General features: G+C 63.8%; 99 protein-coding genes (1 of these 99 running past the window's edge). 60 read left to right on the forward strand and 39 right to left on the reverse strand.

The genetic code is table 11. The features are described from left to right. Positions 1–219 precede the first annotated feature (219 nt). Complete coding sequence (locus tag CS1BSM3_RS24245) at positions 220–1,314, forward strand: carbohydrate kinase family protein (RefSeq protein WP_072392061.1); 1,095 nt, start codon at positions 220–222, stop codon at positions 1,312–1,314. Between the two features lie 12 nt (positions 1,315–1,326). Here CS1BSM3_RS24245 and CS1BSM3_RS24250 read toward each other — a convergent pair whose 3' ends face one another. Next, on the reverse strand, positions 1,327–2,574 hold the full coding sequence (locus CS1BSM3_RS24250) for a pyridoxal phosphate-dependent decarboxylase family protein (RefSeq protein ID WP_072392064.1): 1,248 nt from the start codon (positions 2,572–2,574) through the stop codon (positions 1,327–1,329). A gap of 205 nt (positions 2,575–2,779) precedes the next feature. Between CS1BSM3_RS24250 and CS1BSM3_RS24255 the strand changes: the two genes are divergently transcribed. The 10 genes from CS1BSM3_RS24255 (at position 2,780) to cysG (ending at position 15,522) form a co-directional block, all read left to right on the forward strand. Continuing rightward, complete coding sequence (locus CS1BSM3_RS24255; RefSeq protein WP_072392067.1) at positions 2,780–3,382, forward strand: ANTAR domain-containing response regulator; 603 nt, start codon at positions 2,780–2,782, stop codon at positions 3,380–3,382. Next, a complete protein-coding gene (locus CS1BSM3_RS24260; protein WP_244540600.1) occupies positions 3,379–4,638 on the forward strand; it encodes a CmpA/NrtA family ABC transporter substrate-binding protein in 1,260 nt (419 codons plus the stop codon). Before CS1BSM3_RS24255 ends, CS1BSM3_RS24260 begins: the two co-directional genes overlap by 4 nt. 421 nt (positions 4,639–5,059) lie before the next feature. Continuing rightward, entirely contained in the window at positions 5,060–6,349 is a 1,290-nt protein-coding gene (locus tag CS1BSM3_RS24265; protein ID WP_244540651.1) for a CmpA/NrtA family ABC transporter substrate-binding protein, read from the forward strand. Positions 6,350–6,396: 47 nt separating this feature from the next. Then, positions 6,397–7,320 (forward strand): nitrate ABC transporter permease, encoded by a 924-nt coding sequence (ntrB, locus tag CS1BSM3_RS24270; protein WP_072394486.1) that lies wholly within the window; start codon positions 6,397–6,399, stop codon positions 7,318–7,320. A gap of 11 nt (positions 7,321–7,331) precedes the next feature. Then, positions 7,332–8,132 (forward strand): ABC transporter ATP-binding protein, encoded by an 801-nt coding sequence (locus tag CS1BSM3_RS24275; RefSeq protein WP_072392073.1) that lies wholly within the window; start codon positions 7,332–7,334, stop codon positions 8,130–8,132. A 29-nt stretch (positions 8,133–8,161) separates the two neighbouring features. Next, positions 8,162–8,578: a globin family protein gene (locus tag CS1BSM3_RS24280; RefSeq protein WP_072392076.1), complete on the forward strand. Its 417-nt coding sequence runs from the start codon at positions 8,162–8,164 to the stop codon at positions 8,576–8,578. A 20-nt stretch (positions 8,579–8,598) separates the two neighbouring features. Beyond that, positions 8,599–11,067 carry a nitrite reductase large subunit NirB gene (gene nirB / locus CS1BSM3_RS24285; protein ID WP_072392079.1) on the forward strand — a complete coding sequence of 823 codons (2,469 nt, stop codon included), beginning with the start codon at positions 8,599–8,601 and terminating at the stop codon, positions 11,065–11,067. A gap of 5 nt (positions 11,068–11,072) precedes the next feature. After that, a complete protein-coding gene (nirD, locus tag CS1BSM3_RS24290) occupies positions 11,073–11,408 on the forward strand; it encodes a nitrite reductase small subunit NirD (RefSeq protein ID WP_210188856.1) in 336 nt (111 codons plus the stop codon). Between the two features lie 9 nt (positions 11,409–11,417). Next, positions 11,418–14,084, forward strand: coding sequence for a nitrate reductase (locus CS1BSM3_RS24295; protein WP_072392085.1), 2,667 nt, complete (start codon positions 11,418–11,420; stop codon positions 14,082–14,084). Then, on the forward strand, positions 14,056–15,522 hold the full coding sequence (cysG, locus tag CS1BSM3_RS24300; protein WP_072392088.1) for a siroheme synthase CysG: 1,467 nt from the start codon (positions 14,056–14,058) through the stop codon (positions 15,520–15,522). Before CS1BSM3_RS24295 ends, cysG begins: the two co-directional genes overlap by 29 nt. A 176-nt stretch (positions 15,523–15,698) precedes the next feature. Here the strand turns inward: cysG and cydB are convergent, their stop codons facing one another. Further along, positions 15,699–16,703, reverse strand: a complete 1,005-nt coding sequence (gene cydB / locus CS1BSM3_RS24305) for a cytochrome d ubiquinol oxidase subunit II (RefSeq protein WP_072392091.1) — start codon at positions 16,701–16,703, stop codon at positions 15,699–15,701. 5 nt (positions 16,704–16,708) lie between these two features. After that, on the reverse strand, positions 16,709–18,145 hold the full coding sequence (locus CS1BSM3_RS24310; protein ID WP_072392094.1) for a cytochrome ubiquinol oxidase subunit I: 1,437 nt from the start codon (positions 18,143–18,145) through the stop codon (positions 16,709–16,711). 346 nt (positions 18,146–18,491) lie between these two features. Between CS1BSM3_RS24310 and CS1BSM3_RS24315 the strand changes: the two genes are divergently transcribed. The 3 genes from CS1BSM3_RS24315 to CS1BSM3_RS24325 all read left to right on the forward strand — a co-directional run bounded on the left by CS1BSM3_RS24315 (position 18,492) and on the right by CS1BSM3_RS24325 (position 22,868). After that, positions 18,492–19,466, forward strand: a complete 975-nt coding sequence (locus CS1BSM3_RS24315) for a TAXI family TRAP transporter solute-binding subunit (RefSeq protein ID WP_072392096.1) — start codon at positions 18,492–18,494, stop codon at positions 19,464–19,466. 87 nt (positions 19,467–19,553) lie between these two features. Next, complete coding sequence (locus CS1BSM3_RS24320; protein WP_083528860.1) at positions 19,554–22,127, forward strand: TRAP transporter permease; 2,574 nt, start codon at positions 19,554–19,556, stop codon at positions 22,125–22,127. Between the two features lie 96 nt (positions 22,128–22,223). Continuing rightward, entirely contained in the window at positions 22,224–22,868 is a 645-nt protein-coding gene (locus CS1BSM3_RS24325) for a glutathione S-transferase family protein (protein ID WP_072392099.1), read from the forward strand. An 8-nt stretch (positions 22,869–22,876) separates the two neighbouring features. On the opposite strand, the gene ureG is transcribed toward CS1BSM3_RS24325, so the two are convergent. The 17 genes from ureG to CS1BSM3_RS24410 form a co-directional block, all read right to left on the reverse strand. After that, the gene (gene ureG / locus CS1BSM3_RS24330) at positions 22,877–23,500 is read right to left on the reverse strand and encodes an urease accessory protein UreG (protein WP_072392102.1); all 624 of its coding nucleotides are present in this window, start codon (positions 23,498–23,500) and stop codon (positions 22,877–22,879) included. Beyond that, entirely contained in the window at positions 23,497–24,180 is a 684-nt protein-coding gene (locus CS1BSM3_RS24335) for an urease accessory protein UreF (RefSeq protein WP_244540601.1), read from the reverse strand. Before CS1BSM3_RS24335 ends, ureG begins: the two co-directional genes overlap by 4 nt. Positions 24,181–24,280: 100 nt before the next feature. Next, positions 24,281–24,892 carry an urease accessory protein UreE gene (locus tag CS1BSM3_RS24340; protein ID WP_072392105.1) on the reverse strand — a complete coding sequence of 204 codons (612 nt, stop codon included), beginning with the start codon at positions 24,890–24,892 and terminating at the stop codon, positions 24,281–24,283. A 12-nt stretch (positions 24,893–24,904) separates the two neighbouring features. Continuing rightward, entirely contained in the window at positions 24,905–26,620 is a 1,716-nt protein-coding gene (gene ureC, locus CS1BSM3_RS24345; RefSeq protein ID WP_072392108.1) for an urease subunit alpha, read from the reverse strand. A gap of 50 nt (positions 26,621–26,670) precedes the next feature. Then, complete coding sequence (locus tag CS1BSM3_RS24350; RefSeq protein ID WP_072392111.1) at positions 26,671–26,982, reverse strand: urease subunit beta; 312 nt, start codon at positions 26,980–26,982, stop codon at positions 26,671–26,673. Between the two features lie 10 nt (positions 26,983–26,992). Continuing rightward, positions 26,993–27,580, reverse strand: a complete 588-nt coding sequence (locus tag CS1BSM3_RS24355) for a HupE/UreJ family protein (protein WP_072392114.1) — start codon at positions 27,578–27,580, stop codon at positions 26,993–26,995. Between the two features lie 28 nt (positions 27,581–27,608). Further along, the gene (locus tag CS1BSM3_RS24360; protein WP_072392117.1) at positions 27,609–27,911 is read right to left on the reverse strand and encodes an urease subunit gamma; all 303 of its coding nucleotides are present in this window, start codon (positions 27,909–27,911) and stop codon (positions 27,609–27,611) included. Between the two features lie 31 nt (positions 27,912–27,942). Then, the gene (locus CS1BSM3_RS24365) at positions 27,943–28,791 is read right to left on the reverse strand and encodes an urease accessory protein UreD (RefSeq protein WP_072392120.1); all 849 of its coding nucleotides are present in this window, start codon (positions 28,789–28,791) and stop codon (positions 27,943–27,945) included. 134 nt (positions 28,792–28,925) lie between these two features. Beyond that, the gene (locus CS1BSM3_RS24370) at positions 28,926–29,549 is read right to left on the reverse strand and encodes a DsbA family protein (protein WP_072392123.1); all 624 of its coding nucleotides are present in this window, start codon (positions 29,547–29,549) and stop codon (positions 28,926–28,928) included. Further along, a complete protein-coding gene (locus tag CS1BSM3_RS24375; protein ID WP_072392126.1) occupies positions 29,546–31,138 on the reverse strand; it encodes an AMP-binding protein in 1,593 nt (530 codons plus the stop codon). Before CS1BSM3_RS24375 ends, CS1BSM3_RS24370 begins: the two co-directional genes overlap by 4 nt. A 30-nt stretch (positions 31,139–31,168) precedes the next feature. Then, on the reverse strand, positions 31,169–32,530 hold the full coding sequence (locus tag CS1BSM3_RS24380) for an MmgE/PrpD family protein (RefSeq protein WP_072392129.1): 1,362 nt from the start codon (positions 32,528–32,530) through the stop codon (positions 31,169–31,171). A 49-nt stretch (positions 32,531–32,579) separates the two neighbouring features. Beyond that, positions 32,580–33,296, reverse strand: a complete 717-nt coding sequence (locus tag CS1BSM3_RS24385) for an ABC transporter ATP-binding protein (protein ID WP_072392132.1) — start codon at positions 33,294–33,296, stop codon at positions 32,580–32,582. Beyond that, complete coding sequence (locus CS1BSM3_RS24390) at positions 33,293–34,048, reverse strand: ABC transporter ATP-binding protein (protein WP_072392135.1); 756 nt, start codon at positions 34,046–34,048, stop codon at positions 33,293–33,295. Before CS1BSM3_RS24390 ends, CS1BSM3_RS24385 begins: the two co-directional genes overlap by 4 nt. Positions 34,049–34,052: 4 nt before the next feature. Then, positions 34,053–35,033 carry a branched-chain amino acid ABC transporter permease gene (locus CS1BSM3_RS24395; RefSeq protein WP_210188827.1) on the reverse strand — a complete coding sequence of 327 codons (981 nt, stop codon included), beginning with the start codon at positions 35,031–35,033 and terminating at the stop codon, positions 34,053–34,055. Between the two features lie 4 nt (positions 35,034–35,037). Next, positions 35,038–35,937: a branched-chain amino acid ABC transporter permease gene (locus CS1BSM3_RS24400; RefSeq protein ID WP_072392138.1), complete on the reverse strand. Its 900-nt coding sequence runs from the start codon at positions 35,935–35,937 to the stop codon at positions 35,038–35,040. 91 nt (positions 35,938–36,028) lie between these two features. Next, positions 36,029–37,288 (reverse strand): ABC transporter substrate-binding protein, encoded by a 1,260-nt coding sequence (locus CS1BSM3_RS24405; protein WP_072392141.1) that lies wholly within the window; start codon positions 37,286–37,288, stop codon positions 36,029–36,031. 108 nt (positions 37,289–37,396) lie between these two features. Next, the gene (locus CS1BSM3_RS24410) at positions 37,397–38,485 is read right to left on the reverse strand and encodes a TetR/AcrR family transcriptional regulator (RefSeq protein WP_072392144.1); all 1,089 of its coding nucleotides are present in this window, start codon (positions 38,483–38,485) and stop codon (positions 37,397–37,399) included. A gap of 151 nt (positions 38,486–38,636) precedes the next feature. Here CS1BSM3_RS24410 and CS1BSM3_RS24415 point away from each other — a divergent pair, with 151 nt between their 5' ends. Genes CS1BSM3_RS24415 through CS1BSM3_RS24440 form a run of 6 tightly spaced genes read left to right on the forward strand, consistent with a single transcriptional unit; the run spans position 38,637 to position 45,138 of the window. Further along, the gene (locus CS1BSM3_RS24415) at positions 38,637–39,608 is read left to right on the forward strand and encodes a thiamine pyrophosphate-dependent dehydrogenase E1 component subunit alpha (RefSeq protein ID WP_210188828.1); all 972 of its coding nucleotides are present in this window, start codon (positions 38,637–38,639) and stop codon (positions 39,606–39,608) included. After that, complete coding sequence (locus CS1BSM3_RS24420; protein WP_072392147.1) at positions 39,605–40,579, forward strand: alpha-ketoacid dehydrogenase subunit beta; 975 nt, start codon at positions 39,605–39,607, stop codon at positions 40,577–40,579. Before CS1BSM3_RS24415 ends, CS1BSM3_RS24420 begins: the two co-directional genes overlap by 4 nt. A gap of 18 nt (positions 40,580–40,597) precedes the next feature. After that, entirely contained in the window at positions 40,598–41,383 is a 786-nt protein-coding gene (locus CS1BSM3_RS24425; protein WP_072392150.1) for an enoyl-CoA hydratase/isomerase family protein, read from the forward strand. 3 nt (positions 41,384–41,386) lie between these two features. Continuing rightward, positions 41,387–42,439, forward strand: a complete 1,053-nt coding sequence (locus CS1BSM3_RS24430) for a biotin/lipoyl-containing protein (RefSeq protein ID WP_072392153.1) — start codon at positions 41,387–41,389, stop codon at positions 42,437–42,439. A 17-nt stretch (positions 42,440–42,456) separates the two neighbouring features. After that, positions 42,457–43,629 (forward strand): acyl-CoA dehydrogenase family protein, encoded by a 1,173-nt coding sequence (locus tag CS1BSM3_RS24435; protein ID WP_072392156.1) that lies wholly within the window; start codon positions 42,457–42,459, stop codon positions 43,627–43,629. 18 nt (positions 43,630–43,647) lie between these two features. Beyond that, positions 43,648–45,138, forward strand: a complete 1,491-nt coding sequence (locus CS1BSM3_RS24440; RefSeq protein ID WP_072392159.1) for an AMP-binding protein — start codon at positions 43,648–43,650, stop codon at positions 45,136–45,138. 19 nt (positions 45,139–45,157) lie between these two features. Here the strand turns inward: CS1BSM3_RS24440 and CS1BSM3_RS24445 are convergent, their stop codons facing one another. After that, complete coding sequence (locus CS1BSM3_RS24445) at positions 45,158–45,532, reverse strand: hypothetical protein (protein WP_072392162.1); 375 nt, start codon at positions 45,530–45,532, stop codon at positions 45,158–45,160. A gap of 111 nt (positions 45,533–45,643) precedes the next feature. On the opposite strand from CS1BSM3_RS24445, the gene fdnG reads away from it, so the two are divergent. The 8 genes from fdnG to CS1BSM3_RS24490 all read left to right on the forward strand — a co-directional run bounded on the left by fdnG (position 45,644) and on the right by CS1BSM3_RS24490 (position 55,258). Next, on the forward strand, positions 45,644–48,724 hold the full coding sequence (fdnG, locus tag CS1BSM3_RS24455; protein WP_143149339.1) for a formate dehydrogenase-N subunit alpha: 3,081 nt from the start codon (positions 45,644–45,646) through the stop codon (positions 48,722–48,724). 13 nt (positions 48,725–48,737) lie between these two features. Then, entirely contained in the window at positions 48,738–49,679 is a 942-nt protein-coding gene (fdxH, locus tag CS1BSM3_RS24460; protein WP_072394501.1) for a formate dehydrogenase subunit beta, read from the forward strand. Beyond that, the gene (locus CS1BSM3_RS24465; RefSeq protein ID WP_072392170.1) at positions 49,676–50,392 is read left to right on the forward strand and encodes a formate dehydrogenase subunit gamma; all 717 of its coding nucleotides are present in this window, start codon (positions 49,676–49,678) and stop codon (positions 50,390–50,392) included. Before fdxH ends, CS1BSM3_RS24465 begins: the two co-directional genes overlap by 4 nt. Positions 50,393–50,604: 212 nt before the next feature. Next, on the forward strand, positions 50,605–51,426 hold the full coding sequence (locus CS1BSM3_RS24470; RefSeq protein ID WP_072392173.1) for a transporter substrate-binding domain-containing protein: 822 nt from the start codon (positions 50,605–50,607) through the stop codon (positions 51,424–51,426). Positions 51,427–51,509: 83 nt separating this feature from the next. Beyond that, entirely contained in the window at positions 51,510–52,256 is a 747-nt protein-coding gene (locus CS1BSM3_RS24475; RefSeq protein ID WP_072392176.1) for an amino acid ABC transporter permease, read from the forward strand. Next, the gene (locus CS1BSM3_RS24480) at positions 52,253–53,134 is read left to right on the forward strand and encodes an amino acid ABC transporter permease (RefSeq protein ID WP_072392179.1); all 882 of its coding nucleotides are present in this window, start codon (positions 52,253–52,255) and stop codon (positions 53,132–53,134) included. Before CS1BSM3_RS24475 ends, CS1BSM3_RS24480 begins: the two co-directional genes overlap by 4 nt. 10 nt (positions 53,135–53,144) lie before the next feature. Then, positions 53,145–53,897, forward strand: coding sequence for an amino acid ABC transporter ATP-binding protein (locus CS1BSM3_RS24485; protein WP_072392182.1), 753 nt, complete (start codon positions 53,145–53,147; stop codon positions 53,895–53,897). A gap of 56 nt (positions 53,898–53,953) precedes the next feature. Further along, positions 53,954–55,258: an aspartate aminotransferase family protein gene (locus CS1BSM3_RS24490; protein ID WP_072392185.1), complete on the forward strand. Its 1,305-nt coding sequence runs from the start codon at positions 53,954–53,956 to the stop codon at positions 55,256–55,258. 27 nt (positions 55,259–55,285) lie between these two features. Here the strand turns inward: CS1BSM3_RS24490 and CS1BSM3_RS24495 are convergent, their stop codons facing one another. The 4 genes from CS1BSM3_RS24495 to CS1BSM3_RS24510 form a co-directional block, all read right to left on the reverse strand. Beyond that, positions 55,286–57,022, reverse strand: a complete 1,737-nt coding sequence (locus tag CS1BSM3_RS24495) for an ABC transporter permease (protein WP_072392187.1) — start codon at positions 57,020–57,022, stop codon at positions 55,286–55,288. A gap of 85 nt (positions 57,023–57,107) precedes the next feature. After that, positions 57,108–58,187, reverse strand: coding sequence for an extracellular solute-binding protein (locus CS1BSM3_RS24500; RefSeq protein ID WP_072392189.1), 1,080 nt, complete (start codon positions 58,185–58,187; stop codon positions 57,108–57,110). 10 nt (positions 58,188–58,197) lie between these two features. After that, positions 58,198–59,259 carry an ABC transporter substrate-binding protein gene (locus CS1BSM3_RS24505; protein ID WP_072392192.1) on the reverse strand — a complete coding sequence of 354 codons (1,062 nt, stop codon included), beginning with the start codon at positions 59,257–59,259 and terminating at the stop codon, positions 58,198–58,200. An 87-nt stretch (positions 59,260–59,346) separates the two neighbouring features. Beyond that, positions 59,347–60,408 (reverse strand): ABC transporter ATP-binding protein, encoded by a 1,062-nt coding sequence (locus CS1BSM3_RS24510; RefSeq protein WP_072392194.1) that lies wholly within the window; start codon positions 60,406–60,408, stop codon positions 59,347–59,349. A gap of 1,339 nt (positions 60,409–61,747) precedes the next feature. On the opposite strand from CS1BSM3_RS24510, the gene CS1BSM3_RS24515 reads away from it, so the two are divergent. Then, positions 61,748–63,619, forward strand: a complete 1,872-nt coding sequence (locus CS1BSM3_RS24515; RefSeq protein WP_072392198.1) for an amidohydrolase — start codon at positions 61,748–61,750, stop codon at positions 63,617–63,619. A 48-nt stretch (positions 63,620–63,667) separates the two neighbouring features. On the opposite strand, the gene CS1BSM3_RS24520 is transcribed toward CS1BSM3_RS24515, so the two are convergent. Beyond that, a complete protein-coding gene (locus tag CS1BSM3_RS24520; protein WP_072394504.1) occupies positions 63,668–65,284 on the reverse strand; it encodes an MFS transporter in 1,617 nt (538 codons plus the stop codon). 60 nt (positions 65,285–65,344) lie between these two features. Beyond that, the gene (locus tag CS1BSM3_RS24525; protein WP_072392201.1) at positions 65,345–66,043 is read right to left on the reverse strand and encodes a hydrolase; all 699 of its coding nucleotides are present in this window, start codon (positions 66,041–66,043) and stop codon (positions 65,345–65,347) included. Positions 66,044–66,564: 521 nt separating this feature from the next. Between CS1BSM3_RS24525 and CS1BSM3_RS24530 the strand changes: the two genes are divergently transcribed. The 4 genes from CS1BSM3_RS24530 to CS1BSM3_RS24545 all read left to right on the forward strand — a co-directional run bounded on the left by CS1BSM3_RS24530 (position 66,565) and on the right by CS1BSM3_RS24545 (position 70,777). Beyond that, entirely contained in the window at positions 66,565–67,602 is a 1,038-nt protein-coding gene (locus CS1BSM3_RS24530) for an ABC transporter ATP-binding protein (protein ID WP_072392204.1), read from the forward strand. Between the two features lie 46 nt (positions 67,603–67,648). Continuing rightward, positions 67,649–68,950 (forward strand): ABC transporter substrate-binding protein, encoded by a 1,302-nt coding sequence (locus CS1BSM3_RS24535; RefSeq protein ID WP_072392207.1) that lies wholly within the window; start codon positions 67,649–67,651, stop codon positions 68,948–68,950. Positions 68,951–69,021: 71 nt separating this feature from the next. Next, complete coding sequence (locus CS1BSM3_RS24540; protein WP_072392210.1) at positions 69,022–69,903, forward strand: carbohydrate ABC transporter permease; 882 nt, start codon at positions 69,022–69,024, stop codon at positions 69,901–69,903. A gap of 82 nt (positions 69,904–69,985) precedes the next feature. Next, positions 69,986–70,777: a carbohydrate ABC transporter permease gene (locus CS1BSM3_RS24545; RefSeq protein ID WP_072394507.1), complete on the forward strand. Its 792-nt coding sequence runs from the start codon at positions 69,986–69,988 to the stop codon at positions 70,775–70,777. Positions 70,778–70,845: 68 nt separating this feature from the next. On the opposite strand, the gene ppk2 is transcribed toward CS1BSM3_RS24545, so the two are convergent. Next, positions 70,846–71,772 carry a polyphosphate kinase 2 gene (ppk2, locus tag CS1BSM3_RS24550; RefSeq protein WP_072392213.1) on the reverse strand — a complete coding sequence of 309 codons (927 nt, stop codon included), beginning with the start codon at positions 71,770–71,772 and terminating at the stop codon, positions 70,846–70,848. 271 nt (positions 71,773–72,043) lie between these two features. Here ppk2 and pstB point away from each other — a divergent pair, with 271 nt between their 5' ends. From pstB to CS1BSM3_RS24565, 3 genes are all read left to right on the forward strand, one after another. Next, the gene (pstB, locus tag CS1BSM3_RS24555) at positions 72,044–72,877 is read left to right on the forward strand and encodes a phosphate ABC transporter ATP-binding protein PstB (RefSeq protein ID WP_083528864.1); all 834 of its coding nucleotides are present in this window, start codon (positions 72,044–72,046) and stop codon (positions 72,875–72,877) included. A 100-nt stretch (positions 72,878–72,977) separates the two neighbouring features. Continuing rightward, positions 72,978–74,903: a DUF47 domain-containing protein gene (locus CS1BSM3_RS24560; RefSeq protein ID WP_072392216.1), complete on the forward strand. Its 1,926-nt coding sequence runs from the start codon at positions 72,978–72,980 to the stop codon at positions 74,901–74,903. Continuing rightward, on the forward strand, positions 74,903–76,597 hold the full coding sequence (locus tag CS1BSM3_RS24565; protein WP_072392219.1) for a PEP/pyruvate-binding domain-containing protein: 1,695 nt from the start codon (positions 74,903–74,905) through the stop codon (positions 76,595–76,597). Before CS1BSM3_RS24560 ends, CS1BSM3_RS24565 begins: the two co-directional genes overlap by 1 nt. 17 nt (positions 76,598–76,614) lie before the next feature. Here the strand turns inward: CS1BSM3_RS24565 and CS1BSM3_RS24570 are convergent, their stop codons facing one another. From CS1BSM3_RS24570 to speG, 7 genes are all read right to left on the reverse strand, one after another. Continuing rightward, positions 76,615–77,430, reverse strand: coding sequence for a phosphodiesterase (locus CS1BSM3_RS24570; protein ID WP_072392222.1), 816 nt, complete (start codon positions 77,428–77,430; stop codon positions 76,615–76,617). Beyond that, complete coding sequence (locus tag CS1BSM3_RS24575) at positions 77,430–78,482, reverse strand: ABC transporter ATP-binding protein (protein WP_072392225.1); 1,053 nt, start codon at positions 78,480–78,482, stop codon at positions 77,430–77,432. Before CS1BSM3_RS24575 ends, CS1BSM3_RS24570 begins: the two co-directional genes overlap by 1 nt. Next, the gene (locus tag CS1BSM3_RS24580; RefSeq protein ID WP_072392228.1) at positions 78,482–79,294 is read right to left on the reverse strand and encodes an ABC transporter permease; all 813 of its coding nucleotides are present in this window, start codon (positions 79,292–79,294) and stop codon (positions 78,482–78,484) included. The genes CS1BSM3_RS24575 and CS1BSM3_RS24580 overlap by 1 nt, the downstream gene beginning before the upstream one ends. A 13-nt stretch (positions 79,295–79,307) precedes the next feature. Next, positions 79,308–80,126: an ABC transporter permease gene (locus CS1BSM3_RS24585; protein ID WP_072392231.1), complete on the reverse strand. Its 819-nt coding sequence runs from the start codon at positions 80,124–80,126 to the stop codon at positions 79,308–79,310. Positions 80,127–80,337: 211 nt separating this feature from the next. Further along, positions 80,338–81,300 carry an extracellular solute-binding protein gene (locus tag CS1BSM3_RS24590; protein WP_244540653.1) on the reverse strand — a complete coding sequence of 321 codons (963 nt, stop codon included), beginning with the start codon at positions 81,298–81,300 and terminating at the stop codon, positions 80,338–80,340. A gap of 244 nt (positions 81,301–81,544) precedes the next feature. Next, positions 81,545–83,275: an FMN-binding glutamate synthase family protein gene (locus CS1BSM3_RS24595; RefSeq protein ID WP_083528867.1), complete on the reverse strand. Its 1,731-nt coding sequence runs from the start codon at positions 83,273–83,275 to the stop codon at positions 81,545–81,547. A 131-nt stretch (positions 83,276–83,406) separates the two neighbouring features. Next, positions 83,407–83,964: a spermidine N1-acetyltransferase gene (speG, locus tag CS1BSM3_RS24600; protein WP_072392234.1), complete on the reverse strand. Its 558-nt coding sequence runs from the start codon at positions 83,962–83,964 to the stop codon at positions 83,407–83,409. 450 nt (positions 83,965–84,414) lie between these two features. Between speG and CS1BSM3_RS24605 the strand changes: the two genes are divergently transcribed. From CS1BSM3_RS24605 to CS1BSM3_RS24615, 3 genes are all read left to right on the forward strand, one after another. After that, positions 84,415–85,845: an aldehyde dehydrogenase family protein gene (locus CS1BSM3_RS24605; RefSeq protein ID WP_072392237.1), complete on the forward strand. Its 1,431-nt coding sequence runs from the start codon at positions 84,415–84,417 to the stop codon at positions 85,843–85,845. 357 nt (positions 85,846–86,202) lie between these two features. Further along, positions 86,203–86,553, forward strand: coding sequence for an STAS domain-containing protein (locus CS1BSM3_RS24610; RefSeq protein WP_083528868.1), 351 nt, complete (start codon positions 86,203–86,205; stop codon positions 86,551–86,553). Continuing rightward, the gene (locus CS1BSM3_RS24615) at positions 86,550–86,960 is read left to right on the forward strand and encodes an ATP-binding protein (protein ID WP_072392240.1); all 411 of its coding nucleotides are present in this window, start codon (positions 86,550–86,552) and stop codon (positions 86,958–86,960) included. The genes CS1BSM3_RS24610 and CS1BSM3_RS24615 overlap by 4 nt, the downstream gene beginning before the upstream one ends. 43 nt (positions 86,961–87,003) lie before the next feature. Here CS1BSM3_RS24615 and CS1BSM3_RS24620 read toward each other — a convergent pair whose 3' ends face one another. Further along, a complete protein-coding gene (locus CS1BSM3_RS24620) occupies positions 87,004–89,061 on the reverse strand; it encodes a CHASE2 domain-containing protein (protein ID WP_174263774.1) in 2,058 nt (685 codons plus the stop codon). A gap of 124 nt (positions 89,062–89,185) precedes the next feature. On the opposite strand from CS1BSM3_RS24620, the gene CS1BSM3_RS24625 reads away from it, so the two are divergent. The 10 genes from CS1BSM3_RS24625 (at position 89,186) to mnhG (ending at position 99,921) form a co-directional block, all read left to right on the forward strand. Next, a complete protein-coding gene (locus CS1BSM3_RS24625) occupies positions 89,186–89,989 on the forward strand; it encodes a FecR family protein (protein WP_083528870.1) in 804 nt (267 codons plus the stop codon). A 138-nt stretch (positions 89,990–90,127) separates the two neighbouring features. After that, positions 90,128–91,933, forward strand: coding sequence for a uracil-xanthine permease family protein (locus tag CS1BSM3_RS24630; RefSeq protein WP_072392248.1), 1,806 nt, complete (start codon positions 90,128–90,130; stop codon positions 91,931–91,933). Positions 91,934–92,190: 257 nt separating this feature from the next. Further along, positions 92,191–93,081 (forward strand): universal stress protein, encoded by an 891-nt coding sequence (locus tag CS1BSM3_RS24635; RefSeq protein WP_072392251.1) that lies wholly within the window; start codon positions 92,191–92,193, stop codon positions 93,079–93,081. A 22-nt stretch (positions 93,082–93,103) separates the two neighbouring features. Next, a complete protein-coding gene (locus CS1BSM3_RS24640; protein WP_083528872.1) occupies positions 93,104–93,595 on the forward strand; it encodes a PTS sugar transporter subunit IIA in 492 nt (163 codons plus the stop codon). A 295-nt stretch (positions 93,596–93,890) separates the two neighbouring features. Further along, positions 93,891–96,809 (forward strand): monovalent cation/H+ antiporter subunit A, encoded by a 2,919-nt coding sequence (locus tag CS1BSM3_RS24645; RefSeq protein ID WP_072392254.1) that lies wholly within the window; start codon positions 93,891–93,893, stop codon positions 96,807–96,809. Next, positions 96,809–97,153: a Na+/H+ antiporter subunit C gene (locus CS1BSM3_RS24650; protein WP_072392257.1), complete on the forward strand. Its 345-nt coding sequence runs from the start codon at positions 96,809–96,811 to the stop codon at positions 97,151–97,153. Before CS1BSM3_RS24645 ends, CS1BSM3_RS24650 begins: the two co-directional genes overlap by 1 nt. Beyond that, the gene (locus CS1BSM3_RS24655) at positions 97,150–98,784 is read left to right on the forward strand and encodes a monovalent cation/H+ antiporter subunit D (RefSeq protein WP_072392259.1); all 1,635 of its coding nucleotides are present in this window, start codon (positions 97,150–97,152) and stop codon (positions 98,782–98,784) included. The genes CS1BSM3_RS24650 and CS1BSM3_RS24655 overlap by 4 nt, the downstream gene beginning before the upstream one ends. Next, positions 98,781–99,266 (forward strand): Na+/H+ antiporter subunit E, encoded by a 486-nt coding sequence (locus tag CS1BSM3_RS24660; RefSeq protein ID WP_072392262.1) that lies wholly within the window; start codon positions 98,781–98,783, stop codon positions 99,264–99,266. The genes CS1BSM3_RS24655 and CS1BSM3_RS24660 overlap by 4 nt, the downstream gene beginning before the upstream one ends. Further along, positions 99,263–99,544 carry a K+/H+ antiporter subunit F gene (locus tag CS1BSM3_RS24665; protein ID WP_072392265.1) on the forward strand — a complete coding sequence of 94 codons (282 nt, stop codon included), beginning with the start codon at positions 99,263–99,265 and terminating at the stop codon, positions 99,542–99,544. The genes CS1BSM3_RS24660 and CS1BSM3_RS24665 overlap by 4 nt, the downstream gene beginning before the upstream one ends. After that, entirely contained in the window at positions 99,541–99,921 is a 381-nt protein-coding gene (gene mnhG, locus CS1BSM3_RS24670; RefSeq protein WP_072392268.1) for a monovalent cation/H(+) antiporter subunit G, read from the forward strand. Before CS1BSM3_RS24665 ends, mnhG begins: the two co-directional genes overlap by 4 nt. A gap of 188 nt (positions 99,922–100,109) precedes the next feature. On the opposite strand, the gene dapA is transcribed toward mnhG, so the two are convergent. Continuing rightward, positions 100,110–101,009 carry a 4-hydroxy-tetrahydrodipicolinate synthase gene (gene dapA / locus CS1BSM3_RS24675; RefSeq protein ID WP_174263775.1) on the reverse strand — a complete coding sequence of 300 codons (900 nt, stop codon included), beginning with the start codon at positions 101,007–101,009 and terminating at the stop codon, positions 100,110–100,112. Positions 101,010–101,196: 187 nt separating this feature from the next. Here dapA and CS1BSM3_RS24680 point away from each other — a divergent pair, with 187 nt between their 5' ends. From CS1BSM3_RS24680 to CS1BSM3_RS24710, 7 genes are all read left to right on the forward strand, one after another. Then, complete coding sequence (locus CS1BSM3_RS24680) at positions 101,197–102,180, forward strand: TRAP transporter substrate-binding protein (RefSeq protein WP_072392274.1); 984 nt, start codon at positions 101,197–101,199, stop codon at positions 102,178–102,180. A gap of 32 nt (positions 102,181–102,212) precedes the next feature. Continuing rightward, complete coding sequence (locus tag CS1BSM3_RS24685; RefSeq protein ID WP_072392276.1) at positions 102,213–102,821, forward strand: TRAP transporter small permease subunit; 609 nt, start codon at positions 102,213–102,215, stop codon at positions 102,819–102,821. A gap of 30 nt (positions 102,822–102,851) precedes the next feature. Next, positions 102,852–104,150, forward strand: coding sequence for a TRAP transporter large permease (locus tag CS1BSM3_RS24690; RefSeq protein WP_072392279.1), 1,299 nt, complete (start codon positions 102,852–102,854; stop codon positions 104,148–104,150). A gap of 69 nt (positions 104,151–104,219) precedes the next feature. Beyond that, positions 104,220–104,882, forward strand: coding sequence for a GntR family transcriptional regulator (locus CS1BSM3_RS24695; protein ID WP_174263776.1), 663 nt, complete (start codon positions 104,220–104,222; stop codon positions 104,880–104,882). A 204-nt stretch (positions 104,883–105,086) separates the two neighbouring features. Further along, positions 105,087–106,097, forward strand: coding sequence for an Ldh family oxidoreductase (locus tag CS1BSM3_RS24700; protein ID WP_072392285.1), 1,011 nt, complete (start codon positions 105,087–105,089; stop codon positions 106,095–106,097). 1 nt (position 106,098) lies between these two features. Continuing rightward, entirely contained in the window at positions 106,099–108,219 is a 2,121-nt protein-coding gene (locus tag CS1BSM3_RS24705; RefSeq protein ID WP_072392288.1) for a hydantoinase/oxoprolinase family protein, read from the forward strand. An 11-nt stretch (positions 108,220–108,230) separates the two neighbouring features. Next, complete coding sequence (locus tag CS1BSM3_RS24710; protein ID WP_072392291.1) at positions 108,231–109,910, forward strand: hydantoinase B/oxoprolinase family protein; 1,680 nt, start codon at positions 108,231–108,233, stop codon at positions 109,908–109,910. A gap of 39 nt (positions 109,911–109,949) precedes the next feature. Here the strand turns inward: CS1BSM3_RS24710 and CS1BSM3_RS24715 are convergent, their stop codons facing one another. Beyond that, positions 109,950–110,345: a DoxX family protein gene (locus CS1BSM3_RS24715; protein ID WP_072392294.1), complete on the reverse strand. Its 396-nt coding sequence runs from the start codon at positions 110,343–110,345 to the stop codon at positions 109,950–109,952. Between the two features lie 329 nt (positions 110,346–110,674). On the opposite strand from CS1BSM3_RS24715, the gene CS1BSM3_RS24720 reads away from it, so the two are divergent. The 4 genes from CS1BSM3_RS24720 (at position 110,675) to CS1BSM3_RS24735 (ending at position 115,253) form a co-directional block, all read left to right on the forward strand. After that, on the forward strand, positions 110,675–111,169 hold the full coding sequence (locus CS1BSM3_RS24720; protein ID WP_072392296.1) for a Csu type fimbrial protein: 495 nt from the start codon (positions 110,675–110,677) through the stop codon (positions 111,167–111,169). A gap of 25 nt (positions 111,170–111,194) precedes the next feature. Continuing rightward, positions 111,195–111,911, forward strand: a complete 717-nt coding sequence (locus tag CS1BSM3_RS24725; protein WP_072392299.1) for a fimbrial biogenesis chaperone — start codon at positions 111,195–111,197, stop codon at positions 111,909–111,911. A 61-nt stretch (positions 111,912–111,972) separates the two neighbouring features. Continuing rightward, entirely contained in the window at positions 111,973–114,306 is a 2,334-nt protein-coding gene (locus tag CS1BSM3_RS24730) for a fimbria/pilus outer membrane usher protein (RefSeq protein WP_174263777.1), read from the forward strand. Beyond that, positions 114,303–115,253 (forward strand): Csu type fimbrial protein, encoded by a 951-nt coding sequence (locus CS1BSM3_RS24735; RefSeq protein WP_244540602.1) that lies wholly within the window; start codon positions 114,303–114,305, stop codon positions 115,251–115,253. The genes CS1BSM3_RS24730 and CS1BSM3_RS24735 overlap by 4 nt, the downstream gene beginning before the upstream one ends. A 55-nt stretch (positions 115,254–115,308) precedes the next feature. Here CS1BSM3_RS24735 and CS1BSM3_RS24740 read toward each other — a convergent pair whose 3' ends face one another. Next, a protein-coding gene (locus tag CS1BSM3_RS24740; RefSeq protein ID WP_072392305.1) for an alkaline phosphatase family protein crosses the window boundary here: on the reverse strand, positions 115,309–115,343 show its 3' portion. It continues 1,528 nt past the right edge of the window; only the last 35 of its 1,563 coding nucleotides appear in the window; the start codon falls outside the window, past its right edge; its stop codon occupies positions 115,309–115,311.

The raw sequence follows: 115,343 nt of genomic DNA on the forward strand, positions 1-115,343 counted from the left end.
CTGCCCACCGCTCAAGCCGAGCAACTCAAGATGTAGTTGCACGGCATCACGATCGTTCTATGCATGTTAGTTTGAACCTCATTGCCGGGGCACGCAAGTTTCCCCGTATGCTCGTGGGCGCGCGGTCGTGGCGAACAACCCCGCGCGCCGGGGTTGGAACGCCCGCGAGGGGGAATTGGTTCCCGGCAGCAAGAGTGGGAAGGCCAGCGGAAGGCATCTATGAAGGCGCTCACCATCGGAAGCGCGATGATCGATACCATCGCCATCATCGAATCGAGCCGCATCGAGCGCATGACAATGCTCAATGCGGAAACATCCTTTCTCCTGCTCGCGGAAGGCCACAAGACCGAGGCGCTCGAGATCTCGACGCACACAGGCGGCGGCGCCGTCAACGCAGCCGTCGCCATGGCGCGGCTCGGCATCGATGTTTCGACACTCGCCAAGCTCGGGCGCGATCAGCGCGCGGAGATCGTTCTCTCGCGCCTCATGCAGGAGGGCGTGTCCACGCGCTGGCTCAGCCGCGACGAGCGCGCAGCGACAGGCGCTGCCGTCATGATCTCCTCTCATGAACGGAATGCCGCGATCTTCACGTTCCGCGGCGCCAACACGCTGCTCGAGGACGGCGACTTGAAGCCCGATGCCTTCGAGGTCGATCTCGTACACGTCTCCTCTCTCTCCAACCGCTCTGCCGATCGTCTGCCGCGCATTCTTGCGGAGGCCAAGCGAACCGGCGCCTTCCTCGCGACCAATCCCGGCATCCGTCAGCTTTCGAGCCGCGGCGTCACGCTCCAGGACGCACTCGGCGACATCGATCTGCTCGTGGTGAACAAAATCGAGGCTTCGGCGCTCGTGCCAACGATCGCGGGGAAAGTCGGCGAGGGCGGACCACCACTCGGCCCGGACAGCGAGGAGCCGCCGAGCACGCTTGCACGTCAGGGCCTCGCCGGCGGCGGCTATCACCTGAGCCTGCGTTCGTTCTTCACAGCACTGCGCAATGCGGGAGCGCGCTACGTGCTCGTGACGGACGGATCGGCCGGCTCCTTCCTCGCCGATCGCGAGCGCATCCGCTTTTGCCCGGCGGCGCCGGCGACGGTGGCTGGCACGGCCGGTGCGGGCGACGCCTATGCCGCGACTCTTGCGACGTTCCTTGCCGAGGGTCGCGCGCCAGAGGATGCCATGCGTGCTGCCGCGCTCAACTCAGCGTCCGTCGTCGGCTACATCGACACGCAGGGCGGCCTTCTCGGCCGTGCCGCGCTCGATACCGCACTGACAAGCGCCGGTAGCAAACTCGCCATCAGCCAATGGCGCATCTGAGCGCCCGTGCGCTCAGTACGTCGCCTTGATCGCGCTGCGGCTCTCGCCTTCCTGGCGCACCACGCCCACAGCCGCGCGTACATCGGCGAGATAGGCGTCGAGCGCGGGCGCGTGCAGCATGGACATCATGCGGTGAATACCTTTCGGCTTCTGCACGAGGCCTGGCAGCCAGCCTTTGGCCTGCATGATCTCCGCGACGCGGAATATGTCGAACGCGCTCGAACCATAGGCGATGATCGACAGGTGCGGACTGCCGAGTATCTCGAGCCCGTCGACATCGCCGATGCCAGCCTTGTACGCATCGACGAATGTCATGAGATCGCGCGCGATCTTCTTGTAGCCTTCAACGCCGAGGAACTCGAATGTTGCCCAGGCCGCCGCGACGCCGCCCGCCGGTCGCGTGCCAACGATGGTCGAGGTCAGGAAGCGGCCATTGGGCCACTGATCGAAATCGAAGCCGTGATGCGCGGCTTTTTCAGGCGTGCGGTAGAAAACGGTCGAAGCGGGCTTCGGCGTGAAGCCGAACTTGTGCAGATCGGCAGAGAGCGAGCTGACACCGGGTACCGAGAAGTCGAAATCTGGAATATTGCGCCCGAGCATCTTCACGAATGGCGCGAGATAGCCACCAACACAAGCATCCACGTGCAGCCAGAGCCCGCGCCGCTCGGCGAGCGCACCGAGTTCGCGAATAGGATCGATCACGCCGTAGGGGAACGAGGGCGCAGAGCCGACAATCATCATCGTGTCGTCGTCGATCAACGCCTCGATGGCTGCGGGATCGGCAGCGAGATCCGCGCGGACGGGTGCGCGGCGCACCTCAAGATCCATAAGGCCGGCCCCCTTGTTGAAAGCCGGATGCACGGACTCCGCCGCGACGATGTTACCGCGGAAGGTCGGTATCTTGCGCTGCTTGCGCGTCCAGTCGCGGCACGTCTGCACGGCCTGAATGATGCTCTCCGTACCGCCCGTCGTCATGAAGCCCTGGGCATCGTCCGGCGCATTGAAGAGGCTCAGCGCCATGGCGATGACCTCGTCCTCCATGCGCTTGACGCTCGGGAAGGCGCGTCGCCCGCCGAGCGCGTTCTCCGTGAAGAACTCGAAGAAGGCTTCCTTGCCGACCTCGGAGACCTCGTCATTGGCCTTGAAGACGAAGAGCGGCACGCGCCCGCCTTGCCAGTCCGCGTCGCCGCCCTTCATGTCCCGCATCTCGGCGAGAATGGCGTCGCGTGACCGTCCCTTGGCCGGCAGGCTCTTGCGCATGGCAGCTACTTTCCTCGTCCATTTTTTGAGCAGTCGCGCACCCAAACATCGCGTTGCGCAGCCCGTCAATGAACAAGGGGCACCGGAAGGAACCGGACCATTGGCCATACGCGTGCGCTTCTGACGAGAATTCCGCCAGGAGCGCCTGAAAATCCGGCAATTCCCATATCTTGCGGTTATTGTGCAGCGCACACAAGATGGCGCCATGAGCGACCGTGCGCTGCACATCCTCGTCATCGACGCCAACCGCATCCGCGCCTCCATCATCGAGGAAGGCTTGAAGGAGGCCGGGCAGGCGCGCGTGACGGTCATCGACGAGGCCAAGGGGCTCATGCGCCGGATCGTCGAGCTCGACCCGGACGTGATCGTCATTGATCTCGAAAGCCCCAACCGCGACGCGCTCGAGCACATGTTCCAGGTCTCGCGGGCGGCCAAGCGGCCGGTCGCCATGTTCGTCGACCGCACGGACGATGCCTCTATCGAGGCCGCCATCGACGCCGGCGTCTCCGCGTACGTCGTGGACGGTCTCAAGAAGGAGCGGATCAAGCCGATCCTCGATACGGCGATCCGCCGTTTCCGCGCCTTCGAGCGTCTGCGCCAGGAGCTGGATCAGGCGCGTAGCGAGCTCAGCGAGCGCAAGCGGATCGAGCGCGCCAAGGGCATTCTCATGCGTACGCGCGGCCTCAGCGAGGAGAGCGCCTATGCACTCCTTCGTTCGACGGCCATGCAGCAGAACAAGCGTATCGCCGAAATAGCCGAGAGCCTGATCACGGCCGCCCGGCTGCTCGGCGAGGAGGAAGGCATATGATGCGCTCGGCGCGATCCAGTGATCCAAATCTCGTGCGCATGGGCTTCATGCCGCTGACGGACTGCGCTCCGGTTGTGGCCGCGAGCCTGCTCGGCTTTGCCGAGGCCGAAGGATTGCGCGTGAACCTCACCAAGGAAGCCTCGTGGGCGACGCTGCGCGACCGCATTGCCGTGCGCCATCTCGATGCGGCGCATATGCTGGCGCCGATGCCCATTGCCGCGTGCCTGGGCCTGACGCCGCTCCCCGATCGCCTCATCGTGCCGCTCATGCTCGGCTTTGGCGGCAATACGATCACCGTGTCGCGTGCCTTATGGGCGGATCTGAAGGCAGCCGGCGCACCGACCCGCCTCGAGGCTTCCGGCACGGCGCGTGCGCTCGCCGAGGTCGCCGCGCGCAGACGGCGCGAAGGGGCGCCGAAGCTCGTTTTCGCGGTCGTCCATCATCACTCTGCGCACACGTATCAGCTTTCGTACTGGCTCGCGGCGGCAAGTATCCTGCCGAACGTCGAGATCGACATTGTCGCTGTGCCGCCGCCGCTGATGCCCTCAGCGCTCGCGGCCGGCCAGATCGACGGCTTCTGCGCCGGCGAGCCCTGGGGGCGCGTGGCCTCCGTCACGGGATCAGGCCGCTGCGTGACGACGAACATCGCCATCTGGCGCGCCAGCCCCGAGAAGGTTCTCGGCGTCGCGCAGGACTGGGCGGATGCAGATCCCGAACGCCACTTCCGGCTGATCCGCGCGGTCTACAAAGCGGCCGTGTGGTGTGACGATCCCGCGAACCGCGGCGAGCTCGCGCGGCTACTGGCGCGGCCCGAGATCTTCGACTTGCCCGCCGAGATCCTGGAAGCGAACCTCGACGGCCGCATCGCGCTCGACAACGGCGAAGAGATGCAAGTCAGCGGCTTCCTGAATTTCTCGCGATCCGCCGCGACCTTCCCTTGGAAGAGCCATGCGGCGTGGTTCTATTCGCAGATGGTTCGCTGGGGTGAGACGAAGATGAGCGCCGATGGCTATGCCCGCGCGCAAGCGACCTACCGACCCGATGTTCACCGCGCAGCACTTGCCCCGCTCGACGTGCCGCTGCCGACGGCAAACGCGAAGATCGAAGGCGCAATCACCGCAGAGACTGCCGTGCCGTCGACAGTGGGCCGCCTCTTTCTCGCGTCCGATCGCTTCTTCGATGGCGGGATTTTCGATCCCGAGCGCATCGAGGACTATCTCGCATCGCAGCCCGTCAAAGCAGATGGCCCACGCTGACATGCAGCCCGGTTGCGCTGCACAATAAGCTCGCAAACGCCTGAAAACTCATCGGCATCTCCCGTCATTCGCGACGCCGCTCAACTCCGAGACCGTAGATCAAATCACTGACTTATAATCATTTTTAGAATTGCTCGCGAACTGGCACGCTTCCTGCTTTGTAGATTAACCAAAGCCAGTCCCAGTTTCCCAGCCCAACGACGGGCTACCGGCAGCGCCGCCGACAGAAAGGAAGGCCTTCGATTGAAGGTCGCTCCAATCATGTCGCGGCGCTTTTTTTATGCCCGGAGCAGAGCCGGACAACACGAAAGCGAGGAAGCGCGGGCGGGCACGACGTCAAAGGGAACAGCGAGGAGCACACGCAATGCGCAAAACGAGAGCTTCGAAGACCGTCGTCCGTCCGGCGGCCGCCGAAATCGCGATGGACCGTCGCACGTTCGTCCGGCAAGCGGCGGCGACGGCAGCCACGGCGGCACTGCTCTCGTCGATCAAGGCCGCGTTCCCCGGCGGCGTGTTTGCGCAAGGCAGCGGTCCCGAGGTCAAGGGCACGAAGCTCGGCTACATCGCGCTGACGGATGCCGCGCCGCTCATCATCGCCAAGGAGAAGGGCTTCTACGCCAAGCATGGCATGCCCGACATGGAGATCCTCAAGCAGGCCTCGTGGGGCTCGACGCGCGACAACATGGCGCTCGGCACCAAGGCCAATGGCATCGACGGCGGTCACATCCTGCGCCCGAAGGTGCACCTCTATTCGACCGGCAAGGTCATGCAGAACAATCAGCCCTTGCCCATGTACACGATGCTGAACCTCAATGAGGACGGCCAGGCGATTTCGATCTCCAACGAGTTCAAGGAACTCGCCATCAAAGCCGATTCCTCGCCGCTGAAAGCGGCTTTCGAGAAGAAGAAGGCCTCGGGCAAGGAAGTGAAGGTCGCCATGACCTTCCCCGGCGGCACGCACGATCTCTGGATCCGCTACTGGCTCGCAGCCGGCGGCATCGATCCGGACAAGGACGTCTCCACCATCGTCGTGCCGCCCCCGCAGATGGTTGCCAACATGAAAGTCGGCAACATGGATGCCTTCTGCGTCGGCGAGCCCTGGAACGAGCAGCTCGTCAACCAGGACATCGGCTACAGCGCCATCACGACAGGTGAGCTCTGGTTCAAGCACCCCGAGAAGATCCTCGGCATGCGCGCGGACTGGGTGGATGCCAATCCGAAAGCCACGCTCGCCATCCTCATGGCCGTGATGGAAGCGCAGCAGTGGTGCGAGAAGATGGAGAACAAGGACGAGATGGCCGCCATCATCGGCCGCCGTCAGTGGTTCAACGTGCCTGTTCCCGACATCATCGGCCGCATCAAGGGCGATATCAACTACGGTCTCGGCCGCAAGGTCCAGGGCTCGAACCTGCGCATGAAGTTCTGGGGTGAGAAGGGCGAGTCCTCCTATCCCTGGAAGAGCCTCGATATGTGGTTCGTCACCGAGAACATTCGCTGGGGCAAGTTCGAGCCCGACTTCGACATCAAGGGCCTCGTCAACAAGACGAACCGCTCGGATCTTTGGGTCGAGGCAGCGAAAGGCCTTGGCCTCAAGGACTATCCCGCAGGCGAGAGCCGCGGCGCCGAGAAATTCTTCGACGGCAAGGTGTTCGATCCTGCGGATCCGATGGCCTACCTCAAGACGCTCGCAATCAAGCGCGCGATGGTCTGAGACGCCGCGTGAAGTCCCCCGACATCCTGACCAAGGAGAGCGAGCCGATGACGGCGCAAAGCGCGCACAACATCATTTTGGACTCACCCGGAGCTTCTGCTTCGCTTGTGGCTGCAGCGAGAAGCAACGAGGCGCAGGTCATCGCATTTGCACCACCTCGCGCACCTTTCGCGGAGCGCATGTGGGCCGTGGCGCAATCATGGTTCGCCGTGATCGTGCCGCCGATCATCGTGCTTTGCGCGCTCCTGCTTGTTTGGGAGCTCGCGAGCGGCGGCCCGAAAGCGAGCCTCCCGCCACCGTCGAAGATCTGGGCGGACGCCAAGGATCTCATCGTCGATCCCTTCTTCGTCAACGGACCGCAGGACATTGGCCTCGGACTGCGCGTCATGACATCGCTGCAGCGCGTCGTCATGGGCTTCGGCCTCGCGGCGATCGCGGGCATCCTGCTCGGCGCGCTCGTCGGCCAGAGCGTGTGGGCCATGCGCGGCCTTGATCCGATTTTCCAGGTGCTGCGGACCGTGCCGCCACTGGCCTGGCTGCCGATCTCGCTCGCTGCCTTCCGCGATGCCAATCCATCCGCGATCTTCGTGATCTTCATCACGGCGATCTGGCCGATCATCATCAACACCGCTGTCGGCATCCGCAATATTCCGCAGGACTATCGCAACGTCGCTGCAGTGCTGCGCCTCAATCATCTGGAGTTCTTCTGGCGGATCATGATCCCGTCGGCCGCGCCGTACATCTTCACGGGCCTCAGGATCGGCATTGGCCTTTCGTGGCTCGCCATCGTCGCAGCCGAGATGCTCACCGGCGGCGTCGGCATCGGCTTCTTCATCTGGGATGCGTGGAACTCCTCGCGCCTCTCCGACATCGTGGTCGCGCTCGTCTACATCGGCATTGTCGGCTTCGTGCTGGACCGCATGGTTGCCGGCATCGGCCATCTCGCGACTCGCGGCACCCAGGCCACCTGAGGAGACAAGTCATGACGCCATTTCTGAAGGTCGACCACGTCTCCAAAAGCTTTGCCCGCGGCACCGCGACGACCGAGGTCCTGCGCGATATCGACCTGACGATCGCGCGCGGTTCCTATGTCTCGATCATCGGACACTCGGGTTGCGGGAAGTCGACGCTCCTCAATCTGGTCGCCGGCCTGACACCCATCACGACCGGCGCCATCCTGCTCGAGAACCAGGAAGTCCGCGAGCCGGGCCCGGATCGCGCTGTCGTCTTCCAGAACCATTCGCTGCTGCCGTGGCTCAGTGTCTACGCGAACGTCAAGCTCGCCGTGGACAAGGTGTTCGGGAATTCCAAATCGCGCGCCGAGCGCCACGACTGGACCATGCACAATCTCGATCTCGTGCAGATGACGCACGCCAAGGACAAGCTTCCGGCTGAGATCTCCGGCGGCATGAAGCAGCGCGTCGGCATTGCTCGTGCGCTCGCCATGGAGCCCAAGGTTCTCCTGCTCGACGAGCCATTCGGCGCGCTCGACGCTCTCACCCGCGCGCACCTGCAAGACTCGGTCATGCAGATCCACGCGCGGCTCGGCAATACCGTCATCATGATCACGCACGATGTGGACGAGGCCGTGCTGCCCTCCGACCGCATCGTCATGATGACCAACGGTCCTTCCGCGACGATCGGTGAGATCCTCGACGTCGCCCTGCCCCGTCCGCGCAAGCGCCTGGAGCTCAGCTCCGACCCGACCTATCTGCGCGCACGCGAGTCCGTCCTGAAGTTCCTCTACGAGCGCCACCGCGCGCCATCATTGCAAGCCGCATAGCATCGTCTCGCAAGAAAGGGAGCTGCAAAGTGACACCAAGCCAGATTGATCTCGTGCAGTCCTCATTCGCCAAAGTCGTGCCGATCGCAGAGACGGCGGCCAGCCTCTTCTATGGCCGTCTCTTCGAGGTCGCGCCCGAGGTGAAGCCGCTCTTCCGCGGCGACATGAAGGAGCAGGGGCGCAAGCTGATGACGACACTCGCCGTCGTCGTCAACGGCCTCAAGGCGCCGGATACCATACTGCCAGCCGCAAAGGCGCTCGCGGTGAAGCACGTCGGCTATGGCGTGACGGCCGAGCACTACGTGCCTGTCGGCGCGGCGCTCATCTGGACGCTCGAGCAGGGCCTCGGCGACGACTTCACGCCCGAGACGCGCGACGCTTGGCTCGCCGCCTACACGCTTCTATCCGGCGTGATGATCGAAGAAGCCTATCCCAAGGCCGCCTGAGCAGCAGAGACGGAAACGCCATGAAGCAGAAGCTCGTCGTCATCGGCAATGGCATGGCGCCGGGGCGCGCGCTCGAAAAGCTGTTCGAGATCGCGCCTGACGCCTACGACGTCACGATCTTCAATGCCGAGCCGCGGGTGAACTACGACCGCATCATGCTCTCGCCTGTCCTCTCCGGCGAGAAGACCTTCGAGGACATCGTCATCCACGGCGATGGCTGGTACGTCGAGCGCGGCATCACGCTCTACAAGGGACACAAGATCGTCGAGATCGACCGCGCGGCGAAAACCGTCCGCTCGGAACCCGGCGAAGTTGCCTCCTACGACAAGCTGATCATTGCGACGGGCTCGATGCCTTTCGTGTTGCCGGTGCCGGGGCACGATCTGGCCGGAGTCCTCACGTACCGCGATCTCGACGACGTGCACGCCATGCTGCTCGCCGCGCGTACGGGCGGCCGCGCCGTCGTGATCGGCGGCGGACTGCTTGGGCTCGAAGCTGCGGCCGGCCTCAAAGAGCAGGGCATGGACGTAACCGTGCTTCACCTCATGCCGACACTCATGGAGCGCCAGCTCGATGTGGCGGCCGGCCATCTCCTTCAGAAGGCCGTCGAGGCGCGCGGCATCAGGGTCATCACCAAGGCGAACACAAAGCAGCTCATCGGCAGCGATATCCGCCTAGGACCTTCGCGCGTGATATCCGTCGAACTCGAGGACGGTACGCAGATTCCGGCGGACTTGGTGGTGATGGCGATCGGCATCCGCCCAAGCGTCGCGCTCGCCAAGGAGGCCGGGATCGCGTGCAAGCGCGGCATTCTAGTCGATGCCGACATGCGCACGAGCGATCCTGATATCTTCGCGCTCGGCGAATGCGTGGAGGTCGACGGGCAGGTCTTCGGCCTTGTCGCGCCACTCTACGAAATGGCCGGCGTCGCAGCATCGCACCTCGCCGGCGACGCGGAGCCGCGCTTCGTCCCGAGCGCCACGGCGACCAAGCTCAAGGTCACTGGCATCAATCTCTTTTCTGCGGGCGACTTCGCCGATGCCAAGGATCGCCAGGAGATCGTGCTGCGTGACGCGGCGCGCGGCATCTACAAACGCCTGGTGCTCAAGGACGATCGGCTCATCGGCGTCGTCATGTACGGCGAGACCACAGACGGCGCGTGGTTCTTCGACCTCCTGCGCAAGAGCACGGACATTGCGCCCATGCGCGACACGCTCATTTTCGGGCCGAGCTTCGCCGCTGGTGGCCCCGCAGACCCTACGGCGGCCGTTGCAGCTTTGCCCGATGAGGCAGAGATCTGCGGCTGCAACGGCGTGTGCAAAGGCAAGATCACGGGCGCCATCGACGCGTTCTCACTGACTTCGCTCGACGACGTGCGCGCGCGCACGAAGGCCTCGGCCTCATGCGGCTCCTGCACCGGCCTCGTCGAGCAGATTCTGAAGCTCAAGCTCGGCGATCGCTACAATCCTACCGCCGTTCAGCCCATGTGCGGCTGCACGCACCTCGGCCATGACGACGTGCGCCGTCTCATTGTCGCGCAGGAGCTGAAGTCCATTCCTGCGCTCATGCAGGCGCTGGAATGGAAGACCTCGTGCGGCTGCGCACGCTGCCGCCCAGCGCTCAACTACTATCTCCTGTCCACGTGGCCCGGCGAATACCAGGACGACGGCCAGTCGCGCTTTATCAACGAGCGCGTGCACGCCAACATCCAGAAGGACGGCACGTACTCCGTCGTACCGCGCATGTGGGGCGGCATGACGAGCGCGAAGGAGCTGCGCGCGATCGCCGACATTGTCGATAAGTTCGCAATTCCGAGCGTGAAGGTCACGGGCGGTCAGCGCATCGACCTGCTCGGCGTGCGCAAGGAGGACCTGCCCGCCGTGTGGAGCGACCTGAATGATGCCGGAATGGTCTCTGGCGCTGCCTATGCCAAAGGGCTGCGCACAGTGAAGACGTGCGTCGGTACGGACTGGTGCCGCTTCGGTACGCAGGACTCGACCGGTCTCGGCATCCGCATCGAGCGTTTCATGTGGGGCTCGTGGACACCCGCCAAGGTCAAGATGGGGGTCTCGGGTTGCCCGCGCAATTGCGCCGAAGCGACTTGCAAGGACGTCGGGGTCATCTGTGTCGAGTCGGGCTACGACATTCACTTCGCTGGCGCCGCAGGCCTAGATGTGAAGCAGACGGAGCTGCTTGGCCATGTCGATACCGAGGACGAGGTCATCGAGGTGATCGCAGCGCTCGTGCAGCTCTATCGCGAGCAGGGCCGCTATCTGGAGCGCATTTACAAATGGGCGAAGCGCGTCGGGATCGACTCCATCCGCCAGCACGTCCTCGACGACTTGGAGCGTCGCCGCGCGCTCCATGATCGTTTCGTATTTTCGCAGAAGTTCGCGCAGATCGATCCCTGGGCCGAGCGCGCGCAGGGCAAGGACGCCCACGAGTTCCGCCCGCTCGCTGATCTCACGCGCGCGGAGGCAGCGGAATGACCCTCATGGAGAAAGCGTGGATCGACATCGGCGCGCTCGACGATATTCCGCGCCTCGGTGCGCGGGTCGTGAAGACTCCGCTCGGGTGCCTCGCCGTCTTTCGCGCCGAGAACGACGAGATTTTCGCGCTCGACGATCGCTGCCCGCACAAGAACGGGCCGCTGAGCCAAGGCATCGTGCATGGCCGTACGGTGACCTGCCCGTTGCACAACTGGGTCATCTCGCTCGAAAGCGGCAAAGCGCAGGGTTCCGACGAAGGGCAGGTGAGGACCTTCGGCATTCGCGTCGACAGCGGGCGGATTCTCATCGACGCCGATGCGCTTTTTGCACGGCCGGACTGAGGCAACGCCATGAGCGGGGGCGCGACGAGAACGACTTGCCCCTACTGCGGTGTCGGCTGCGGGATCGTGGCGCGCCCGCTCCCCGACGGCACGGCCGAGATCGCTGGCGATCCCGAGCATCCCGCCAACTTCGGCCGTCTGTGCTCGAAGGGGGCGGCACTCGGGGAGACGCTCTCGCTCGAAGGGCGCCTGCTGCATCCGCACATCCACAGCGCGCTCGCAAGCTGGGATAAGGCTCTCGATCTCGTCGCCCGGAAGTTCTCGGACACCATTGCCGAGCATGGACCTGACAGCGTCGCCTTCTATCTCTCCGGCCAGCTCCTGACCGAGGACTACTACGTCGCCAACAAGCTGATGAAAGGGTTCATCGGCTCGGCGAACATCGACACGAACTCGCGGCTGTGCATGGCGTCGTCTGTCGCCGGACACAAGCGCGCCTTCGGCACGGACACCGTGCCCGGCACATACGAGGATCTGGAGCTTGCGGAGCTGGTCGTGCTCGTCGGCTCCAATCTTGCCTGGTGTCATCCCGTTCTCTATCAGCGCCTCGCGACGGCGCGCGAAACGCGCGGCACGAAGGTCGTCGTCATCGACCCGCGCGAGACGGCAACATGCGAGATCGCTGACCTCCATCTCGCGATCGCACCGGGCGCCGATGTCGCGCTCTTCAATGGTCTGCTCGCCCATCTGGTCGCAAGCGGACGGCTCGATCAAACCTATGTCGCGCAGCACACGCGCGATCTGCCCGCTGCGCTTTCGGCGGCTTCAAGCATGGATCTTTCCGAGATCGCGGTAGCTACAGCGCTCTCGACGTCCGTGATTGCCGACTTCTACGAGCTGTTCGCCGGCACTGAGCGTGTTGTCACCGTCTACAGCCAGGGTGTGAACCAATCGTCCGCCGGCACGGACAAAGTCAATGCAATCCTCAACTGCCATCTCGCCACAGGCCGCATCGGCCGCTCCGGCATGGGGCCCTTCTCGGTCACTGGGCAGCCGAATGCCATGGGCGGGCGCGAGGTCGGCGGTCTCGCGAACATGCTCACGGCGCACATGGAGCTCGACAATGCCGAGCACCGCCGCATTGTTCGCGCGTTCTGGAATGCGCCGACGATTGCTGCGAAGCCCGGCCTCAAGGCGGTCGATCTCTTCCGGGCGGTCGAGGACGGGCGCATCAAGGCGCTTTGGATCATGGCCACCAATCCCGTCGTCAGCCTGCCCGAAGCCGATCGCGTGCGTGCAGCCATTGCGGCCTGCCCCTTCGTCATCGTCAGTGACGTCAACCACCATACGGACACGACCGCGCTCGCACACGTGCTGCTTCCTGCCGCCGCCTGGGGCGAGAAGGATGGCACGATCACGAACTCGGAGCGGCGCATCTCGCGCCAGCGCGCATTCCTGCCGTCTCCAGGCGAAGCGCGGCCGGACTGGTGGCAGATGGCGGAAGTGGCGAAGCGCATGGGCTTCGGTGCGGCATTCAGCTACACGCATCCTGCGGAAATTTTCGCCGAGTATGCGCGGCTCACAGGCATCGAGAACGACGGTACGCGCGATCTCGACATCAGCGGTGCCGCTGAGTTGTCACGCGGCGCGTACGATGCACTCGTCCCCTTCCAGTGGCCACGCCGCACAGGCAGTGAGCCGAAGGAGACGCGGTTCTTCGCGAACGGCGCGTTCTACACACCCGACCGCCGGGCGCGCTTTGTGCCAACGCCTTTCCGCGGGCTTGCGCAGAGGCGAACCGCGGAAATGCCGCTCACGCTGAACACCGGCCGCATTCGCGATCAGTGGCACACGATGACGCGTACAGCGAAATCGGTCCGCTTGATGGCACACGCGCCGGAGCCTTTCGTCGAGATTCACCCCGTGGATGCCGCGGCGTTCGGCATCGCGGATGGCGCGCTGGCCGAGATCGAGAATCTCTCGGGCGCGATCGTCTGTCGCGCTGTCGTGACGGATCGTCAAAGCGCCGGATCGCTCTTCGTGCCCATGCACTGGACGAGCGAGCTCGCCAATCGCGCGCGCGTGGACACGCTCGTCGCGGCTGTCACAGATCCAATCTCCGGACAGCCCGAGCTGAAGGGCACACCTGTCGCGATCAAACCGTTCGAGGCCGCATGGCAGGCGTACGCCGTCACGCGCCGCGTGCCGGATGCACGTGGCAGCGCATACTTTGCCACGGCCGCCGCGAGCCATGGGTTCCGCACGGAGATCGCGCTGCGCGATGAGCCCGAAAGCTGGGATGAGCTGGCGCGCCAATGGATCGCTGATGGCGAGGACAAGAGCATCGAGCTGCTCGCCTATCACGACGGAACCGCCGGCCAGTATCGCTTTGCGGCCTTCAGCGGCGATCGCCTCGTCGGCGCACTCTTCGTCGCGCGCGGCACACTCGCCTGTGCCCGCACGTGGATTGCCGCACAGTTGCTCCAGTCCGTGCCGCCATCCGCTCGCCTGCGGCTGCTTGCAGGCCGCCCCGGTGGCGAAGCGAAAGACCGCGGCCCGATCGTCTGCGCCTGTCTCGATGTCGGCCGCAACGAAATCATCGAGGCCATCACGGAGCATGGTGCCGCGACCGTCGCCGCCGTCGGCGCGTGCGTGAAGGCGGGAACGAACTGCGGCTCGTGCCGCGCTGAGATCAAGAGGATTCTCGATGCAGCTCGCATCCCGGAAGCCGTCTGAGCAGGCGCCGCCGCGCATGGCGGCGCTCGCCACGCTGCCCGTGTTTTTGAGCCTCGTGGGCAAGCGCGCAATCGTTGCCGGTGGCAGCGCCGCAGCCGCATGGAAAGCAGAGCTGCTCGCCGCTGCGGGTGCCGATGTCCACGTCTACGCCAAGGATGTCTCGCCTGAGATGGAAGCGCTGCTCACGCGCGGCGCGGCATCCGGAACGCTCACGCTTCATGCTGGGCTGTGGCCTGTAGAGAGCCTTGCTGGCGCCGCCGTCGCTATTGCCGATGCCGAGAGCGAGGATGAAGCTTCCGCGTTCTACAGTGCCGCTGTCCAAGCCGGTGTCCCCGTCAACGTCATCGACAAGCCGGCCTTCTGCCAGTTTCAGTTCGGCGCGATCGTCAACCGCTCCCCCGTCGTCGTCGGCATTTCGACAACGGGCGCCGCCCCCATTCTCGGCCAGGCCATCCGCCGCCGCATCGAAACCTTGCTGCCGCCGGCCCTCGCGCTCTGGGGCCAACTTGCCAGCGCGATCCGGGAACGCGTGGGCGAACGTCTTGCGGCAGGTGGCGCGCGGCGCGCCTTCTGGGAGAAGTTCGTCGACCACGCCTTCGGTCCTGCGCCGACGCGAAGCGAGTTCAGACGTCTCGATCACCTGATTGACTTGCTTTCAACGCGATCACAACCGCGTGCCGGCTGCGTCACGCTCGTGGGCGGTGGACCTGGCAATGCCGAGCTTCTGACGTTGAAGGCAGTCCGCGCGCTGCAGGCCGCGGATGTCATCCTCTACGACGATCTCGTATCCGACGAGGTGCTCGAGCTCGCGCGGCGCGAAGCAAAGCGTCTGCTGGTCGGCAAACGCGGCGGGCGGGAAAGCTGCCGTCAGGAAGACATCAACGCGCTCATGGTGAAACTCGCACGGCAAGGGCGCCGTGTCGTGCGCCTGAAGTCGGGTGATCCCATGATCTTCGGCCGAGCAGGTGAGGAAATGGCGCAGCTCGAACAGGCTGGCATTCCATTCGAGATCGTGCCCGGCATTACGGCAGCTTCGGCGATGGCTGCAGCCCTCGGCGTGTCACTCACGCACCGCGATCACGCGCACTCCGTGCGCTTCGTTACCGGCCACTCACGCGCTGGTGGGCTGCCGGAGACCCTCGACTGGCGCGGTCTCGCCGATCCCGATACGACGCTGGTTATCTATATGGGCGGCCGCACTGCGGGGGCTCTGGCCACCCGCCTCATGGCGGAAGGCGCGAATGCCCATACGCCGGCCGTTGCGGTTGCCCACCTCTCGCGTGCGGGTGAAACGCGCTGGCACGGCACGCTCGCGACACTCCGCGAAGCGGATATCTTGCTGAACACGACGGGGCCGGTGCTTATCGCCGTTGGCACGGCGTTCGCGCGCGCGGCTGTTGAAGTAAGGGCGCACCATTCAGCAACCTCGACCGCCTGAGATCAGGCGTCGCGACTAAAGCGTCGGACCTTAAATGCGACCCACGCCTGGGCTGATCTCAAAGTCGCATTTAAGGTCCAAAGACGCTTTAGAGTCATAGTGTTCTAAAGCAACTTTGGACTTGAAATTCACTCCCTGCCTAGCCCCGAACTGAGGTGAATTTCAAGTCCGTTGCTTTAGTGATAGCCTTCACCTGGCCCGATCTTGCCGCGGAACATCCAGTACACGAACGCCGTGTAGCCAAGGATCAGCGGCAGCAGGAACACAGTCCCGACGAGCAGGAAGAACTGCGAAGCCGGCGCCGCTGCCGTATCCCAAAAGGTCAGATGCGGCGGGACGAGATAGGGCACCGTCGAGATCACCAACCCCAGATACCCGAGCAGGAAGAGCACGACACTCCCGACGAACGGCTTCACCTCGTCGCCTCGGCGCAACCAGCGGAAGATCATGTAAGCGACGACCGCTGTAACGAGCGGCACTGGCCAGAGGTAGAGGATGTTTGGCGTGCTGAACCAGCGCGCGGCAATGCGATCGACAGCAAGCGGTGTCCACAAGCTCACCACGGCCATGGCGCCGATGACTGCCATCAGCAGGGGCACCGCCGTGCTGCGACCAAATTCCTGGACCGGCCCCGATGTGCGCATCACGAGCCATGTGGCGCCGAGCAGCGCATAGCCCGCCACCACCGCCAACCCAACGAAGATGGAGAAGGGCGTGAGCCAATCAAACGGCCCGCCGGCGTACTGCCGATTGACGACCTCGACACCCTGCAAAAGTCCGCCGAGGATCACGCCCTGGAGGAATGCCGCGACGATCGAGCCGCCGGCAAAGGCGACATCCCACATGCGATGCGAGGGCTTCGCGACCCAGCGGAACTCGAAGGAAACACCGCGCAGCACGAGCGCCAGCAGCATCCCGATCACCGGCAGATAGAATGCCGGCATGATGACGGCATAGGCGGTCGGGAAAGCGACCCACAGGCCGGCGCCGCCGAGCACCAGCCACGTCTCGTTGCCATCCCAGAAAGGCGCAACGGAGTTCATCATGACGTCGCGGTCCTCTTCCTTGCGAGCGAAGGGAAAGAGGATGGCAATGCCGAGATCGAAGCCGTCCAGGATGACGTACATGGCGACGGCGACGCCAATGAGCGTAGCCCAGATGAGCGGGAGATGTTCTTCCATCGCCGTCACTCCTTTGGTGTGCCGAGCGAAAAGCCGGGTCCGCTGCCGCGTGGGCGCCCAGTCGCCTCGCGGGCAGCCTCTTCGGCCGCGGAGAGTGGCCGGTTCGGCAGGCCTTCGGGGACCTCCGACACCTCGCCCTTCGGACCCGCGTTGATGAGACGATTGATGTAGTAGATGCCCATCGAGAAGACGATGCCATAGATGAAGACGAACAGCGCCAGCGTGCCGGCAACGCTGGCACCCGGCACTGGCGATGTGGCATCGGCCGTCCGCATGAGGCCCTGCACGACCCAGGGCTGACGGCCCTGCTCGGTCACGAACCATCCCGCCAGGATGGCGATGAAGCCGAGGGACCACATCTGCGATACCGACCGAAGGAACAAGCGGCTCTCGAACAGACGTCCGCGTAACCAAAGAAACGCGCCCCAGAGACCGACCGCGATGAGCAGCATGCCGATGCCGACCATGATGCGGAAGGCGAAGAAGACGTTGGCAACGGGCGGCCAGTCCTTCTCGGGGAAGCTCGTGAGACCGGGATATTTGCCCTCCCACGTATGCGTCAGGATCACCGACCCGGCATTCGGAATGGCAATCTCGTAGTGGTTCTTGCGCGCCTTCTCGTCGGGGACGCCAAAGAGCACGAGCGCGCCAGCCTTCGAGCCATCCCAGTGGCCCTCCATGGCCGCGACCTTCGCCGGCTGATGCTTCAGCGTATTGAGCCCGTGCATGTCTCCGATGACGAGTTGCAGCGGCGCCGTGACGAAGATCATCCCGACGGCCATGCGCAGCATGGTGCGGCTTTCCTCGGGATGGCGGCCCGCACGCAGATAGCGGGCACCGACCGCCAGCACCACGACCGCCGTCGTGAGGTACGCCGCATTGAGCATGTGGGCGAAGCGATACGGGAAGCTCGGATTGAAGATGATCTCCCACCAGCTCACGGGGAACGCGATCCCGTTGCGGATCTCGTGACCGGCCGGTGTCTGCATCCAGCTATTGGCGGCAAGGATCCAGAAGGCGCTGATCGCAGTCCCGATGGCGACGAGGACGGCCGAGAGCGTGATGAGCCAGGGCGGGAAGCGGTTCCAGCCGAACAGCAGAATGCCGAGGAAGGTGGCCTCCAAATAGAAGGCCGTCAGCACCTCGTAGCCGATGAGCGGCCCGATGACGTTGCCGGTGAACTCCGAGAAGCGGCTCCAGTTCGTACCGAACTGGTAGCTCAGCACGATGCCGGAGACGACACCCATGGCAAAGGACACGGCAAAGATCTTGGTCCAGAAGCGGGCGAGGCGATGGAACTTCTCCTCTCCCGACCGCATCCACAGCATCAGCAGAACGGCGATGAATGCCGACAGGCCGATCGTGAACGCGGGAAAAATGATGTGAAACGATATGGTGAACGCGAATTGTATGCGCGCCAGCAGTACGGGATCGAGTTCCATCGCGACCTCCGTCGAACTTAGATTTCTCAGACTATACCCTACACGATCCTTATTCTGAATAACTGCGGCTTATGAACGCCGGCCAGTGCCCGCGTAAAATCGCGCAAAAAGCCGCTAATGCCGCCACGGCGCGCCAAAAAAGAGGCAGCGGGAAGAACAGAATTGCGTCTACCCTGCTAACGATGGCATTGACGACACCCCGTGTGATCGCAGCATGATAGGGGCGCGAGCACCGCCGATGCGCGCTCGTTGAGGGAGGTCGTGGAGCGGCAGCAAGTGGCGCTCGATGCAGACTCGATCCGCACGAACCAAACAGCCAGCAGCCCACCAGCATGGAGAGCGTGAAATGAGAGGTTTTGAACGCGTGGCAATTGCTGCGAGCGTCGCCGCATTGCTGGGCACGGCGACCGCCGCCTCGGCGCAGCAGAAGTTCGTCACGATCGGTACGGGTGGCGTCACGGGCGTCTATTACGCCGCGGGCGGTGCCATCTGCCGCCTTCTGAACAAGGACCGTAAGCAGCACGGCATCCGCTGCTCGGTGGAGTCGACCGGCGGCTCGGCCTTCAACGTGAACACGATCAAGGCCGGCGAGCTCGACTTCGGCATGGCCCAGTCGGACGTGCATTTCAATTCGCTCAAGGGTGTCGGCAGCTTCAAGGACGCGGGCCCCTATGGCGACCTGCGCGCCGTCTTCTCGGTCCATCCTGAGCCTTTCACGGTACTGGCCCGCAAGGAAGCCAACGTGAAGTCGTTCGACGACTTCAAGGGCAAGCGCTTCAACGTCGGCAATCCCGGCTCGGGCACGCGTGCTTCGATGGAAGAGCTGCTGGTGGCCATGGGCTGGAAGCTCTCGGACTTCTCTCTCGCCTCGGAGCTCAAGGCCGACGAGCACGGGCCCGCGCTCTGCGACGCCAAGATCGACGGTTTCTACTATGCCGTCGGACATCCCTCAGCGAACATCCAGGATCCGACCACGACCTGCGGCGCCCAGCTCGTCTCGCTGAAGGGTGCTGCGATCGACAAACTGCTCGCCGAAAAGCCGTACTACGCCAAGGCCACGATTCCGGGCGGCATGTACGCGAGCAACCCCCAGCCGACGGAGACCTACGGCGTCATGGCGACGCTCGTGTCCTCGGCCAAGGTGCCTGACGAGACCGTCTACCAGCTCGTCAAAGCGACCTTCGACAACTTCGACGAGTTCAAGAAGCTGCATCCTGCCTTCGCCAACCTCGATCCGGCGAAGATGGTCAAGGACGGCCTCTCGGCACCGCTGCATCCGGGTGCTGCGAAGTACTACAAGGAAAAGGGCTGGCTGAAGTAATCACCGCCCGCGTGAAGATCCGGCAGGGCGCCGTCAGCAGCGCCCTGCCGATGCTTGTTTCAGGGCACGGAGCCCGTGGGGGGTGTCATGACGGACAAGACGGCTGCCACGGCCGAGCTTTCGCCTGAGCTCGAGCAACTCGTCGCCGAGGCCGATACCGGCGGACGCAAGCCGATCGGGCTCGCAGCCCAGATCCTCCTCTGGATTGCGGTCTCCTGGTCGCTGTTCCAGCTCTGGTACGCCTCGCCGCTGCCGTTCGTGTTCGGCATCGGCGTCCTCAACGACACCGAAGCGCGCGCCATCCACCTCGCCTTCGCGCTCTTCCTCGCCTACACGGCGTATCCGGCCTTCAAGTCTTCGTCGCGCGTACACATTCCACTCATCGACTGGGTGCTCGCGCTCGCAGGCGCCTTTGCCGGCGCCTATCTCTTCCTCTTCTACAATCAGCTCGCGCTCCGCCCCGGCCAGCCCACGCTCATGGACCTCGTGACGGCGGGGAGCGGCATTCTGCTGCTGCTCGAGGCGACGCGTCGCTCGCTCGGCCTGCCCATGGTGGGCGTCGCAGCGGTCTTCATGCTTTTCACGTTCGCGGGCCCGTACATGCCCGAGGCGTTGCAGCACAAGGGCGCGTCTCTGCAGCGCTTCCTCACGCATCAATGGCTGGTGACGGAGGGCGTGTTCGGCATCGCGCTCGGCGTCTCGACGAGCTTCGTGTTCCTTTTCGTTCTGTTCGGCACGCTGCTCGACAAGGCCGGCGCCGGCAACTGGCTGATGCAGCTCTCGATCGCGCTCCTTGGCCATCTGCGCGGCGGTCCGGCAAAAGTTGCCGTCGTCTCCTCGGCCCTCAACGGCGTGGTCTCAGGCTCGTCGGTATCGAACGTGGTCTCGGGCGGCATCTTCACCATCCCGCTCATGAAGCGCACCGGCCTATCGGGCGTGAAGGCCGGCGCGATCGAGGCCTCATCATCGATCAACGGTCAGATCATGCCGCCGGTCATGGGAGCGGCGGCCTTCCTGATGGTCGAGTACGTCGGCATCCCCTACTCGGAGATCATCAAGCACGCCGCGCTGCCCGCGATCGCCTCGTACATCTCGCTCTTCTACATCGTGCATCTTGAGGCAGTGAAGATCGGCACGGCGCCGATCCCGCGTGAGCGCATGGAAGCCAAGACCAGATTGCTCCGCACTGGTCTCGGCCTCTCCGGCACGATCGCCATCCTATGCCTGCTGTACTACGGCGTGCAGGGCATCCAGCTCGCCTTTGGGAGCGCCGCACCGACCATTCTCACTCTCGTGGCGGCAGCCGTTTATGTCGCCAGCGTCTGGTTCTCCTCGCGATACGAGGATCTCTCGCTCGACGATCCGAATGCGCCCATCATCTCGCTTCCGCGCGCCTGGGACGTGGTGCGCACGGGTCTGGACTTCATCATTCCCTTGGTGGTGCTGCTCTGGTGCCTGACCGTCGATCAGCTTTCGCCCGGCCTCTCCGCCTTCTGGGGAACGCTCACGGTCATCGGCATTGTCGCAACGAGAAAGCCGCTGCTGGCCCTCTTTCGGAACCAATCGATCCCAAATGCCATCGCTACGGGCTGGGACGACCTGGTAGATGGCCTCGCGCTCGGCGCGCGCAACATGATCGGCATCGCTGTCGCGACGGCTACGGCCGGCATTGTCGTCGGCACCGTGACGCTGACCGGCCTCGGGCTGATGATGACGGAGTTCGTCGAGTTCCTCTCGGGCGGCAATGTCATCATCATGCTGCTTCTCATCGCGATGATCTCCCTCGTGCTCGGCATGGGCATCCCGACGACGGCAAACTACATCCTCGTCGCGACGCTCATGGCACCGGTTGTCATCGAGCTCGGTGCACAAGCGGGCCTCGCCATCCCGCTCATCGCCGTGCACCTTTTCGTCTTCTACTTCGGCATCATGGCGGACATCACACCGCCGGTCGGCCTCGCGGCCTTTGCCGCAGCAGCCATCTCGCGCGAGGATCCGATCGCGACAGGCTTTCAGGGCGCGCTCTACTCGCTGCGTACGGCCATCCTGCCCTTCGTGTTCATCTTCAATCCCGCGCTGCTTCTGATCGGCATCGATTCAGTACCGCATCTCATCGGCGTGGTGGTGATCTCGCTGATCGCGATATTGCTGTTTGCCGCCGCGACCATGAACTGGTTCATCACGAAGAGCCGTCTCTGGGAGTCGGCGATCCTCCTGCTCGCCTGCTTTACGCTGTTCCGACCCGACTGGTGGCTCGACCAGTTCTATCCGAAGTATCGCGAGCTACCCGCGCGCGAGTTGCTCGCTCAGGTCGAGCGCGCGCCCTCGGACACGCGAATTACGCTGGTCGTCGAAGGCCTGAACATCGAGGGCGAGACGGTGCGAAAAACCGTCAGCGTGCCTCTCGGTGATCCGAAGGAACCGCGCTTGCGCCTGCGCGCCGCCGGTCTCGGAGTTGCGGGCGCAGGCAACAAGGTCACGATCACAAACGTCGCCTTCGGCTCCTATGCGAAGCGGCTCGGGCTCGAGGCCGGCTACGAGGTCGTCTCCGTGCTGGAGCCTGCGCAACGGCCTTCCCAGATCTGGCCCATCGGTGGTGGCCTGATTGCCGTAGGGCTGATCGCGCTGCTGCAATGGCGCCGGAGGCCCGCGCCCGCCTAGCAACATTTTCTTGTGTTGGATGTCGGATCGGAGCGATGTCAAACGTCCTTGAGGCAGGCCCATTAATCCTGGTTCTGCCGGCAGGAGCTCAAAGCCATGTCTCTGACACTCTACGCGCATCCGCTTTCGTCGTACTGCCAGAAGGTACTGATCGCGCTCTACGAGCACGACGTGCCATTCGAGCTCAAGCTGCTCTCGCCGGAAAAGCCGGAGAATGAAGCGGAGTTCGCGAAGCTCTGGCCGCTGAAGCTGATGCCGATCCTGGTCGATGGCGAGCGCGTGCTGCGCGAGTCGAGCATCATCATCGAGTACATCGACCTGCACTACGCCAAGGGACCTCGGCTCATTCCGCAGGACCCGAAGGCGGCGCTGGACGTGCGCTTCTTCGATCGCGTGTTCGACAACTTCGTGATGACGCCACAGCAGAAGGTCGTCTTCGACTACCTGCGTCCCGAAGGAACGAAAGACATCTACGGCGTCACTCAGGCCCGCGAGAAGCTCGATAACGCCTATGCCTGGCTCGAGAGCGTGCTCCCTGATAGCTGGGCCGTTGGAGGTCAGTTCTCGCTGGCCGATTGCGCGGCATCGCCCTCCGTCTTCTATGCGAGCAAGACGCAGGCATTCGGGGATCGCTTTCCGCGCCTGGAAGCTTATCTGGCCCGGCTCGAGGCCCGGCCTACGATTGCTCGCGTACGCGAGGAAGCGCGGCCCTACTGGAAATTCTTCCCGTTCGCCGACTAGGCGCCTGCTCATGCCGCCGCTGAGAGGCCACCCATCCGCTCGATGAAACGAGCGATGTCGTCCACGCCGGTGCCGGCGCGGATGTTCGTGAAGACGTAAGGCTTCTCGCCGCGCATCCGTTTGGTGTCGCTCTCCATGATGGAGAGATCGGCGCCGACGTGCGGGGCGAGGTCGGTCTTGTTGATCACCAAGAGATCGGAGCGCGTGATACCCGGGCCGCCCTTGCGCGGGATCTTCTCACCTTGCGCGACGTCGATGACGTAGATCGTCAAATCGGCAAGCTCCGGGGAGAAGGTCGCCGCCAGGTTGTCGCCGCCCGACTCGATCAGGATGACATCGAGGTTCGGGAACTTGCGCCGCATGGTGTCGATGGCGGAGAGGTTGATCGAGCAATCCTCGCGGATGGCCGTATGCGGGCAGCCACCGGTCTCCACACCCATGATGCGCTCGAGCGGCAAGGCCTGCATGCGCATGAGGATCTCGGCATCTTCCTTGGTGTAGATGTCGTTGGTGATGGCGCAGATGTCGTAGCGCTCGCGCAGTGCGCGGCAGAGCGCAGCCGTCAGTGTCGTCTTGCCGGAGCCCACGGGGCCTCCGATCCCGACGCGGAGCGGTCCATGTGATGAGCTCATGAGCGGAACAGCCTCGTGTATTGCGTTTCGTGCGCGAGCGACGCGATGTCCGAGCGGTACACCGCCCCCCCGAGATCGTCCAATGTGGACCGCTCGGCTGAGGTTGCACAAGCTGCGAGGTCGGGGAGCAGTGCGGCTATCGTGCGCTGCGCGTCCGTCTGGCCGACGGCAGAAAGGCGGATGGCGGCGGATGTGAGGTTCGAGACGGCCGCGAGCCCGAAGGCATTGAGCGTCTCGGCAAGCGGCAGGCCATGCGCGGCCGTGGTAGCGCCGACCGCGACGGGGTAAGCCACATCGGGCGAAAGCGCGTGCGCGACGTCCTTCAAGCTGCCGTCACTCCAGGCCGCGCGGACCGTCTCCAGGAAAGCATTGCCTTGCGTGACCGTCTCGAGGTGGCGCTCGGCTGAGGGTTGCAAGGCCAGCGCCAAGGCATTGATCTCGGCGACGCGCAGCCAATCACCGCGCGCGGTCGCGCGCCAGGTCTCGGCGAGCAAGATCATGTCATTGCGGATTGCGCCGTGCGCGACGAGATCGCGCAGCCATTCCGTCAGTGTCGCGAGATCGCGCACCCAGCCGCGCTCGACCGCCCACTCGAGGCCGTGGCTGTAGGCGAACGCACCGACGGGAAATGCCGGCGAGAGCCACGCCATGAGGCGCGGATCGAATCCTTTGGAAGTCACTGCGGCCAACTTTGCATCGGTGCAAGAGATCGTCTCGTCCGGCGAACTGCTGTCCGCCGTGGGCTGCGAAAGCGACGACTGCACGCGATCGGTCACGACGTCATGGCTCGCGCTTATCGGGACGGAAGGTGCCTTGCACGACAGTGAGCTTCACATCGCGCTTCTGCGGGCGCTCGCTATCGCTGGCGTGATCATGGCTGTGCCCGTGATCGTGCGTGTGATCGTGGTGCCCGCCGCCGTGATGGTGATGATGGCCTGAGTGGAGCGGCCCCTTGCCGCCATAAGCGCCACCTTCGGGCTCGAAGGGCCGGCGCACGCGATGCACGTGCGCGCCGAGCTGCTCGACGAGTTCGGCCAGTACGTGGTCCGGCTGGATGTAGATGGCGCCGCGCGTGATCTCGGCGGGCGTGTGGCGATTGCCGAGGTGCCAGGCGATCGTCGCGAGCGCCAGCGCGTCGTGCGCGTGGATCTCGAGCAGGTCCTCAGCCGCAGCTTTGACGAGCACGGCGCCACCTTCGACAGCGAGGCCATCGCCATCGGCGAGATAGGTCGCCTCGGGCAGATCGAGGAGCAGCTCGCGGCCACCGTCCGTCGTCAACAGCACGCGGCGCCGGTAGCGCGACTGGCGGTCGAGCGTGATGGTGTCGACGATGGGCCGGCCGGCCAGCTTGTCGGCCTTCAAAGCCGCAGACGCGCGGAGGCTGTCCGTCATCACTCCGATGCCTTAGAAGAGGAAATATCGCTGCGCCATTGGTAGCACTTTTGCCGGCTCGCAGACCAGCAGCTCGCCATCGGCGCGGACCTCGTAGGTCTCCGCATCGATGGTGATATCCGGCGTGGCGTCGTTGTGGATCATGCTCTTCTTGGAGATGCCACCGCGCACGTTCTTCACCGCAACCACGTCCTTGGCGAGCCCAAGCCGCTTGCCCACATCCTTCTGAACGGCGGCCGCTGAGGCGAAGATGAGCGACGAGCGCGTGCGCGCGCCGCCGAAAGCACCGAACATGGGGCGATAGTGCACGGGCTGCGGCGTCGGGATCGAGGCGTTGGGATCGCCCATGGGCGCCGCCGCGATGACACCGCCCTTGATGACGAAGTCGGGCTTCACGCCGAAGAAGGCCGGCGACCAGATCACAAGATCCGCAAGCTTGCCGGGCTCGACCGAGCCGATGTAGTCCGAGACGCCGTGCGCGATCGCGGGGTTGATCGTGTACTTGGCGACATAGCGCTTGGCGCGGAAATTGTCGTTGCCTTTGCCCTGGTCCTCGGGCAGCGCGCCGCGCTGCAGCTTCATTTTGTGCGCCGTCTGCCAGGTGCGGATGATGACCTCGCCGATGCGGCCCATGGCCTGACTGTCGGAGGACATCATGGAGAGCGCGCCGAGATCATGCAGGATGTCCTCGGCTGCGATCGTCTCCTTGCGAATGCGGCTCTCAGCGAATGCGAGATCCTCCGGGATGGACGGCGAGAGATGGTGGCACACCATGAGCATGTCGAGGTGCTCATCGAGCGTGTTCACGGTGAAGGGTCGCGTCGGATTGGTCGATGAGGGGAGCACGTTCTTGAGACCGGCGACCTTCATGATGTCGGGCGCATGGCCACCGCCGGCACCTTCCGTGTGGAAGGCATGGATCGTGCGGCCCTTGAAAGCCGCGATCGTGTCCTCGACGTAGCCGGATTCGTTCAGCGTGTCGGTGTGGATCATGACTTGTATGTCGTGATCGTCCGCGACGGAGAGCGCGCAATCGATGGCCGCAGGCGTCGTGCCCCAATCCTCGTGCAGCTTGAGCGCGCAGGCGCCGACCTTGATCATCTCCTCCAGCGCGCCGGGCAAGGAGGCATTGCCCTTGCCGGCAAAACCGAGGTTCATCGGGAAGGCATCGGACGCGCGCAGCATCATCTCGATGTGCCACGGCCCGGGCGTGCAGGTCGTCGCCAGCGTGCCGTGCGCGGGCCCTGTGCCGCCGCCGAGCATAGAGGTGAGGCCCGACATGAGCGCATCCTCGATCTGCTGCGGGCAGATGAAGTGAATGTGCGTGTCGAAACCGCCAGCCGTCAGGATCTTGCCCTCGCCCGCAATGATCTCGGTGCCCGGGCCGATGATGATGTCGACGCCCGGCTGGATGTCGGGATTGCCGGCCTTGCCGATCTTGAGGATGCGGCCGCCTTTGATCGCGACATCCGCTTTGACGATCCCCCAGTGGTCGAGGATCAACGCGTTCGTGATGACGGTGTCTGCGGCGCCGGCGGCGTTCGTCACCTGCGACTGGCCCATGCCGTCGCGGATGACCTTGCCGCCACCGAACTTCACCTCGTCGCCGTAGGTCGTGAAATCCTTCTCAACCTCGATGATCAGGTCCGTATCGGCGAGGCGCACCTTGTCGCCGGTCGTCGGGCCGAACATCTGCGCGTAGGCGGCACGGGACATCCTGGCGGGCATCGGCAGTACCTTTTGATTGAACGTGCGATCGGACTGGTCTCGCGCGGCCTTTATGGGTCGAGCTTGCCCATGACCTCCTGGCGAAAGCCATAGACGACGCGCGCCCCTGACAGGGGGATCAAGCGCACGTCGCGCGTCTGGCCGGGCTCGAAGCGAACGGCGGTCCCGGCCGGGATGTCGAGGCGTGTGCCGCGCGCAGCTTCGCGATCGAAGCTCAGCGCCGGATTGGCCTCGAAGAAGTGATAGTGGCTGCCAACCTGGATGGGCCGCGCACCGGTATTCGACACCGCAAGCGTCTTGACGGGCCGGCCGGCGTTCAGCTCGATCTCGCCATCGGGTGTGAAGATCTCACCTGGGATCATGTGGCACCTTTCAGCGAACCATCAGGACAACGCCGAGCACAGCCGTTGCGGCGCCGATCGCTTGTGCGGGCCGGCGGGTCGCGAGGCGCGCAATGGCAAGGCCGATCGCAATGCCCGCCACATGCAGGAGCGCCGTCGAGGTCGCAAATCCGGCGGCATAGCCGTACCAACCGGTCGCGGGCGCCTCGGCGCCATGCGCGTGGCCATGGAAGAGCGCGAACGCACCGACGAGGATGGCCCCCATCGCAACGGGCGCTTGCAGACCGAGGGCGACGGCAAGACCGAGCACGACAACCGAGAGCGCAATGGCCGGCTCGACGGCCGGGAGCGCGATGCCCGCATGGCCAATGAACCCGCCGACCAGCATCATGAGCACGAAGGCGACCGGCCAGACCCAGATGCGCTTGCCGCCCGCGAGCGCCGCCCAGATGCCGACCGCCACCATGGCAGCGAGATGATCGAGGCCACCGAGCGGATGAAGTGCGCCGTCAATGAGCGAGAAGCCTGTCTCGAGGCCGGTATGCGCTAAAGCAGGGCCGGCCACCGCGAACGGAGCGCAGGCAGCAAGAACAATCGGAACAAGGCGTGCGAATTTCATTGATCGGAGGTTCCCCTGGGCTGCCGGTCTATCGAATGGGATTGTGGACGGTGACGAGTTTGGTGCCGTCCGGGAAGGTGGCTTCGACCTGCACGTCGTGAATCATCTCCGCGATCCCTTCCATGACCTGATCGCGACGCAGCACCTTGGCGCCGGCTTCCATCAGCTCCGAGACGCTGCGGCCGTCGCGCGCGCCCTCGACGACGAAATCGGTGATGAGGGCGATCGCTTCCGGGTGGTTGAGCTTCACGCCCCGCTCGAGACGGCGGCGCGCGACATTGGCTGCCATGGCGATCAGCAGCTTGTCCTTCTCGCGCGGTGTCAGGTTCATGCGATCGGCGCCCCCTTCCTCGTGAGGTTGCTCACGTCATCCAGACACGCGGCATGGCGCGGCCCGAGAGCACCTCAGTTACACTGATGATGTCACGTCGCACGTCCTCAGGCGTGCCTAGAAATCGGGCAGTCAGCAAGCCGTTCCATGCGCTCGCGCCGCACTGGGAGCGCGCGGCCGCAAGCGCCGCGCGAACTGGCGCGAGCCGATCCTCTATTTCCGGCGCAAGGGCAACGACGAGTCCTGTGCTGCGCGCGCCCGCAGCGACCGCGGACCGGGCCAGCAGCTCAGCAATCGGCCCCTCGAGCCGGACGGATTCGGCGAAGACAAGGGCGCCGCCGCACCGTATTCGCCAGTCATCGCGCAACTCGCCGACCCCAGGCACCTCGCCATGCGCGACGCGACCAAAGACGACCATCTCGGCCATGAGCAGCCGCGCGTCCGCCGCCATATCGATCTCGAAGCGCCGGTGGAGGCGCGCGCTCGAATATAGGATCGTCTCCTGCGGCAACCAATCGAGGCGGGCGGCGGGCCCGAGGCTCAGGCTGACATCGATTTTGGCAGGTGGCCCCATGGATCTATAGATGCGCTCGGCTGTCGGCGATGACTGCACGGCATCCGCGCCCGCGCCCACGTCGAGCGCAATCTCCAGGCTATCGCCCCCTGCGACCCCTCCACCGGTATTGATCTGGCTCGCCTCGATGTGCGCCGCGTGCGTTGTCGGAAAGCGCAGGCGATAGCCGCCGTACTCCGTCAGCGTGTCGATACGCGTTGCGCCATCCGCAAAAACATAGCGCGCCTTGAGGCCACCGGTCGCACGGATGGGCTCGAGCGCGCGGGCGGTCGCGCGGCGGTCCGTTGCCGGCAGATCATGCGCCAAATTTGAACGCTCCGGTCCGACTTTCGAGATTCACTGTTCGAGGCACCCGATATGCGCTCATAGAGTTCACTGAACGCGAGGAAAAAGCAAATCGCCTGCGGCTTCGGCGAAGTCAGGTGCCAGAGGTGCGCTGCCTATCCGGCGCGCAGCTTCTCAATGATGTGGGGAATGTGCTCGCGACCCCAGTAGAGATCGCCGTCCTCGAGCAGGAAGCTCGTGACGCCGAAGACACCCGCAGCCTCGGCTTCGGTCTGAACCTGAGCAAGGAGCCTACGGCCTTCGCCCTCGGCATAAGCAGGAAAGTCCGAAGCATCGGCGCCGCATTCGGCGAGCAGTGCTGCCAGCACGGACACGTTTTCGATGTCGAGCTCGCGCTTCCAGAAGCGCTCGAACACGCGATCGTGGTAGCAGCGGAACAGGCCGCGCTCCTTGGCGTAGAGCATCCCGATATTGGCGAGCGAGGAGTCCCAGATCTTCTGCGTGCCGCGGATGGTCAATCCACGCCGGTTCGCCTCGCGGCGGCAGTCCATGTAGCTGTATTTCACGCGCCGCCACTGATGCGCATTGCGGCTTTCCTCGGCGACGCCTCCACCCGCATCGAGCTTGGCGCTGCCGAGATAAGCCGGGATGTCGAGCGTGTAAGGGAGCCAGTCAACGTGGACGCCAGTCTCGCGCTCGAGATCATAGACGAGATCCTTCGCGAGATAGGCATAAGGGCTCTTGTAGTCCGAGTAGACTTTGATGGTCTGTTGGCTCATGTCGTGCGCCTTCCACTCGCTGCACGCTCGAAGACCTCGCCCTGGCCCTCGCCGGCGCGCAGCAGGTACTTCTGGATTTTCTGGCTTGGCGTCTTGGGCATCTCGCGCCGAAACTCGATATAGCGCGGCACCCAGAAGCGCGGCATGTGCTCATCGCAGAAAGCCCAGAGCTCGTCCGCCGTCGCCTGCGCCCCCTCGCGGAGAACGACGACCGCCTGGACCTCGTCCTCGCCGAGTTCGGAGGGCGCCGCGATGACGGCGCATTCGAGGATAGCCGGGTGGCGATTGAGTGTCGCCTCGACCTCCGATGACGAGATGTTCTCGCCGCGGCGGCGGATTGAATCCTTCTTGCGATCGACGAAGTAGTAGTAGCCGTCGGCGTCCGCGCGCGCGTTGTCGCCCGTGTGGAACCAGAAGTTCCGGTAGGCTTCGAGGGTCGCCTCGGGACTGTTGTAGTAGGCCGAGAGCATGGCATAGGGCCGCCTGGGGCGAACCAGGATCTCGCCCACCTCGCCGACGGGCACTGGCTCATCGCGCGCGTTGGCGATCATGACGTCGAACGTCGCCGTGTTCGGCTTGCCGCAGGAGTCCTTGCGGCGCTCACCGCCCGGTGGCGTCACCGTGACGATGCCTGTTTCAGTGGCGCCGTACACCTCGACGATCTTGCAGTTGAAGCGGCGCTCGAACTCGTCATTGACCTTGGCGAAATAGAAGCGGCGCGCCGGCTGGTCGGCATCATCGGGACGCGGCGGCTGCTTCAGCAGGATCGGCACCATGGAGAAAATGCCGTGCGCGACGTCAGCCTTGTACTTGCGCACGTCGTCCCAGAAGCCCGAGGCCGAGAAGCGCGGCACGATGGCAATGCGTCCGCTGTTGATGATCGCGGGGACGACGCCGAGCCAGGAAGCCACGGCGTGGAACAGCGGCATGCAGGTGTAGATCGACTGGCCCGCAGCGTAGTCGGTCGACATGATCCAGTCGCGCGCGAAGGTAATGACATGCGCGTGGCTTGCGAGCACACCTTTCGACGGCCCGGTGGTGCCGGACGTAAAGCTGATCGCGAGCGGATCCGAAGGTGCGATCTCGATACCGGGATCGCGATCGGGTGCACTCATGACATCGGCGAGCGTCGAGATCGCCACGCCAGTTCCGAGCGAGCGCGGCGCGCCGGGTATCGGCGCCGTGAGAATGACGTGACGGAGCCGCGGCAGATCCGTAGCAACAGCCTCCAGCCGCTCGAGGAACGCCGGATCGATGACGATATGCGACACGTCCGCCTTGCCGAGCTGATAGCGGAGGATGTCGCCCTTGTAGTCGGTATTGATCGGGACATAGACCGCGCCCGTGCGCGCGGCCCCGAGCCAGGCATCGATGAAGCCTGGGCCATTCATGGCCATGATCGCGATCTTGCTGTCCTTGGCGGCGCCGAGCGACACAAGACCATTGGCGGTGCGGTTGGCGCGCGCATCGGCCTCGGTGTAGGTCTGCGTGCCGTCCGGGAACTCAAGGAACGTGCGCGCGCCGTGACGCTCTGCGGCGGCGCGCAACAGCCCTCCGAGGGTAAAGGCCTCGCACTTGACGTCGGACATTCCACGTAACTCCTGAGCGGCCGCTGCGCCTCAGGCGGCCTTGCGCCGCGGCTCGAGCAGACGGAAGGCGCCGAGCACATCCTCGATCGTGCCATCGGGCAGGCGATCGACGAACCGCTCCAGCATATCGAAAGCCTGCGATGGTACGCCCTGCTCGACACCGATCCGGCGCACGAGGCTCGAAACGCCGGCCCGATCGTAGTTGTAGTCTTCGGTCGTCATGCGCTGGTCGCGCACGAGGCGGCGGCCGTCCTCGGTCTCGACCTCGATGATGGCACTCAGGATCGGCACGCCCGCATCGGCAACGAGGGCGATACGCCCGACGAGGCCGTTCACGGCCGGATCGTCGTACGTCGTCATGCGCTTCATGTCCGGGATGCCGTGCAGCAGCGTCGAAGCAATGCAGAAGGGGATGCTCATCAGCGTGCCGGAGATGGTGCTGAAGGGGCCGGCAGCATCCATGCCCGCATAGCCGCACTCGTAGGGGTTCATGCGCACTTTGACGGACTCGATCTTGGCGGCGCCGAGCTCCTTGCGCAGCTCCAGCGCGCCCATCACGGGCGTCTGGTTGAAGGCGCAGACCGGGAAGGGCTTGAAGGTCACGCGATGGATGAACCACTCCTTGCCGAGCGATCCCGCGAGCGCAGCGACATCCGGCTCCGTGCGGCCGAACGCACGCACGAGACCGGCCTTGCCTTCGAGTGCGTGAGGCGCCGAGACCGAGCCGGCACGCGCCAGCTCCGCAGCGGCGAGACCGTTCCGCCCGATGAGGCCCGGCTGGTAGCGCCATTCGTCCGTGCCGTCGACGAAGGACTGCAACACGCCACCCGTGAAGGACACGGCATTGCCGAGGGCTGCCGCCGTGCGCTCGGCATCGAGGCGCAGGAGGCGGCTCGTGGCCGCCGCGGCCGCGACGACACCGTATGTGGCTGTCGAGCGGAAACCGCCGGGCGTCGTGTTGATGGCAAAGGCCTTCTCGAGGAGGCCACCGGCTTCGTAGCCGGCGACGAGCGCGGGGATCATCTCGGAGAGCGAGGCGCGGCGCGTCTCGATCATCGCAGTGAGCAGCGGCACGAGAATGGTGCCGAAATGCGCGGCGCCCGAAGAATCCTCCTGGGCACGGCCGTGGAACAGCGCAGCATTGGCGAGGCAGGCGCCGCCGACTGTCGTGCGACGTCCATCCGCGAGCATGGTCGCGCCGTTCGGCACCTCACCATCGAGGGCCAGAGCTGCCGTGCGCGCGACGGGTGCATAGGGCGTATCGTGGCAGTCGAGGCCCATGCCATAGGCATTGAGCAGACAGGCCCGCGCCTTTTCGACCACCTCGGGCGGCATGGTCTTGGCGTCGAGCGCAGACGTGAAGCGGGCAATATGCGTGGCCAGCGTCGTCATGGCATCCTCCTCGCTGGTGGGCTCTCTTTCGGGCCCTGGCGCCGCGCCGTCACATGGCGAGATAGCGCCGCCGGACCTCCTCGTTGGCCTTGAGGCCGGAAATGGTATCGCGATAGACGATCGCGCCTTTGTCGATCACCACCGCATCATCCGCGACGCCGAGGCAGAAGTGCATATTCTGCTCGGCAATCAGCGTCGTCGCGCCCGTCTTGCGCAGCGTCTTCAGCAGCTCGCCAATACGCGCGACGACGATGGGCGCAAGCCCCTCGCTCGGCTCGTCGAGCAGCAGCACGACCGGATTACCCATCAGCGTGCGCGCAATGGCAAGCATCTGCTGCTCGCCGCCAGAGAGCCGACCGCCCATACGATAACGCAGCGGCTCTAGTAGGGGGAAAACTTCGAATACGCGCTTCAATGACCACTCGTCCTGGCCATTGGGGCCCTTCTTGGCGCCGATCTCGAGGTTTTCCTCGACAGTATGCTCGGGGAAGATCTGGCGATCCTCGGGTACGAAGCCGATACCAGTGCGCGCGATGACATGGGGCGGGCGACCGGCCACATTCGTGCCGGCAACCTCGACCGTGCCGCGACGCGGTGGCGCGACGCCGGCAATGGCCTTCATAGTCGCGCTCTTGCCGGCGCCATTGCGGCCGAGGAGCGCGAGCGTCTGCCCTTGCTTCAGCTCCAGCCCGACATCGAAGAGGATCTGGCTCTTGCCGTAAAAGACATCGAGACCTGCGACGCGGACGATCGGCGACGTACTCATACTGCCGCCTCCTCGTGGCTCGTGCCGAGGTAAGCCTCGATCACCGCGGGATTGGTGCGGATCTGGTCGGGCGTGCCCTCGGCGAGCAGGCGTCCGTAGCAGAGGACGGAGATCTTCGGCGCAATCTTGAAGACGATGTCCATGTCGTGCTCGATGAAGATCAGCGTGAGCTTCTCGCACTCCCAGAGTTCATGCACGCGCTCGATCATGCGCCAGCGCTCGTCGGGCCCCATGCCGGCCGTCGGCTCGTCGAGCAGGAGGACTTTGGGGTCGAGCACGAGCGCGAGCGCGATGTCGAGGAGTTTCTGATCGCCGTGCGAGAGATTGGCCGAGGTCACACCGAGCTTCTCGGTGAGGCCCAGCATGTCGGCGACCTCAAGCATACGATCACGCATCTCGGGCAGCGGAAAGCGATGGGTGATATTCTGGGCGCGGCGGCGATGGGCAGTAACGGCGCCGAGCAGGCTCTCCTCCACCGTGAGCGTCGGGAAGATGCGCGCGACCTGGAAGGCGCGGCCGATACCGGCATCGATGATCTGCGCCCGCGAGCGGCCGACGAGGTTCGTGCCGTTGAAGGTCACTGATCCCGCATCCGGCGTGAGGCCGCCGCTGATGAGATTGAAGAACGTGCTCTTTCCGGCGCCGTTCGGACCGATGATCGCCGTGAGCGAGCCCGTCGGGAAGTCGATGTTGACGTCGGAGATGGCAGCAACGCCGCCGAAGGATTTGAACAGACCTTTGACTTCGAGCATGGCGTCAGCTCCCGCTCCTGCTGCTGGCCTCGCGGCGCAGGCGGAACCAATCCGCGACGAAGTCCGTCACGCCCTTGCGCAGCCCCAGCGCGAACAGAAGAATGACGGCGCCGAGGAACAGGCCGTGATGCTCGGTGCCGCGCGTGATCACGTCATTCAGCAGCGACAAGATCAGCGCGCCGGCCGCCGGACCGACGAACGTCGAAAGTCCGCCGAGCATGATCATGAAGATGCCCTCGCCCGACATCGTCCAGTTCACGAACTCCGGGTAGGCGCCCGAGACGAAGAGCGCCATGACCATGCCGCCGATCGCGCCGAACACGCCGGCAATCACGAAGGCCGTGAGCTTGGCACGGAAGACATTGATGCCGAGGAAGGTGGCGCGCTCGCTATTGTCGCGGATCATGCGGAGCGTGTAGCCGAATGGCGACTCGACGATCTGGCGCAGGATCAGAAGACCTATGACCATGATCGTGACGGCGAAGGCGTAGCGGTGCGCTTCAATGGATAGATCGATACCCAGGAACGGCGGACGCGGGATGCCGCCCATGAGACCTTGATCGCCACCCGTCAGCGGAACCCACGCGATCACGGTGCTGTAGAGCAGCATCTGGAAGGCGAGCGTGATAAAGGAGAAGTAGATGTCCTTCAGCCGGATGCTGATGGCGCCGACGACGAGGCCGAGCAGGGCACTCGAGACGACAGTGATGAGGAAGGCCATAGGGATCGAAACGCCGAGCCTCTGCATGGAAAGGCCGAAGGCGTAGGCGCCGAAGCCGAAGAACATGCCATGGCCGAACGAGACCATGCCCGTATAGCCGACGAGCAGATTGAGCGACGTCGCGAACAGCGCGAAGGCCGAGACGCGGATGATGAGATCGTTGACCATCTTGCTCGGCCACACGTAGGGCAGCAGAAGCAGGATGATCAGAGCGACGGCCGCGATCGCGACATCGCGGACGAGATTGGGACGCGTAGCCATCATGATCTCAACCCTCCTTGCCGAGCAGGCCGCTCGGCTTGAGGATGAGGATGATGGCCATCAGCAGGAACATCAGGCCCTCGACGAACAGGGGGAAGCCGATCGAGCCAAAGGAGCGCACGAGGCCGATCATGATGGAGCCGAGCAGCGCGCCGGCGATGGAGCCCATGCCGCCGATGACGGTGACGATGAAGGACTCAATGAGGATCGAGAAGCCCATGCCCGCCGTCAAGGATCGCACCGGTGCCGCAAGGCCGCCCGCAAGACCCGCGAGCATACCGCCGAGAACGAACACGCCGCTGTAGACGAGCCCAGTATTGATGCCCAGCGCCGACACCATGCTTGGATTGACTGCCGCGGCGCGCACAACCGTGCCGAACTTCGTGCGGGTGATGATCAGCCAGAGCACGAGCGAGAGGATGAGCGTGACGATGATGAGGAAGAGATAGAAGACAGGCACGATGCCGCCGGCAATGAAGAGCGGCGGCTTCTGAAAGACGGTGGCCATGCCCATGGACTTGAATTCGGGCCCCCAGATGATCTTCACGGCATCGTCGAGAATCAGGATGAAGGCGTAGCAGACGAGGAGCTGCATGAGCACGTTCGAGCCGTACACCTTGCTCATGAAGAAGCGCTCGAACACCAGCGCGAACAGCCCGACGCCAGCCGCTGCGGCCAGAACTGCCAGGAAGTAGCTGTCGGTCAGCCCGTTGACGGTGAGCGCGAGGTACGCGCCGAGCATGTAGAACGAGCCGTGCGTGAAGTTGACGACCTTGAGCACGCCGAAGATGAGGGTGAGCCCGGCTGCCACGAGAAACAGCAGCATCCCGATGATGAGGCCGCTCGTCGTCTGGGTGACAAGGCAGGAGGCGGACGTCAGGCAATCCGTGAGGGCGGCGAGATTCAAGCGTCACCTCGGATGGTGGACTGATCTAAATCGCTCGCAGGGCCAAGGTGATTGCCTCGGCCCTGCGAAGGTAACTCGGATCGAACGCAGCTCAGGTGTAGTTGTTGCGCTTCTTCCACTCGGCCTCGAGCTGGAGGATCGTATCCCAGGTCGCACCTTTGACCTCGGGAACATACGGCTCCTGCGGGATCGTCGTGCCCCAGCCGATGGCATAGCCGATCACGGTCTGATCGTCGGCACGCATGGTGACGGTGCCGTCGGTGCCGAACGGGCAATCGATCTTCAGACCGCGCATGGCCTCGGCGATCTTCTTGCCATCTGCGGAGTTCGCCTTCTTCGCGGCTTCGGCAATGAAGTTGATGCCGACCCAGTTCTCCCACGACCAGTTCGTCGGATACTCCTTGAAGCGCGCGCGATAGGCGTCACCCCACTCGGCATTCGCCTTCGTGGCCGGGTACGTCTTGATGTACCGCGTGGCGGAGTGGATGCCCTTGGGAAGGTTTTTGACGGCCGTCAGGGCCGTGTAGTCCGCCATGTTGATCGCGAACACTTCCATCTGCGAGAAGAGCGCATAGATGTTCGCCTGATCGACCCACGAGGTCAGGTCGCCGCCCCAGAGCGCCGAGTAGAGCGCCTGCGGCTTGCTCTGAAGCACGCGGGTGATGACCTCGGTATAGTCCGGCTGGAAGAGCTTGGGCCAGGCTTCGGTCGTCACCTCGGCCTGCGGATAGAAGTGCTTGAGGTACTCGACGAAGAGCTGCGTGTTGTCGCGACCGTAGGCATAGTCCGGCGAGCACGTGCCCCAGCGATTGAGCTTCTTGGCCTTGGCGATCTCGGCCGCATAAGCGCCGCTCGCGACGGCATCGTGGATGCCCTGACGGCACGAGCGGAACGCGAGCGGAATGCGGATCTTCGGATCGGCCGTGAGCGAGGACGTCTCCGAGTTGGTGTGCATCACGAGCACGCCGAGGTCCTTCGCCACTTCCTGCACGGCGAACGAGCCGGATGACGCCTCGGCATCGAGCAAGATCTCGCAGCCATCGCTGTTCACGAGCTCGCGGGATACGCGCGCGGCTTCCTGCGGCTGGCCCTTCGAGTCGCGAATGACCATCTCGATCTGACGACCGGCGAGACCTCCCGCCGCGTTGATCTTCTCGACTTCCATCTGCACGGCATTGCGCGACGACGTGCCGAGCTGCGCAACGCGGCCCGAGAGGATCGTCGGCATACCAATGCGGACGACCTTGCTCTGTGCCGCGACGATATTGGGCGCGAAAATTGTTGCTGCAGCTCCGGCTGCCGCGCCCTTCAGGACGGTGCGGCGGTCGAGATCGACACGCTTGCGGGCCATGGGTGTTCCTCCTGCATAATTTGTCAAACCGCTTGACCGGACGGGACGGTCTTGTTGTTGGCCTGAGTGTGCTTCAGGCGGCAGATAAACGTCAAGATGATTCCCGAGTCACGATTCATCTTCCATTGTCGCGCGACGCTCGGCCTCGTAGACGCACTGGGCCGTGGCAACCGGCCGCGCGCTCCCGTTCGCGGCACGGACTTCTACGCTCACATGGATGGCGCCTCCGCTCCCCTGCGCCCGCGCTATGGCCGTGAGATCCTCGTCACCGGCGGCATTCGGAAAGGCCGTCGACAGGCTCAGAAGACGCGGTGGGGTTGCGGAAATTTCGGAGGCCGCGGCCGTCGCGGCAGCCTCGATGAGCTTCAACAGAATGCCCCGGCGGATGGCACCGTCCGCACCAAGGCACGCGTCCGTCACCTCGAGATCGATGCGCGTCTCGCCCGGCTCTGCCGGCTCGAGCCGGAAATGGGCGGCGTCGCCGATGACGGCGCTCTCCGCAGATGGTGTGCTGCGGCGGGCGCGGCGCGGACGGTCCGTCGTCCCGCCGTACACCATGCCGCCGGTCATCAGCTTCATGTAGGCGCGGTCGACCCACGCGGGCAGGCGGCGCGAGCGGCCATCGCGGAACAGATAGCGGTAGCTGAGATAGTTGCGCGCCGCGAGCATGGTGTAGATGATCACTTCGAGCTCGCGCCGCTCGAAGCCGGGCAGCTCCCCCTTGGCGTGGCTGCGCGAGAGCGCGCGCATGTAGCCCTCGGCCATGTTCCGCATGTGATCGTGATAGGCCTTCGGCGCGAAAGTCTCGGCCTCATTCAAGATGCGGTAGAAGGCGGGCCGCTCCGCGAGAAAATCAAAGAAGGCGCGAAAACCGATCTCCTCCCGCGCGAAGCTCCCTTCCTCCTGCGCTGTACGCGCACGGATGAAGCCGAGGAGCTCGGTGCCGAGCTCGGGCAAGAGGTGGTCGAACAGGTCCTGCTGCGAGGCGAAATAGTTGTAGAACGTGCCTTGCGCGATCTTGGCGCGGGCCGTGATCTTGGCGACCGAGGCGTTGGCGTAACCCTCGGCCCCCACGACCTCCGCCGCGGCATCGATCAACTTGCGGCGCGTCTCTATTGCACGGTCGGCACGACGCCTGCGGCCGGGCGCTGCCTCGCCGTTCGCATCAGACCCCTCAGGCGTCTTCTTCTCGAGCATCGCCGACCTCGTTGCCTCGAAGACTAGCGCGCCAGCGCGTCGCCCGTCAACAAATACGAATCATGGCTCATCATTCATTCTTCTTGACACCACGAACCTTCCCTGCCGAGAATAGCCGAGCTTTCGTCCCAAACGGCTGGAGGATCTCTGCTTGACCGCGGCGGACAGCGTTGCACCCCTCGACCTGTTGCGGACGATGCGGCTGATCCGCGAGGCGGAGCTGCGCCTTGCCCAGCTCTTCGCGGATGGCGAGGTGCCGGGCTTCATTCATCTCTCCGTCGGCCAGGAAGGCGTGGCGGCCGGCGTCTGCGCGGCGCTCGGGCCCGCCGATACGCTTGCCTCCAACCATCGCGGCCACGGGCACGCGCTGGCCAAGGGCCTCGACCTCGAACGCTTCTTCCTCGAGATCATGGGCAAGGCCGAGGGCATGTGCAAAGGCCGCGGCGGCTCCATGCATGTTGCCGATGCGGCCGTCGGTATGCTGGGCGCGAATGGCATTGTCGGCGCCGGATTGCCGATCGCCGTCGGGAGTGCCCTTGCCCATCAGGTGAAAAAGAGCGGCGCCGTGGCGGCCGTCTTCTTCGGTGACGGTGCGCTTGCCGAGGGCGTTATGCACGAGAGCTTCAATCTCGCGTCCATCTGGCGCCTGCCGGTGCTGTTCGTGTGCGAGAACAATGGCTGGTCGGAGTTCTCTCCGACAGCGCGGCAACTTGCAGCAACACCGACTGCGCTGGCTGAAAGCCATAAGATCATCGCGCGCTCGATTGATGGGAACGACGTCATTGCGGTGCATGATGCTGCGCGCGCGCTCGTCTCTGAGATCCGCAGCGCTGGAGGCCCGCGTTTCCTCGAATGCCGTACGACGCGCGTACGCGGTCACTTCGAGGGCGATCCGCAGAAGTACCGCGATGCGGTCGATGCCGCGCGCAGCGAGGACGATCCGATCGGACGCCTCGAGCGGCGGCTTGCAGCAGATGGCGTGCCGGCAGCGGATATCAAGTCCGCGGAACGCGATGCTATTGCGCGCGTCGATGCTGCAGTGGCGCGCGCGCGAGCCGGCGCGGCCCCGACTTTCGACGCCGCACTCCGCGATGTGTATGCCAATACGGAAGCTCGGCCATGAGCGAAGTCCGCTTCGGCCAGGCCATCAACCGCGCGCTCGCCGATGCCATGGCGGCCGATGAGAGCGTCGTCCTCTTCGGCGAGGATGTCGCCGCGCCCGGCGGCCCCTTTGGCGTGACACGCGGCCTGCTCGATCGCTTCGGCGCCGAGCGCGTGCGCGATACGCCGATCTCGGAAGCGGCCATCGTCGGCGCGGCCGTCGGTGCAGCCATGAGCGGCCTGAAGCCCGTCGTCGAGATCATGTTCATGGATTTCGTGACGCTCTCCATGGACGCGCTCGTCAATCAGGCGGCGAAGGCACGCTTCATGTTCGGCGGGCAGTATGCACTGCCGATGGTCGTGCGCCTGCCGCACGGCGGCGGCATCAATGCCGGCCCGCAGCACTCGCAGTGCCTTGAAGCCTGGCTCGCGCACGTACCAGGCCTCAAGGTGGTCTGCCCGGCGACGGTCGCCGATGCCTACGCGCTGACGCGCGCTGCGATCGCTGACCCGGATCCCGTCATCGTCGTCGAGAACAAGAGCCTCTATGCCGTGAAGGGCGAGCTGCCCGAGTCAATGCCGAATGTAACGATTGGCAAGGCGGACATTGCGCGCCCTGGCCGCGATGCGACGATCGTGACCTACGGCGCCATGCGCGATGTTTCTCTTGCGGCCGCCAGCGCGCTGGCAAAGGACGGCATCGAGGCTGAAGTCGTCGACCTGCGCTCGCTCCAGCCTTGGGACGAGACCGCCGTGCTCGCCTCGCTCGCGCGCACGCACCGCCTCGTGATCGCCCACGAGGCCGTCGAAGCTTTCGGCATCGGCGCCGAGATCGCCGCGCGCATGGCCGACATCGGCTTCGACGAGTTAGACGGCCCGATCGTTCGCGTCGGCGCACCCTTCATGCCCGTCCCCTTCGCGAAAGAGCTCGAGGCGCGCTACCGCCCGGATGCCACGCGCATTGCCGATGCCGTGCGCCGGACGCTCGCATAACAGAACCGAGGAACGCCCATGACCACCGATGTGATCCTCACCGAGATTGCGGACGGCATTGCCGTCGTCACGATCAACCGACCGAAGACGCTCAACGCCCTCGACATCCCGACCCTGCTGGTGCTCGAAGCGGCATGGGCCAAAATCGAGGCCGATCCGGCGGTGCAGGTGATCATCATCACGGGTGCGGGCGATCGCGCTTTCGTCGCCGGCGGCGACATCGCCGATCTCAAGTCACGCGACGGCCTGCGCCACTATGAGGAATTCGGCGAGGTCGTGCATCGCGTCTTCCGCAAAATCGAGTTGTGCGACAAACCGACGATCGCGGCGGTCAACGGCTACGCACTCGGCGGCGGCACGGAGCTCATTCTCGCGACCGACATCCGCATTCTTGCGGATACGGCGCGGCTCGGCCTCCCCGAGATCACGCTCGGACTTTTTCCCGGTGCCGGCGGCACGCAGCGCATCATCCGGCAGGTCCCGCTCTGCCGCGCCAAGGAGATCATGTTCACGGGCGAGCAGATCTCGGCGCAGGAAGCCGTCGCGATCGGCCTTGCCAACAAGGTCGTGCCGAAGGCGGACGTGATGGCGGCCGCGCGCGAGATGGCGGCGAAGATGGCCTCGAAGTCACCGCTCGTGCTGAAGCTCTTGAAGCGGACGCTCAACAGCGGCGGGGAGATGCCGCTCTCGGCGGCACTCGCGCACGAGCAGGCCATGATCGGCCTCGTGCTCGACACTGCGGACTCCAAGGAAGGCTGTGGTGCATTCCTCGAGAAGCGCGCACCGAAATTCACCGGCCGTTGAACCATGGCTGAGGTCGTCGACCTGTTGATGCCGAAGCTCGGTCTCACCATGACCGAGGGCACCGTCGCGCACTGGCTCGTGGCGCCGGGTGCGCGCTTTGCAGCAGGCGACGCCGTCGTCGTGATCGAGACCGACAAGATCGCGAACGAGGTGGAGGCGCCATCGGCCGGCGAGCTGGTGACGCTGCTTTCGTCCGAAGGCGAAGTTGTTCCCGTCGGCACGCCGATTGCGCGCTGGCGGCTCGATGAAGCAACGGCACAAGCTGGAAGGCTTGAAGTCGAGGCCGTGGCGCCCGTCGCAGAGCCCGCTCCGGCGGCGCAATTTGTCGCCGCGCCGGCGAGAGATGACAGCCGCATCATTGCGACTCCGTACGCACGGCGTCTGGCGCGCGAGGGTTCGCTCGATCTCAGCAATCTTGCTGGCTCCGGTCCTCGCGGAAGGATCAAGGCGGCCGATGTGCTGCAGGCCTTGGAGGCCAAGGCCGCGGCGCAGAGCATTGCGCCTGCTCCGATAGCCATGCAACGCGCCGCACCGATGGCGGCCCCAGCCGCAGCCCTTTCGTTCGTGGTCGCGGATGTGGATGTCAGCGCTCTGCGCGCGCTCGATGCGCGTCTCGCGGGATCGCGGGATCGGCCCTTCGAGCGCCGCGTCTACCTCGCGCTCGCGTGCATCAAGGCCCTTCATGCCGACGGTGAGACCCCCGTCCGGTTGGGCTTCCCGGGGGCCGATGGCCTCGCAACGCTCGATGGGACGGCGCGCGATACTCTGTCTGCCATCGCCGCACGCATGTCGCATCTCCAGACGGACAGCACGCGCGGCGATGTCGCCATTTACATGATCGAAGGCAGGGTCCGTCAGCTCGTCCCTGCGCTCCCGCAGGGCTGGCGCATGGCGCTCGGCGTCGGCGGTGTCCGCACGGTCCGTGGCGGCGACACTACGCACGAGATGACCTTGGCGCTCGTCCACGACGCCACCACCGATCACGCATTCGCAGCCGAGCTGCTGGACCGCATTGCAGCGCTTCTGGAAGAGCCGCTGCATCTGCTTGCCGGCTGAGCCGAACGGAAAGTGCCATGGATTTCGATCTGACCGACGAACAGAAAATGATCGCGGAGAGTGCGCGCAAAGTGGGCGAGCACTTCGGCCTCGACTACTGGCGCGATCACGATGCACGGAAGGCCTTTCCGCAGGAGTTCTGGCGCGCGGTCTGCGACGCAGGTCTCTGCGGCGTGGCGCTGCCCGAAGAACATGGTGGCAGCGGCCTCGGCATGGTCGAGATGGCGCTGATCATCGAGCAACTGGCGGCTGCAGGTGGTGGCTGCACGGTCGGCCAGCTCTTCATGATCAATCCGATTTTCGGCGGCGTCTCGATTTCGCGCTTCGGCAGCGAGGCCATGCGCCGCGAGCTGCTGCCAAAGATCATCTCGGGTGAGATCAACTGCTGCATGGCACTCACTGAGCCCGATGCCGGCTCCAACAGTCTCGAGATCAAGACGTTCGCGACACGCGCTGGCAACGGTTGGCGACTCTCGGGCCGAAAGATCTGGATCACCGGCGTCGAGTCGGCGCAGAAGATGCTCGTCATTGCGCGCACGACGAAGGTCGAGGCTTCGCCGAAGCGCACGCACGGCCTGACTATGTTCATGATCGACGTCGCGCGCGAGGGCCTGACCTATGCGCCGATCGAAAAGGTCGGAACGAATACGCTTTCGGCCTGCAATGTGTTCTTCGATGATGTCGAGGTCGATGGGAGCGAGATCATCGGCACGCTCGATGGCGGCTGGTACGAGCTGCTCGACGTGCTGAACACCGAGCGCATCGTGACGACGGCCGGTCTCGTCGGCGCGGCCGATCTCGCGATCCGTCTCGCGGTCGACTATGCCAAGGATCGCCGCGTGTTCGGCGGAAAGCCCATTGCGAGCTACCAGGGCCTGCAGTTCCCGCTCGCGCAGCACTGGGCCGAAGTGCAGTGCGCACGACTCATGAATCTCAAAGCGGCGGCACAGTTCGATGCCGGCAAACCCTTTGGCACAGAGGCCAATGTCGGTAAGCTTATTGCCTCACAGGCGGCGTCTGCAGGCATCGAGCAGGCCATGCAGACGATGGGCGGCATGGGTTTTGCCAAGGACATGCACGTCGAGCGCCTGTGGCGGGATGCGCGTCTCTTCCGCTTTGCCCCGATCTCGGAGGAGATGATTTTGAACTTCATCGCCGGGCAGAACCTGGGGCTGCCGCGGTCGTACTGAGTGCACGGAGCCGGTGCGATGCTGAACCTGACGAGCTTCATCCGCTTCCACGCCCGGCGCACACCTGACGCGCTCGCGCTCATCTACGGCGAGACGCGGCTTGGTTATGCCAGCCTGCAGGCGCGGATCGAGAAGACGGCAGGTCTGCTGGCCGCTCGCGGCGTCGGCGCCGGCGACATCGTTGCCGTGGTCATGAAGAACAGCGCGGCCTTCATCGAGCTCGCCTTTGCGACGAGCCACCTCGGCGCGGTCTTCCTGCCAGTCAATTATCGGCTCGCTGCGGAGGAAGTCGCCTACATCACCGGCCATGCCGGCGCGAAGCTCATTTTCGCCGATGAAGAGCTGGCCGGGCTGGTCGCCGGTCTCGCGAACGTCGTGCTCGTCGATACGGCTGCGCAGTCTGACTCGACGCGCCTAGCCGGCGTCGCCGCCCCCGCGCCAATGCACGTCACCGGTCCGGATGACCTGTTCCGGCTGATGTACACGTCCGGCACGACGGACCGCCCCAAGGGCGTGATGCACACCTATGGCAATTTCTATTGGAAGAACGCCGACCACGTCGTGGCGCTCGGCTTGACAGCCGCGGATCGCCTGCTCGTGACCGGGCCGCTTTATCACGTCGGCGCCTTTGATCTGCCGGGCGTGGCCGTGCTGTGGGTCGGTGGCGCGCTCTGCATTCATCGCGACTTCGATCCCGTTGCTGCTATTCGCTCGATCGAGCAGGAACGACTGACGGGCGCCTGGTTCGCGCCGGTCATGCTGAGCTCGATCCTCGCGCATCCCGAACGCGAGAAGCACGACGTCTCGAGCATCAGGTGGGTCGTTGGCGGCGGCGAGCGTACGCCCGAGCCGCGCATCCGCGCCTTCAGCGGGTACTTCACGAACGCCCGTTACGTTGATGCGTACGGCCTAACGGAATCCTGCAGCGGCGACACGATGATGGAGGCGGGGTGCGAGATCGAGAAGATCGGCTCTGTCGGCCGCGCGCTCGCGCATGTCGAGGTCGAGATCCGCGATGAGATGGGCCGCGCACTCGCGGCGGGCGAGAGCGGCGAGATCTGCCTGCGCGGGCCTAAGATTACGCGTGGCTACTGGAAAGACCCGGAGAAGACGCGCGCCTCCTTCTTTGGCGACTGGTTCCGCAGCGGTGACATCGGCCATATCGATGCGGACGGCTTTCTCTATCTGACGGACCGCAAGAAGGACATGATCATCTCGGGCGGCGAGAACATCGCGTCATCCGAGGTCGAGCGCGTCATCTACCAGCTCCCCGGCGTGCGCGAAGCGGCGGTCATCGGCCTTCCGGATGAGCGGTGGGGCGAACGCCCGGTCGCCGTGGTCGTGCTCAACGAAGGTGCCGCACTGGATCTGCCGACGCTCACCGCCCATTGCCGCGCGAACCTCGCCGGCTTTAAGGTCCCGAAGGACCTGATCATCCGCGAGCAGCTCCCGCGCAATCCATCAGGTAAGATCCTGAAGCGCGTCCTGCGGGCCGAACTCGCGGACTGAACACCCGCCAATCGGGGGCTCACTTTTCCTCGCACCTGTCGGCGCGGTCGTTCCGATTTTGATCCGATTTGGTGGGGTCGAGACCGCTCGCCGTCTCGGGCTGCGCCGTGCGGGAATCCGGTGACGGCCCACTGTTCGACGTCTCATTATGCGAGCCCCCGAGCCCGCCGCCCGACCAGCCGGTAGCGCCCATATTCTTCACGCCGGAGGCTGCGCCGCTTTCCGTGGGCGTGGCCGGCCGGGCCGTCTTCGGGGCATCACAGTTTCCTGCTTCGGCCGCGGTCCGGGAAGGCGCCTGGGCGTCGGCCGAGAGCACCGCGAAAACAAGCGAAAGAGCTGCCAGGGCCACGCTTGGCGCCAGCCATTCGAGAAGATAGTTGGGCGGCATCACCATAACGTGAACCCCAATCATAAATTCCTTGATCCGCTTAGGCACCAATCGGGGAACTGAGTGCCTCCGCTTGCGGTTCCAAGTGTGGTGTCACATTTGTTTTGGAGGCCTGGGATGAACATCCAAGTCTCTCGCCGGCGCTTCTTGCAGTTGGCGGGTGCCGGTGCGGCCGCGACGTCGATCGCGGCGTTCGGATATGGCGAGGCGGAAGCCGAAGTTGCCGCCCACGTCAGAAACTTCAAGCTCGCGAAGTCGACGGAAACCCGGAACACTTGCACGTACTGCTCCGTGGCCTGCGGAATCATCATGTACTCGCGCGGTGACCTGACAAAGGGCGAGCAGGCGAACATCTTTCACATCGAGGGCGACGCCGAGCATCCGACCAACCGCGGAACGCTTTGCCCCAAGGGCGCTGCGCTTCTCGATATGGTCCACTCGAAGACGCGCACGCTCTACCCGCAGGTGCGCAAGCCCGGATCGGACAAGTTCGAGCGGATCTCGTGGGACGAGGCGCTGGATCGCATCACGCGCCTCATGAAGGACGATCGCGACAAGAACATCATCGAACGGAATGCCGCCGGCGTGACGGTCAACCGCTGGACGACGACCGGCTTCCTGGCGGCGTCGGCGACGACGAACGAAACAGCCTGGGAGACCTACAAGGTCGTACGCTCGACCGGGATTGTGGCGTTCGACAACCAGGCGCGCGTTTGACACGGACCTACGGTAGCCAGTCTGGCTCCGACGTTCGGTCGCGGCGCAATGACGAACTCCTGGACCGACATCAAGAATACCGATCTCGTCGTCATCATGGGCGGTAATGCCGCGGAAGCCCATCCATGCGGCTTCAAGTGGGTCACCGAGGCGAAGCACAACCGTGGCGCCAAGCTGATCGTGATCGACCCGCGCTTCACGCGCTCGGCGTCCGTCGCGGATTTCTACTGCCCCATCCGGCAAGGCACGGACATCGCCTACCTGCTCGGCGTGATCAACTACTGCATCCAGAACGACAAGGTGCAGTGGGACTATGTGAAGTCCTACACCAACGCCGGCCTGCTCGTTGACGAGCGCTTCGGCTACAGCGACGGCCTCTTCACGGGCTACGACGAGGAGAAGCGCGACTACGACCGCACGAGCTGGGACTACCAGATGGGCGCAGATGGCTTCGCGCTCATCGACGACACCCTGCAGAACCCGCGGTGTGTGTGGAACCTGCTGAAACAGCACGTGGCCGTCTATACGCCCGAGATGGTCGAGCGCATCTGCGGTACGCCGAAGGATAAGTTCCTCAAGGTCTGCGAAATGATCGGCGAGTGCTCGTCCAAGACCCGGACGATGACCTCGATGTACGCCCTCGGCTGGACGCAGCACTCCAAGGGCTCGCAGAACATCCGCGCGATGGCCATGTTGCAGCTCATCCTCGGCAACATCGGCGTGCGCGGCGGCGGCATGAATGCGCTGCGCGGCCACTCCAACATCCAGGGCCTGACCGACATCGGCCTCATGTCGAACCTCATTCCGGGCTATCTCAACATCCCGACCGAGCGCGAGACGTCGCTCGACGTGTACATGTCGACACGCGGCTTTAAGCCGCTGCGCCCGGGACAGACGAGCTACTGGCAGAACTACAAGAAGTTCTTCGTGAGCTTCCAGAAGGCCATGTGGGGCGAGGCGGCGACGGCAGAGAATAACTTCGCCTATGACTGGCTGCCGAAGCTCGATGTGCCGTCGTACGACATCCTGCGCGCCTTCGAGCTGATGCACGCTGGCCGGATGAACGGCTACTTCTGCCAGGGCTTCAATGCGCTGCTCTCGTTCCCCAATCGCAAGAAGATCACGGCGGCGCTCTCGAAGCTCAAGTTCCTCGTCGTCATGGATCCGCTGCAAACGGAGACGGCGCGCTTCTGGGAGAACCACGGCGACTTCAACGACGTCAACTCCGCCTCTATCCAGACCGAGGTCTTCGAGCTGCCGACGAGCTGCTTTGCGGAGGACGAAGGCTCGCTGACGAATTCCGGGCGCTGGCTGCAGTGGCATTGGCCGGGCGGCACGCCTCCAGGCGACGCCAAGTCCGACAACTGGATCATGGCGCAAATCTACCTGCGCCTGAAAGCGCTCTACGAGAAGGAGGGCGGCCCCGTTGCCGATCCCATTCTCAAGCTCGACTGGCGCTACAAAGATCCGGGAGACCCGACGGCCGAGGAGCTCGCGAAAGAGCTCAATGGCTATGCCGTATCGGATCTGGCCGATCCATCGGATCCGACGAAGATCGTCGTGGCGCGCGGCAAGCAGGTGCCGGGCTTCGCGGTGCTGCGTGACGATGGCTCAACAGCATGCGGCTGCTGGATCTACTCCGGCTGCTTCACCGAAGCCGGCAATCAGATGGCGCGGCGCAGTACGAACGATCCCGATGATACGGGGACGTTCCCGACCTGGGCGTGGTCGTGGCCGGTGAACCGGCGCATTCTCTACAATCGTGCGTCCGCCGATCTCGAGGGCAAGCCCTGGGACGAGAGCCGCAAGCTCATGTGGTGGGATGGGACAAAGTGGACGGGCTATGACGTGCCCGACATCGCGCCGAACGCCCAGCCGGGCGAGGTCATGCCCTTCATCATGAATGCCGAGGGAACCGCACGGCTGTTCTCGCTGCGCGGGCTCCGCGAGGGACCGTTCCCCGCGCACTACGAGCCCTTCGAGGCGCCGATCGCCAATGTTCTTGCGCCGCATATTCGCGGCAATCCGGCGGCGCGCGTCTTCAAGGACGATGCCGCGCAGTTCGGCGATGCCAAGGACTTCCCCTATGCCGCGACCTCGTACCGACTGACGGAGCACTTCCACTTCTGGACCAAGCACGCCCAGATCAATGCGTCCCTGCAGCCCGAGTTCTTCGTCGAGATCAGCGAGGAGCTGGCTAAGGAGAAGGGCATTGTTCGCGGCGGATGGGTGCGCGTCTCCTCGGTGCGCGGCTCGATCCGGGCCAAGGCCGTTGTGACGAAGCGCATTCGCCCGCTCGTCTGCGACGGCAAGACCGTCCACATCGTCGGCATTCCGCTTCATTGGGGCTTCACGGGAGAGACCAAGGAGGGCTTCGGCCCGAACTCGCTCACGCCTTTCGTCGGCGACGCCAACATCGAAACGCCCGAGTACAAGGCGTTTCTCGTCAATATCGAAGCCATCAGCGGGCCCGTAGCCTGACAGGGAGGCCATGATGTTTCCTCCGCTTCCCAATCCCGATGTCTCGGCGCAAAAGCCGCCGCTCTTCGGCGAGCAGGATCTCGTCCGCCGTTCGGCATCGAGGGTGCCCGCGCCGGCACGTCAGCTCACGCCGGTCGCCAAGCTGATCGATGTCTCCAAGTGCATTGGCTGCAAGGCCTGTCAGGCAGCATGCCTCGAATGGAACGATCTGCGCGAGAAAGTCGGCGTGAACCGCGGCGTCCTGGACAATCCCGATGATCTTACGCCCGACAGCCTGACGGTGATGCGCTTCACCGAATGGATAAACCCGTCGACCGATACCCTCGAATGGCTCATTCGCAAGGACGGCTGTATGCACTGTGCCGAACCGGGCTGTCTCGAAGCCTGTCCGGCACCCGGGGCGATCGTGCAGTACTCCAATGGCATCGTGGATTTCATCCACGAGAACTGCATTGGCTGCGGCTACTGCATCAAGGGCTGTCCATTCAACATCCCGCGCATCTCGCGCGTCGACAACACCGCCTACAAGTGTACGCTCTGTTCCGATCGCATTGCCGTAGGCCAGGGGCCTGCGTGCCAGAAAGCGTGTCCGACCCAGGCCATCGTGTTCGGCACCAAGGACGAGATGAAGGCCTGGGCCGATCTCCGCATCAAGGACCTGAAGTCGCGCGGCTTCGACAAAGCCGGCCTCTATGACCCGCCGGGCGTCAGCGGCACGCACGTCATGTATGTGCTGCATCACGCAGACCAGCCGCATATCTATGCCGGGCTGCCGGACAACCCGCGCATCAGCCCGCTCGTCAGGGCATGGAAAGGCGCCGGCAAGTATGCAGGCCTGGGGCTGATCGCACTTTCCGTCGTCGCCGGCGTGATCCATCACCTCGTGCAGGGCCCGAACCGGGTTACCAGGCATGATGAGGAGGAAGCCGAGCGTCTCGCTGGAGACAAGCCATGACGGACCGCACGCACGACGACATTCCCGAAGCCCACGTCCGCGTCCCCCGCTACTCGGGATCAGCGCGCGTCAACCACTGGATCGTGGCGATCAGCTTCATTCTGCTAGGCCTCAGTGGTCTCGCGCTGTTTCATCCGAGCCTGTTCGGTCTAACGGTGTTGTTCGGCGGCGGGCAGAACGCGCGCTGGCTGCATCCCTGGCTCGGCATCGTGCTCGTGGTCGCGTTCTTCGGCTTGTTCGTGCGCTTCGTGTCGCAGAACCTGCCGGAGCGGACGGACATCACATGGCTCGCGCGTCTACGCTATGCCCTCAGTGCAGGTGGCGAGGACTACCTCCCTGAGGTCGGCAAGTACAATGCCGGGCAGAAGTTCGTCTTCTGGTCACAGACATTGCTCATTCTCGTCCTGCTCGGCTCGGGCCTCTGCCTCTGGCAGCAGGGACAGGACTATCTCGAGCGCACTCTCGGTATTCACGTCTCGATCGAGACCATGCGGTGGGCCGCGGTCATTCATGCGACCGCCGCCGTGCTGACGATCATCGTCTTCGTCATTCACGTCTACTCGGCCATCTGGGTCCGCGGTACGATCGATGCCATGACGAGCGGCACCGTTACCGGAGGCTGGGGCTGGCGACACCATCGGCGCTGGCTCCGCAGGAAAGTGCGCGAGGGCGATGTCGACGTCGAGCATTCCAAGGGTGCTTCCGGGTCCTGACGGCTGGCGCCGCCCCCATCGGACGCACCCCACCGCGGCACCCTGAGCCACTCAGCCAACCCCCGAGCTGCCTGGAAAGCGAACATTATTGCCTGAATTGTACGGCTTTCGGACGTGAGGCTGCCTGTGCCATAATTTCAGGCAGCGGGCCGGGCAGCGACGTGCGCTGTGAGCGAACCGCGGGCACTGAGCAGCAGCACGGGAGACGTCCAATGAGACGACTGATGGGGGTTCTGGCAATCGGCGTTGTCGCCGCCTTGATGGGCAGCACGGCAGCCAAGGCCGACCAGCTCGCCGAGATCAAGAAGAAGGGGACTCTCATCGTCGGCGTGAAGACCGACTATCCGCCCTGGGGCATGCGTGACGCCAGCGGCAATATCGTCGGCATGGAGCCGGACATGGCCGCCGACGTGGCAAAACGGCTCGGCGTCAAGCTGGAGCTGGTCTCGGTCGTCTCCTCGAACCGGATGCAGTTCCTGCAGCAGGGCAAGATCGACCTCATGATCGCGACCATGAGCGACACCCCGGAGCGTCGTAAGGTCGTCGGCATCGTCGACCCGGTCTACTATGCCTCGGGCGTCGCGATCCTCGCCAACAAGAAGGCCAACATCAAGGGCGCGGGCGACCTCAAGGGCAAGCCGGTCTGCGCACTGCAGGGCGCATTCTACAACAACGAGCTGCAGTCGAAGTACACCGGCACCGACCTCGTGGCCTTCAAAGGCATTCCCGAAGCGGAGCAGGCGCTCCTCGACGGCCGCTGTGTCGGCTTCGTCTATGACGATGTCGTGCTGGTCTGGAAGAAGGCTCAGGACAAGAAGTGGGAAGCCTTCGACGTCGTCGCCCTCCCGGAGTGGAAGCCGGTGCCGTGGGGTCTCGCGGTCAAAACCGAGGAGCTGAGCGGCCCGTGGGGCAAGTTCATGGCTGAGACGACGAAGGATTGGCTGAAATCGGGCACGTTGCTCGCGCTCGAGAAAAAGTGGGTCGGCAGCAATACCCAATGGCTGATCGACGCAAGCGCGGCAGCCAAGAAGTAAGCGACGAGAACTGGGGCGGTGCAGGAAGGTGCGCCGCCCCAGCTTGCTTCGCCCCGACATACCCCTTCAGCCGCGAGCATTTAATGGAAGGTCTTTGGGACTTCCTGCGCAGCCTGCATGACGCGTACGGCATCAATCTCGTCCACTTCTACGACACGTTTGAGCGCGGCCGGATGCTTCGCGGCATGTGGACGTCGATCAAGCTTGCGGCTGTTTGCATTGTCCTGAGCGTGCTCATCGGCATCCTCGGCGCGTGGCTGCAGGGCAGCCGCTTCAAGGTCCTCAAGGCGGTTGTCCAGGGCTACATCCAGTTCTTCCGCAACACGCCGCCGCTCGTACAGATGTACTTCTTCTACTTCGCGCTCGGGCCGCAGATGCCGCGCGTCGTCAACGAGTACGGCATCTCCCAGCCCATGCTCGGCAGTTTCGAGTGGGCGGTCATCTCGCTCTCGTTCTTTGCCGGCGCCTTCAATATCGAGATCTTCCGATCCGGCGTCGAAGCCGTGCAGCGGTCCACCGTGGAGGCGGCAGAATCGCTCGGCTTCAACCGCTGGCAGATCTATCGCTATGTGGTGCTGCCGCTCGCCGTGCGCGTGTGCCTGCCAGCGCTTAACAACAATCTCGTCAACCTGATCAAGACGACGACGCAGGCCTATGCGATCGCCGTGCCTGAGACGCTCTTCGTCGCGAGCCAGATCTGGTCGGACCGCATCAACGTCTTCGAGATGATGGTGACGCTGCTCACGTTCTACCTCCTGCTGGTCGGCATCTTCGTGTGGCTCATGACGCGGCTCGAGCGATCGCTGCGCGTTCCCGGGTTCGGCCAATGACAGCAACCCGAAACCACGCATCCGTGACGAGCGAGGGCGTTGCGCCGGCTCGTGGTGAAAGCGGCTATATGGCGGCCGCGTTCACGCCCAGGGTGCTCGCGGGCGCCTTCGGCCTCGTGGCTGTCGTCGTGCTCGCAGGCGAGGCCTGGGCGCAGCTCAATTCCGGCGCCGGACAGGCCGGCATCATGACCACGCTCTGGAAATGGACGCCACTCATCCTCTTCGGACCCAAGGGCGAATTCGGCGGCTTCGTGCTCAACATCGTGGTGAGCTTTCTCGCCATGGCCATCGGCACGATCAGCGGCCTTGTTCTCGGCCTCGGCCTGATCTCGAAGTTCGGCCCCGTGCGCTCCGTGGCTTGGGCCATCACGCAGTTCTTCCGCAACTCGCCATGGCTCGTCCTCCTGTTCTTCGTGATGCTGCTGACGCCATTCCAGATCCGCATTCTCGGGCTTTCCATCCCGCTCCCTGCCTGGCTCAAGGCGACGGTCGGGCTCGCCCTGCCGATCATGGCGAACATCGCCGAGATCGTGCGCGGCGCCGTGAACTCGATCCCGACCGGCCAGTGGGAATCGGCCGAGAGCCTCGCCTTCTCGCGCCTGCAGACGCTCTGGCGCATCATCCTGCCGCAGTGCGTGAAGCGCATGATCCCGCCATGGATGAACTGGTACGCCATCCTCACCATGGCGACGCCGCTGATCTCCATTGTCGGGGTCAACGACGCCATGACGCTCACGCAGGACGCGCTCGCCTCCGAGCAGCGCACCGACCTGCTGATGCCGATGTACGCTTTGCTGCTGCTGTTCTTCTTCGTCTACTGCTATCCGATCGCGCGCTGGACCATACGGCTCGAGCGCAAGTACGCCGTCCGCATCTGAGGTGAGCGCGATGACAAATGCCTGGACGCCGGATCAGCCCATCGTCAGCATCAAGGACGTGCACAAGTCATTCGGCCCCGTTGAGGTGCTGAAGGGCGTGAGCTTCAACGTGCGCAAGGGCGAGGTCGTGTGCATCATCGGCCCGTCCGGCTCCGGGAAGTCGACGCTGCTCCGGTGCATCAATGCCCTCGTGCCGATCGAAAAGGGCTCGATCACGGTCGAGGGGCAGGAAGTCCACGACGCCGCGCTCGACAAGCTCGAGCTGCGCAAGAAGGTCGGGATGGTCTTCCAGTCCTACAACCTCTTCCCGCACAAGACGGCACTCGAGAACGTCATGATGGCGCCGATCCACGTGCTGAAGCGCCCGCGCGAGGAGGTCGAGGCGCAGGCGCGCCGGCTCATCAAGAAAGTGCGCCTCGAGGGCAAGGAGGATGCCTATCCCGGCGAGCTGTCGGGCGGACAGCAGCAGCGCGTCGCGATCGCGCGATCGCTCGCCATGAACCCGGATATCATGCTGTTCGATGAAGTGACCGCCGCGCTCGACCCGGAAACCGTCAAGGAAGTTCTCGTGACGATCCGCGAGCTCGCGGAAGAAGGCATGACGTGCATGCTGGTCACCCATGAAATGGGCTTCGCGCGCGAAGTTGGGGATCACATCTACTTCACGGATCGCGGTATCATCGTCGAGCACGGGCCGCCGGCGACGTTCTTCAGCAACGCCAGCGATCCGCGCACGCGCGCCTTCCTGAGCCAGATCCTCTGACGTCGGGCGGCAGCAGCAACATTGCGGGCAAAGCTCGCCAACGCAGGAGATGAGCCATGGCGCACGCGACAGCTTCCGAGGAGAAGGCGCTCTGGGAGCGCGCAAACCGCCATCTCGTGCGCTATGGCCACTACTTCCAGCCGGTGATCATCGACAAGGCGCAGGGCGCCTTCATGACGGCGACCGATGGCCGGCGCATTCTCGACTTCGCCTCCGGGCAGATGAGCACCATCCTCGGGCACAGCCATCCCGAGATCACGGCGGTGATCCGGGAGCAGGCTGGCGAGCTCGTTCACCTCTACAGCCAGCTTCTCTCGCGCCCGGTGATCGACCTTGCCGAGAAGCTCGCGGAGCTTGCGCCGGGCAAACTCGGAAGCGTGCTGCTGCTCTCGACGGGCGGCGAGTCCAACGAGGCCGCGCTGCGCATGGCCAAGACCGCGACGGGCCGCTACGAGGTTCTCGCGCTCTCGCGCTCGTGGCACGGCGTGACGGGCGGGGCCTCGTCGGCCACGTTCTCGAGCAGCCGGCAAGGGTACGGTCCTGCGCTGCCCGGCTCCTTCGCGCTCCCGGCGCCGACGCCATATCGTCCGGTGTTCATGAAGGGCGATACCTACGACTGGGAAGCGGAGCTCGAGTACGGTTTCGAGCTGTTCGACCGCCAATCCACGGGTAGTCCGGCTGCCTTGATCCTCGAATCGATCCTTTCGAGCGGCGGCGTGATCGTGCCGCCGAAGGGCTATCTGAAGGCCGCCGCAGAGCGCGCAAGAAGGCGCGGAATGCTGGTCATCGTCGATGAGGCCCAGACCGGGCTCGGGCGTACGGGCCGCCTCTTCGATTGCGAGTACGACGATCTCGTCCCGGATTTCGTGACGCTCTCGAAAACGCTCGGCGCCGGTCTCGCCCTCTCGGCCGTGATCACGACGCCAGAGATCGAGCAGCAGTGCTTCGACAAGAAGTTCCACTTCTATACGACGCACGCATCCGACCCGCTGCCGGCGGCGGTCGGCCTGAAGGTCATCGAGATCATCCTTCGGGACCGGCTCGCGGATCGGGCGCGCGTCGCCGGCGAGCGGCTCAAGGCCGGCTTCGAGAGCCTGATGCAGCGCTATGAGGCGATCGGCGATGTGCGTGGGCGCGGGCTTCTCATGGGTGTGGAGCTGGTCAAGGACCGGCGCACGAAGGCACCCGATCCGGAGCTCGCCATGCGGATCATGAACCGCTGCCTCGAGCTTGGTCTCTCGACGAGCATGGTGCGCGGCGGCTGGGGCATTTTCCGCATTGCCCCACCGATCACGATCACCGACGAGGAAATCGATCTCGGTCTTTCGATCTTCGCGGACGCGTTCAAGTCGTGCACCTGACGCGCCCGCCCTGCGGGGCTGGCGTCGTCAGGTATTGCGCAGGCCGCTGCTACCGAAGCCCGGCAGGCGGTTGATGAAGATCACGACCGTGAAGGTGAGCACGAGCATCGACAGGCCGAGGATGGCGATGGCGCCGAGATCGCCGCTTTCCTTGAGATCGAAGATCAGCACCGACACCACCTTCGTCTCCGACGTAAACAGCATGATCGCCGCCGACAGCTCTCTGACGGTAGACACGAAGATGAAGCACCAAGTGGCCAGCACGCTGGTGCGCAGGAGCGGCGCGGTGACATCGCGCAGGGAGCGCAGCCGCGTCGCTCCGAGGATCCGGCTCGCGTCCTCGAGCTCGGGATGCACGGCGCGGAATGCGGATTGGAGCTGCTGATAGGCCGCTGGCAGCTCGATGGTGATGTAGGCGATCAAAAGCACCCACAGCGTGCCATAGAGCACGAATGGCGGCCGCGTGTAGGCAAGGAAGAGCCCCACGCCGAGCACAATACCGGGGATGGCGATCGGTGCCGTCGCGAGAAAGCCGAGCACGCGATAGCCTGTGATCGCCTTACGCGCGGTCGCGTAGCTGATGACCAGCGCCAGAACCGTGCCGATCGTCGCCGAAGCCGCGCCGAGAATGAACGTGTTCTTCAGCGCGAGCTGCGTCGTCGAAAGCTCGAAGAATGTGAAGTGGAAGTTCTTCATGGTGAAGGTCGCCGACGTCACGAGGTTCGTCGCGATCGGCGAGAACGCCGCGTTGAGCAGCGCGAAATAGGGCAGGAACACGGGCAGCATCAGCACGATGACGACGAACGCCATGGCCGGTACGACGAACCAGCCGAGCCGGATGAGCCGCGGTTCACCCGACTTGCCGCCGACAATGGAATAGCCCTTGCGGCCGAGGATCATCTGCTGGCCGCGCAGCAGCATGACGGTCAGGAACAGTAGCGGTAGCGACGCGGCGGCCGCGAGCTCCGGCTTGGGTGGATACTGGAACAGGCTCCAGATCTTGGTCGTCATGGTGTGGAAGCCGGCTGGCAGCGCGAGGATCGCCGGCGAGCCGAACAGGATCATGGCCTGCAGGAAGGCGACGAGCGCACCCGCGAGCAGTGCCGGCAGCACGAGCGGGATCGTCACGCGGCGCGCCGTCGTCCACGTGCCAGCGCCGAGGATGGAGGAAGCGTCCTCCAGGTCGCCGGGAATGCGGTCGAGCGCGTTCGCGACCAGAACGAACACATAGGGAAACGTGTAGCAGGCGATGACGAAGATCAACCCAGGCATCGAATAGATGTTGAAGAGATAGGCATCCATCTCCGCGCCGGTGAGAAAACGATACAGCTTGTTCAGCAGCCCGCTGTTGGGTGCGGCGAGGATTTCCCAGGCGATCGCACCGAGGAACGGCGGCGTCACGAACGAGGCCGTGACCAAGGCGCGGATGACCTTGGTCATGGGCATGTCCGTGCGCGCAACGAGCCAACCCATGGGGGCCGCGACCAGACAGCAGGCAACGCTGGAGCTGATTGCGACGATCATCGTCGTGATCAGCGGCTCGACGAGATCGGGATCGCTGAAAAGCGTGCGGAACTGCGCGAGCGTGAACACACGCTCCTTCGTTGCCGGATCGACCTCGCTGAGGCTGTACATGACCAGCCACGAGATCGGCAGGAGGATCAGGACGCAGAGCAGCGCCGCAAAGGTCAGCAGCACGGGGACCGAAAAATCGACCTTGAAGGTTCTACGGCCTTCTTTTTGCGCAGGCAGTGCGAGGGTCATGATTTCGTGGATCCGCTGGAAGCTTTATGAAGGCGCGAAATTGCAGCGCGGACGCCGTGTGCGTCCGCGCTTGGGGTGTCTCGTCCTAGACCTTGAACAGCGCCGAGTAGCGCTTCTTGATTTCCTCGGCCCCCTTCTCGATGGCCTCGGCGTCCTCTTTCATCAGCTTGATGTCGGCGAGCTTGCGCACGCCGGGCTTCTCGACGGTCTGGGCATGCGGTGAGTATTGGCGCGCGAAGTCGACGATGATCTGCTGGCCCTCGCGGGAGTGCATCCAGTTCTGGAAGAGGCGGCCGGCATTGGGATTGGGCGCGCTCTTGAACACGACACTCGGGCTCGTCGCGACGGGCGTACCCTCCTCCGGGTAGATGATGTCAACCGGATCGCCCTTTTCCTTGTACTGGATGATCAGATAGCCGGCGCCATCGACCATGATGGCGCGCTCGCCGAGCGCGATCTTCTTCGGCGTGTCGGTCGCCGACTGAACCTGCATGATCCGCTGCTTGGCAAGCTTCTCGAAATACTCCCAGCCGAGATCACGTGCCGTCTGATAGGTCGAATTCATGATGGTGCCGCTGTAGGCAGGATGTGCCTTCACCATCTTGCCGGCCCATTTGGGATCGAGGAGATCCGCAAAGCTCTTCGGCGCCTCCTCGGCCTTCACCAGATTGGTGTTGTAGCCGAGCGGAGAGACCAGCACGCGCGTGACGATCTGGAAGCCCTCGGGATCGTAGTATTGCTTGGGATAGTGCTTCACCACCTCTTCCGGCAGGTAGGGCGCGAGCAAACCGTCGCGCTTCCAATGGATGACATGCGCGAGGTCGGACGTGTTCGCGAGGTCGACGGCGTAGATCTTGCTCGAGAACTCCTGCGCAATGCGCGTGAACACGCGCTCGGCACCGGAACGCTCGACCCGCGCCGAAATGCCGGGAAAGCGCTGCTCGAACTCGCGGCCCAAGCGTTGGGCCAGAGTCAAGTCCATGGCCGTATAGAAGACGACCTTGCCTTCCTTCTTGGCAGCTTCGATCAGCTCGGGCGTGATGGCTGCAGCAGCCGGCGCCTGCGCACGGGCAGGCTGCGCGAACAGTGCGCCGCTCATCCCCGCGGCGGCCAGCGCCGTCGTCCCCTTGAGGACGTCGCGGCGCGCAAACTTCTTCTCCGTCATGGTCGTGTCCTCACACCTTGAACAGTTGCGTGTAGCGCTTCTTGATCTCGTCGCCCTGCTTCTCGACGCCGGCCGGATCTTCCTTCATCAGCTTGATGTCCTTGAGCGGCTTGTGGCCGGCCTTTTCCTTGACCTGAGGATGCAGCGAGCGCAGGCCACCGAAGTCGACGATGAGCTGCTGGCACTCGAGGCTGAAGCAGAATGACTGGAAGAGCCGCGCCGCATTCGGGTTGGGCGCCGCCTTGAACACGGCATTCGGGCCGATCACCAGCGGAGTGCCCTCGGACGCGTAGATCGGCGCGATCGGTTGGCCCTGCTCCATCATCTGGAACACGATGTACTCGCTGCCGTCGGCCATGACGGCGCGCTCGCCGAGGCCGAGCTTCTTCGGCGGATCCGTCGCCGACTGCACCTGCATGATCCGCTGCTTGGCGAGCTTCTCGAAGTATTCCCAGCCGAGGTCGCGAGAGATCTGGAATGTCGCGGTCATGATCGTGCCGCTGTAGGAGGGGTGCGCCTTGACGATCTTGCCGGCCCATTTCGGATCGAGCAGGTCGGCGAAACTCTTCGGCGCCTCCTCGGCCTTCACCAGATTGGTGTTGTAGGCCATGACGCTCAGCGTCGCGCGGAAGCTCGCGAATGTGCCGTCCGCATCGCGGTGCTCCGCTGCATAGTGCTTCGCCACGTCCTCGGGTACATACGGCGCGAGCAGGCCGTCGCGCTTCCACACGATCATGTGCGCCGCATCCGAGGAGTTCACCACGTCGACCGCGTGGATCTTGCTGCTGTACTCCTGGCCGATGCGCTGAAACACCCGCTCGGCCCCCGAGCGCTCGACGCGGACGGAAATGCCGGGATACTTGGCTTCGAATGCCTTGCCGATCCGCTGCGCCATCGGCAGGTCGATCGATGTGTAGTAGACGACCTTGCCTTCTTTCTTCGCCGCCTGGATGAGCTCCTCGGTCACCGCCGAGGCCGGCGGCGCCTGAGCATGGAGCGGCGTCGCTGCGACGGCAGCCGCCAGAGCACCCGCGCCTTTGAGGACGTCACGTCTGTCGAGTATGCGTGCCATCGTTGTTTCCTCTCCAAAGTGATCGATGCCGCTTTGCGGTTCATCCGGTCGTCGCGTGCGACCCGTCTCCTGCCCGGTTGCGCGCAACTATGCGCTCAGTGCCCTGCAGCTCTCGTGCGGCAGATGAAGCCATACATTCGAGCCGGCCGCGACGGCATCGCTGGCCGGCGTGACCACACGAAGCTGCGTGCCGTCGGCAACCTCGACCAGGTAGTCGCGGCTGGATCCGAGGAAGACCTGCCGGACCACCGTCGCCGGCACCACATTCTCCTTCTCGGCCGGCTCCTTGGCCATCAGCCGGATGCTGTGCTGGCGGATCGAGACCGCCGTATCGCCACTTCTCTGTACAGTGGCATTGCTGACCCGCAGCGGTACGCCCGAGAAATCGACCCGCCCCTCCGCCAGCGTCTTGCCGCGCACAACATTGCTCATGCCGATGAACCGGGCGACGAACTCCGAGTTCGGGCGGTCGTAAATGTCCTCCGGCGAGCCCGCCTGCTCGATCTTGCCGCCGTTCATGACGCAGATCACGTCGGCGGTCGTCATGGCCTCGGACTGATCGTGGGTCACATAAATCGTGGTGTAGCGATACTCATCGTGGAGGCGTCGGATCTCGAAGCGCATTTCCTCGCGCAGGTTGGCGTCGAGGTTCGACAGCGGCTCGTCGAGGAGCAGCGTCTCCGGCTCCACGATAAGCGCCCGCGCCAGCGCCACGCGCTGTTGCTGCCCACCGGAAAGCTCGCCGGGATAGCGGCTGGCCAGCGGCGCCAGCCGCGTGGTCGCGAGGATCGCTTCGAGCTTCCGCTTTGTCGTCGCCGTATCGATCTTCCGCAGCTTGAGCCCGTAGGTGATGTTCTCCGCGACCGTCATGTGCGGCCAGAGCGCATAGCTCTGGAAAATCATCGACATGTTACGGCGCTCGGGCGGCAACGTGCGCTGCGGGCTCGACACCTGCTGGTCGCCGACGCGGATTTCGCCGGCGGTCGGCTCGACGAAGCCGGCAATGAGCCGCAGTGTCGTCGTCTTGCCGCAGCCCGAGGGGCCGAGCAGGCAGACCAGGCTGCCGTGGGCGATGGTCAACGAGATATCGTCGACAACAGCATTCGATCCGTAACGCTTGGTCAGATCTCGCAATTCGACCGACGCCACCGTGTCCCCCCTCCCTCTTCGTGCCGCGGCAGGCCCGGCGCACTCAGCGCACCGGAAGATCCCATATCGCGTTCTTTCGTTTCCTGGGCTGTGCCTGACCGGCCCTGGCCACAGCCATCTTCATCGCTCTGATCTTGATGCGTGCGTCCACCGGTTGTCGGCATCCGGGCCCATCAGCAACGAGATCGCGCACGTCGTCAAGAGAGACGAGAACATACCGATTAGTTATTGGAGCCCAGGATGTTACGGCGGGGTGAACACTGGGCTCGCGTCCCTGCGGCACCCGGCCCATTCGCGGGACACCTCGGCGGGTCGAACAATCGACAAATGAGGCCGCGGACGAGCATCAAGAGACGCCACACTGCAATTGGGGGTGTGTCCTGATGGCTTCCTGGCTCGCCGAGCGCGAAGATCATTCCATTGCTGATCCATCGGCGACAGGTCGGGCCACCTGACTGGCAGCACCTACGGGCCGATGCTCAATCCAATTTCGATCCAATGAAGTCGTATCCCGACTGCGGAGCAGCAACAGGCGCACGCGCAGCACTCCTCAGACAGACGGCGGCAATCCGGCTGCCCGCACTCCTCGCGGATCTGGCATCGAAACTCGGAGGAGAACCAATGAAAATCCTTAGCTCAGCCCTCATTGCGGCCGCCCTGGTGACGGTAGCAATACCATCCACGCCGGTCGTCCATCAGCGCCCACCTACGTCAGATCTCACGACCGCCACGCAGGCCCCGCTCGTGACCGCTCAGGCCCGACCGGGAGATTGCTGCAATGACGACTTCCGGCAGGCATTGCCTCGTTCGGGAAGCCTGCCCAGCTCCACATTCGCCGAACCATAGCCGACACTATGCGGCGACGAGGCCGGTCTCGGTCGGGGAATCGAACTTGGTTCCCGCGGAGACCGGCTTCTCATCAGGAGTGAGCAAATCGCCGAGCACGGCAAGACGAGGCGCCGCGCTGTTCACTAGGAGCGCAGTGATGCTCCCGCGCCCCGCTGTTTGACGCCGATAGCCCCCGTTGTTACCGTCCCGGCGGTGATATCGGGCAGAGAACGGCTCTTAATGTCAGATACCGTCTCAATTGCTTTCGTCGACGATCACCCGCCCCTCCTCGAAGCTCAAGCCGGACGTCTTGGTCATAGATCTGCGCAGGCCAGGCGATCCCATTGCGCCGGCATTCGCGACAAAAATCATTTCCGCTGTTCGCCGTCAGGACCTGCCGGACGGCTACAGCTGATTGCGCGCGACAGAGTTTGCGGCTCATCGTAGCCCCCGGAAGGACACGAGGAGACAGCGAGACAATCAGGACGCAGATATATCACGAGGTGTCATCATGAGCCCCGACCTCATCCTCCACAACGGCCAGATCACTACGCTCGACCGCGCCAACCCATCCGCGACAGCCCTCGCGATCAAGGACGGGAAATTCTCGGCCGTCGGCAGCGACAAGGAGGTGGTGCCGCTCGCAGGGCCTGAGACCAAGCTCGTAGATCTTGCCGGCCGCCGCGTCATGCCCGGCCTCTGCGACAACCACACGCACGTCGTGCGCGGCGGCCTCAACTTCAACATGGAGCTCCGCTGGGACGGCGTGCGCTCGCTCGCCGATGCCATGAGCATGCTGAAGCGGCAGGTCGCTGTCACGCCGCCACCGCAGTGGGTGCGCGTCGTCGGTGGCTTCAGCGAGCAGCAGTTCGCCGAAAAGCGCCTGCCGACCGTCGATGAGCTGAACGCCGCAGCGCCCGACACGCCCGTCTTCCTGCTCCATCTCTATGATCGCGCGATCCTCAATGGTGCCGCCCTGCGCGTCGTCGGCTACAGCAAGGACACGCCGAACCCGCCCGGCGGCGAGATCGTGCGCGATGCCAATGGCAATCCGACAGGCCTCCTCCTCGCCAAGCCCAATGCCACCATCCTCTATGCGACGCTCGCGAAAGGGCCGAAGCTGCCGTTCGACTATCAGGTGAACTCGACGCGCCACTTCATGCGCGAGCTCAATCGCCTCGGCATCACGAGCGTCATCGATGCGGGCGGTGGCTTCCAGAACTATCCCGAGGACTACGCCGTCATCCAGAAGCTCGCCGACGACGGGCACATGACCGTGCGGCTCGCCTACAATCTCTTCACGCAGAAGCCCAAGCAGGAGAAGGACGACTTCCTCAACTGGACGCGCACCTCCAAGTACAAGCAGGGCAACGACTACTTCCGCCACAACGGCGCCGGCGAGATGCTCGTCTTCTCCGCTGCCGACTTCGAGGACTTCCGCCAGCCACGGCCGGACATGCCGCCGGAGATGGAGGGTGAGCTCGAAGCTGTCGTGCGCATTCTCGCCGAGAACCGCTGGCCCTGGCGCCTGCACGCGACGTACGACGAGACGATCTCCCGCGCGCTCGATGTTTTCGAGGAGGTCAATCGCGACATTCCGCTCGCCGGCCTCAACTGGTTCTTCGACCACGCCGAGACCATCTCCGAGCGCTCGATCGACCGTGTGGCGGCGCTCGGCGGCGGCATCGCCGTGCAGCACCGCATGGCCTATCAGGGCGAGTACTTCGTCGAGCGCTATGGCGCGCGCGCGGCCGAGGCGACGCCGCCCATTGCGCGGATGCTCGAGAAGGGCATCAAGGTCTCGGCGGGCACGGACGCGACGCGCGTGGCCTCCTACAATCCCTGGGTTTCGCTCGCGTGGCTGGTGACCGGCCGCACGGTGGGCGGCCTGCGCATGTACCCGCAGCACAACTGCCTCGACCGCGAGACGGCACTGCGCATGTGGACCGAGAAGGTCACGTGGTTCTCCAACGAGGAAGGACGGAAGGGCCGCATCGAGATCGGCCAGCTCGCCGACCTCACGGTGCCGGCTCGCGACTACTTCAAGTGCCCGGAGCTGGAGATCGCCGATATCACGGCGGATCTGACGATTGTCGGCGGCAAGATCGTCTATGGCGCCAACGCCTTCGCCAAACTCGATGACGGCGGCCCGCCACCGGCGATGCCGGACTGGTCTCCTGTGCGCGCCTTCGGCGGCTATGGTGCCTGGGCTGATGCCGCCAGCGGCCAGAATGTCGAGCGGCGCGCGGCGGCGAGTTGCGGATGCGCCCACGCCTGCTCAGTGCACGGGCACGACCATGCGACCGCCTGGTCGAGCAACCTGCCCGTCGGCGACCTCAAAAGCTTCTGGGGCGCACTCGGCTGCGCCTGCTGGGCTGTGTGAAGCAAGTGCGGAGAGAAGTTCTGCGGCAGCCTGATCGCTCACGTCACGCTAGCGGATGCGGGGCCGTGCGGCGATCAGGTGCTGCACGATCGGTGGCTTTCCACCTTTGTGGAACTTGTGCAGCCGCTCCTGCAGATCCCGGTCGTCGGCCGTGACACGGTGATGCTGGCGCTGGTGCTCGAGCCATGACGAAACGAGGAATGTCTCGATCATGCGGCCAGGGACAGCGGCGTCCTCGAAGATGTCCCAGTCATAGGCGCCATCGCGAAGACGCTCCAATCTCAGCTCGCCGATGGCTGCGAGGAAGGCCTCACGATCCTGAGCCGCCACGTCGTATTCGATCACGATCAACACCGGACCGCGATCGAGCTCGACCTCGCCGACCACCATCGGATCGGCCCAGTGCATGGAGGGCGTCAGGTCGGCATCGGCGCCGGTCTGTAGCTTCCAGCGCGCGAGGAGCGGGATGAAGATCAGCGCACCGACGGCGGCGAACATGTGCGCGGCCGGAAGGCCCGTGGTGTTGGCGACCTTACCCCAGAGCGCGCTGCCGATCGTCATCGCGCCGAACTGCACGATGGCGAAGACGGCGAGGCCGCGTCCCTTCACCCAGCCGGGCAGGGCCACCTGGGCCGAGACGTTCAGCGGCGCGAGAACGGCGATCCACGAAAAGCCTGCAACAAGTGCTGCAGCGAGGCCAACCTCCGCCGAGCGCGCAATTCCGAAGAGCGCGAGCGCGACCGCCGTGGCGACCGTGGCAGCAGCGACGAGCATGTCGGGGCCGAGGAGCGTCTTCAGACGTGGAAGCAGGAAAGCGCCGCCGACAGCCCCTATGCCGATCGTGCCGAGCAGAAGGCCATAGAGCTGCGGCCCGGTCGCGATCTGGTCGCGCGCGACGAGCGGCAACAAGGCCCAATAGGCACTCGCGAAGACGAAGAAGCCGGCCGCACGGATCAGCGTCGCCGTGAGGTGGCGATTGTTGCGCACATGACGCCAGCCAATGCCGAGCGCCGAGCGAAAGCGCTCCGGCGGCATGCCGCCCGCTGCGTCCGAGGTCGGACGCCACCATGCGAGCACGCCGATCACACCGAGCGTGCTGATGGCATTGAGCCAGAAGGGCGCTGCCAGGCCCCACAGACCGATGACGATGCCTGCGAGCGCCGGGCCGATGGCGCGGCTGATATTGATGCCGACGCTGTTGAGGGAAATAGCCGCCTGCAGGTCATTGCGCGGGACGAGCGAGGGCACGATCGCCTGCCACGCGGGCGCAATGAGGGCCGACCCGGCGCCGACCAGGAACGTGAATAGAAGCAGGATCCACGGCGTGACGGCATCGAACCGGACGAGCACGCCAAGGACCGCCACAACGATCATGACCGCGGCGTTGACCGCGATGAGCAGCCAGCGCCGGTCGACGATATCCGCAAGCGCACCAGCCGGCAGCCCGAGCAGGACGACCGGCAGCATGGTGGCGACCTGAACCAGCGAGACGATGAAGGCGTCCTGCGTCAGGCCCGCCATGAGCCAACCAGCCGCCGCATTCTGCATCCACGTGCCGATGTTCGACACGACGGTCGCGATCCACAGCGCAGCAAAGACGGGGTTCTTGAGTGGGGCGAGCGCCGAGCCCTCGGATTGAGCCTTGGTGCTGTCGGACGTCGCCATCGTCACCATCCCTTATGGAAGACCGATGGCCCTCGCGGCCACCGGTCTCAGCCGTCGATCCTATATCTTGGCCGGATTCGGACCGATTCGCGCGCCGTGCTTGGTCCGCTCCGGCCCCTTGTGCACGTGCGTAACGGCGTAGTCGATACCCATGCCATAGGCACCCGAGTGCTCTTTGACGACGCCGGTAACGGCATCATAGGTCTCCTTGCGCGCCCAATCGCGCTGCCACTCGAGCATGACCTGCTGCCATGTCACGGGCACCACGCCGGCCTGGATCATGCGATCCATCGCGTACTTGTGGGCATCGGCTGACGTGCCGCCCGAGGCATCGGCCACCATGTAGATCTCATAGTCGGTATCGTGCAGACAGGAGAGCGAGAAGGTCAGATTGCAGACCTCCGTCCACAGCCCCGATACGACGATCTTCTTGTGGCCCTTGGCGACGTTGGCGGCGAGCGCGTCGCGCACGTTCTGGTCGTCCCAAGAGTTCATCGAGGTGCGCTCGAGCAGCTTGTTCTCCGGAAATACGGCGAGCAGCTCAGGGTACGTGTTGCCGGAGAAACCATCGGTCTCGACGGTCGTGATCGTCGCCGGAACATTGAAGACCTTTGCCGCCTTGGCCAGACCGACGACATTGTTCTTCAGCGTCTGCCGATCGATCGACTGGACGCCGAAGGCCATCTGCGGTTGCTGGTCGATGAACAGGACCTGGCTGTTCTGCGGGGTCAGGACTTCCAGATAAAACGGCTTGGGCATGGTGTCTTTCCTTTCTGGCTGGTCGCTGATGTCGAAGTCGGATCCAGCGCGCGCCTCCCGTGGCTCACGCCGCACCATGAATTGATACCGCGCGATGCGGACCGAGGAACGCTGATGGCCGCTTCTCCGTCACGTCGTTCTCACTGGCTTGGGGCGGGGTCGCTGCCGGATCGGCGACGCTGGTCCTGAATTGAAGGTGGCAATGGGCTACCTGAATGACAAGAACGGGCAAAATAGTAAGATACAGATCTTCCAGCCGAAGGCTCAATCCGACATCGGAGCCGTGACATTCAGTTGATCAGACGGCCCACAAGCCCGTAATTTCCCGCCGGGCGAGCCACAAACGTGCGAAATGTCATCGTCTTGTAATGCTCTTGAGGCTCGGTCGCAGGCCATGGAACTAGACCTCTCGATCCCCTCCCTTGACGGCTCCGGGGCCGTCAAACCGACTACGATTTCCCTTATCGACGGCGTCGTTTCGAAGACTTCGGCCCGCATCGCTCGTCGGCATGGCGGGTGAAATGGCAGACGTTCGCCTCGCCGAGGTCGTCAAGCGTTGGGGGCCCAGCGTCGCGGTCGACGGCATCAGCTTCAGCATTCGCCAGGGCAGTTTCGTCGCCCTTCTCGGCCCCTCGGGATGCGGCAAATCCACGACGCTGCGTCTGATCGCAGGTCTCGATAACCCGACTTCAGGAACCATCCACATCGGCGCACGCGATGTGACGCGAGAGCCGCCCGCCAAGCGCGGCGTCTCGATGGTGTTTCAATCCTACGCGCTCTTTCCCCACCTGACGGTTGCCGAGAACATCCTGTTCGGTCTCAAGGTGCGCAAGGTGCCCGCGGCCGAGCAGAAAGCCCGCCTGGCCAAAGCTGCAGACATGCTCGGCCTCGCGGCGCTTCTCGATCGCAAGCCCTCCGAGCTTTCCGGTGGTCAGCAGCAGCGCACAGCCCTCGGCCGCGCCGTCGTCGCCGAGACCCCCATCTGCCTGATGGACGAGCCGCTGTCGAACCTCGATGCGCAGCTCCGCGTGGAGATGCGCCGCGAAATCCGCGACCTGCAGCGCAAGCTCGGCATCACCATGATCTACGTCACGCACGATCAGCTCGAGGCCATGACCATGGCCGATCAGGTCGTGCTCATGAATGCGGGCAGGATCGAGCAGGACGCAACGCCGGCAGAACTCTACAATACGCCCGCGACGATCTTCGCGGCGCGCTTCATCGGGACACCGCCGATGAATGTCATTCCTTTTGCCGATCTCCCCGAGCCGCCCGACTGGCTGCCGGCCTCAAAGCCTTGCACGCGCGCGTTGGACCAACTCGCCTTCGGCATCCGGCCGGAGTCGATTCGTCCCGCCGAGAGCGGACTGCGGGCGAAGATCTCGGCAATCGAATATCTCGGCGCGGACAGCCTCGTCGAGGCATCCGCGGGGCGCTGCAGGATCGTGGCGCGCCTGCCCGGCAGAGCCGCAAGCAGTATCGGCGAGGACATCTCGCTCGCCTGGGACAGCTCGGAAACTCACTGGTTTGATCTGTCATCCGGTGGTCGCACATCGTAGGCTACACGACGCACCGGCCATAATCCGTCAGACAGGAGGTGTCGATATGCGGAGACGTCAGTTCATCAAGGGGTCGGCGCTCGCAGCGGGAAGCTTTCTCGCCATGCCAGCGATCCTGCGGGCTCAGACCGCAGTGGAGTTCTCGTTCTTCTTCCCGGTTGCCGTCGGCGGCCCGATTACGAAGCTGATCGACAAGTTCGCGCAGGACTTCGAGGCGGAGAACGCCGGCATCAAGGTCAAGCCGATCTACGCCGGCACCTACCAGGAGACGATCGTCAAGGCGCTGACCGCGCACAAGGCCGGCACGCCGCCCGCGACGTCGGTCCTCCTCTCGACCGATATGTTCACGATGATCGACGAAGGCGCCGTCGTCGCCATCGACGAGTTCGTCAAGACGGACGACGACAAGAAGTGGCTCGCAAGCTTCTTCCCGGCCTTCATGCTCAACAGCCAGACGGGCGGCAAGACCTGGGGCATTCCCTTCCAGCGCTCGACGGTCGTCCTCTACTGGAACAAGGAGCTCTTCAAGGAAGCCGGCCTCGATCCAGAGAAGGCGCCCTCAAACTGGAATGAGCAGGTCGAGTTCGCTCAGAAGCTCACCAAGCGCGATGCCTCGGGCAATGTTACGCAGTGGGGCCTTCAGGTGCCGTCCTCCGGCTTTCCCTATTGGCTCTTCCAGGGCTTCTCGACGCAGGCCGGCGCGATCCTCGCCAATCAGGAAGGCAACAAGACGAACTACGACGCGCCCGAGGTGATCGAAGCCCTGCAATACTGGGTGGATCTCTCGCAGAAGCACAAGGTGCATCCGACGGGCGTCGTCGAATGGGGCACGACACCGCGCGCCTTCTTCGATCGCAAGTGCGCGATGATGTGGACCACGACCGGCAACCTCACGAACGTGCGCAACAACGCCAAGTTCCCGTTCGGCGTGGCGATGCTGCCGGCCGGCAAGCGCCGCGGCAGCCCGACGGGCGGCGGCAACTTCTACATCTCCAGCAAGGTTCCGCGGGAGCAGCAGGAAGCCGCCTTCAAGTTCGCACGCTGGATCACGAGCTCGGAGCGTGCAGCTCAGTGGTGCGTCGACACGGGCTACGTCGCCGTGCGTCCGGACTCGTTCGATACGCCCGTGCTGAAGAGCTACACGGACGGCTTCCCGCAGGCGCTCGTCGCACGCGACCAGCTTCCGCACGCCGTGGCCGAGCTCTCCACGTACGACAATCAGCGCGTCACCAAGGCCCTCAATGACGGCCTGCAGGCCGCGCTGACCGGCACCAAGCAGCCGGCGCAGGCTCTCAAGGACGCCCAGACCGAGGCCGATCGTCTTCTAAAGCCCTATCAGCGCGGCTAAGATCACGCGACTTCCAGCGGGGCCGCGCCCGATGCGCGGCCCCGACCTTTGTTTGAGAACTTCGGGGCCTGATGGGCGATCAACGCATACGGGGCTGGATCAACGCCTGGCTGCTCCTGCTGCCGGCCATGGCGCTCCTGGCTCTGTTCACGCACTGGCCAGCCGTCGCGACCATCATCGACAGCTTCTTTTCCACGCCTCGCGCGCGACGCCCTTCGGTCTTCGTCGGTCCCGACAACTACCAGCAGATGCTGGCCGATCCGATCTTCTGGCAGGCGCTGACGAACAATTTCTGGTTTGCCATCGGCACGATCCCTGCGTCGATCGCGCTCGCGCTGCTCATGGCTGTCTGGGTGAACGATCGCTTCCCTGGCCGCACGTTCGTGCGCATGGCGTTCTTCACCCCGACCGTGCTGCCCATGATCGCGGTCGCGAATATCTGGCTCTTCTTCTACACGCCCGAGCTCGGCCTGCTCGAGCAGATCAGGAGCGCGCTCGGCGGACGCGCGCACAACTGGCTCGGCTCGCGGGACACCGCTCTCGCCGCGGTCACGATCGTTGCCGTGTGGAAGGAGGCCGGGTTCTTCATGATCTTCTATCTGGCGGCCCTGCAGGCCATTCCGCCCAATCTGGCGGAGGCGGCATCGCTGGAAGGAGCTTCGCGCTGGTACTTCTTCCGCCGCGTGCAGTTTCCGCTTCTGATGCCGACCACACTGTTCGTGCTCGTCAACGCCGTGATCAACGCCTTCCGCATGGTCGATCACATCTTCGTCCTCACGCGCGGCGGCCCCGACAACGCAACGACGCTGCTGCTGTTTCACATCTACACGGTCGGCTTCGGCTTTTGGGATACCGGCTACGCGGCCGCCCTGACCGTCGTGCTCCTGCTCGCGCTTGCCGCACTCGCGCTCATACAGTACGGCGTGCTCGAGCGCCGCATCCACTATCGCTGATTGGGCTGGGCCGATGACAACGACACGAGCCAGCAGATTCGAGCAGCGGGAGGACCAGTATCAGCCGCGCGGCCGCGGCCTCATGCTCGAAACCATCGCTGCATGGTCGCTCGCGCTCATCTGGATCGCGCCGCTGCTCTATGCCGTCTGGGCGGCTTTTCACCCGCCTGAGTTCTCGACGCGCTTTGCGCCGCTCGCGCCGCTGACACTCGACAATTTCGTGCGCGCCTGGGATGCGGCGCCGTTCGCCCGCTACTTCCTGAATACCATTCTGCTGGTCACGCTCGTGCTCGCCAGCCAGCTCGTGCTGTGCACACTCGCCGCCTTCGCCTTCGCGCGCTACGAGTTTCCCGGGCGCGGCATCGTCTTTGCGCTCGTCCTCGCCCAGCTCATGATCATGCCGGATGTGCTTCTGGTCGAGAACTATCGCACCATGAGCAATCTCGGCCTCGTCGATTCCATTCCGGCGATCGCGCTGCCCTACGTCGCCTCGGCCTTCGGCATCTTCCTGCTCCGACAGACCTTCAAGCAGGTTCCGCGCGAGCTCGATGACGCGGCACGCGTCGAAGGGGCTAGTGGTCTGCAGACGCTGCTCAAGGTCTATGTGCCGCTCGGTAAGCCGGTCTATCTGGCCTACGGGCTCGTCTCGGTCAGCTATCACTGGAACAACTTCCTGTGGCCGCTGATCATTACGAGCTCAGTCGAGGCGCGGCCGCTTACGGTCGGCCTCCAGGTATTTTCCTCGACCGATCAGGGCATCGACTGGGCGGTGATTTGTGCGGCGACGCTCATGACGTCCGCGCCGCTCATGCTCGGATTTCTGCTTTTCCAGCGCCAGTTCGTGCAGAGCTTCATGCGCGCCGGCGTCAAATAAGAAGAGTGCGCGCCCTTGAGAGCACGCGCTCATTGCGCTTGTTCTTCAGCAATGCCGCTCAGGTATCGTCAGTACCGTTCCGGGACGTGCAGCTCCTTCGGAATGACCTTAGGCGCGAAGTCCGGGCGATGAATGCGCTCCGGTAGTGACACAGGCGGTCGACGCACTTCCTCGTACGGCACCTGCGACAGCAAATGCGATATGCAGTTGAGACGGGCCCGCTTCTTGTCGACGGCCTCGACGATCCACCACGGCGCCTCGTTGATGTGGGTGCGCTCCAGCATTTCCTCTTTGGCCTTGGTGTAATCCTCCCACCGCTGCCGCGACTCGAGATCCATCGGCGAGAGCTTCCACTGCTTGATTGGATCCACGTTGCGCACGTGGAAGCGCAGATGCTGCTCCTCGTCGGTGATCGAGAACCAGTATTTGATCAGGATCGTGCCCGAACGCACCAGCATCCGTTCGAACTCGGGAACGGAGCGGAAGAACTCCTCGACATCATCCTCCGAGCAGAAACCCATGACGCGCTCGACGCCCGCGCGATTGTACCAAGAGCGGTCGAACAGCACGATCTCGCCGCCCGCCGGAAGATGCGAGACGTAACGCTGGAAGTACCATTGCGTCCGCTCGCGCTCGCTTGGCGCCGGCAGCGCGGCGACGCGGCAGACGCGCGGATTGAGCCGCTGGGTGATGCGCTTGATGGCACCGCCCTTGCCGGCAGCGTCACGCCCCTCGAACAGAACTACGACCTTGAGCTTCTGGTGCGCGATCCAGTCCTGGAGCTTCACCAGCTCGCTCTGCAAGCGGAACAGCTCGCGAAAGTAGATCTTGCGGTCGATCTGCCCATCGACATCGGTCTCGACAGTATCGGACAGCAGCTTGTCCAGCCGATCGTCGTCGAGCTCCATCTCCAGCTCCTCGTCGAAGCTATCGATCGCCTCGGCTTCGATCCTCTGCCTGAACGAGGCTTCTCCTGAACGATCGCTGCTCATCATTCCTCCGATCTAGGCTGCTTGACCACGCTCGCGCTCAACATGTCCGAAGGTTTGCTACAGTTTCATGACGAGAAGACGTGTGCGCGAAATTCAAGATCACCGTGGACGTCGACACAACGGAACATGCGCCTCTGAGACCAGCTCGCAACGCTCCGCTGCTCATCTCCTTCCTTGTCACGTCCTCGTCACAGTTTGCGAACCGTCAAGGCGTGTGACAGAAACAACCGCTGTTCTGGCGGCATCCAACCTCTCGCGCTCGGGAGATGCCGCTATGCTGGCTCAGAACACTTCGGACTTCGTTGACTTCAAGATCCACCTTGGCAAGCGACCGCATCACGACCTCAACAACGGCGTCAAGATCGACATCAAAAGCCTGAACTTCTGGTACGATACCAAGCAGGCCCTCTTCGACATCAACCTGAAGTTCCATTGTCGCGAAGTGACGGCGCTCATCGGTCCATCGGGCTGCGGCAAGACGACCCTTCTGCGCTGTCTCAACCGCAGCCACGACCTCACTGCCGGCGCCCGCTTGAACGGGTCCATTCTCCTCGACGGCGTCGACATCAACGACCCGCGCCTGGATCCGCCCCTCATCCGGCGCCGCTTCGGCTGGGTTGCACAGAAGCCCAATCCGTTCCCGTTCTCGGTCTATTTCAACGTCGCCTATGGGCCGCGGCTGCACGGGCTCGTGTCGACGCGCGCCGAGACCGATGCGCTCGTCGAGGATTGCCTGCGGCGCGGCGGTCTGTGGGACGAGGTCAAGGACCGCCTCCGGGAGGCCGGCACTGATCTCTCCGGCGGCCAGCAGCAGCGGCTTTGCGTGGCGCGCGCGCTCGCCTACGATCCGGAGGTCCTGCTCATGGACGAGCCGGCATCGGCGCTCGATCCTATCGCCACTGCAAAGCTCGAGCAGCTCATCCATGAGCTGCGCGAGCGCTATACGATCGTCATCATCACGCACAACATGCAGCAGGCAGCGCGCGTCGCGCAGCGGGTCGCGGTCTTCCATCTTGGACGCCTCGTCGAGCAAGGCGACACGTCCGAGGTCTTCGTCAATCCGCAGCATGAGATCACGCAGGCCTACATCACCGGAAGATTCGGTTGATGAACTATACGAGGCGGCCGGTCGCGAGGACCGTGTCATGCCGCCGTCACGGCCCAGACGCTTTGGTCGAAGTGTCCGCCATGCTCTCGAGAGATGCCGCATGACTTCCAAACAAGCCATTGTGACGGAGCTCGGCGGCGACGATATTCTTGCGCCCGACAGGATCGCCAAGTCGCTCGTCGCCAATGACCAGGTCAAGTACTACTTCGCGCTCCTGCAGGCAGCGCGGGACCACGCAGACCATCCGAATGTCGCGCACGCTGACCTCAAAGTCGAGCGGCTGGCGTGCCGCCTCGGCGACGAGTGGCTCGATGACGTCGTGCCAGCCACGCGCAAAGACCGCGCCGGATGCTACCGCATTCCGCATGGACCGGAGATCCTGCGCCGTATCCGCGAGCGCATCGGCGGCATGCTGGATTGCCTGGCAAACGAGCAGCGCTCATCCTTCGAGTCACGCCTCGGAAAGCTCGAGCTGCCATCACCCGAGCACGGCTCGATCCCCGGAGCGTTGATCGCCGCCATCACGTCGGGCAACCGCAGGGACGGCGACAGTCTACATATCGTCGTCATGGACGCGCATCGGGCGATCAATCGCCTGCAAACGGAGATCGCCGTCGAGACGATCGCCGGAGCGCAGGTCCATGGGCTCTCGGAGCGGAGCCGGGCGCGCGTCGAAGCCTTCATGCGCGGGCTCAACCGCACGGCCATCCTCAAGTTCGACCACCCGGGGCTCGGCACGACCGCGACGGAGCACGATGGTCTGCTGCTGATCCAGAACGATATCGGCACGACCGACGCCCATGTTCTTGTCGTGCGCGTCGAGGATCTGGCAGTTACCATCACTTACACCGACATCCATCGCCCGCGCCTCAAGTTCTTCAAGAGCCTGTTCGAGAAGTTCGACGTCACATGGGCCGGCACGGAGGAGCGCCATAGCGACAGCCTCGCAACCGGCCAGTACATGCTGGCGACAGGTCGCTATACGGCCGAGAAAGAGGATGATCTTCGCGCGTTTCTCGCCCATCTCGGCTCGCGCATCGTCTTCCTGATCGACTGGAACCGGATGCGCAAGCGGCTCCGCCTCTTCGTCAGCAAGGACGAGGCCATTGCCGTGCTCAAGTGGGCGGCCGACCATGACTACGGCCACCGCGCTCTTCTCGAGATCGGCGGCGAGCGGGTTCTTGCCGATGCGGTGGAATACGCGGCGGGCGCACAACTCAGATACGGCCAGCGCCTCGACGAGCTGATCAGCGAAGAGCGCGCCGCCACCTTCCTCAAGGACGCGCTCCAGCTTGCATCCATCGGGCTTCAGCAGCGCCGCTCGCGCCGAAACATCCAAGACGAGATCAAAGCCCGTCTGCGCAGCTCATTCGAGAATGAGAGGCTCCGCATCTTCGATATCGCCGCCGATCACGCGGCGATCGGCCACGATCTCGCCGCGGCGCTCGTCGAAGCCCTCGTCCGCACCGGCAATGCGCAAGGTCGGGCGTGGATTTCGAAGCTCGCCACGCGCGCCGTCGGCTGGGAGAAGGACGCCGACCAATTGCTCAACGAGGCGCGGGACGACATCAAGCGGTTTGCACGCCCGCGATCACTTCTGGAGTTTCTCGAATTTTCGGACGACGCCGTCGATGAGCTGGAGGAGGCCGCGGCGCTGGTCGACCTTGCGCAATTGACGAGCCCACCACCTCCCGCGATTTCCAGGTTGCGGCACCTCGCCGAACTGGCCCTGCAATCCGCGCAGGAGCTCATCAAGTGCGTCGAGTGCGCCTCGACCATTACGCGGTCCGATATCCGCGACGACCTCGATGAATTCATGACGGCGCTCGAAAAGCTCATGGCCATCGAGCACGACGCGGACGACGCGCTGCGCGCATTCCGACGGTGGTTGCTGGAAGAGCCATGCGATCAGCGCCAGATCATGGTGTTGCGCGAGCTGTCGCAGGCGCTCGAGACCGCGACCGATGCCTACACGCACGCCGGCCAGGCGCTCAGGGCCTATCTCATGGAAGAGGTGATTGCCTGATGTCAAAAGCTCCATTGCCTGAGACATTCGACCATCACGTCTGCCGAATTCCCTTCGATGGGCCAGGTGAAGCCTTGCCCGCAAAGGACATCGTGGGATCGAAGGCCCACAATCTCATGCGGATGGCGCGGCAAGGCCTGCCCGTGCCGCCCGGCTTCGTCCTGTCGACGGCCGTTTGCCGCGACTATCTGGAGCACGGCCCGGCCTCACTCGCGAGCCTCGACGCCGTCGTCGGGCGCGAGCTCGGCCGTCTTGGCACTCTTACCGGCCGCTACTTCGGCGATGCCAGACGGCCATTGCTGGTCTCCGTACGATCAGGGGCGGCCGTGTCCATGCCCGGCATGATGGAGACGGTGCTCAATATCGGTCTCTGCGAGACCACGCTGCGCGGATTTCTCCGCACCACGGGCAATCCGCGTCTCGTCCAGGACTGCCGCGTTCGGCTCGTGCAGCAGTATGGCGAAGTGGTTCACGACATCGCGCCGAACCGCTTTCAGGAAGCGCTTGCCGCTCAGATCTCCGGATCGAGATCCGGCGAGATCGGCGATCTCTCCTCTCGGGGACTGCGGCAGCTCGCCGAGATGTTCGAGGACATCTTCGAGGTCGATACGGGCAAGTCCTTTCCTCAGGACCCCGCCACCCAGTTGCGGGCGGCCATCGAAGCCGTGCTGCAATCCTGGTCGAGCGAGCGGGCCCAGAGCTATCGGCGGCTGAACGACATACCCGAGAGCCTCGGCACCGCGATCACCATCCAGGCTATGGCGTTCGGCAACCTCGGGCCTACGTCAGGTGCCGGCGTCGGGTTCACGCGCAATCCGTCGAGCGGCAACAACGAGCTGTACGTGGACTACCTGCCGAACGCGCAAGGCGAGGATGTCGTTGCCGGTCGGCGCGCGGCTCTGGGCATCGACGAGCTCGAGCGCCGAACGCCGGACGCCTATCGCGAGCTTCTCGCGGCCCGGAATCTGCTGGAGCGCGAGTTCCACGACATGATGGATTTCGAGTTTACGGTGGAGGAAGGCCATCTCCTCATGCTCCAGGCGCGGCCTGGCAAGCGCACGCCACTCGCCGCCCTGCGCATCGCACGGGATCTCGTGCATGACGAGATCGCGTCGCCGCCGGAGGCGTTGGCGATGCTGGAACGCATCGATCTCGACAAGATCGAGGAGTTCGAGCTGCGCGCCGACACGAGCCTGTCCCCGATCGCACAGGGCACGCCCGCCGGCATCGGCATCGCGGTCGGCACGGTCGTATTCGAGCCGGACAGAGCGGCGCACATCAAGCGCAACGGCGGCGAGGTCATCCTGTTTCGCCAGACGGCCGAGACCAAGGACATCTCCGCACTCGCAGAAGCCAGCGCACTCGTCACCGCGGAAGGCGCGCGCACCTCTCATGCCGCGGTTGTGGCACGCCAGCTCGGCAAGCCGTGCATCGTCGGTTGTGCCGGGTTGACGATCGATGCCTCCGGGCGCCACGGTAAGCTCGGCGCGCACACGCTGAATGAAGGCGATGTCATTTCCATCGATGGCACATCCGGAAACATCTATCAGGGCCGCATCGAGGTTATCAGCGCGCGCCCCGTAGCCTTGCTCGACGAGGTTCAGAGCTGGCGTGCAGCAGCCTCCGCGCCCGCTGCCACCAAGCGCAAGCGGAACGGAGCGATCGTTGGCGGACCCGAGCGGCGGCGAAGCTGAGAAAGGATTTGACCGGGTCAGTCGATCAGTTGGCCACTGCCATCGAAAAACGGGAAAGGTCCTGGCCAGTCGCCCAGAACTGCGGCGTGCGAGATGAGCTGGTTATCCCGCCAGCGGTGCAGCATGTACCCCGGCGGCTCGAGCCGAAAGGCGCTCGGCCCGTTCTCAGTCAGGTCGAGCGCGACCTGATGCGCGGGACTTGGGCAGATCATGGCCGTGCGCGCGCCGACCTGCGCGAAGGCCGCACGGTGCACATGACCGCAGAGAATGGCCTGGATCTGCGGATGACGCGCAACGATGGTGGCGAAGGCCTCCCGACCAATGAGGCCGATGCGATCCATGTGCGCAATGCCGGTAAGGAACGGCGGGTGGTGCATCAGGATCAGAGTCGGCACGTCCGGCGTCGCGCTCAGCGTCGCTTCGAGCCACGCAAGACGATCGGCGCACAGCTCGCCGCCACCTTGGCCAGGAACGACCGTATCGAGACCGACAATCCTCAACGGCCCGCGTTGCACGGCAAAGTGCAGGAAGCTGCCAGCGGGAAAATAGTCACGATCCGGAAACGCGCGCCGCATGGCATCGCGCTCGTCGTGATTACCGGGAACGGCAATGATCTCCGTCCCCAGGGGCGCCAGAATCTCGCGCAGATGGGCGTACTCCGCATCATGACCGAGATCGACAAGATCGCCCGTGTGCACGATCAGATCCGGCTTTGGATCGAGCGCCATGAGCTCCGACACACAGGCTCTCAGCATCGCCGCTGTGTCTATCTGCCGGTAGGCCAACCGACCCGGCAGCTTGATGTGCGTATCCGTGATCTGGGCAATCAGCATCACTTCGCCTCCGGCAGGACAATAAGGCCCGAAGCATCGACACAGAGGCCCACCGCATTTCCGCGAGCAAAGTCGCTGCGCGTGCCGGTCTCGAGGACGAGCGGCTTCTCCCCGCCGACGTCGACCAGCAGCCGCGTCCGGTCCCCACGGAAGACGGACGCGACGATTTTGCCGCTGAGGTGCGGCGTCTCGCCAGCGAGCCGTACGTCCTCGGGGCGGAAGCGTACTTCCGCGGCATCGGCAGGCGCCTCCGGCCAGGGGATCGCGCCCGCGCCCGTCACGAACGCGCCGTCGCGCACATTGCCGCGTAGGACATTCATGGTGCCGATGAACTCGGCGACGAAGGCCGAGGCGGGGTGCTGGTAGATCTCGCGCGGCGTACCGACCTGGGCAACACGCCCTTCGCTCATGACGACAATGCGGTCTCCGAGTGCCATCGCCTCGGCCTGGTCGTGCGTCACGTAGATCGTGGTGATCCCGAGACCGCGCAGCAGCTCGTCGATCTCGAGGCGCAGCTCCTCGCGCAGCTTGGCATCGAGCGCCGTCAGCGGCTCGTCGAGCAGGAGCACGCGCGGCTCGACGGCGAGCGCGCGGGCAAGCGCCACGCGCTGGCGCTGACCGCCCGAGAGCTGGTCAATGCGGCGGTCGGCGAGCCGCTCGATCCGCATGAGCGCGAGCATCTCCCGCACCCGGCTCGCGATCCCCGCTTTGGGGCGTCGGCGGATGCGCAAGCCGTAGCCGATGTTCTCGGCAACGCTCATGTTGGGAAACAGCGCGTACGACTGGAAGACCATGCCCACATTGCGCCGCTCGATCGGGAGCGCCGTCACGTCGGCACTGTCGAACAGGACTTTGCCGCCCGCATCGGGCTGCTCGAGCCCTGCGATCATGCGCAGCGTCGTGGTCTTGCCGCAGCCGGAGGGGCCGAGCAGCACCAACGTCTCGCCGGAGACGATTTCGAGGTCGAGCGGCTCCAATGCGCGCGTGCCGTCGGGAAATGTCTTGCGGCAGCCGCTGAGCGTGATCGAGACCGGGTTGGCGCGCGGCGTCATCACTCTTCGTCCTTGATGATGCTGGATTTGACCGGCCGCGGACGGGCTGCACGCTGCATGGCCAGAAGCAGCGGCACAATCATGATGAAGAAGACCAGCGTATAGGCACTGCCGATCTCGAAGCGCAGTGAGGCATAGGCATCGGCAAGCCCGACCGGGAGAGTCTTGTTGAGCGGCGTATGGAGCAGCCAGGTCATGTTGAACTCGCCGATCGACAGCGTCAGCACCATCAGCGATCCGGCAACGATGCCGCTGCGGCAGTTGGGAAGCACGATATCGAAAAAGCGCCGCCGAAAACTCGCACCGAGCGAGGCAGCGCCCTCCTCCAGTGTCTTGAGGTCGATCGCGAGCATCACGGCAAGCACCGAACGCACCATGAAAGGGAGCGTGAACAGCACGTGGCCGATCAGGATGAACACCCACGATGTGCGCAAGCCGCCAACGCTCCCGTACGTGACGATCAGCGCCAGTGCCGTGGCGAGGCCCGGGATCGCGACGGGCATCACCAGAAGCTCTTCGAAAAACCGCGTGAGCCTCGATTGCCGCCTGGCGAGAACGTAGGCCGCAGGAACGCCGAGCAGCAGCGTCACCACGAGACAGGCGAGCGCGAGGCCAACCGACAGCAGCATGGTATCGCGATAGCCATTCCAAACCTCGAGCACCCAGCGCAGCGTCAGGCCGCTGGAGATGCCCACCTGATAGTTGACCGTGAGGCCTGCCAGGATCGACAGCAGCACCGGCACGATGAGAAAGGCGCATACGACGAGGGCAAAGGCGAGTTGCACAAAGAAGAGACTGCCGCGCCGGATCATGCTGCGACCCTCCTCAGCCGGCCGCCGCGACGCTGGCCCCGGCCGCCGTCCGCGCCAGCGCCAACACGAGCCACGTCACTGCCCCGAGCACGAACGAGAGTGCCGCCGCCATGGCAATGTTCGCCTGCAGCGTGAACTCGGTGTAGATCACCATGGGCAGCACGTTGATGCGCGTGGCGAGTGTGAAAGCCGTGCCGAAGGCGCCCATGGCCGTCGCGAAGCAGATGGCGCCCGCCGAAATCAGTGCGGGCTTGAGGCCCGGAATGATGACGTCGCGTACGACCTGCCAGGGCGTGGCGCCGAGAGAGCGGGCCGCCTCCTCCAATCGCGGATCGAGCTTCTCCGCCGTCGCCATCACGGTCAGGATCGTGCGGGGAATGGAGAAGTAGACGTAGCCCATGAGCAGGCCGGCCATGGAGTAGGCGAACACCACTTTCTCATTGATCAGCGCGAGGGTCAGGCTGCCGATCAGCCCCTGCCGGCCGGCAAGCACGATCACCATGAAGCCGATCACCACACCCGGAAAGGCGAGCGGCAGCGTCAGCATGGCGACGAGCGCGGGGCGGCCGGGAAAGTCGTTCCGCTGCAGGAAGACGCCGGCAATACCACTGACGACCAGCGTGATCACGGTCGTCGCGGCAGCGAGCGCCAGCGTCGAGACGAGCGAGGAGAAATAACCCGCATCGGTCACGATGGCCGCATAGGCGGCAAAGCCCGTCTGACCGCTGCCGCCGACGAGAAGCAGCCGCGCCATCGGGAGAAGAAAGAACGCCCCAAAGAAAATTCCTGCAGGCAGCAGGAGCGTGAACAGAGTCAGTTGCTCTCGCGACATCTCAAGTCCAAGACGAGGCGGTCCTAGTGTGATGATCAAGAAATTCGCCATCTCTCGCGGCACGGTATGGAGCGAATTTCTCGATCTGAATCACACTAGCAAGATTAGGATTCTAGTGTCCCTTTTGATTCCGAAGTTCGCTCGGGGCACCAGCATCAAGATTGGGCGAACTTCGGAATCGGGACACTAGCCGCCTCGCCTGCTGTCTGGCTCAGTTCACTTCGTTCCGATAGCGCTCGATGATGGCCTTCTGCGCTGCGGCCAGCTTCTTGAGATCGACCGGCTTGGCGCGCGCGTAGTCGGCATCGGGCAGGAACTTGGTCTTGGCCTCGGCCGAGAGCTTGTCGGCGAAGACGGGGCGCAGATAGGCATTGCCCCACATAACCTGGCTCGCGTCGGACAGCACGTAGTCGAGCACCTTCTTGCCGTTGTCGGCATTCGGGCCGCCCTTCACGAGGCCCATCACATACGGAAAGACGACCGTACCCTCTTTGGGGATGACGAAGCGCACCGGCGCCTTGTCGGTGTACTGCCCGCGATAGGCATTGAAGTCGTAGTCGAGCAGGATGGGGATCTCGCCCGAGATGACGCGCGCGTAGGACGTCTGCTTGGGCACGATCGGCTGGTTCTTCGCCAGCTCCTTGAAGAATTTGATGGCGGGGTCGAGATTGTCGTAGCTGCCGCCGAGCGCGAGGTTGATGGCCATGACGCCGAGCTGGCCGACAGCAGCCGAGGTCGGATCGAGATAGCCGACGAGGCCCTTGTATTCGGGCTTCAGCAGATCCGCCCAGCTCTGCGGCACCGGCACCTTACCGAGCGCTGAGGTGTTGATGAAGAGGCCGAGTGTGCCCGAGTGGATCGTGAACCAATGGCCGTCCGGGTCCTTGAGATCGGCGGGGATCTTGTCCCAGCCCGCCGGCTTGTAAGGAGCCAGAACGCCGGCGTTCATGGCCGGATCGGCAGCGATGCCGCCGAGATAGACGACATCGGCAACGGGGCTTGCCTTCTCGGCGATCAGCGCAGCCGTGGCCTGGCCCGAGTTCTTATTGTCGGCCGGCACGTCGATGCCGAGCGTCGACTTGATGGCCTTGAGCTGCGAGCCCCAATCCGCCCACTCCGGCGGGCAGTTGTAGCAAATGGCACGAGCCTGAGCGTCGGCGTGTCGCGGGCTCATCGTCAGGCCGCCAGCAAGCGCGGTCAGCGCCAAAGCCGTCAAGGCAATGCGTGTCTTCATCATCAGTCCCTCTGTCGCTCACGAAGGAACGGAGGGCCCCAGTCGGCGGCGCAATGCTGCCGCCAGACGTTATCCCTCCGCCGCAGCAACCGCTAAAAGCAGTCCACGTCAGTGATGTGACAGATGCTGATGTAGGGGCGTGCCGCTGGCCAAAATCACCGCTGCACGCGCAATAGAGCAGAGCTCAAGAAGTGCTTTGGCTCGCGGCTGCGCTCACGCGAAGCGCCTCGCCTGCCGGGATTATCGGCGCACGCCAGGAATCTCGCATGGCTTCCCCGGCAGCGGCTGTGTCGATCGGTGCGAAGCTTCCCGCCTGCGCCATGCTCCAGGCGATGCGCATGCGCTCATCCGAGATGCTGCCGGAGAGCAGTTCGCCTGGTGCCAGGACCTTGTAGAGATCGGCGAGCGTAACGATGGAGTCGGCAGCAACACGCCGCATGAAATGGTGCGGACTGAGCTCGCGGGGTGTCTCGAGGCCCGCAGCAGCTACCAACTCGCCCAGGGCTTTGACCGTCTCTCTATGGAAGTTTGCCACCCGGACCGACTTGTCGGACACGACGACGGCGCGCTGACGCGTGCGATCCTGGCTGGTGACGCCGGTCGGACACTCGCCCGTATGGCACTGCTGCGCCTGAATGCAGCCAACGGCGAACATGAAGCCGCGCGCCACGTTGCACCAGTCGGCGCCCAGCGCCATCACGCGCGCCATGTCGAAGCCCGAGATTATCTTGCCCGATGCGCCGATCTTGATGCGATCGCGAAGTCCCGCGCCGATCAGCGTCGAGTGCACGAAAGTGAGGCCGTCGCGCAGCGGCATCCCGAGATGATCCATGAACTCGAGCGGCGCAGCGCCCGTGCCGCCCTCGGTGCCATCGACGACGATGAAGTCCGGCGTGATGCCCGTCTCCAGCATCGCCTTCACGATGGCCATGAATTCCCACGGATGGCCGATGCACAGCTTGAAGCCGGCCGGCTTGCCACCGGACAGGCGCCGCATCTCGGCAATGAAGTGCATCATCTCGATCGGCGTGGAAAATGCTGAATGCTTGGCCGGCGAGATGCAGTCCTCGCCAAGCGGAATGCCGCGAATGCGCGCGATCTCGGCCGTGACCTTGGCAGCCGGCAGCACACCGCCGTGCCCGGGCTTGGCGCCCTGGCTGAGCTTCAGCTCGACCATCTTGATCTGCGGATTGGCCGCGACCTCGGCGAACTTATCGGGCGCGAAGGTGCCGTCCGCATTGCGGCAGCCGAAATAGCCCGAGCCCAGCTCCCAGATGATATCGCCGCCATGCTCGGCGTGATACGGCGTGTAGCCGCCCTCACCGGTGTCATGGGCGAAGCCGCCCATCTTGGCGCCCTTGTTGAGCGAGCGCACGGCGTTGGCCGACAGCGATCCGTAGCTCATTGCCGATATGTTGAGGACCGACGCCAGATAGGGCTGAGTGCAGTCGGCGCCGCCGATTTTGACGCGAAACGGCTCGTGCGCGACCTCTTTGGGTGCAATCGAGTGATGCAGCCACTCGTAGTGCGACTGATAGACGTCGTAGGTCGTGCCGAAAGGACGCTTGTCCAGGGCACCCTTGGCGCGCTGATAGACGATAGCGCGCTTGTCCCGCGGAAACGGCATCCCGTCCTTGTCATCCTCGAAGAAGTACTGGCGCATCTCGGGCCGGATCTTCTCGAAGAGAAAGCGCAGATGCGCGGTGATGGGATAGTTGCGCAGGATGGCGTGGCGCGGCTGGAAGAGATCGCGCAGGCCGACTGCCGAGAAGAAGCCGAAGAAGACGAGCGGCACGGCCAGCAGGTGCAGATTGTGGGGCCAAAGCCAGCTCAGCGCCGCGCTGATGGCGAAACCAATGAGCGCCGTGCTCAGGAGCATGTACCGCAGCTTCAGCGGCACCAGCAGGAGCCACATGAGTCCCCTCCCCCACTTTATGGAATGCAGCCGTGATTGCCAGCCGGCGGCATTGACACAATTGCCGGGTCTCATACAGCGCAGAGCGTATCAAATTTGTGAACGACCGTGCCGTAGGCCGGGGACGGCCATCACTGGGCCGTGGGCGTGACCATGCTCTCGGACTTTGGCCGCGAGTCGAGATAGCCCTGCTGAAATAGGCACATACGCGTGACGTCTCGGTATTGCCCGTTGATGAAGAACTCCTGCCGCAGCACGCCTTCGACCTGAAAACCGAGCGTCTCGTAGATTTGGATGGCCTTCTTATTGTCCTTGTCGACCACGAGATAGACTTTGTGAAGGTTCAGCACGCCGAAGCCATAGTCCATCGCCAATCTCGCCGCGCGCTTTGCGAGGCCCCTGCCCTGATGGTCGGGGGCAATGACGATTTGGAACTCCGCGCGCCGATGGACATGATCGATCTCGACGAGCTCGACGAGGCCCGCATTCTTCCCATCGCAGACCACCACGAAGCGGCGTTCGGTCTGGTCGTGGACATGCTCGTCGTAGAGGGCCGTCAGCTCGACGAAAGTCTCGTAGGGCTCTTCGAACCAATAGCGCATCACGCTGGCGTTATTGTCCAGCTGATGCACGAAATTCAGATCCTCGCGCTCGAGCGGGCGCAAGACGACTTTTTGTTCTGACGCCATGAGCGTTTCCTATGATGTGATCGTGATCCTGCAATGACGCGCAGCGCGGGCCGATCGTCGACATCCGAAGAATCCGCAAGGCCGCGATCGATTTCATGGATCAAGCGTTTGTCCAGCCCGAGTTCGGGAAAGGACCGCTCAGCCTCGCCTGCAACCATGGCCTGAGACAGTATCGGCCTCTGAGTTGCAATCCAGCCGTGCTTGGCTAGCCGGGGCGCAGCGTAGGCCAGAGCCGGGGCTCACGGCAAGTGCGCTTCCGATAGCACAACGGCAGATGGCTCAAATGCATCCGCGCGGGGCATGGGCAGCCCGGCGCGTTGGCGGAGAAGATGGACGGTTGCTATATTCGGCGTAATATAGCGGTCGGTCCTGGGCGGGGTGGGGCCCCTCAAGGAATGCTGCCACTGGTCGCCCAAACTCAACTCACATAGCAGACGGAGGAAAGTATCAATGCAACACGTACGCCAGCACTATGTGAACGGCGCCTGGGTCGACCCTCTCCAGCCGAAACTGCTCGATGTGGTCGATCCCTCGACCGAGCAGGCGTTCACCCAGATTGCGGTCGGCGGCCCCGCCGATGTGGATCGCGCCGTTGCTGCCGCGCGTGCGGCCTTCCCGTCTTTTGCCACCACCACGCGCAAGCAGCGTCTCGATCTCCTGCGCGCCATTCTCGATGCCTACAGCAAGCGTCGCGATGAGCTGGCGGGCGTGCTGTCCCAGGAAATGGGAGCCCCCCGCAAGTTCGCCTTCGAGCGCCAGACCATGACAGGCGTCAATCATCTCCTGCGGATGATCCAGGTCCTGGAAGAATACAAGTTCGAGGAGCTGCAAGGCACGACGCTCATCGCCCGCGAGCCCGTCGGCGTCGTCGGCTTCATCACGCCCTGGAACTGGCCGATCAACCAGATCGTCTGCAAGGTCGCGCCGGCCATCGCCGCCGGTTGCACCATGATTCTGAAGCCGAGCGAGGTGGCGCCGCTCAATGCCGTCATCTGGTCCGAGGTGATGCATGAGGCCCGCGTTCCCGCAGGCGTCTATAACATGCTGCAAGGCGAGGGTGGCGTCGTCGGCGCTGCCATGTCGGCACACCCCGATATCGACATGATGTCGTTCACGGGCTCGACGCGCGCGGGCATCCTGGTGGCCCAGGCTGCAGCAACCACCGTCAAGCGCGTTGCGCAGGAGCTTGGCGGCAAATCCGCGAACATTCTTCTGCCCGACGTCGACTTCAATACGGCGGTGACGAAGGGCGTGCTCGGCATGATGGGTAACAGCGGGCAGTCGTGCAATGCGCCGACCCGCATGTTCGTCCCCGCCGATCGGCACGAAGAGGTGAAGGCGATCGCCAAGGCGGCGGCCGAAACCGTCATCGTCGGGCCTGTGAGCGACGAGCGCACCACTATCGGTCCCGTCGTCAACGAGACCCAGTTCAACAAGATCCAGCGTCTGATCGAGGCTGGCATCAAGGAAGGCGCGGAGCTCGTGACTGGCGGCCCGGGCCGCCCCGAGAACTGCAACCGCGGCTACTTCGTGCGGCCGACCGTCTTCGCGAACGTGCGCAACGACATGACGATCGCCCGCGAGGAGATCTTCGGACCGGTGTTGTCGATCCTGCCCTACAAAGACGAGGCGGAAGCCGTCAAGCTGGCGAACGACACGGTCTACGGTCTTGCTGCCTACGTGCAGTCCTCGAATATCGATCATGCGCGCAAGGTCGCCGCGCAGATGCGCGCCGGCAACGTCCACTTGAACTATCCCATGCAGGACACTGCGGCACCGTTCGGCGGCTACAAGCAGTCGGGCAATGGCCGCGAGTACGGCAAGTGGGCGCTCGACGAGTTCTGCGAGATCAAGGCCGTCATTGGCTATCAGGCCGCCTGATCCGACTGACGATCAGTACACCGATGCGGCTTGCTTGCGGGCCGCATCGGGTTCGTCTGCCGAGCTCGACAGAATGCGCCGCGTGCCAATGTCCGAGTAGAAGCCGCGGGGCTCCGAGAATTTCCGTCAGCCTGCAGAGCAGAACAGCCTTCGAGCGGCAGAGCGAAGACCTCCCCTTGTAAAATTCGCCGAAGTCTGGCTCCTTCCACACTTGGGCGTTCGGTCCGGCCCGAAACGCTCTTCGACGGCTCTGGTTTTTCGAGCCCTGGGGAACACGAGCGGCTATGACTGTCGTCAGTGACATAAGACCGTCGCGAATCTCGGCGACACTACACGGTTAGGCCGCATCGAGATCACATGGGGATGGATATGCGTTTGGAACAGACGTCACTGCCGGACAATATTTTGCTGGTGAAGCTTATAGGGCCGCTCGACATCGCAGGTGCCGGCGAAGTCGACATGCCATTCAGTGTGCTCTCCGGCAAGCACGACAAGGTCATTGTCGATCTCGCGGGCGTAACCTTCCTCGCGTCGATCGGCATACGCGTCCTCGTGAAGGCGGCGCGAGCCGTCAACGGCAGAAAAGGCCGGTTCGTTGTTTTCGGTCCGACAGAGGATGCGCGCAAGGTTTTGCGCTCGACTGGCATCGACACCATGATTCCGGTCGTAGCGGATCAGACAGCCGCAATCAGCGAGTGCGCTAAATGAGCTTGGCGGGTTGGATCCGCCTGTCTCCTACAGCCGCCGAAGTTTCGCGGTTCAATGATTGGTTCGATCGCAGATGTGCCGCTAGCGACATCGAGAAGTCGCTGGCGGCTGATATGAAGCTCTGCATCAATGAAGTTCTGGCGAACTTCATCAGCTACGGCTTCAAGAACACAGCCAATCCATCGATTGTCGTCAATGTATGGCTGCGCCCGGGCCGCGCAGTCGCGCGAATATTCGACAACGGCACCTACTTCGATTTCAGAAAGTGGGAGCGACCTGCCGACCGTGACCTGCCGACGGCCGAGCCAGGCGGGTACGGCATTGCGCTTATAAAGGAGCGCGCCAGCCGGATTTGCTATGGCCGGTTCTGCGGCGTCAACCGGCTCAAAATCATCTGCGAAGCCTGAAGCAGCGGGCTCAAAATTCCCCTCGCCCCGATGACCCGACGCTTCAGCCCCTGAAGCACAATGCGACGCAGGTGATATCGTCGGACTGTTCGGTTCCAGCCGAGAAGCGCGCAACCTCACCCGTGAGCGCTTCGACAATCCCCGCGGCGCTCGTGTGCGGCCGGCGTGCCAAGACATCCAAGATGCGGTCGCTACCGAAGATGCGACCATCCATATCGAAGGCCTCGGTGATCCCGTCCGACAGCAGCAGGATAGCGTCACCGGCCGCGAGATCGCGCGACGCCGTCGGATATTCCGCCACGTCGATGAGACCGATGGCCGGTCCCATGTATCCCAGGCGCTCGAGCGAACCAGAAGCGGTGAGCAGCACGGCGTCGTCGTGACCGCCGCTCGAGAATGTCAGAACGCCGGTCGCGAGATCGAGCACGACGTAGAAGATCGTAACGAACATGCCCTCGGGATTGTCCCGCGCCAGGATAGCGTTCACCTTGGACAGCACCACGCCGGGCTCTTCATGCTCGAAGGCGACCGTGCGCAGGACCGTTCGCGAGACGCTCATGAACAGAGCGGCGGGCACGCCTTTGCCCGAGACATCTCCGACCGCAACCCCGACCTTCGTGTCACCGATCAGGAAGTAGTCGTAGAAGTCTCCCCCGACAGCCCGAGCAGGCTTCATGATCGCGGAGATATCGAACTTGCTGGCGGACGGCCCAGCGAGATCCTCTTTCGGCAGAAAAGTGCGCTGGATCTGAGCTGCGGCTTCCATCTCGCGCGCAATGCGCTGCAGTTCTTTCCGCCCGCGATTGCGCTCGCGTTCGGCCTCGTAATAGAGGTATCCGCTGCCGATGACATAGACGACAGAGCTCGTCATGATCGGATACACAGCATCAAGCAGCACGCCCTGCGAGAACAGCCACAAGCTCCCGAGCGACAATAAGAGAACGCTGGCAAAGCCGACGGCCGCCGAGACGCGGGCACCCCAAAGGTAGGCCAATAGGGCCAGGCCCAGCGACGAGACGACCGCGAGAACGATCTCTATTCCCACTGCGTAGTCAGGCCGGACAAGCAGGCGCCCGGAGAGCAGTTGCTCGAGTGCCTGCGCATTGATCTCGACGCCGGCAATCACCGGGTCCAGGGGCGTGGCGCGGAGATCGAGCAATCCCGGCGCGCTCGTGCCGACCACGGCGATCCGCCCATCGAGACTGCCTTTCGGCACTCTGCCCGCAAGCACATCGCCGGCCGAAATCGAGCGTGCGGGATCATGCCGAGAGAACCAGAGCCACACCTGGCCGTCCCGATCCGTCGGAACGATGGTCTTGCCGATAGCGACCGTGGTGATCCCGCGATCTCCCACGAACCCGCCGTCGCCGGCTGAGCGGACGCCCAATGTTTTTGTGCCATTGAAGACGCGAAACGCGTCCGCGACGAGAGAGGGATAGAGTTGCCCGGATATGCCGACGACGAGCGGAATGCGTCGCAGGATCTGGTCGTGATCCGGAAACCAGTTCAAGACGCCAATGCCCGCCGCGCCCTTCTCGAGCACGGCGAGATTGCCGGAGACACCGGCAAAGCTCGGCACCAAGCCGACGACGTTCTCGCCAACGGTTGCGAAGGATGCCTTAGGCCCAGGCGGAGCTTCGCCTACGTGCGATGTGCCGATGACGCCAAGCACCGTCGGATGTGCGGCAATGGCTTTGCTGAAGATATCGTCGGGTGCTTCCTTCTCAGCCAGCGCGCTCAGAAAGGGCGCCAGTTCGGGTGCTTCCCGCAATGCTTTCGGAATGTGATCGAGAGGTCCAGGCGTTGCGCCCGGAAAAACGATATCGAACACCACAACGCGCACGCCTGCAGATGCGAGGCGCTCCGAGAGCTGAGCGAGAAGTTCCCGGCGCCAAGGCCAAGGCCCGAACTCCTTCATCGATCGCTCGTCGATATCGATGACGCGAACCGGATAGCTCGGGTCGATCGCACGCGGCAGGGTTTGTTGAAGAATGTCGAAGCCGAGGAGCCGCAGGCGCGTCATGAAGCCCGGATCGGCTTGCCGCACTGCAGCACACGCCGCTATGGCCGCTACGATGATCAACCAGTAAGTGGCGCTCACGCTCAGTCGGCGCGCGCCGGGTCGTCCTCCATGTAGCATGCGTTCAGGACACCCGTAGAAAAGCCCCAGCCTGCATGGTACATCTTCCGCTTCTGTTCGGGAACTCGGCTTCGGATCATCCTTTATGGACTGTATTGGTAGGCCCGGCGCGTGCGGTCATGCGCGGCGCATCATACTCACGGCTGTACTCTCGGGAATATTTGGGTCGGCGGCATTGGCGCAGACGCCTGCGCAAGAGGTTGGCACCGCGATCGTCATCAAGCGGCAGGTCCTGGCAACGCTCGGCGATGACAAGCGCGACCTGCGCGAAGGGGGCCGAGTTCATCGGAACGAGCTTCTGGAGACGGGCGACCAGGCCCAGGCCGAGCTCAGGCTGGACGACCAGACGAAGCTTGCCCTCGGGCCGAATGCCGGCTTGAAGCTCGACGAGTTCGTCATTGGCAAATCGGGTGGCGTGACGACGATCGGCGTCAATTTCGTCAAGGGCACGTTCCGGTTCATCACCGGCTCCCAGAAGAAGGATGCCTACAAAATCCAGACCCCTTCCGCGACCATCGGCGTGCGGGGGACGGTCTTCGACGTATATGTGGACGGGAGCGGGGATACGCTCGTCCTCCTGCATCATGGTGCGGTCGATATCTGCACCAGGAACAGCACGTGCCGGCGGCACAATTCAGTAGGGCGCATCATCCACGCCACGATGGCGGGCGCTCTCTCCAATCCGATAAAGTTCTCGCAAGGCTTGATCCCCGGTGTTCTAGGGGTCGGCGCTGCATTCCCCTTCGTTGGAAAAGCACTGCGCATCGACCCCGTGAGAAGGCTGAGAACCTCAGCCATCGTCGAGCGCCCCATCAGCAAAACCGGCAAGGCCGTGACCAAAGGCACACGCGATATCGGTCGCACGTTCCGCAAGGTCATACCCTTCTGACGCAATGCAGAATGCGGGCTTGGGTCGCGCTTCGCGACCACCTCCGATTTCACCAAATAGGTTGGACAAAAAACATTCAAGAGGCGCCCGGCGGTCTTCGCACTCCGGGCGCTTCAACAGTGAAGTGGGGAGGAAGTGGTGGAGCAGGGGGCGAAAGCTTCGCAGGCGCGGCTCGTACGCCGGGCAGGCGAAGTCTGGTCACATCTGAAGTCACGCGCGCGTGTCGGCAAACCGGAGCCGGCCTCTGAGGCTGACGCCAGGAAGCCGGCGGCCTTGGTCTATGGTGTCGAGGAACGGCCGCCGACGCAGGTCATCTGGCTCAGTGCGCTGCAGCAAGTGGCCATATCGTCCATCTACATGATCTATCCCCTGATCCTGGCGCATCAGGCCGGGCTCGGCACGCACCAGATCATCAACCTCCTGCAGCTCGGCTGCATTGCATTGGGCATAGCCGCTCTGCTGCAAGCGCTCCCGCGCGGTCCCGTCGGCAGCCGGCTCCTGGCACCCTCGTCTTTCACGGGCATCTACTTCGCCTCGTCTCTGGTCGCCGTCAAAGCCGGTGGCATGCCCCTGGTGTGGGGCATGACGATTTTCGCAGGGATCATGGAGATTGCCTTCTCGCTTGTGTGGAAGCGGCTGCGCGCACTCGTTCCACCCGAAACGGCCGGGCTCGTCGTCTTCTTCATCGGCAGCATCATAGCTCTTGCTGCGTGTCGGATGCTCGCAGACGGGCCGGCTGGCGGCGCCACTTCGGCAGAGTGGATTATCACCGGGATCATCGTCGCATTGATGGTGACCATCAATGTTTGGAGCAGGAGTGGCGTAGCCATCTACTGCGTCGTGATAGGCATGGTCGCCGGTTATCTTGCTTCGCTCTGGTCCGGCCTGATCACGCGCGCACACCTGCAACCCCTCCTCGAGCTTCCTTTGATGTCGGTGCCGAACGTTTCCGGAATCTCCTGGGCATTCGAGTGGTCGATGGTGCTGCCATTTGCGATTACGGCACTTGCGGCAGCCATGAGCGCGACCGCAGTGTTGACGGCCGTACAAAGATTGACGGATGCCGACTGGGTTCGCCCGGAAATGTCATCCATTGGCCGGGGTGTCCTCGGCGATGGCATCGCCACGGCATTCTCCGGTCTTCTTGGTGCCTACGGCCTTACCCTTTCCAATGCCAATGCCGGTGTGATGGCCGCGACGGGGGTCGCCAGTCGACGCATCGCCTTCGCGATTGCCGCGATACTGGCGGTGATCGCGTTGCAGCCGCGCCTTCTCGGCATTCTGACGCTCATGCCGAAGCCTGTGATGGCGGCCGCCATGCTCTTCACATCGGCCTTCATCATGATCAGCGGCATTCAGATCATAACGACGCGGGTTCTGGACAGTCGTCGCACGCTGGTTATCGGCATGGGGATTTCCACGTTCTTCGGCGTCACAGTCTATCCATCCGCCTTTTCCGGCGCGCCACATTGGGCGCAGCCCATCGTCACCACTCCCCTGGTGCTGGCGACACTCGTTGCGCTCGCCCTGAATCTCGTATTCAGGATCGGCATCAAGAAGCGCGTGACGATGACGATCGATGCGCAAAGCCCCGCTCTGCGCGATGTCACTGCGTTCATCGAACGGTGCGCGGGCGTATGGGGCGCCAGGCGCGACGTGACCAATCGCGTCGAGTTCGCCGTTCAACAGTCCCTCGAGGCAATAATCGCCTACTGCGACGCCAAAGGCCCGATCAAGATCGAGCTGAGCTTCGATGAATTCGTCATCGGCGCCGACATCACCTATGACGGCAAGTCGATGGAGTTTCCAGCCGAGGCGCCGGGCAAGGAGGAGTTGTTCGAAAGCGAACAGGGCTATCCGCGCCTCGCCGGCTTCTTGATAAGGCAACATACGGACCGACGCCTGCAGATCAAAGGCGGCGTGCGCCTGCTGTTCGATCACTGAGGGCACATCTGCAGTTGCCGGCACCTTTGACCGGTCAGGCTTTCCGCCTTTCGCAAGATCTGTTCGGCGCGAAGCTGTGGCAGCGAATGCGCCGCGGGCGACCGCGTCGCGAGCCCACTTTCGCCGCCATTGACACAAGCGATTGATTTTTAAGCGTTTGGCCAACGCATGATCAGCCGCCATCGGTGGTTGAATTTGCGGGCATGGTAGCTTAGGTGTCGCAGTGGATGTCCGGACAGAAAGGAGCGCCACTCGACATGGCAGGGAGACTGACGGCTGAACGTCCGAGAAGGCTGTTGCTTGCAACGGATCTCAGCGCTCGGTCCGATCGGGCACTCGATCGAGCTACGCAGCTCGCCAATCAGTGGGATGCAGAGCTGATCGTCGTCCATGCCTTGGAAGAGCCGCCGGTGAGCGACGTCGCACCGTCATGGCATCGTCGGGCGGATGTGAGGGCGACGGCGGAGGCGCGGGCACGCCAGGAAATACACGCGACGAACCCGGCTGCTCGCGTGGTGGTCGAGGCGGGGCAGCCTGGAGAAGTCATTCTCCGCACAGCCGAAGCACAGGGCTGCGATCTGATTGTCGTTGGCATTGCGCGAGACGAGCTTCTCGGCCGCGTATTTCTCGGCAGCACGGTCGATTGCCTGCTGCAGCGTGCGCACGCTCCAGTGCTCGTGGTTCGCCGGCGCGCGCGCCAGCCTTACAGCTCGATCGTCGTCGCCACTGATTTCTCCGAGCCCTCCGGTCAAGCACTCGAGACAGCCGCATCGCTGTTTGCGCCGGCGGCGATCAAGCTCTTTCATGCCTATCGCCCGCCGATGTCCGGGCTCGTAAGCGACCCGGCCGCCTATCGCCAGCAGTTCAAGGAAAGCGTCGCGAAGGAGGCGCAAGAATTTCTTGCGATGCGCAACGTCTCAGGGGTGACAGGTGTTTCGCGGGAGATCATGCTCGAGTACGGAGATCCGGATCGCGTGCTGCGCGACTATGTCGAAGAGAAGTCGATTGATCTCGTGGTGGCAGGCACTCATGGGCGAAGCGCCCTCATGGACGTCCTGATCGGCAGCGTTGCCAAGAATCTGGTGACGACATTGCCCTGCGATACACTTCTGGTCCGCTCTGTGGTTGGCTCGGCATCGGGCGCGTGAATACTTCGTCCAGGAGGCGAATATGGCGGAAGCCATAAATCTTGCTAAAATTCTTCGAGATGACGATGTGCTGCTGGAGTCGTCGATCGATTCCAAGGCGGCGCTCCTCGCCGCTGCCGCAGAGCACCTCGGCCGGACCACCGGCATTGCGAGCGAGAGCATACTGAAGGCCCTGGCCGATCGCGAGAAGCTCGGCTCGACGGCAATCAGTCGCGGAATCGCCGTCCCACACGCCGGCATTGATGGTCTCGCTGCGCCGGCCGGGGTCGTCTTCCGGCTCGCTCAGCCGATCGAGTTCGAGGCATCGGACAACAATCCCGTCGATCTCGTGTTCGTCCTGATCTGGCCCAGCGACAAGCGCAGCGGATTGCTTGCGACCTTGGGCGGACTGTGCCGGACGCTGCGCGCAGAAACTCTCCTGCAGGAAATCCGAAAGGCTTCCAACAAGGCCGAGATCCGGCAGGTTCTGGATAAAGCCGCGGCCGAAGCGACACCACGCCCCTCTGAAAGCTAGTGTCCCGGTTCCGAAGCTCGCCCCACCTTGATGCTGACGTCCGGAGCGAACATCGGAATCAAGAGGGACACTAGAAGCAAAATCTTGCTAGTGTGATTCAGATCGAGAAATTCGCTCCATGCCGTGCCGCGAGAGGTGGCGAATTTCTCGATCATCACACTAGCGGAAGGCGTTTGCAGACGCCTCTACCACGACGCTAAGGTGGAAAGCCTGCACAGCAGGGGTGTTGTCGACAGCCTGCTGTGCAGTCCATCGGGGATGCCCGCCATCAAACACGAAAGGTTGCCCGGCGAGAATGTCGACCGACGTCGTTCTACTTACCCTCCTGGTCGTGTTGCCATTCGCCGGCAGCATAGTGGCGGCCTTTCTCCCAACAAACGCCCGAAATGCCGAAGCGTGGCTGGCGGGCGGCGTCGCGCTCGCGATACTGGCGATTGCTGCCTACTTTTTTCGGCCGATCGCGCGGGGCGAGATTCCTCGCGTCGAGTTCGAATGGCTGCCTCAGCTCGGGCTGAATTTCATCCTGCGCCTAGACGGCTTTGCCTGGAGCTTCGTCGGCCTCGTCAGCGCCATCGGCCTCCTCGTCATTCTCTACGCGCGATACTACATGTCGCCGGACGATCCGGTTCCGCGGTTCTTCTCCTTTCTTCTGGGTTTCATGGGCGCCATGCTCGGCATCGTCGTGTCGGGCAATCTGATCCAGATCGTCTTCTTCTGGGAGCTCACGAGCCTCTATTCGTTCCTCCTCATCTCCTACTGGCACCAGAATCAGAGTGCGCGCGATGGCGCGCGTATCACGCTGACCGTGACGGCAGCAGGCGGCCTCTGTCTGCTCGCCGGCATGATGTTCCTCGGCCAGATTGCGGGCAGCTACGACCTCGATGTCGTGCTCCGGTCGGGCGCCAGCGTCACGGCCCATTCGCTCTACCTGCCGACGCTTCTGCTGATCGCCGCCGGCGTCCTGACGAAGAGCGCGCAGTTTCCCTTTCATTTCTGGCTGCCGCGCGCGATGGCCGCTCCGACGCCGGTCTCGGCGTATCTGCATTCGGCGGCCATGGTCAAAGCCGGCGTGTTCCTGCTGGCACGCCTGTGGCCGGCGATGGCCGGGCATGACTACTGGTTCTGGGTTTTCGTGCCGCTCGGCGCTGCGACGCTGCTGATCGGTGCCTTCCTCGCCCTCTTCCAGCAGGATCTCAAGGGGCTGCTTGCCTATTCGACGATCAGCCATCTGGGGCTCATCACGCTGCTGCTCGGTCTCGGCAGTCCGCTGGCAGCGGTGGCGGCCATCTTCCACATCATGAACCATGCGACCTTCAAGGCCTCGCTGTTCATGGCCGCCGGCATCATCGACCATGAAGCCGGAACACGCGACATCCGCCGGCTGGGCGGCCTCTTTCGTGCCATGCCGATCACCGCCGTTCTGGCGATGGTGGCCGCCTCGGCGATGGCGGGCGTACCTCTCCTCAACGGCTTTCTGTCAAAGGAGATGTTTTTTGCCGAGACGGTCGAGTCGCATGTCGCCTCGGCGCTCGATGATGCCCTTCCCTTTATCGCAACGCTCGCCGGCATGTTCAGCGTCGCGTACTCGCTGCGTCTCATCCATCAAGTGTTCTTTGGGCCAGAGGCGACGGATCTGCCGCGCGTCCCCCACGATCCCGTACTCTGGATGCTGCTGCCGATCGCCTTTCTCGTCCTTACCTGCATTCTTGTCGGCATCGTGCCGCAGGCCACGGTCGGCGCTTTTCTCAACATCGCTGTCCGGGCCGTTCTTGGGGATGCGACCCCCTACTACAGTCTCGCGGTGTGGCATGGCTTCACGCCGGCCCTATGGATGAGCTTGCTCGCCCTGGCCGGCGGCACCACTCTCTATGCGGTCATGCTCAGATACCTCTCGGGCGACGTCGAGGGTGCGCCCATCCTCCGCCGACTGAAGGGACAACGCATCTTCGAGCGCGCCATCGCGATCGCGTCATGGCGCGGCGCGAAGTCGCTCGTGCAATCATTGAGCTCGACCCGTCTTCAGCCGCAGCTCGTGCTGCTCCTCTGCGTCACGATCCTCGCGGCGGTCTGGCCGCTGTACAAGGGCGGGATCGACATTCACGTCCCGAAGCTCCATGAGATCGATACGACCTTTCTGCTCGTCTGGATCGTCGGCTGCGTCTGTGCCCTGGGCGCGGCACAGCAGGCGAAATTCCATCGTCTGGCTGCCGTGATCCTGATGGGCGGCGCGGGGCTTTCGACCTGCGTGACATTCGCCTGGGCTTCCGCGCCGGACCTGGCGATGACCCAATTGCTCGTCGAGATCGTCACCACCGTGCTGCTGCTGCTCGGCCTCAGATGGCTCCCAAAACGGCGGGAGGAAACAAGCCGGCCCGCAAACCTATTCATTCGCGCGAGACGCTTCCGCGATCTCGCGATCGCGTTCATCGGCGGCGCTGGTCTTGCGTCGCTGTCCTACGCCGTGATGACGCGACCACAGACCTTTACCATCGCCACCAACTTCCTCGAGAAGGCCTACACCGAAGGAGGAGGGCGCAATGTCGTCAATGTCATTCTCGTCGACTTCAGAGGCTTCGATACGCTCGGCGAGATCGCAGTGCTCGGTATCGTCGCCATCACCGTGTACGCGCTCCTTCGCCGCTTTCGCCCCGCGCGCGACAGCGTTGCAGTGCCTGAGCAGAAGCAATTCCAGGACCACTTTGATGCCGAGCACGATGCATTGAGCAAGGATACCATCTCGGCCCACTATATGATCGTGCCCGGCCTCATCATGCGGCTTCTGTTTCCCGTCGTATCGATGATGGCTGTGTTTCTCTTCATGCGCGGCCATGATCTGCCGGGCGGCGGATTCGTTGCCGGCTTGACATTCGCGATCGCCTTCATTCTCCAATACATCGCCGGCGGTGCGCGGTGGGTCGAAGCGCGCCTGACGGTTCTGCCGGTGCGCTGGATCGGGTTCGGTCTGCTTGCGGCCGGCGGTACGGGCGTCGGCGCGGCCTTCTTCGGCAAGCCGTTCCTTACGTCATCCTTCCAGTACGTGGATATTCCGGTTCTGGGCCGCCTCCCCATGGCGTCCGCGCTTCTGTTCGACCTCGGCGTCTTCGCTCTTGTTCTCGGAGCAACTGTCCTGATGCTCATCGCCCTCGCGCATCAGTCGATCCGTGTCAGCCGCGCAAGCAGCAAAGCCGTCCAACCCGCGGAGGGAGCCGTCTGATGGAGCTCGTTATCTCCATAACCATCGGCGTCCTGGCAGGGTCAGGAATATGGCTCCTTCTGCGTCCGCGGACCTTTCAAGTAATCATCGGACTGTCGCTCCTGTCTTACGCGGTCAATCTCTTCATCTTCGGCATGGGGCGCCTCCGCGTCGGCGCGCCGCCGGTTCTCGACTCGTCGGTGCCCGGCACTCTTGCGCACTACGCAGACCCATTGCCCCAGGCGCTCGTGCTCACCGCCATTGTCATCAGCTTCGCGATGACAGCGCTGTTTCTGGTTGTCCTGCTTGCCGCACGAGGGCTGTCGGGCAGCGATCACGTCGATAGCGTGGAGCGGAGCCAGTGACCTTCGCGGATCAGCTAATCATTGCGCCGATCCTCATTCCGCTCCTCGCCGGCGGGCTGATGCTGCTGCTCGATGGCCGACGCCGAGAGGCTATTGCCGCAATCGGCATTCTCTCCACGCTGGCGCTCCTGGCGGTGGCCATAGTGCTCCTCGTGACGAGCATGGAGGAGGATCCAGCCCGAACGCTCAGGGTCTACCTTCTCGGAAACTGGTCGGCGAGCTTCGGCATTGTTCTGGTCGTCGACCGGCTCGCGGCCCTGATGCTGCTGCTCACAGCAACACTCGGGTGCGCCGCGCTGCTCTTTGCCCTGGCCTCGTGGCATCGCGCGGGCAGCTACTTCCATCCACTCTTCCAGTTCCTGCTCATGGGATTGAACGGCGCCTTCCTGACCGGCGACTTGTTCAATCTCTTCGTCTTCTTCGAGGTCCTGCTCGCGGCATCGTACGGGTTGGCTCTGCACGGCTCGGGGCGCGCACGCGTCAGTGCAAGCCTCCACTACATCGTGATCAATCTCGCAGCGTCGACGCTCATTCTCATCGGCGTCAGCCTGATCTATGGCACAGCCGGCACGCTCAACATGGCCGCACTAGGCGAGCGCATCCCGGTTCTCGATCCCTCGGAGCGGCGCCTGTTCGATATCGGGACCTCCATCCTCGGGATCGCCTTCCTCGTGAAGGCTGCAGCCTGGCCCCTCGGCTTCTGGCTGCCGACGCTCTATGCGGCCGCGAGTGCGCCGGTGGCGGCGCTCTTCGCAATCATGACCAAGGTCGGCTTCTACGTCATTCTCCGGCTGGGATCGATCACGACCGAAGCCTCCGGCGGAGAGACGATGCTCTTTGCCGAAGGCTGGCTGTTCACGATCGGCATCGCGACCATGTGCTTTGCTGCAATCGGCATGCTCTCGTCGCAGGATATGGGCCGTCTCGCCGGCTACAACGTGCTCGTCTCCTCCGGGACGATGCTGGCCGCCATCGGTTTAGGCGGCACAGGCATGACGAGTGCGGCGCTGTTCTATCTTGTGAGCTCCACGCTGACGGTCGCTGCCTTCTTCCTGCTGGTCGAGCTCGTTGAGCGCGGCCGGACCCCCGCCGACGACGTCCTGGCCGTGACGCTGGAGGCCTATGGTGCGGAGGAGGAAGAAGTCGACGAGGAGAACGAGGTCGGCATCGCCATTCCCGCGATCATGGCCGTGCTCGGCGTCGCGTTTCTCGCTTGCGCGCTGCTGCTCGCCGGCCTGCCGCCGCTTTCGGGCTTCATCGCGAAATTCGCCCTTATCAGCAATCTCCTCGAGCAGCATTGGCTTGGCGGCGGCGGCATTGTCTCCGTGCAGGGCTGGATACTGCTCTTCGTGATACTGATCTCCGGCCTCGCGACGGTTGTCGCCGTGACGCGTGCCGGAATGCGGTCGTTTTGGACATTCACCGAGCGCGAGCTGCCGACTATCCGCGGCGTGGAGCTCGGCGCCGTTGCCCTGCTCCTCTTTCTTTGTGTCGCCCTCACGGTGCAGGCTGGTCCTGTCATGCGGTTCATGCAGGTGACTGCCCATGGACTGGAGCTCGGGCGCCCCTACATCGGTGCCGTGCAGTCGCAGCCGGGAAATGGGCTTAGGCAAAAGGAGCGCACGCCATGAGGCGGTGGCTGCCATTTCCCGTCATCTCCGCCATGCTGCTGGGCACTTGGCTGCTGCTCAACGAGAGCCTCTCCACTGGGCAGCTCCTGCTCGGCGGCATCCTTGCGGTCGCCGGGTCATGGATCCTCGTGCGCCTGGAAGCCCCATCGCTGCTCTTCAGGCGGCTTCGGGTCATTCTCCGACTGGGCCTCGAGGTCATCGTGGATATGGCGCGCTCGAATTACCGCGTCGCGCGCTTGATCATTAGGGACAAGCCCGATCGGACGCCCGGCTTCGTCCGGATTCAATTGAAGGTGCGCTCTCATTACAGCCTGGCCCTTCTTGCGTGCATCGTAACCGCGACGCCGGGAACGAGCTGGGTGGCCTATGAGCCGGCCAACAATGTGCTGATCATCCATGTCCTCGACCTCGTCGATGACGATGACTGGGGCGAGATCATCAGGGTCCGCTACGAGGGCCTGTTGAAGGAGATCTTCGAATGAGCGGGCAGATTCTGGCCACCGCATTGACGATATCCAAGATCTTTCTCACGCTGGCAATGGCGGCCGCGGCCTCCCGCATCCTGCGAGGACCACGAGCACAAGATCGTGTGATTGGCATGGACACGCTCTACGTCAATGCCATGCTCCTGCTGCTGGTATTCGGCATCGGCTCGGGGACGACGCTCTATTTCGAAGTGGCGCTGGCCATCGGTCTGCTGGGCTTCGTTGCGACCGTGGCCATGGCAAAGTTCCTCATGCGCGGCGAGGTCATCGAATGAGCACGATCGAGAACCTGCCGCTGTGGGCCGCCATTCTGATTTCGGCACTGCTCGTCATAGGGTCGAGCCTGGCCCTGATCGGCTCGATTGGCTTGCTGCGCTTCAAGACCTTTTATGAGCGCGTCCATGCCCCGACGCTCGGGACGACAATGGGATTGTTCACAATCTTGGCCGCGTCGATGCTTTACTTCTCGCTCGCCCAGACGCGTCCAGTGGTCCACGAGATCCTGATCGGCATCTTCGTCACGACAACCACGCCCATAACGTTCATGTTTCTGGTCCAGGCGACCCTGTATCGCGATCGCTTCGAAGGAGGCGATCCGCTGGCCGGCCTCAGCGAGGAGCAGCCGCAAGTCAAAACGCCCAATGATCCGTAAAACGCCGACAAGCAGCGGAGAACGGCTAAAGCAAAGGGCTTGACCTCGAGTTCGATCCGAGCCGTGGGTCGCATTCGAGGTCCGACGCTTTAGGCCATTGCCCGCTGAAGCTTGCTAAGGCGGCGAGGCCGTCTCAGATCGCGCGCTCAACTGCGGGGCGCAATCCGAAACGGCCGTGCCGCTTGTTCTCAAGTGAACGAGAATGCCGCGATCTTCTTCAGTGCGGCCTCCGCGCGCTTCAAGTTCTCGGCATTGCCACGCTGCAGCGGCGAGCGGCCAACGCCTGCAGGCTGGCCGATCAGCTCCATGGCATCCTTCAGCGGGCTCGGGTGGTTGGCGGTGTAGAGCGCCTCGATCAGCGGCAGGATCGTGTAATGCGCCTTGCGCGCCAGCGCGACATTGCCATTCACGGCTGCCTCGAACAGCCCACGGTGGAAGGCCGGAACGAGATTCGCCGTCGTGAAAATGCCGCCGGGGCAGCCCAGCAGAAACGAAGGCAGACCCAGATCGTCGTCGCCCGACATGATCGCAATCCGATCGCCGACAGCGCTGATCTTGGAGGAGATCACGGCCAGATCCCGCTCGCATTCCTTGAGCGCAACGATGTTGGGGATCGTGGCGAGCTTCTCCAGGATCGCGACATCTAGCGTTACGCCGGTCCGGCCCGCGTTGTTGTAGGCGACGATGGGAATGGAGGCGGTGTCGGCCACGCGCGCGTAGTGCTCCTGAATGCCGGCGGCACTCGGCTTGATGTAGTAGGCCGGAAGAACCAGTGCGGCACTGGCGCCTGCGCTGGCCGCGTGGCGCACGGTCTCTTGCACTTCCTTCGTTCCAGGCGCCAGCGCTCCGACGATGATCGGAATGCGGTTGGCCGTCTGATCGATGGCGACTTCGACAGCGCGGCGACGCTCCGCCGGCGTGAGACTGACGAACTCGCCGCTGCCGCCGATGACAAGCAGGCCTGCAGCGCCTTCGGCGATTTGGAAGTCGATCAGCCTGCGAAAGGCCCGCTCATCGAAATCATCCGCCGCAGTGAAGGGCGTGACAATGGCCGTGTAGATCCCACGCGGCGTGAATTCCTTTGGCATGCTGTCTCTCGACTCCGGTTCCGGTTTGAAGATCGGCATCGCCGCCGGCGACAAAAGTGGCCGCGCAGTTTCCATGCGCAAGGTGACTTATCTTTCGTCATTCCCTGACGCATCGCGCGTCGTTCGCCTCTTGCGATGCTCAATGTATTATATATAATATGTCGAATGCGCGTCAACGGAGGCGGATATGGACAGACGGACACTCATTATCGCTGGGGCAGTTCTCATGCTGGGCGGCATACCGGCCCATGCTGGACAGACTTGGGACATGGCTGTCGCCTATCCGCCCGGCAACTATCACGCCAAGAGCGCCGAGCGCTTCGCGACCGAGGTCGCCGCTGCCACCAAGGGCGAAGTGACCATCAAGGTGCAGGCCGGAGGGGCGCTCGGGTTCAAGGGACCGGAGATGCTTGCTGCCGTCCGCGATGGACTGGTGCCTGTCGGCACCATGCTCCTCAATCAGCAAGTCGGCGTAGAGCCGCTGCTCGGCATTGCATCGCTGCCCTATCTCGTCTCCAGCCCTTCGGAGATGCGCACCATCACGGATCTAGCCCGCCCGGCGTATGATCGCATCGCTCAGAAGCACAATCAGAAGATCCTCTACATGGTGCCCTGGCCGGGCCAGAACATCTTCGCCAAGACAGAGGTGAAGGCGCCGGAGGGCTTCCGCAGCTTGAAGATCCGCACGGTCGACCGCAACGGCAGCGACTTCTTCCGCGAGCTCGGCGCGTCGCCCGCTCAGATGCCGTGGGGTGAGGTCGTGCCCGCGCTCGCGACCGGCGTCATCAACAGCGTCACGACGTCGAGCTCTTCGGGCGTCGACGGCCAATTCTGGGACTTCACCAGCTTCTGCCACCTGGTGAACTGGCAGTCGAACTTCGACATGGTGACGGTCAATCTCGCCGCCTGGAAGAAGCTGACGCCGGATCAGCAGAAGGCAATCGAGGATGTCGCGAAGCGGCTCGAGCCTGAATTCTGGAAGGCCGCGGAGCAGGAAGATGCCGACAAGCTGAAGCTCTTGTCCGACAAGGGCGTGAAGATGGTGCAGTCTAACGATACCCTGCGCACCTTCATGATCGCCAAGGCAACGCCGAAGTGGGATGCATTCATCGCCCAGGTTCCAGCCGCGAAAGAGATCATCGAGAAGTATCGCGCCGCGGTCAAGAAGTGAGCGTGCACGGCAGGCGGCAGGAGGCATCGGACATGCGTCAGGAGCAGGCTGGAGAACGCGTCGAGTCTGACGGCGGGCCCCGGCGCAGTCCTCTCGCCCTCGCGCTGGACGCCATCGACGCTTTGACGCGACTTGATGGCTGGCTCGGCGCCCTGTGCCTTGCCTCGTTGACTGCATTCATGATCGCTGGAATGGCGACGCGGATCCTGTCGACATTCGTGCCATGGTTGCCGCCTGATCTCCCGATCGCATGGGAATACAGCTCGTACCTGATGGCCGCCACATTCACTTTCGGGGCAGCCATGACGCTGCGCAGTGGCGGCCATATTCGCGTGCGCATTCTTCTGTCGCGGCTGTCGCCGGGCGCGCGGCGCGCGGTGGAAGTGCTGGTTTCTCTGATCGCCGTAGCGTTTTGCGCTTTCTTCACCTGGGCGCTTCTGCATTTCACGCTGACGTCCTACGCCCTCGACGAACGCTCCATCGCCAGCGACACGCCCGTGTGGATTCCGCAAGCGGTGGTCACATTCGGCGTGTTGCTCATGAGCCTGCAATTCCTGGCTCGAGCTGTGCGCGCCCTCGCCAACCTGCCGCTCGAGGCACCTGCCTTCGAGAGCAAGGACGAGACCATTCGCGGGTCGTGACGCGTCGCTTCACTTCGCTAAGGAGACTTCATGCTGCCTGTTGTCGGCTCGCTGTTCGCAATTCTCTTCGGCTCGCTTGCCATCGGCGTTTGGGTCGGACTGGCGCTGGCGTTGACCGGCACCCTTCTCCTCTTCATCTTCCGCGACCTGCCCGTTGACAAGCTGGTGGCGCAGTACACCTGGAACATCCTGACGACGCAGGAACTGCTTGCACTGCCGCTCTTCATCCTGATGGGCGAGGTGCTGTTCCGAACGCGCCTGTCGCGCTCTCTGTTCAATGGCCTCGCACCATGGGCGGGCTTGCTGCCGGGGCGGCTGCTGCACGTCAACGTTATCGGGTGCTCGATCTTCGCGGCGATCTCGGGATCCTCCGCCGCCACGACGCAGGTCGTCGGCCGCGTAGCGCTCACGGAGCTGCTCAAGCGCGGCTATGACAAGAGAATTGCCATCGGCAGCCTCGCCGGTGCGGGCACGCTGGGATTCCTGATCCCGCCGTCGAGCATCATGATCGTGTATGGCGTGCTCGCGCAGGTTTCCATCCTCAAGCTGTTCGCGGCCGGCATCATTCCCGGTCTGCTGCTGGCGGCCTGCTTCATGATCTGGGTGATGATCCACTCGACGATCCGCAAGGACTTCATACCGGAGGCCGAGCGCGCGTTGGGCGACGTCACATGGCGCGAGCGCTTTCTGGCGCTCAAGGATCTGGCCCCGGCGTGCCTGCTGATCCTGTGCGTGCTCGGCACGATGTACGGCGGCCTTGCCACACCGTCCGAAGCGGCCGCGATCGGTGTTGTAGGCGCTCTCGCAATCTCGGCCCTGCAGGGCGAGCTTACGCGCGACGCACTCCACAAGATCGCCATCGGAGCCGTGCTCACGTGCGCCATGATCGCCCTGATCGTGTTGGGCGCATCCATCCTCGGCAGTGCCGCCGCATTCCTCGGGATCCCGCGCGCGATCGCCAATTTCGTTCAATCGCTGAACCTTTCCCCCTTCGCGCTCATCCTCGTTCTGGTCGTCTTCTACCTGGTGCTCGGCTGCTTCCTCGAAGGCTTTTCCATGATCGTGATGACGCTGCCGGTGGCGTTGCCGATCGTGACGGCGGCCGGCTTCGATCCGATCTGGTTCGGCATTTTTATCGTGCTCGTGGTGGAGATGGCCCAGATCCATCCCCCGGTCGGCTTCAACCTGTTCGTGATCCAGGGGCTGACGGACGAAAGCCTCGGGTTCATAACCCTGGCCACGTTCCCCTATCTTGTGATCATGATCCTGTTCACGCTTGCCATGGCACTATTCCCGGACGTAGTTCTCTGGCTGCCGAGGAATTTGTAGGATGATGCGTGTGTGGTGCCGGGCGGACCTGGCCAAGAGGACTTTTCCGTAACGGACAGGCTCTACGCGGTGGACAACGCAAAGTTTTTCACGAAACGGGAATTCGCCGCCGAGGCGATACGCAATGCCATTCAGAACGGCTTTTATCAGCCGGGCGAGGTCGTGAGCCAGCGGCGGATCAGTGAGGACCTCAATCTCAGCGTCACGCCGATCCGCGAAGCCATCATCCAGCTTGCCGGGACAGGGCTGATCGAGCGCCATTCCCATCACAGCATCAAGGTCAAGGATGTCGATGCGGAGCGGCTCTCGGACATCTATCACGTCCGCCTGTTGCTCGAGCTGGACGCAATTCGATTGGCCTTCCGCAATATCAAGAAGCCGACCATCGCCGAGCTCAAGCTCGTCAATGCCAATCTCAAACAGCTCATCAAGAGCACCGAGCTCGAGACGATCAACTCCCTCGATCGGCAGTTCCACTACATCGTCTTCTCACAGGCGCAGAACGAGGCGCTGATCTCTTGCATAGAGTACGTGAAATCCTCGTTCTCCTTTTATGCCTTGTGGAGCAGGCCGCAGCGGCTCGCGGTTTCGGTCGCCGAGCACGCCCAATTCATCGCGCGGCTGGAGGAAGGCGACCTGAAAGGCTGCATCGAGGCGCATCGCAAGCATCTCGAGAGCGGACTTAAGGCAGCGCTTGACACGTTGCCGACCGCAAAGCGCGAGATCTCGTAGTACCGCGCGCCGCGCTGAACCTTCCCGTTCTTTCGCCCATTCGCGCCGCTCGAACGCACCAAAGCGTCGCGGCTCTTTCGGAATGTTTGCGCTCCGCATCGATGCATTATATATAATGTATCGATCTGCTCGCGCTTCCTCCCGGCACTTCAGTGGGAGCATCCGCGAGCAAGCTACGGCAAGAGAACACCGCAGAGGCAGGACATGAAAGTCGCCGCGACACGCGTTGAGGAGTTCTGCAAGAACGTCCTGTTGAAGCTCGGAACGCCAGCAGACGACGCTGGTATCGTCGCCGCGCATCTTGTCGATGCCGACTTGCGCGGTGTTCGCTCTCACGGCCTTCTTCGCATGATCAGGTACGTCGATCAGATCGACTCCGGCTACATCGACAACAAGGCCAAGGTGAGCTGCGCGCAGGTGGCGCCGAACCTGCTGCGCATGGACGCCAACAAGAACTTCGGGATTGTCGGTTTCGATCGACTTCTGCCCGACCTCGCGGTCCTGGCCCGGCGCGTGGGCATCGCCGGGGCCGCCATCGTCAATTGCGCGCATACGGGCCGCATTGGTGCCTATAGCGAGAAGCTGGCGCGCGAGTTCATGTGGGGCTTTGTCTTTGGCGGTGGTGGCAACAAGAAGCTCAAGGAGGTCGCGCCTTTCGGCGGCCGCAAGGGCGTGTTCGACACGAACCCCTATGCCTTCAGCCTGCCGCTCGACGGGGCGCGCGCGACCACCAGCGACTTCGCCACATCGGCGACGGCGCAGGGCAAGCTGCTCGTGTTCCGCACCAACAACGATCCGGTTCCTGACGGCTGGATCATCGACAAGCATGGTCGTCCCACGACCAATGCGCACGATTTTTATGACGGTGGCGCCATGCTTCCCTCTGCCGGGGCAAAGGGCTATGGCATGGGCTTCATCGCCGAGCTGTTCGGTGATGCGGTGCTCGGCACGCCGCACGAACTCAACTGGTTCATGGTCGCCGTGGATCTCAAGAGCTTCATCGATCCGGCCGGCTACTTCGAGGCCGCAGGGCGACTGCGGCAGGAGATCGAGGATTGCCCTCCCGCGGAGGGTTTTGCAAAGGTGATGTGGCCGGGCCAGCCTGAGCTGGAAAAGATGTCCCGCCAGACAACTGACGGCATCGACTATTCCGAGAGCGAATTGCGCAGTTTGTCGGGTCTGGAAGCGCGCTTCTCCGTAAGGCTTGTCGGTTGAAATGAGCAGCAAATTCTCTCTCGCGGTCGACATCGGCGGCACTTTCACCGATTTCGTCCTGCTCGATCATCAGCGTCAGGTCGTGCTGACCGACAAGGTTCTGACGACGCCGCACTCTCCCGAGCGCGCCATCCTGCAAGGGATCGACAAGCTTTCGCAGCGGCTCGCGCTCGATCTGCGATCCGCCGATCTCTTCCTGCACGCGACCACGATCATCACCAATGCGGTCATCGAGCGCAAAGGCAGCGACTTCATCCTGCTGCATACCGCAGGCTTTCGGGATGTCCTCGAGATCGGGCGCGAGCACCGCTATAACCTGACCGACCTCAAGCTGCGTTTTCCGGATCCCGTCGGTCGGCGTGATCTTCGCCTCGCCGTAGACGAGCGCGTGTCGGCCACGGGCGAGGCCGTGCGGGCGCCCGACAAGGCGTCGCTCATGGCGCAACTCGGTGCGCTCGCCGAGCGTCACGGTGTGCGCAGCTTCGCGGTGTGCTTCCTGCACGCGTACCGCAACCCCGCCAATGAGGAGATGGTCCGCGACTGGATCCGGGAGGCGTTTCCCGATGCCTACGTCTCCTGCTCGGCAGCCGTCGCCCCGACCCAGCGCGAGTACGAACGCTGGACCACCTGCACGATCAACGCCTACACCATGCCGCTGCTGGCGGACTATGTCGCCCGCCTGAGGCAGGCGCTCGCGGCAGCGGGCTTCGCGGGGCGCTCGCTGATGATGACTTCGTCAGGCCTGCCGATGGAGTTCGATCGCTGTGTCGGCTACCCCATTCGCATGATCGAGTCCGGACCAGCCGCCGGCGTGCTGGCCGCACAGGAGATCGCGGGCCGCATCGATCTACCACAGCCGGCCGGCGGCGCCGCCTCGGCGCATCTTTCCAACGTCCTCGCCTTCGACATGGGGGGCACTACGGCCAAAGGGGCCTTCCTGAGCCAGGGCGCGTTCCACGTTCAGCGATCGCTCGAGGTCGCTCGCGTCGGAACCTTCCAACCCGGAAGCGGACTTCCTCTCATGATCCCCGCTATCGATCTCATCGAGATCGGCGCCGGCGGGGGCAGCATCGCCACCATCGACGAGCGCGGCACGATTGCCGTCGGCCCATCGAGCGCGGGCGCTGATCCGGGGCCTGCCTGCTATGGCCGCGGCGGCACGGCGGCGACGCTGACCGATGCCAACGTCGCGCTCGGCTATCTGAGCGAGGAGAACTTCGCAAACAGCGGCATCGCCGTGCAGCGCAGCCGAGCCGAAGCTGCCATCCAGTCGTTGGCGAATCGCCTTGGCACCTCGCTCGAGCGCGCCGCGCGCGGTATCCGCGAGACGGTCAATGAGAACGTTGCGCGGGCCTTCCGAGTGCACGCGGGCGAGCTCGGCATCGATTACCGGCGCTACGCGCTGGTCTGCACAGGTGGCTCTGCGCCCCTCCATGCGGCCGAGATCGCGCGCACGTTGAGCATCAAGACCGTGGCCTTTCCGTTCGGCGCGGGCGTCTCTTCCGCATTCGGACTGTTCGTCGGTCGCGAGGGGCTCACGCTGCAGAAGACCAACGCACTTCCCCTCGACACATTGCCGGAAGGTCGGGTCGGCGCGGAGGTTCGCGCGCTGATCGAGGGCGATGCCAACGCACGGGCGCTCGCAGCCGCAGGAGCCGACGTCGTTCTGACGCTCGGGATGCGCTATGTCGGTCAGGGCTACGAGATCGACGTCGGCATCGACGATATCGCCACCTGCAGCGCAGCTTCCATTCGCGAGGCCTTCCATCGCGCCTATCGCGCTGTGTTCGGGGTGATCTTCCCGGACTACGTCATCGAGATCTTCAATTGGACTGTGCAGATCATGGTGCGCGACAAGCTCTGTGATCTCTCCCGCTTCCGCTATGCCAATGCGGGGACAGGCACTCGCAAGACCAAAGCGCTGCGGCGCGTCCTCGACACCGGCACCGGAGAGCCCGCCGAGCTCGCCGTGTACGATCGCTACGCCCTGCGCCCGGGCGATACGATCGAGGGCGGTGCGCTGATCGAGGAAAACGACACTACGATCTACCTGCCACGCTTCGCTCGCGGCACGGTCACCGAGAGCTTCGACATCGTCGCCGACATCCAGTCCCGCCGCTGAGGCCATACCGAATGCAAGAAAAGCTCGATTCGATCGACGCAGGGATCATCTGGTCGCGGTTCGTCTCCATCGCCGACGAGATGGTCTCCGCGCTCGTGCGCACCTCGTTCTCCACCATGGTGCGCGAGAGCGGCGACTACTCCTGCATGCTGTTCGACGCGAAGGGCCGGTTCCTTTCGCAAGGAACGGCGAGCGTGCCCTCGTTCACGGGCACCGGGCCGGCGACACTTTCCGGAATGCTGGCGCATATTCCAGCCGACACGCTGGCCGACGGTGACGTGCTCCTCACCAACGACCCGTGGATCGGCACTGGCCACGTCTACGACGTCAACATCGTCAAGCCGATTTTCCGCAATGGCCGCCTCGTTGCCTATGCGCTGTCGGTGTCGCATCTGGCCGACATCGGCGGCATCGGCTACGGCACGGGCGCGCGGGACAACTACGAGGAGGGCATTTGCATTCCGCCCGTGAAGTTGTTCGTACGCGGAGAGCCGAACAAGTTCGTGTTCGACCTCATTGAGGCGAACGTGCGCTTCCGGGATCTGGTCATCGGCGACATCTACTCCAACGTCGCAGCATGCAACGTCGCGGCAGCAGCCATCGACGATCTGCTTGCCGAATACGGACTGGCCGACACGGTGGCGGCGGCTGACGCGATCTTCGAACTGACGCACCACGCCATCTGCGATGTGCTGCGCACGCTGCCCCGCGGCGAATTTGCCGGATCGCTGTCGGTCGAGGGCGTCGAGGACGACGCGCTCATCAACCTCGCCGTCCGCATTTCCGTTTCACCGGAAGGCTTCGCGTTCGACTTCCGCGGCACGTCGCCCGTGGTCAATCGCGGCATCAATGTGCCGCTCTGCTACACGCGCGCGTACTGCTACTTCACCTTCAAGACCATTGTCGCGTCGAACATCCCCAACAATCAGGCCGTGCTCGACTTCGTCACCATCGCAGCGCCTGACAACTGCATCCTCAACGCGAAGCGTCCCTACGCCACGGGCGGCCGTCACATCCTCGGCCACTACGTGGCACCGCTCGTGTTCGGCGCGCTCGCGGATGCCGTCCCGATGCAGGTTCAGGCCGACAGCGGCATGATCTGCCAGATCAACTTCCGCGGCCGCTCCCCCCAGGGGCGCGACTATTCCTACATCCTGTTTACCTCGGGCGGATATGGCGCGTTTGCCGATCTCGACGGGCGTCCGGTGCTGCCCGGGCCGTCGAACATGATCGGCATTCCCGTGGAAATCTGGGAGGAGAACACAGGCATCTCGTTCCTGCGCAAGGAATGGCGCATCGACAGCAGCGGTGCAGGTGCCTTCCAGGGTGGTGCGGGGCAGGTGGTCGAGCTACGCAACGATACCGGTGCACCGGTTGACGCTGCCTTCTTCGCCTCGCGGACCAGTCGTGCCGCGCGCGGCTTTGCAGGCGGGATCGACGGGGCCCTGCGCGTGCTGTCGCTCGACGGAGGTGCCGTCGCGCCGAAGTCCCGCCGCGACGTGGCGCCCGGATCGGTCATCGTGCTGGAGGAGGCCGGCGGCGGCGGGTTCGGTCCTCCCGAGCGCCGCGCTCTGGACCGGATACGCGCTGACCTGGACAGCGGCCTCACGTCGCTCGAGTATGTGCGCAACCACTATCCCGAGCAGGCACGCGTCCTCGAAGCGGAAGCGTCGGCGGTCGATCGCCGCTGAGCGCCGCGCTCACCATCATGCGCGTCGCGATCGGCCGGGCTAGATGGGATCGCGCGCAACGGGAAACAGTGCGCGAAGGCGCGGGTCGCGAAGCCACAGCCCGCCCCACATGAAAAGCCCGAGATAGAGGCTAAACAGGATGTGGCTGAAGAGCGGGTTGCCCGCCCGGATCTGGGTCGCCATGGCCCCGCCGAGGAGGCCCATCATCAGCACGGCGCCGAACGCGCTTGTGCGCGGGATCAGGTACAGCACGAGACAGGCCAGCTCGATAAGGCCGATCATGAACGCATAGCCCGGAGGCCAGCCAAGCGCGGCCATCGTCTCCTCCGCCACCGGCAGGTGAAGGAGCTTGGGCGCGATCGAGGCACCAAGCAGGAACAGCGCGAAAAGCCCCGTAAGAGTGCGACCGGTCCAAAGCATCGCAGGCGTGTTCATGCTCGTCTCCTTGCGTGATCATGATCATCTCTGCCCCCAAGGACGTCACGGATCCTGCCTTTCCGACGTCCCGGCAATTTTTTTCCGCGTCTTCATCACGCGACGCCCATCGCCTGAACCTGCCGTCGGATCGAACGAAGCGCGCGGGCCAAAATACACACCGAGGGATTGATTAAAATCAGCATACGCAATCTCTGGTTGTCTCGCTGACCGAATCGAGTTCTAATTCCTTACGTCGCGCGAGGCATAGCGCCTGCGCGCGAGGCGGATCGGAAGCCTCTACGGCTTCGGTTGGCCGAAAATCATCCTCCAAAGCAGGGAACTCTCTCATGAAACAAATGCTGAGAGCGGTGGCGCTTGTCTCGCCTCTTCTCATAGCAGGCTCAGTGCAGGCGGCTCAGACGCTGCCGGCTGACCTCGGCGTCTCCATAGAAATCATCGAAGCCTGCACGGTGAGCAACATCGTGCCCATCTCGTTCGGCACGCAGGGAACCCTGGCGGCGATCGTGGACTCGACGGGATCGGTCGACGTGACCTGCCCTGATGAGGTTGCGTACTCCATCGCGCTCGACGCGGGCGGCGGGAGCGGGGCCACGGTGACGACACGCAAGATGACCGGCCCCGAAGACGCGACGATCGACTACACGCTCTATCAGAGTTCCGAGCACTCGACAGTGTGGGGCGATGAGTCCGGTGTGAACCGGAAAACGGCCACCGGCAGCGGTATCGCGCAGACGCACACCATTTACGGCCGCGTTCCCGTCCAGACGACGCCGGCAACAGGCACCTACAGCGATACCGTGACGATCATCGTCCACTACTAAATCTCTAGTCAGCGGAAAGAACGGCATGCAAGCGACGTTCAAAAGCGTGGTCGCACTCGTGTTGCTGTCAGCGTCATCGGCGGCGGAGGCGGCATCGCTCCGCGTCTCGCCTGTGACGCTTGACCTAAGCATGCCGCGCAGCTCCGCCACACTGACTCTACGGAACGATGCGAGCCAACCGCTCGGCGTGCAGATTCGTGTCTTCCGATGGACGCAGAATGGCGGAGCTGACGAATACGAGCCGACGACGGCCGTGGTGGCCAGTCCACCATCAACACGCCTCGCACCAAATAGAGACTATACGGTGCGTGTGGTGCGGACCTCCAAGGCTCCGATCGCGAGCGAAGAAAGCTACCGCATCATCATCGACGAGATCCCCACCAGGCGCGTGCAGCGCTCAGGCACAATCAATCTCGTCGTCCGCCACTCCATTCCGATCTTCTTCCGCAACCCGCAAGCCGACACACCGAAGGTGTCGTGGAGACTTGCTCAGGCAGGCGGCAAGCTCAAACTGGTCGCCCAGAATACCGGCGGCACGCGGCTCAAGCTCGCTGACCTGGTCCTCGAGCAAGGCAATTCGCGGCTCTTCGCCAGGGATGGGCTGGTTGGCTATGTGCTCGCCGGCTCGACAGTGGAGTGGCCAGTCGTTCTGCGCCAGCGCCCTACGGCTGCCGCGGTCACGCTCAGAGCTAAGACACAGCTCGGCGCGATTCATGAAAACGTGCTTGCTATCAATCGCTGAGCGGCTGGTCGTCGTCGCCCTCGCAGTGTTTGCCGTGTCAGTCGCGGCGAACGCGCAGTCAATGAGGTCCATTCCTCGCCCCGACCCAGTTCTGAGCGCGACCGACGAACGCAATCTCTTTCTCGAAGTCGTTATCAACGACTTTCCGACAGGCGTGCTTGCAGAGTTCTCCGAGCATCCTGAGCTGGGTTTGACCACAACACCCGAGGAACTCGCCGCTTCCGGCTTGAAGCTGGCGGAGCAGGCCAGGATCGGCGACAACCGGATCGCGCTCCGGCGTCTTCCCGGCGTTTCATACCGAGTAGCTGAGAGCGAGCAGAGGCTCTACATCATCGCTCCCGACGAAACCCGGATCCGCCGCACGCTCGATGCGCGCGCGTCTCGAAGGAATAGAGAACATACCGGGCCTCAAGCGGACTACGGCGCGGTCCTGAACTACTCGCTGTTCGGTGCAACTGGTGCGCTGAGCAACCGCGACTTCGGCCGTCTCGATACGTTCTCCGGCTCCTTCGACCTGCGCGCATTCGGCCCGTTCGGAACACTCAGTCACTCTCTCGTCGCTGGACGGACCTCCTACGACTGGATGGATGACATCGTTCGCCTGAGAACGGCATGGACCTACTCCGATCCCATGCACATGCTGACCTATCGGGCCGGCGATCTGGTCAGCGGCGGTCTCACCTGGACGAGGCCCGTCAATCTCGGCGGCGTGCAGGTGCAGCGAAACTTCGGTCTTCGCAGCGACCTCGTGACAAAGCCGCTGCCCTCATTCGCGGGCTCCGCAGCCGTCCCGACGACCGTTGAAGTCTACTCTCAGAATACCCGCGTGTGGTCGAGCAAAGTCGCGCCAGGCCCCTTCGAGGTCTTCAACCTGCCTGTCATCGGCACGTCGGGCGAAGCACGCGTGGTCCTCCTGGATAGTCAGGGGCGAGAGATCGAAACGGTGCTCCCCTTCTACAACGCCGACATTCTTCTCCGTGAGGGCCTGTTCGACTTCTCGATCGAAGCCGGATTTCCGAGGCGCAGCATCGGCGTCCTATCCGACGACTATGATGACAATGCCTTTGCCATTCTGAGCGCCCGCTACGGGCTCTCGAACGAGCTCACTCTCGAGGGGCACCTCGAGGCAGGTTCCCAACTCGTCAATGGCGGCATGGGAGCTGCGTTCCTGCTCGGCCGCTATGGGACCGCCTCTCTCTCCCTGTCGGGGAGCGCGCACGACGACCGCGCAGGTGCCCAGGCCGGCGCTGCCGTCACATTGCGCTGGCAGAACTGGTCGCTCTACGGGCGCGTCCAGCGGACGTTCGGCGATTACGACGATGTCGCCAGCGTATCTGCACGAAAGGCGTGGGACAGCCGCCACCGCGACTTCATATCGTCTGCCGTGCCCCGCGCCATCGATCAGCTCTCGCTTGGCATCCCGGTGCCGTTCGAGCGCGCGCATCTGCGCGCAGCATACTCCCGTGTGGCGCGCGACCTCGAGGACGACACCGAAGTCCTCAGCATCAACTACAGCCAGGAGATATGGGACCGCACGACGTTTCGCGCGACAATGTTCCAGAACCTCAGAGGTGAAAGAGGTCTCGGTCTCTATGCGGGACTGACCATATCGTTCGGAAACGGCATCTCGGCATCTGCTGGCTACGATCATCGATCTGATGGCGGGCGGGCGATGATCGACGTGATGAAATCCGAGAGACCGGACGTCGGCAATGTCAGTTGGCGCGCCCGCGTGATCGAGAGCGACAATCCTCTGCGCTCGGTTTCTGGCGCATACCGCTCGGCCCACGCGCGATTTGAGACCACGGTCACGCAATACGACGACGCGGTTCGCGCCACCGCTTCGGTCGATGGCGCCGTTGTCTTCGCGGGAGGCGGTGTCTTCACCGCAAACAGAATTCACGACGCATTCGCGGTCGTGGACGTCGGATCTCCGGACGTCGAGGTTCGGTATCAGAACCGGCCCGTTGGCATGACCGATCGATGGGGCCGGATCCTTGTGCCGAACCTGCAGGCATTCGAGCCCAACGAGATCTCGATCGATCCCTCCAATCTTCCGGTCGACGCGGTCGTGCCAACAACCAAGGAGGTGGTCGTGCCTGCGGGCGGTTCGGGCGTCGTCGTGGGCTTCGGTGTATCTCAGGACGCTAACACTGCGCTCGTCGCGTTCGTCGATCCTCGCGGCGTGCCAATCAAACCCGGCGCGTCGGTCCAGATCGCCGGCCTGCAGGAAGAATTCATCGTTGGCTATGACGGCGAGGCATTCCTGAGCAATCTGAAAGCGCAAAATAGAGTGACGATCGAGCAGGCAGGCGGCGGGACTTGCGCAGCCGAATTTTCCTACGAGGTCGCCCGCGGCACCCAGGTCAAAATCAATGGGGTCGTATGCCAATGAACATGACACGCTTCGCCGCTATGGCGCTCCTTACCATCGCCATCGTGGTCTGCGGAACCGGGCAATCGTCCGCTCAGAGTTGTGGCGTCACCATCAGCAACATGAACTTCGGCCCAAACATCGACACGCTGTCCAGCAGTCCGGTCGATACCACTGCAGAGCTCCAATTCAGTTGCAGCGGTTGGCCCGCCTCGGAACGGATCCTGATCTGCGTGCATCTTGGTGAGGGAAGTGTCGCCTCCGGCGGCGGGGCCCGACGCATGGAAGGCGGCGGCAATCATCTTCTCTATCAGCTTTACCAGAACCCTGAGCGCTCGATCGTCTGGGGTAGCGCGAACATGGCGGCATCGATCGCCGCAACCGCTGAAGGCACTGGCGCTGTCTCGGGCACGCGCATGATCTACGGCCGTGTTCCCGGCGGCCAGTCCACAGCCGCAGCAACCACGTATTCGTCGACGTTCTCCGGCGCTGACGTCGAAATCCTCTACCGCGCCGAGCCCGTGGGCAACGATTGCGCAACTGGCTCGGGCTCATCAGGAGGAGCCGCAAACTTTGACGTTGAGGCTACGGTCGCCCAGAACTGCATAGTGAGCACCGCGCCTGTCAATTTCGGCTCGCACGGCGCCTTGAATGCCAACATCGACGCAACTGGCACTGTGTACGTCACCTGCACCCTGGCGACGAACTATGCGATCAGGCTCGACGGAGGAGGTGCCGCCGCTGCACCAACAGCGCGGCGAATGGCCAAAGGATCCGACAGCATCACCTATGGCCTCTACAGGAATATCGCACGCGATCAACCGTGGGGAGATGCCGAGGAAACGCGCGCTCACGGCACGGGAAGCGGCAGCGTTCAATCGCATACGGTCTACGGAAGAGTTGCACCACAAACGACGCCGCCGACAGGTGTCTACACCGACACCGTCGTCGTCATCGTGGACTATTGAAGTCGAACACGGAAAGCGGCGCCGTCGCGCGAGATCCGAATAACCTTTTCGAACCTCACACGCGCTTGACGAGGCCGTCAGGCGAAGCCT

This window comes from Hyphomicrobium sp. CS1BSMeth3 (assembly GCF_900117415.1).
GTDB lineage: Bacteria > Pseudomonadota > Alphaproteobacteria > Rhizobiales > Hyphomicrobiaceae.

Bases quoted from the DNA above. Each gene is read 5' to 3' on its own strand.
- CS1BSM3_RS24245 (WP_072392061.1), top strand. From the start codon at position 220: ATGAAGGCGCTCACCATCGGAAGCGCGATGATCGATACCATCGCCATC.
- CS1BSM3_RS24250 (WP_072392064.1), bottom strand. From the start codon at position 2,574: ATGCGCAAGAGCCTGCCGGCCAAGGGACGGTCACGCGACGCCATTCTC.
- CS1BSM3_RS24255 (WP_072392067.1), top strand. From the start codon at position 2,780: ATGAGCGACCGTGCGCTGCACATCCTCGTCATCGACGCCAACCGCATC.
- CS1BSM3_RS24260 (WP_244540600.1), top strand. From the start codon at position 3,379: ATGATGCGCTCGGCGCGATCCAGTGATCCAAATCTCGTGCGCATGGGC.
- CS1BSM3_RS24265 (WP_244540651.1), top strand. From the start codon at position 5,060: ATGGACCGTCGCACGTTCGTCCGGCAAGCGGCGGCGACGGCAGCCACG.
- ntrB (WP_072394486.1), top strand. From the start codon at position 6,397: ATGACGGCGCAAAGCGCGCACAACATCATTTTGGACTCACCCGGAGCT.
- CS1BSM3_RS24275 (WP_072392073.1), top strand. From the start codon at position 7,332: ATGACGCCATTTCTGAAGGTCGACCACGTCTCCAAAAGCTTTGCCCGC.
- nirB (WP_072392079.1), top strand. From the start codon at position 8,599: ATGAAGCAGAAGCTCGTCGTCATCGGCAATGGCATGGCGCCGGGGCGC.
- nirD (WP_210188856.1), top strand. From the start codon at position 11,073: ATGGAGAAAGCGTGGATCGACATCGGCGCGCTCGACGATATTCCGCGC.
- CS1BSM3_RS24295 (WP_072392085.1), top strand. From the start codon at position 11,418: ATGAGCGGGGGCGCGACGAGAACGACTTGCCCCTACTGCGGTGTCGGC.
- cysG (WP_072392088.1), top strand. From the start codon at position 14,056: ATGCAGCTCGCATCCCGGAAGCCGTCTGAGCAGGCGCCGCCGCGCATG.
- cydB (WP_072392091.1), bottom strand. From the start codon at position 16,703: ATGGAAGAACATCTCCCGCTCATCTGGGCTACGCTCATTGGCGTCGCC.
- CS1BSM3_RS24310 (WP_072392094.1), bottom strand. From the start codon at position 18,145: ATGGAACTCGATCCCGTACTGCTGGCGCGCATACAATTCGCGTTCACC.
- CS1BSM3_RS24315 (WP_072392096.1), top strand. From the start codon at position 18,492: ATGAGAGGTTTTGAACGCGTGGCAATTGCTGCGAGCGTCGCCGCATTG.
- CS1BSM3_RS24320 (WP_083528860.1), top strand. From the start codon at position 19,554: ATGACGGACAAGACGGCTGCCACGGCCGAGCTTTCGCCTGAGCTCGAG.
- CS1BSM3_RS24325 (WP_072392099.1), top strand. From the start codon at position 22,224: ATGTCTCTGACACTCTACGCGCATCCGCTTTCGTCGTACTGCCAGAAG.
- ureG (WP_072392102.1), bottom strand. From the start codon at position 23,500: ATGAGCTCATCACATGGACCGCTCCGCGTCGGGATCGGAGGCCCCGTG.
- CS1BSM3_RS24340 (WP_072392105.1), bottom strand. From the start codon at position 24,892: ATGACGGACAGCCTCCGCGCGTCTGCGGCTTTGAAGGCCGACAAGCTG.
- ureC (WP_072392108.1), bottom strand. From the start codon at position 26,620: ATGCCCGCCAGGATGTCCCGTGCCGCCTACGCGCAGATGTTCGGCCCG.
- CS1BSM3_RS24350 (WP_072392111.1), bottom strand. From the start codon at position 26,982: ATGATCCCAGGTGAGATCTTCACACCCGATGGCGAGATCGAGCTGAAC.
- CS1BSM3_RS24355 (WP_072392114.1), bottom strand. From the start codon at position 27,580: ATGAAATTCGCACGCCTTGTTCCGATTGTTCTTGCTGCCTGCGCTCCG.
- CS1BSM3_RS24360 (WP_072392117.1), bottom strand. From the start codon at position 27,911: ATGAACCTGACACCGCGCGAGAAGGACAAGCTGCTGATCGCCATGGCA.
- CS1BSM3_RS24370 (WP_072392123.1), bottom strand. From the start codon at position 29,549: ATGAGCCAACAGACCATCAAAGTCTACTCGGACTACAAGAGCCCTTAT.
- CS1BSM3_RS24375 (WP_072392126.1), bottom strand. From the start codon at position 31,138: ATGTCCGACGTCAAGTGCGAGGCCTTTACCCTCGGAGGGCTGTTGCGC.
- CS1BSM3_RS24380 (WP_072392129.1), bottom strand. From the start codon at position 32,530: ATGACGACGCTGGCCACGCATATTGCCCGCTTCACGTCTGCGCTCGAC.
- CS1BSM3_RS24385 (WP_072392132.1), bottom strand. From the start codon at position 33,296: ATGAGTACGTCGCCGATCGTCCGCGTCGCAGGTCTCGATGTCTTTTAC.
- CS1BSM3_RS24390 (WP_072392135.1), bottom strand. From the start codon at position 34,048: ATGCTCGAAGTCAAAGGTCTGTTCAAATCCTTCGGCGGCGTTGCTGCC.
- CS1BSM3_RS24395 (WP_210188827.1), bottom strand. From the start codon at position 35,033: ATGATGGCTACGCGTCCCAATCTCGTCCGCGATGTCGCGATCGCGGCC.
- CS1BSM3_RS24405 (WP_072392141.1), bottom strand. From the start codon at position 37,288: ATGGCCCGCAAGCGTGTCGATCTCGACCGCCGCACCGTCCTGAAGGGC.
- CS1BSM3_RS24410 (WP_072392144.1), bottom strand. From the start codon at position 38,485: ATGCTCGAGAAGAAGACGCCTGAGGGGTCTGATGCGAACGGCGAGGCA.
- CS1BSM3_RS24420 (WP_072392147.1), top strand. From the start codon at position 39,605: ATGAGCGAAGTCCGCTTCGGCCAGGCCATCAACCGCGCGCTCGCCGAT.
- CS1BSM3_RS24425 (WP_072392150.1), top strand. From the start codon at position 40,598: ATGACCACCGATGTGATCCTCACCGAGATTGCGGACGGCATTGCCGTC.
- CS1BSM3_RS24430 (WP_072392153.1), top strand. From the start codon at position 41,387: ATGGCTGAGGTCGTCGACCTGTTGATGCCGAAGCTCGGTCTCACCATG.
- CS1BSM3_RS24435 (WP_072392156.1), top strand. From the start codon at position 42,457: ATGGATTTCGATCTGACCGACGAACAGAAAATGATCGCGGAGAGTGCG.
- CS1BSM3_RS24440 (WP_072392159.1), top strand. From the start codon at position 43,648: ATGCTGAACCTGACGAGCTTCATCCGCTTCCACGCCCGGCGCACACCT.
- CS1BSM3_RS24445 (WP_072392162.1), bottom strand. From the start codon at position 45,532: ATGGTGATGCCGCCCAACTATCTTCTCGAATGGCTGGCGCCAAGCGTG.
- fdxH (WP_072394501.1), top strand. From the start codon at position 48,738: ATGTTTCCTCCGCTTCCCAATCCCGATGTCTCGGCGCAAAAGCCGCCG.
- CS1BSM3_RS24465 (WP_072392170.1), top strand. From the start codon at position 49,676: ATGACGGACCGCACGCACGACGACATTCCCGAAGCCCACGTCCGCGTC.
- CS1BSM3_RS24470 (WP_072392173.1), top strand. From the start codon at position 50,605: ATGAGACGACTGATGGGGGTTCTGGCAATCGGCGTTGTCGCCGCCTTG.
- CS1BSM3_RS24475 (WP_072392176.1), top strand. From the start codon at position 51,510: ATGGAAGGTCTTTGGGACTTCCTGCGCAGCCTGCATGACGCGTACGGC.
- CS1BSM3_RS24480 (WP_072392179.1), top strand. From the start codon at position 52,253: ATGACAGCAACCCGAAACCACGCATCCGTGACGAGCGAGGGCGTTGCG.
- CS1BSM3_RS24485 (WP_072392182.1), top strand. From the start codon at position 53,145: ATGACAAATGCCTGGACGCCGGATCAGCCCATCGTCAGCATCAAGGAC.
- CS1BSM3_RS24490 (WP_072392185.1), top strand. From the start codon at position 53,954: ATGGCGCACGCGACAGCTTCCGAGGAGAAGGCGCTCTGGGAGCGCGCA.
- CS1BSM3_RS24495 (WP_072392187.1), bottom strand. From the start codon at position 57,022: ATGACCCTCGCACTGCCTGCGCAAAAAGAAGGCCGTAGAACCTTCAAG.
- CS1BSM3_RS24500 (WP_072392189.1), bottom strand. From the start codon at position 58,187: ATGACGGAGAAGAAGTTTGCGCGCCGCGACGTCCTCAAGGGGACGACG.
- CS1BSM3_RS24505 (WP_072392192.1), bottom strand. From the start codon at position 59,259: ATGGCACGCATACTCGACAGACGTGACGTCCTCAAAGGCGCGGGTGCT.
- CS1BSM3_RS24515 (WP_072392198.1), top strand. From the start codon at position 61,748: ATGAGCCCCGACCTCATCCTCCACAACGGCCAGATCACTACGCTCGAC.
- CS1BSM3_RS24520 (WP_072394504.1), bottom strand. From the start codon at position 65,284: ATGGCGACGTCCGACAGCACCAAGGCTCAATCCGAGGGCTCGGCGCTC.
- CS1BSM3_RS24525 (WP_072392201.1), bottom strand. From the start codon at position 66,043: ATGCCCAAGCCGTTTTATCTGGAAGTCCTGACCCCGCAGAACAGCCAG.
- CS1BSM3_RS24530 (WP_072392204.1), top strand. From the start codon at position 66,565: ATGGCAGACGTTCGCCTCGCCGAGGTCGTCAAGCGTTGGGGGCCCAGC.
- CS1BSM3_RS24535 (WP_072392207.1), top strand. From the start codon at position 67,649: ATGCGGAGACGTCAGTTCATCAAGGGGTCGGCGCTCGCAGCGGGAAGC.
- CS1BSM3_RS24540 (WP_072392210.1), top strand. From the start codon at position 69,022: ATGGGCGATCAACGCATACGGGGCTGGATCAACGCCTGGCTGCTCCTG.
- CS1BSM3_RS24545 (WP_072394507.1), top strand. From the start codon at position 69,986: ATGCTCGAAACCATCGCTGCATGGTCGCTCGCGCTCATCTGGATCGCG.
- ppk2 (WP_072392213.1), bottom strand. From the start codon at position 71,772: ATGATGAGCAGCGATCGTTCAGGAGAAGCCTCGTTCAGGCAGAGGATC.
- pstB (WP_083528864.1), top strand. From the start codon at position 72,044: ATGCTGGCTCAGAACACTTCGGACTTCGTTGACTTCAAGATCCACCTT.
- CS1BSM3_RS24560 (WP_072392216.1), top strand. From the start codon at position 72,978: ATGACTTCCAAACAAGCCATTGTGACGGAGCTCGGCGGCGACGATATT.
- CS1BSM3_RS24565 (WP_072392219.1), top strand. From the start codon at position 74,903: ATGTCAAAAGCTCCATTGCCTGAGACATTCGACCATCACGTCTGCCGA.
- CS1BSM3_RS24570 (WP_072392222.1), bottom strand. From the start codon at position 77,430: ATGCTGATTGCCCAGATCACGGATACGCACATCAAGCTGCCGGGTCGG.
- CS1BSM3_RS24575 (WP_072392225.1), bottom strand. From the start codon at position 78,482: ATGACGCCGCGCGCCAACCCGGTCTCGATCACGCTCAGCGGCTGCCGC.
- CS1BSM3_RS24580 (WP_072392228.1), bottom strand. From the start codon at position 79,294: ATGATCCGGCGCGGCAGTCTCTTCTTTGTGCAACTCGCCTTTGCCCTC.
- CS1BSM3_RS24585 (WP_072392231.1), bottom strand. From the start codon at position 80,126: ATGTCGCGAGAGCAACTGACTCTGTTCACGCTCCTGCTGCCTGCAGGA.
- CS1BSM3_RS24590 (WP_244540653.1), bottom strand. From the start codon at position 81,300: ATGAGCCCGCGACACGCCGACGCTCAGGCTCGTGCCATTTGCTACAAC.
- CS1BSM3_RS24595 (WP_083528867.1), bottom strand. From the start codon at position 83,275: ATGTGGCTCCTGCTGGTGCCGCTGAAGCTGCGGTACATGCTCCTGAGC.
- speG (WP_072392234.1), bottom strand. From the start codon at position 83,964: ATGGCGTCAGAACAAAAAGTCGTCTTGCGCCCGCTCGAGCGCGAGGAT.
- CS1BSM3_RS24605 (WP_072392237.1), top strand. From the start codon at position 84,415: ATGCAACACGTACGCCAGCACTATGTGAACGGCGCCTGGGTCGACCCT.
- CS1BSM3_RS24610 (WP_083528868.1), top strand. From the start codon at position 86,203: ATGGGGATGGATATGCGTTTGGAACAGACGTCACTGCCGGACAATATT.
- CS1BSM3_RS24615 (WP_072392240.1), top strand. From the start codon at position 86,550: ATGAGCTTGGCGGGTTGGATCCGCCTGTCTCCTACAGCCGCCGAAGTT.
- CS1BSM3_RS24625 (WP_083528870.1), top strand. From the start codon at position 89,186: ATGGACTGTATTGGTAGGCCCGGCGCGTGCGGTCATGCGCGGCGCATC.
- CS1BSM3_RS24635 (WP_072392251.1), top strand. From the start codon at position 92,191: ATGGCAGGGAGACTGACGGCTGAACGTCCGAGAAGGCTGTTGCTTGCA.
- CS1BSM3_RS24640 (WP_083528872.1), top strand. From the start codon at position 93,104: ATGGCGGAAGCCATAAATCTTGCTAAAATTCTTCGAGATGACGATGTG.
- CS1BSM3_RS24645 (WP_072392254.1), top strand. From the start codon at position 93,891: ATGTCGACCGACGTCGTTCTACTTACCCTCCTGGTCGTGTTGCCATTC.
- CS1BSM3_RS24650 (WP_072392257.1), top strand. From the start codon at position 96,809: ATGGAGCTCGTTATCTCCATAACCATCGGCGTCCTGGCAGGGTCAGGA.
- CS1BSM3_RS24660 (WP_072392262.1), top strand. From the start codon at position 98,781: ATGAGGCGGTGGCTGCCATTTCCCGTCATCTCCGCCATGCTGCTGGGC.
- CS1BSM3_RS24665 (WP_072392265.1), top strand. From the start codon at position 99,263: ATGAGCGGGCAGATTCTGGCCACCGCATTGACGATATCCAAGATCTTT.
- mnhG (WP_072392268.1), top strand. From the start codon at position 99,541: ATGAGCACGATCGAGAACCTGCCGCTGTGGGCCGCCATTCTGATTTCG.
- dapA (WP_174263775.1), bottom strand. From the start codon at position 101,009: ATGCCAAAGGAATTCACGCCGCGTGGGATCTACACGGCCATTGTCACG.
- CS1BSM3_RS24680 (WP_072392274.1), top strand. From the start codon at position 101,197: ATGGACAGACGGACACTCATTATCGCTGGGGCAGTTCTCATGCTGGGC.
- CS1BSM3_RS24685 (WP_072392276.1), top strand. From the start codon at position 102,213: ATGCGTCAGGAGCAGGCTGGAGAACGCGTCGAGTCTGACGGCGGGCCC.
- CS1BSM3_RS24690 (WP_072392279.1), top strand. From the start codon at position 102,852: ATGCTGCCTGTTGTCGGCTCGCTGTTCGCAATTCTCTTCGGCTCGCTT.
- CS1BSM3_RS24700 (WP_072392285.1), top strand. From the start codon at position 105,087: ATGAAAGTCGCCGCGACACGCGTTGAGGAGTTCTGCAAGAACGTCCTG.
- CS1BSM3_RS24705 (WP_072392288.1), top strand. From the start codon at position 106,099: ATGAGCAGCAAATTCTCTCTCGCGGTCGACATCGGCGGCACTTTCACC.
- CS1BSM3_RS24710 (WP_072392291.1), top strand. From the start codon at position 108,231: ATGCAAGAAAAGCTCGATTCGATCGACGCAGGGATCATCTGGTCGCGG.
- CS1BSM3_RS24715 (WP_072392294.1), bottom strand. From the start codon at position 110,345: ATGAACACGCCTGCGATGCTTTGGACCGGTCGCACTCTTACGGGGCTT.
- CS1BSM3_RS24720 (WP_072392296.1), top strand. From the start codon at position 110,675: ATGAAACAAATGCTGAGAGCGGTGGCGCTTGTCTCGCCTCTTCTCATA.
- CS1BSM3_RS24725 (WP_072392299.1), top strand. From the start codon at position 111,195: ATGCAAGCGACGTTCAAAAGCGTGGTCGCACTCGTGTTGCTGTCAGCG.
- CS1BSM3_RS24730 (WP_174263777.1), top strand. From the start codon at position 111,973: ATGAGGTCCATTCCTCGCCCCGACCCAGTTCTGAGCGCGACCGACGAA.
- CS1BSM3_RS24735 (WP_244540602.1), top strand. From the start codon at position 114,303: ATGAACATGACACGCTTCGCCGCTATGGCGCTCCTTACCATCGCCATC.